Annotated in this window: 91 protein-coding genes, 1 tRNA gene, 16 pseudogenes and 2 riboswitches (2 of these 110 only partly in view); of the genes and pseudogenes, 50 read left to right on the forward strand and 58 right to left on the reverse strand. The window is 69.0% G+C overall.

The window, feature by feature from the left end:
• The 7 genes and pseudogenes from BTZ20_RS22010 to BTZ20_RS22040 all read right to left on the reverse strand — a co-directional run.
• Nucleotides 1-151, reverse strand: partial view of a sterol carrier family protein gene (locus BTZ20_RS22010; RefSeq protein WP_077042818.1) — the 5' portion only. It extends 236 nt beyond the left edge of the window; the window shows 151 of its 387 coding nt (coding positions 1-151); the start codon lies at nucleotides 149-151; its stop codon lies beyond the left edge, outside the window.
• Nucleotides 148-786: a GNAT family N-acetyltransferase gene (locus BTZ20_RS22015; RefSeq protein WP_189636527.1), complete on the reverse strand. Its 639-nt coding sequence runs from the start codon at nucleotides 784-786 to the stop codon at nucleotides 148-150. The genes BTZ20_RS22010 and BTZ20_RS22015 overlap by 4 nt, the downstream gene beginning before the upstream one ends.
• 1 nt (nucleotide 787) lies before the next feature.
• Nucleotides 788-2466, reverse strand: a pseudogene (locus BTZ20_RS29295) (alpha/beta hydrolase).
• A 124-nt stretch (nucleotides 2467-2590) separates the two neighbouring features.
• Nucleotides 2591-4863 (reverse strand): annotated as a pseudogene (gene purL, locus BTZ20_RS22025) (phosphoribosylformylglycinamidine synthase subunit PurL).
• Between the two features lie 140 nt (nucleotides 4864-5003).
• Entirely contained in the window at nucleotides 5004-6314 is a 1311-nt protein-coding gene (locus tag BTZ20_RS22030) for a DUF4185 domain-containing protein (protein WP_145982389.1), read from the reverse strand.
• Nucleotides 6315-6448: 134 nt separating this feature from the next.
• Nucleotides 6449-7734, reverse strand: a pseudogene (locus BTZ20_RS22035) (M18 family aminopeptidase).
• A gap of 30 nt (nucleotides 7735-7764) precedes the next feature.
• The gene (locus BTZ20_RS22040) at nucleotides 7765-8115 is read right to left on the reverse strand and encodes a VOC family protein (protein ID WP_077042819.1); all 351 of its coding nucleotides are present in this window, start codon (nucleotides 8113-8115) and stop codon (nucleotides 7765-7767) included.
• A gap of 144 nt (nucleotides 8116-8259) precedes the next feature.
• On the opposite strand from BTZ20_RS22040, the gene BTZ20_RS22045 reads away from it, so the two are divergent.
• Both BTZ20_RS22045 and BTZ20_RS22050 read left to right on the forward strand, forming a co-directional pair.
• On the forward strand, nucleotides 8260-9036 hold the full coding sequence (locus BTZ20_RS22045) for a class I SAM-dependent methyltransferase (protein WP_145982390.1): 777 nt from the start codon (nucleotides 8260-8262) through the stop codon (nucleotides 9034-9036).
• Between the two features lie 54 nt (nucleotides 9037-9090).
• On the forward strand, nucleotides 9091-10053 hold the full coding sequence (locus BTZ20_RS22050; RefSeq protein WP_077042821.1) for a Dyp-type peroxidase: 963 nt from the start codon (nucleotides 9091-9093) through the stop codon (nucleotides 10051-10053).
• A 23-nt stretch (nucleotides 10054-10076) separates the two neighbouring features.
• Here BTZ20_RS22050 and BTZ20_RS22055 read toward each other — a convergent pair whose 3' ends face one another.
• The 5 genes from BTZ20_RS22055 to purS form a co-directional block, all read right to left on the reverse strand.
• Entirely contained in the window at nucleotides 10077-10556 is a 480-nt protein-coding gene (locus BTZ20_RS22055; RefSeq protein ID WP_077042822.1) for a carboxymuconolactone decarboxylase family protein, read from the reverse strand.
• Between the two features lie 17 nt (nucleotides 10557-10573).
• Complete coding sequence (locus BTZ20_RS22060; RefSeq protein ID WP_077042823.1) at nucleotides 10574-11647, reverse strand: dihydrodipicolinate reductase; 1074 nt, start codon at nucleotides 11645-11647, stop codon at nucleotides 10574-10576.
• 50 nt (nucleotides 11648-11697) lie between these two features.
• Nucleotides 11698-12771, reverse strand: a complete 1074-nt coding sequence (locus BTZ20_RS22065) for a dihydrodipicolinate reductase (protein ID WP_077042824.1) — start codon at nucleotides 12769-12771, stop codon at nucleotides 11698-11700.
• A gap of 72 nt (nucleotides 12772-12843) precedes the next feature.
• On the reverse strand, nucleotides 12844-13521 hold the full coding sequence (purQ, locus tag BTZ20_RS22070) for a phosphoribosylformylglycinamidine synthase subunit PurQ (RefSeq protein ID WP_027503414.1): 678 nt from the start codon (nucleotides 13519-13521) through the stop codon (nucleotides 12844-12846).
• Nucleotides 13518-13754: a phosphoribosylformylglycinamidine synthase subunit PurS gene (purS, locus tag BTZ20_RS22075; RefSeq protein ID WP_027503415.1), complete on the reverse strand. Its 237-nt coding sequence runs from the start codon at nucleotides 13752-13754 to the stop codon at nucleotides 13518-13520. The genes purQ and purS overlap by 4 nt, the downstream gene beginning before the upstream one ends.
• Before the next feature lie 83 nt (nucleotides 13755-13837).
• Here purS and BTZ20_RS22080 point away from each other — a divergent pair.
• Both BTZ20_RS22080 and BTZ20_RS22085 read left to right on the forward strand, forming a co-directional pair.
• Nucleotides 13838-14484 (forward strand): annotated as a pseudogene (locus BTZ20_RS22080) (MBL fold metallo-hydrolase).
• A gap of 90 nt (nucleotides 14485-14574) precedes the next feature.
• Nucleotides 14575-16196: pseudogene (locus BTZ20_RS22085) on the forward strand (long-chain fatty acid--CoA ligase).
• A gap of 69 nt (nucleotides 16197-16265) precedes the next feature.
• On the opposite strand, the gene BTZ20_RS22090 reads toward BTZ20_RS22085, so the two are convergent.
• The 5 genes and pseudogenes from BTZ20_RS22090 to BTZ20_RS22110 all read right to left on the reverse strand — a co-directional run bounded on the left by BTZ20_RS22090 (nucleotide 16266) and on the right by BTZ20_RS22110 (nucleotide 21768).
• Complete coding sequence (locus BTZ20_RS22090; RefSeq protein ID WP_077042825.1) at nucleotides 16266-17738, reverse strand: cellulase family glycosylhydrolase; 1473 nt, start codon at nucleotides 17736-17738, stop codon at nucleotides 16266-16268.
• 65 nt (nucleotides 17739-17803) lie between these two features.
• Complete coding sequence (locus BTZ20_RS22095) at nucleotides 17804-19954, reverse strand: phosphocholine-specific phospholipase C (protein ID WP_083742788.1); 2151 nt, start codon at nucleotides 19952-19954, stop codon at nucleotides 17804-17806.
• Between the two features lie 167 nt (nucleotides 19955-20121).
• A complete protein-coding gene (locus BTZ20_RS22100; RefSeq protein WP_077042827.1) occupies nucleotides 20122-20826 on the reverse strand; it encodes a DUF2334 domain-containing protein in 705 nt (234 codons plus the stop codon).
• Between the two features lie 77 nt (nucleotides 20827-20903).
• A pseudogene (locus BTZ20_RS22105) lies at nucleotides 20904-21331 on the reverse strand (cupin domain-containing protein).
• A gap of 68 nt (nucleotides 21332-21399) precedes the next feature.
• Nucleotides 21400-21768 carry a DUF4267 domain-containing protein gene (locus tag BTZ20_RS22110; protein WP_077042828.1) on the reverse strand — a complete coding sequence of 123 codons (369 nt, stop codon included), beginning with the start codon at nucleotides 21766-21768 and terminating at the stop codon, nucleotides 21400-21402.
• An 80-nt stretch (nucleotides 21769-21848) separates the two neighbouring features.
• Between BTZ20_RS22110 and BTZ20_RS22115 the strand changes: the two genes are divergently transcribed.
• A complete protein-coding gene (locus tag BTZ20_RS22115) occupies nucleotides 21849-22415 on the forward strand; it encodes a TetR/AcrR family transcriptional regulator (protein WP_077042829.1) in 567 nt (188 codons plus the stop codon).
• Nucleotides 22416-22469: 54 nt separating this feature from the next.
• On the opposite strand, the gene BTZ20_RS22120 is transcribed toward BTZ20_RS22115, so the two are convergent.
• Nucleotides 22470-22961, reverse strand: a complete 492-nt coding sequence (locus BTZ20_RS22120; protein WP_077042830.1) for a glutathione peroxidase — start codon at nucleotides 22959-22961, stop codon at nucleotides 22470-22472.
• Nucleotides 22958-24379: a cation:dicarboxylate symporter family transporter gene (locus BTZ20_RS22125; RefSeq protein WP_077042831.1), complete on the reverse strand. Its 1422-nt coding sequence runs from the start codon at nucleotides 24377-24379 to the stop codon at nucleotides 22958-22960. Before BTZ20_RS22125 ends, BTZ20_RS22120 begins: the two co-directional genes overlap by 4 nt.
• A gap of 123 nt (nucleotides 24380-24502) precedes the next feature.
• Here BTZ20_RS22125 and BTZ20_RS22130 point away from each other — a divergent pair.
• Nucleotides 24503-26070: pseudogene (locus BTZ20_RS22130) on the forward strand (ATP-binding protein).
• Entirely contained in the window at nucleotides 26067-26756 is a 690-nt protein-coding gene (locus BTZ20_RS22135; protein ID WP_077042832.1) for a response regulator, read from the forward strand. Before BTZ20_RS22130 ends, BTZ20_RS22135 begins: the two are co-directional and overlap by 4 nt.
• Before the next feature lie 4 nt (nucleotides 26757-26760).
• Here BTZ20_RS22135 and BTZ20_RS22140 read toward each other — a convergent pair whose 3' ends face one another.
• Genes BTZ20_RS22140 through BTZ20_RS22150 form a run of 4 tightly spaced genes read right to left on the reverse strand, consistent with a single transcriptional unit; the run spans nucleotide 26761 to nucleotide 29619 of the window.
• Complete coding sequence (locus BTZ20_RS22140; protein ID WP_223263468.1) at nucleotides 26761-27588, reverse strand: NAD-dependent epimerase/dehydratase family protein; 828 nt, start codon at nucleotides 27586-27588, stop codon at nucleotides 26761-26763.
• Nucleotides 27498-27725, reverse strand: a complete 228-nt coding sequence (locus BTZ20_RS28600) for an NAD-dependent epimerase/dehydratase family protein (RefSeq protein WP_223263469.1) — start codon at nucleotides 27723-27725, stop codon at nucleotides 27498-27500. Before BTZ20_RS28600 ends, BTZ20_RS22140 begins: the two co-directional genes overlap by 91 nt.
• The gene (locus BTZ20_RS22145) at nucleotides 27722-28789 is read right to left on the reverse strand and encodes a dihydrodipicolinate reductase (RefSeq protein WP_077042833.1); all 1068 of its coding nucleotides are present in this window, start codon (nucleotides 28787-28789) and stop codon (nucleotides 27722-27724) included. The genes BTZ20_RS28600 and BTZ20_RS22145 overlap by 4 nt, the downstream gene beginning before the upstream one ends.
• Nucleotides 28790-28836: 47 nt before the next feature.
• The gene (locus BTZ20_RS22150) at nucleotides 28837-29619 is read right to left on the reverse strand and encodes an SDR family oxidoreductase (protein ID WP_077043901.1); all 783 of its coding nucleotides are present in this window, start codon (nucleotides 29617-29619) and stop codon (nucleotides 28837-28839) included.
• Between the two features lie 85 nt (nucleotides 29620-29704).
• Here BTZ20_RS22150 and BTZ20_RS22155 point away from each other — a divergent pair, with 85 nt between their 5' ends.
• Nucleotides 29705-30346 carry a TetR/AcrR family transcriptional regulator gene (locus tag BTZ20_RS22155; RefSeq protein ID WP_077042834.1) on the forward strand — a complete coding sequence of 214 codons (642 nt, stop codon included), beginning with the start codon at nucleotides 29705-29707 and terminating at the stop codon, nucleotides 30344-30346.
• Between the two features lie 18 nt (nucleotides 30347-30364).
• Here the strand turns inward: BTZ20_RS22155 and BTZ20_RS22160 are convergent, their stop codons facing one another.
• The 4 genes and pseudogenes from BTZ20_RS22160 to BTZ20_RS22175 form a co-directional block, all read right to left on the reverse strand.
• Nucleotides 30365-31540 (reverse strand): PrsW family intramembrane metalloprotease, encoded by a 1176-nt coding sequence (locus BTZ20_RS22160; RefSeq protein WP_077042835.1) that lies wholly within the window; start codon nucleotides 31538-31540, stop codon nucleotides 30365-30367.
• Complete coding sequence (locus BTZ20_RS22165; RefSeq protein ID WP_083742789.1) at nucleotides 31537-32205, reverse strand: hypothetical protein; 669 nt, start codon at nucleotides 32203-32205, stop codon at nucleotides 31537-31539. The genes BTZ20_RS22160 and BTZ20_RS22165 overlap by 4 nt, the downstream gene beginning before the upstream one ends.
• 29 nt (nucleotides 32206-32234) lie before the next feature.
• Nucleotides 32235-34375: pseudogene (locus BTZ20_RS22170) on the reverse strand (S9 family peptidase).
• Between the two features lie 39 nt (nucleotides 34376-34414).
• Nucleotides 34415-35308, reverse strand: coding sequence for a phosphoribosylaminoimidazolesuccinocarboxamide synthase (locus BTZ20_RS22175; RefSeq protein WP_077042836.1), 894 nt, complete (start codon nucleotides 35306-35308; stop codon nucleotides 34415-34417).
• A gap of 67 nt (nucleotides 35309-35375) precedes the next feature.
• Nucleotides 35376-35561: riboswitch (cobalamin riboswitch) on the forward strand.
• 30 nt (nucleotides 35562-35591) lie between these two features.
• Between BTZ20_RS22175 and BTZ20_RS22180 the strand changes: the two genes are divergently transcribed.
• Genes BTZ20_RS22180 through BTZ20_RS22200 form a run of 5 tightly spaced genes read left to right on the forward strand, consistent with a single transcriptional unit; the run spans nucleotide 35592 to nucleotide 39481 of the window.
• Nucleotides 35592-36578 (forward strand): ABC transporter substrate-binding protein, encoded by a 987-nt coding sequence (locus BTZ20_RS22180; RefSeq protein ID WP_223263470.1) that lies wholly within the window; start codon nucleotides 35592-35594, stop codon nucleotides 36576-36578.
• Nucleotides 36575-37633, forward strand: coding sequence for a FecCD family ABC transporter permease (locus tag BTZ20_RS22185; RefSeq protein ID WP_077042837.1), 1059 nt, complete (start codon nucleotides 36575-36577; stop codon nucleotides 37631-37633). Before BTZ20_RS22180 ends, BTZ20_RS22185 begins: the two co-directional genes overlap by 4 nt.
• Nucleotides 37630-38442, forward strand: coding sequence for an ABC transporter ATP-binding protein (locus BTZ20_RS22190; RefSeq protein WP_077042838.1), 813 nt, complete (start codon nucleotides 37630-37632; stop codon nucleotides 38440-38442). The genes BTZ20_RS22185 and BTZ20_RS22190 overlap by 4 nt, the downstream gene beginning before the upstream one ends.
• Nucleotides 38443-38444: 2 nt before the next feature.
• Nucleotides 38445-39191 carry a (2Fe-2S) ferredoxin domain-containing protein gene (locus BTZ20_RS22195; RefSeq protein ID WP_411269164.1) on the forward strand — a complete coding sequence of 249 codons (747 nt, stop codon included), beginning with the start codon at nucleotides 38445-38447 and terminating at the stop codon, nucleotides 39189-39191.
• Nucleotides 39188-39481: a SelT/SelW/SelH family protein gene (locus tag BTZ20_RS22200; RefSeq protein ID WP_077042840.1), complete on the forward strand. Its 294-nt coding sequence runs from the start codon at nucleotides 39188-39190 to the stop codon at nucleotides 39479-39481. The genes BTZ20_RS22195 and BTZ20_RS22200 overlap by 4 nt, the downstream gene beginning before the upstream one ends.
• 4 nt (nucleotides 39482-39485) lie before the next feature.
• Here BTZ20_RS22200 and BTZ20_RS22205 read toward each other — a convergent pair whose 3' ends face one another.
• Together BTZ20_RS22205 and BTZ20_RS22210 are read right to left on the reverse strand one after the other, a co-directional pair.
• The gene (locus BTZ20_RS22205; RefSeq protein WP_077042841.1) at nucleotides 39486-40496 is read right to left on the reverse strand and encodes a 1-aminocyclopropane-1-carboxylate deaminase/D-cysteine desulfhydrase; all 1011 of its coding nucleotides are present in this window, start codon (nucleotides 40494-40496) and stop codon (nucleotides 39486-39488) included.
• Between the two features lie 8 nt (nucleotides 40497-40504).
• Nucleotides 40505-40957 (reverse strand): HIT family protein, encoded by a 453-nt coding sequence (locus BTZ20_RS22210; RefSeq protein ID WP_077042842.1) that lies wholly within the window; start codon nucleotides 40955-40957, stop codon nucleotides 40505-40507.
• 110 nt (nucleotides 40958-41067) lie between these two features.
• Here BTZ20_RS22210 and BTZ20_RS22215 point away from each other — a divergent pair, with 110 nt between their 5' ends.
• Complete coding sequence (locus tag BTZ20_RS22215) at nucleotides 41068-42540, forward strand: FAD-dependent oxidoreductase (RefSeq protein WP_077042843.1); 1473 nt, start codon at nucleotides 41068-41070, stop codon at nucleotides 42538-42540.
• Here the strand turns inward: BTZ20_RS22215 and BTZ20_RS22220 are convergent.
• Nucleotides 42484-44337, reverse strand: coding sequence for an ABC transporter ATP-binding protein (locus BTZ20_RS22220; protein ID WP_077042844.1), 1854 nt, complete (start codon nucleotides 44335-44337; stop codon nucleotides 42484-42486). The two genes, BTZ20_RS22215 and BTZ20_RS22220, sit on opposite strands and share 57 nt — an antisense overlap.
• An 88-nt stretch (nucleotides 44338-44425) precedes the next feature.
• Here BTZ20_RS22220 and BTZ20_RS22225 point away from each other — a divergent pair, with 88 nt between their 5' ends.
• A complete protein-coding gene (locus BTZ20_RS22225) occupies nucleotides 44426-44845 on the forward strand; it encodes a MarR family winged helix-turn-helix transcriptional regulator (protein WP_077042845.1) in 420 nt (139 codons plus the stop codon).
• A 62-nt stretch (nucleotides 44846-44907) separates the two neighbouring features.
• Here BTZ20_RS22225 and purB read toward each other — a convergent pair whose 3' ends face one another.
• From purB to BTZ20_RS22265, 8 genes are all read right to left on the reverse strand, one after another.
• Entirely contained in the window at nucleotides 44908-46329 is a 1422-nt protein-coding gene (gene purB, locus BTZ20_RS22230) for an adenylosuccinate lyase (protein ID WP_077043904.1), read from the reverse strand.
• A gap of 61 nt (nucleotides 46330-46390) precedes the next feature.
• Entirely contained in the window at nucleotides 46391-47011 is a 621-nt protein-coding gene (locus BTZ20_RS22235; RefSeq protein WP_189636528.1) for a TetR/AcrR family transcriptional regulator, read from the reverse strand.
• Nucleotides 47012-47087: 76 nt separating this feature from the next.
• Entirely contained in the window at nucleotides 47088-48257 is a 1170-nt protein-coding gene (locus BTZ20_RS22240; RefSeq protein WP_077042847.1) for a pyridoxal phosphate-dependent aminotransferase, read from the reverse strand.
• A gap of 291 nt (nucleotides 48258-48548) precedes the next feature.
• Nucleotides 48549-50132 (reverse strand): GMC oxidoreductase, encoded by a 1584-nt coding sequence (locus BTZ20_RS22245; protein WP_189636529.1) that lies wholly within the window; start codon nucleotides 50130-50132, stop codon nucleotides 48549-48551.
• A gap of 319 nt (nucleotides 50133-50451) precedes the next feature.
• On the reverse strand, nucleotides 50452-52041 hold the full coding sequence (locus BTZ20_RS22250) for a GMC oxidoreductase (protein ID WP_189636530.1): 1590 nt from the start codon (nucleotides 52039-52041) through the stop codon (nucleotides 50452-50454).
• A 248-nt stretch (nucleotides 52042-52289) separates the two neighbouring features.
• A complete protein-coding gene (gene purD / locus BTZ20_RS22255) occupies nucleotides 52290-53543 on the reverse strand; it encodes a phosphoribosylamine--glycine ligase (RefSeq protein WP_077042849.1) in 1254 nt (417 codons plus the stop codon).
• A 10-nt stretch (nucleotides 53544-53553) separates the two neighbouring features.
• On the reverse strand, nucleotides 53554-55719 hold the full coding sequence (locus tag BTZ20_RS22260; RefSeq protein ID WP_077042850.1) for a glycosyltransferase family 39 protein: 2166 nt from the start codon (nucleotides 55717-55719) through the stop codon (nucleotides 53554-53556).
• On the reverse strand, nucleotides 55716-56951 hold the full coding sequence (locus BTZ20_RS22265) for a bifunctional glycosyltransferase family 2/GtrA family protein (protein ID WP_083742791.1): 1236 nt from the start codon (nucleotides 56949-56951) through the stop codon (nucleotides 55716-55718). The genes BTZ20_RS22260 and BTZ20_RS22265 overlap by 4 nt, the downstream gene beginning before the upstream one ends.
• A 178-nt stretch (nucleotides 56952-57129) precedes the next feature.
• On the opposite strand from BTZ20_RS22265, the gene BTZ20_RS22270 reads away from it, so the two are divergent.
• Genes BTZ20_RS22270 through BTZ20_RS22280 form a run of 3 tightly spaced genes read left to right on the forward strand, consistent with a single transcriptional unit; the run spans nucleotide 57130 to nucleotide 59059 of the window.
• Nucleotides 57130-57966, forward strand: coding sequence for an alpha/beta fold hydrolase (locus BTZ20_RS22270; RefSeq protein ID WP_077042851.1), 837 nt, complete (start codon nucleotides 57130-57132; stop codon nucleotides 57964-57966).
• Between the two features lie 36 nt (nucleotides 57967-58002).
• Nucleotides 58003-58626, forward strand: coding sequence for a dihydrofolate reductase family protein (locus BTZ20_RS22275; protein ID WP_077042852.1), 624 nt, complete (start codon nucleotides 58003-58005; stop codon nucleotides 58624-58626).
• Nucleotides 58627-58633: 7 nt separating this feature from the next.
• Complete coding sequence (locus BTZ20_RS22280) at nucleotides 58634-59059, forward strand: HIT family protein (RefSeq protein ID WP_077042853.1); 426 nt, start codon at nucleotides 58634-58636, stop codon at nucleotides 59057-59059.
• Nucleotides 59060-59097: 38 nt separating this feature from the next.
• Here the strand turns inward: BTZ20_RS22280 and BTZ20_RS22285 are convergent, their stop codons facing one another.
• Both BTZ20_RS22285 and BTZ20_RS22290 read right to left on the reverse strand, forming a co-directional pair.
• A complete protein-coding gene (locus BTZ20_RS22285; protein ID WP_077042854.1) occupies nucleotides 59098-60507 on the reverse strand; it encodes a sensor histidine kinase in 1410 nt (469 codons plus the stop codon).
• A complete protein-coding gene (locus BTZ20_RS22290; protein ID WP_189636531.1) occupies nucleotides 60507-61217 on the reverse strand; it encodes a response regulator transcription factor in 711 nt (236 codons plus the stop codon). The genes BTZ20_RS22285 and BTZ20_RS22290 overlap by 1 nt, the downstream gene beginning before the upstream one ends.
• 408 nt (nucleotides 61218-61625) lie before the next feature.
• On the opposite strand from BTZ20_RS22290, the gene BTZ20_RS22300 reads away from it, so the two are divergent.
• From BTZ20_RS22300 to BTZ20_RS22355, 13 genes and pseudogenes are all read left to right on the forward strand, one after another.
• Nucleotides 61626-63104 (forward strand): cytochrome P450, encoded by a 1479-nt coding sequence (locus BTZ20_RS22300; RefSeq protein ID WP_411269093.1) that lies wholly within the window; start codon nucleotides 61626-61628, stop codon nucleotides 63102-63104.
• A 19-nt stretch (nucleotides 63105-63123) separates the two neighbouring features.
• Nucleotides 63124-64116, forward strand: coding sequence for a GAF domain-containing protein (locus tag BTZ20_RS22305; RefSeq protein WP_077042857.1), 993 nt, complete (start codon nucleotides 63124-63126; stop codon nucleotides 64114-64116).
• 64 nt (nucleotides 64117-64180) lie between these two features.
• Nucleotides 64181-64243: riboswitch (guanidine-III (ykkC-III) riboswitch) on the forward strand.
• A gap of 14 nt (nucleotides 64244-64257) precedes the next feature.
• Nucleotides 64258-64572: a DMT family transporter gene (locus tag BTZ20_RS22310; RefSeq protein ID WP_077043908.1), complete on the forward strand. Its 315-nt coding sequence runs from the start codon at nucleotides 64258-64260 to the stop codon at nucleotides 64570-64572.
• A 58-nt stretch (nucleotides 64573-64630) separates the two neighbouring features.
• Nucleotides 64631-65442: pseudogene (locus tag BTZ20_RS22315) on the forward strand (ABC transporter).
• A 120-nt stretch (nucleotides 65443-65562) separates the two neighbouring features.
• Nucleotides 65563-66803: pseudogene (locus BTZ20_RS22320) on the forward strand (APC family permease).
• A gap of 326 nt (nucleotides 66804-67129) precedes the next feature.
• A pseudogene (gene lon / locus BTZ20_RS22325) lies at nucleotides 67130-69456 on the forward strand (endopeptidase La).
• Between the two features lie 89 nt (nucleotides 69457-69545).
• On the forward strand, nucleotides 69546-69917 hold the full coding sequence (locus tag BTZ20_RS22330; RefSeq protein WP_077042858.1) for an ArsR/SmtB family transcription factor: 372 nt from the start codon (nucleotides 69546-69548) through the stop codon (nucleotides 69915-69917).
• Entirely contained in the window at nucleotides 69914-70996 is a 1083-nt protein-coding gene (gene arsB, locus BTZ20_RS22335; protein ID WP_077042859.1) for an ACR3 family arsenite efflux transporter, read from the forward strand. Before BTZ20_RS22330 ends, arsB begins: the two co-directional genes overlap by 4 nt.
• A gap of 13 nt (nucleotides 70997-71009) precedes the next feature.
• Nucleotides 71010-71417: an arsenate reductase ArsC gene (locus tag BTZ20_RS22340; RefSeq protein WP_077042860.1), complete on the forward strand. Its 408-nt coding sequence runs from the start codon at nucleotides 71010-71012 to the stop codon at nucleotides 71415-71417.
• Nucleotides 71418-71502: 85 nt separating this feature from the next.
• Nucleotides 71503-71862, forward strand: coding sequence for a hypothetical protein (locus BTZ20_RS22345; RefSeq protein WP_077042861.1), 360 nt, complete (start codon nucleotides 71503-71505; stop codon nucleotides 71860-71862).
• 175 nt (nucleotides 71863-72037) lie between these two features.
• Nucleotides 72038-73102: an amidase gene (locus BTZ20_RS22350; RefSeq protein WP_189636532.1), complete on the forward strand. Its 1065-nt coding sequence runs from the start codon at nucleotides 72038-72040 to the stop codon at nucleotides 73100-73102.
• Nucleotides 73087-73464 carry an amidase family protein gene (locus BTZ20_RS26405; protein ID WP_145982392.1) on the forward strand — a complete coding sequence of 126 codons (378 nt, stop codon included), beginning with the start codon at nucleotides 73087-73089 and terminating at the stop codon, nucleotides 73462-73464. Before BTZ20_RS22350 ends, BTZ20_RS26405 begins: the two co-directional genes overlap by 16 nt.
• A 113-nt stretch (nucleotides 73465-73577) precedes the next feature.
• Entirely contained in the window at nucleotides 73578-74447 is an 870-nt protein-coding gene (locus BTZ20_RS22355; protein WP_077042862.1) for a pentapeptide repeat-containing protein, read from the forward strand.
• Here BTZ20_RS22355 and BTZ20_RS22360 read toward each other — a convergent pair.
• From BTZ20_RS22360 to BTZ20_RS22375, 4 genes are all read right to left on the reverse strand, one after another.
• Entirely contained in the window at nucleotides 74356-75603 is a 1248-nt protein-coding gene (locus BTZ20_RS22360) for a cation:proton antiporter (protein ID WP_077042863.1), read from the reverse strand. The two genes, BTZ20_RS22355 and BTZ20_RS22360, sit on opposite strands and share 92 nt — an antisense overlap.
• A gap of 175 nt (nucleotides 75604-75778) precedes the next feature.
• Nucleotides 75779-76636 carry a tyrosine-protein phosphatase gene (locus tag BTZ20_RS22365; RefSeq protein WP_077042864.1) on the reverse strand — a complete coding sequence of 286 codons (858 nt, stop codon included), beginning with the start codon at nucleotides 76634-76636 and terminating at the stop codon, nucleotides 75779-75781.
• 356 nt (nucleotides 76637-76992) lie between these two features.
• Nucleotides 76993-77064, reverse strand: a tRNA-Thr gene (locus BTZ20_RS22370).
• A gap of 81 nt (nucleotides 77065-77145) precedes the next feature.
• Nucleotides 77146-78375: a serine hydrolase domain-containing protein gene (locus BTZ20_RS22375; RefSeq protein WP_223263471.1), complete on the reverse strand. Its 1230-nt coding sequence runs from the start codon at nucleotides 78373-78375 to the stop codon at nucleotides 77146-77148.
• 215 nt (nucleotides 78376-78590) lie between these two features.
• On the opposite strand from BTZ20_RS22375, the gene BTZ20_RS22380 reads away from it, so the two are divergent.
• The 8 genes and pseudogenes from BTZ20_RS22380 to BTZ20_RS22415 all read left to right on the forward strand — a co-directional run bounded on the left by BTZ20_RS22380 (nucleotide 78591) and on the right by BTZ20_RS22415 (nucleotide 86821).
• Entirely contained in the window at nucleotides 78591-79784 is a 1194-nt protein-coding gene (locus tag BTZ20_RS22380) for a sensor histidine kinase (protein ID WP_145982393.1), read from the forward strand.
• The gene (locus BTZ20_RS22385) at nucleotides 79781-80446 is read left to right on the forward strand and encodes a response regulator (protein WP_077042866.1); all 666 of its coding nucleotides are present in this window, start codon (nucleotides 79781-79783) and stop codon (nucleotides 80444-80446) included. The genes BTZ20_RS22380 and BTZ20_RS22385 overlap by 4 nt, the downstream gene beginning before the upstream one ends.
• Before the next feature lie 155 nt (nucleotides 80447-80601).
• Nucleotides 80602-81429, forward strand: a complete 828-nt coding sequence (locus BTZ20_RS22390) for an FAD binding domain-containing protein (protein ID WP_077042867.1) — start codon at nucleotides 80602-80604, stop codon at nucleotides 81427-81429.
• Nucleotides 81426-84151, forward strand: a pseudogene (locus tag BTZ20_RS22395) (molybdopterin-dependent oxidoreductase). The gene BTZ20_RS22390 and the pseudogene BTZ20_RS22395 overlap by 4 nt, the downstream one beginning before the upstream one ends.
• 10 nt (nucleotides 84152-84161) lie before the next feature.
• Nucleotides 84162-85133 (forward strand): antibiotic biosynthesis monooxygenase, encoded by a 972-nt coding sequence (locus BTZ20_RS22400; protein WP_077042868.1) that lies wholly within the window; start codon nucleotides 84162-84164, stop codon nucleotides 85131-85133.
• Nucleotides 85134-85172: 39 nt separating this feature from the next.
• Complete coding sequence (locus tag BTZ20_RS22405) at nucleotides 85173-85760, forward strand: PepSY domain-containing protein (protein WP_077042869.1); 588 nt, start codon at nucleotides 85173-85175, stop codon at nucleotides 85758-85760.
• A gap of 16 nt (nucleotides 85761-85776) precedes the next feature.
• The gene (locus tag BTZ20_RS22410) at nucleotides 85777-86337 is read left to right on the forward strand and encodes a dihydrofolate reductase family protein (RefSeq protein WP_077042870.1); all 561 of its coding nucleotides are present in this window, start codon (nucleotides 85777-85779) and stop codon (nucleotides 86335-86337) included.
• A gap of 79 nt (nucleotides 86338-86416) precedes the next feature.
• Nucleotides 86417-86821, forward strand: coding sequence for a nuclear transport factor 2 family protein (locus BTZ20_RS22415; protein ID WP_077042871.1), 405 nt, complete (start codon nucleotides 86417-86419; stop codon nucleotides 86819-86821).
• Nucleotides 86822-86841: 20 nt separating this feature from the next.
• On the opposite strand, the gene BTZ20_RS22420 is transcribed toward BTZ20_RS22415, so the two are convergent.
• The 5 genes from BTZ20_RS22420 to BTZ20_RS22435 all read right to left on the reverse strand — a co-directional run bounded on the left by BTZ20_RS22420 (nucleotide 86842) and on the right by BTZ20_RS22435 (nucleotide 89373).
• The gene (locus BTZ20_RS22420) at nucleotides 86842-87177 is read right to left on the reverse strand and encodes an SdpI family protein (protein ID WP_145982394.1); all 336 of its coding nucleotides are present in this window, start codon (nucleotides 87175-87177) and stop codon (nucleotides 86842-86844) included.
• Between the two features lie 132 nt (nucleotides 87178-87309).
• Entirely contained in the window at nucleotides 87310-88317 is a 1008-nt protein-coding gene (locus BTZ20_RS22425) for an alpha/beta fold hydrolase (RefSeq protein WP_077042873.1), read from the reverse strand.
• A gap of 12 nt (nucleotides 88318-88329) precedes the next feature.
• Nucleotides 88330-88689 carry a YdeI/OmpD-associated family protein gene (locus BTZ20_RS28605; protein WP_223263472.1) on the reverse strand — a complete coding sequence of 120 codons (360 nt, stop codon included), beginning with the start codon at nucleotides 88687-88689 and terminating at the stop codon, nucleotides 88330-88332.
• Nucleotides 88686-88958: a YdeI/OmpD-associated family protein gene (locus tag BTZ20_RS28610; protein ID WP_223263473.1), complete on the reverse strand. Its 273-nt coding sequence runs from the start codon at nucleotides 88956-88958 to the stop codon at nucleotides 88686-88688. Before BTZ20_RS28610 ends, BTZ20_RS28605 begins: the two co-directional genes overlap by 4 nt.
• Before the next feature lies 1 nt (nucleotide 88959).
• Nucleotides 88960-89373, reverse strand: coding sequence for a VOC family protein (locus tag BTZ20_RS22435; protein ID WP_077042874.1), 414 nt, complete (start codon nucleotides 89371-89373; stop codon nucleotides 88960-88962).
• 94 nt (nucleotides 89374-89467) lie between these two features.
• Between BTZ20_RS22435 and BTZ20_RS22440 the strand changes: the two genes are divergently transcribed.
• Nucleotides 89468-90442 (forward strand): helix-turn-helix transcriptional regulator, encoded by a 975-nt coding sequence (locus tag BTZ20_RS22440; RefSeq protein WP_077042875.1) that lies wholly within the window; start codon nucleotides 89468-89470, stop codon nucleotides 90440-90442.
• 13 nt (nucleotides 90443-90455) lie between these two features.
• Here BTZ20_RS22440 and BTZ20_RS22445 read toward each other — a convergent pair whose 3' ends face one another.
• A complete protein-coding gene (locus tag BTZ20_RS22445) occupies nucleotides 90456-90890 on the reverse strand; it encodes a YjdF family protein (RefSeq protein WP_077042876.1) in 435 nt (144 codons plus the stop codon).
• Nucleotides 90891-91132: 242 nt separating this feature from the next.
• Between BTZ20_RS22445 and BTZ20_RS28615 the strand changes: the two genes are divergently transcribed.
• A complete protein-coding gene (locus BTZ20_RS28615; protein WP_077042877.1) occupies nucleotides 91133-91582 on the forward strand; it encodes a GyrI-like domain-containing protein in 450 nt (149 codons plus the stop codon).
• 8 nt (nucleotides 91583-91590) lie between these two features.
• Here the strand turns inward: BTZ20_RS28615 and BTZ20_RS28620 are convergent.
• Nucleotides 91591-91758: pseudogene (locus tag BTZ20_RS28620) on the reverse strand (alpha/beta fold hydrolase); the annotation flags it as partial.
• Between BTZ20_RS28620 and BTZ20_RS28625 the strand changes: the two are divergent.
• The 6 genes and pseudogenes from BTZ20_RS28625 to BTZ20_RS22475 all read left to right on the forward strand — a co-directional run.
• Nucleotides 91753-92035 (forward strand): annotated as a pseudogene (locus BTZ20_RS28625) (WYL domain-containing protein); the annotation flags it as partial. The pseudogenes BTZ20_RS28620 and BTZ20_RS28625 sit on opposite strands and share 6 nt — an antisense overlap.
• 274 nt (nucleotides 92036-92309) lie before the next feature.
• Nucleotides 92310-93173: an ABC-three component system protein gene (locus tag BTZ20_RS26975; protein WP_145982395.1), complete on the forward strand. Its 864-nt coding sequence runs from the start codon at nucleotides 92310-92312 to the stop codon at nucleotides 93171-93173.
• A gap of 26 nt (nucleotides 93174-93199) precedes the next feature.
• A complete protein-coding gene (locus tag BTZ20_RS29960; protein WP_411269165.1) occupies nucleotides 93200-93271 on the forward strand; it encodes a hypothetical protein in 72 nt (23 codons plus the stop codon).
• Nucleotides 93272-93314: 43 nt separating this feature from the next.
• Entirely contained in the window at nucleotides 93315-93500 is a 186-nt protein-coding gene (locus tag BTZ20_RS29965) for an ABC-three component system middle component 8 (protein ID WP_411269166.1), read from the forward strand.
• The gene (locus BTZ20_RS26980; protein WP_145982396.1) at nucleotides 93497-94066 is read left to right on the forward strand and encodes a hypothetical protein; all 570 of its coding nucleotides are present in this window, start codon (nucleotides 93497-93499) and stop codon (nucleotides 94064-94066) included. The genes BTZ20_RS29965 and BTZ20_RS26980 overlap by 4 nt, the downstream gene beginning before the upstream one ends.
• Nucleotides 93955-95295, forward strand: a complete 1341-nt coding sequence (locus BTZ20_RS22475) for a DUF2326 domain-containing protein (RefSeq protein WP_083742798.1) — start codon at nucleotides 93955-93957, stop codon at nucleotides 95293-95295. Before BTZ20_RS26980 ends, BTZ20_RS22475 begins: the two co-directional genes overlap by 112 nt.
• Nucleotides 95296-95644: 349 nt before the next feature.
• Here the strand turns inward: BTZ20_RS22475 and BTZ20_RS22480 are convergent, their stop codons facing one another.
• The gene (locus tag BTZ20_RS22480; RefSeq protein ID WP_077042879.1) at nucleotides 95645-96496 is read right to left on the reverse strand and encodes an alpha/beta fold hydrolase; all 852 of its coding nucleotides are present in this window, start codon (nucleotides 96494-96496) and stop codon (nucleotides 95645-95647) included.
• A 290-nt stretch (nucleotides 96497-96786) separates the two neighbouring features.
• Between BTZ20_RS22480 and BTZ20_RS22485 the strand changes: the two genes are divergently transcribed.
• A complete protein-coding gene (locus tag BTZ20_RS22485) occupies nucleotides 96787-97965 on the forward strand; it encodes an acyl-CoA dehydrogenase family protein (protein ID WP_077042880.1) in 1179 nt (392 codons plus the stop codon).
• Between the two features lie 62 nt (nucleotides 97966-98027).
• On the opposite strand, the gene katG is transcribed toward BTZ20_RS22485, so the two are convergent.
• The 3 genes from katG to BTZ20_RS22500 are packed head-to-tail and all read right to left on the reverse strand — an operon-like array spanning nucleotide 98028 to nucleotide 103932.
• Nucleotides 98028-100187, reverse strand: a complete 2160-nt coding sequence (katG, locus tag BTZ20_RS22490) for a catalase/peroxidase HPI (protein ID WP_223263842.1) — start codon at nucleotides 100185-100187, stop codon at nucleotides 98028-98030.
• 16 nt (nucleotides 100188-100203) lie between these two features.
• Nucleotides 100204-100701 (reverse strand): Fur family transcriptional regulator, encoded by a 498-nt coding sequence (locus BTZ20_RS22495; protein ID WP_317616105.1) that lies wholly within the window; start codon nucleotides 100699-100701, stop codon nucleotides 100204-100206.
• A 60-nt stretch (nucleotides 100702-100761) separates the two neighbouring features.
• Entirely contained in the window at nucleotides 100762-103932 is a 3171-nt protein-coding gene (locus tag BTZ20_RS22500; protein WP_077042882.1) for a multicopper oxidase family protein, read from the reverse strand.
• A gap of 151 nt (nucleotides 103933-104083) precedes the next feature.
• Between BTZ20_RS22500 and BTZ20_RS22505 the strand changes: the two genes are divergently transcribed.
• Both BTZ20_RS22505 and BTZ20_RS22510 read left to right on the forward strand, forming a co-directional pair.
• Entirely contained in the window at nucleotides 104084-104458 is a 375-nt protein-coding gene (locus BTZ20_RS22505) for a hypothetical protein (protein WP_077043910.1), read from the forward strand.
• Nucleotide 104459: 1 nt separating this feature from the next.
• Complete coding sequence (locus BTZ20_RS22510; RefSeq protein WP_083742801.1) at nucleotides 104460-105902, forward strand: threonine/serine exporter ThrE family protein; 1443 nt, start codon at nucleotides 104460-104462, stop codon at nucleotides 105900-105902.
• A 31-nt stretch (nucleotides 105903-105933) separates the two neighbouring features.
• On the opposite strand, the gene BTZ20_RS22515 is transcribed toward BTZ20_RS22510, so the two are convergent.
• The 3 genes and pseudogenes from BTZ20_RS22515 to BTZ20_RS22525 form a co-directional block, all read right to left on the reverse strand.
• A complete protein-coding gene (locus BTZ20_RS22515) occupies nucleotides 105934-106173 on the reverse strand; it encodes an MbtH family protein (RefSeq protein WP_027503481.1) in 240 nt (79 codons plus the stop codon).
• Nucleotides 106170-107563 (reverse strand): annotated as a pseudogene (locus BTZ20_RS22520) (lysine N(6)-hydroxylase/L-ornithine N(5)-oxygenase family protein). Before BTZ20_RS22520 ends, BTZ20_RS22515 begins: the two are co-directional and overlap by 4 nt.
• A 121-nt stretch (nucleotides 107564-107684) precedes the next feature.
• Nucleotides 107685-115343: pseudogene (locus BTZ20_RS22525) on the reverse strand (amino acid adenylation domain-containing protein) (it continues 9148 nt past the right edge of the window).

Below are 115343 nucleotides of genomic sequence, written 5' to 3' on the forward strand. Positions count from 1 at the left end.
CGGTGTTCTCGAGGGTCCTCGCGCTGAGCCGGACGGCGGCCGCCAGCTGGGCGCGGCTCGGCGCAGGAGCCTCCGAGTCGGCCAGCCAGTCGCGGACCTCGAGCAGCGCCGCCCTCAGGTCGGCGGGCTCGATCTTCTTGCGTGCGGTCACCGCGCCAACCCATCGGCGGCGGGCCGGTTCGCGGATCGGCGCGAGATGCGCGCGAGCAGGCCGTCCCGCACCCGGGTCCATTCTTCGTCCGTCACCGAGTAGACGATCGTGGTCCGCACCGTGCCGTCGCGCCTGCGGGCGTGCCGACGCAGCGCACCCTCCTCGATTGCGCCGATCGCGGTGACGGCGGCGCGCGAGCGTATGTTCTGGTCGTCGACGTTGAGTTCCACCCGGCGCGCCCCAAGAGTGTCGAAAACATGTTCCAGCACAAGCAGTTTCGACTCGGCATTGATCGCCGTGCCCCGCACGCGGGATGCGAGCCAGGTGTAGCCCACCGTCACCCGACCGTGTAGCTCGCTCATGTTGTAGATCGAGGTGGTACCGACGATCTCACCGGTCGCGACGTCCACCTGCGTGAGTGTCTGCCGCCCGGACCGTAGCGCGTGGTCGACCGACGCCACCGACGGCGGCTCCGACTCGATCCCATACGGGAAGAAGCGCAACGTCTCGGGATCGTCGTGCGCCCTCGCCAGCCCGTCGACGTCGGCAGGCGTCGTCGGGCGCAGCAGCACGAACTCACCACGCAGTGTCGGCGCCTCGCGCCAGTGGTCCGTCACGATCCCCCCGCTGTCCACGTCACTTCTCCGGTCCCTGCGTTCCTGCCCTCGCATCGATCGCCGCGCGGACACGTTCGGTGTCGTCGGCTGTCCAGCCCTCGGGAGCGGCCACCGCGACCCAGCCGTCGAGCACGGTGGTGCCGTAGTTGTGGCCGTGACCGTCGGGCACCCCCGCCGCGTTGGCGAGGTCGGCCGCGACCTGCCAGAACGTGACGAACGGGAACCAGCGCATGTCCGGCAGGCGGTCGTCGCCCGGCGCCTCCGACAGCCAGTCCGGGCGATTGAAGATCAGGTCGGGGCTCCACCACACCACCGGGTCCGACGGGTGCTGGATGTAGAGCACCCGCGGCTTCATCCACGGGGAGGGCGGACTCCCGATCGAGGCCGCGTCGTTGGCGAAACGCACCACCAGCCCGTCGGAGTACACCGGTTCGACCTGCCGGGTGCCCGGGTCCCGCCGCGCTTCGAGCTGGCTCCACAGGGTGTTCGAGTTCGGCGGACCCACCCACAGCACCCCGTCGACGGTCTCCCGGATGTCGGCGAGGCCGTCGAATGCCGCCTCGCCTGCCTGCGTCCCGAGGCTCTCGCCGTAGATCAGCAGTTTGGGCCTGGTCTCCGCGGGCTCGCGCAGCCAGCGCTCGTGCACGCGGTCGATCAGCGCGCTCCCGGCCTCGGCCGCCTTGTTCCGGTCCGCGAGGAACGAGATCCAGCTGGGCAAGTACGAGTACTGGCTGGCGACGAGGGCGCTGTCACCGTTGTGCACCAGCTCGATCGCCTCGGCCGCGGTCGGGTTGACCCAGCCGGTGCCGGTGGTCGGGATGACCACCAGCACGCTGCGCTGGAAGGCACCGGTGCGCTCGAGCTCGGAGATCACGACGTCCAGCCGGGCATCGGCGTCCTGCGCCGTCTCGAGCCCGGCGTACACCCGGATCGGTTCGGGCGCAGGCTTCCCGTTCACGGCCGTCAGCTCGTCGGCGTGCATGCCCCGCGAGACGAAGTTGCGGCCTTCGAAGCCGAGCGACTCCCAGCTGGCGTACGAGTCGGGGCTGCCGGACCGCTCGGGGCGGTCGGCTGCTCGACACCCTCGCGGGTGGTGTTGTTCTGCAGGCTGAACGCGGAGTTGATCGCCGCGTAGGTGGCGTCGAACAGCACGTCCGTCACCATGGTGTAGCTGAGGAACGCCACCAGCACCACGCCGATCGGGGCCGCGGCGGAACGCGGCACCTTCAGCCACCGGTTCAGGTAGCGGGCGACCAACCTGACCAGGTCCCGGAGCACCCGCCACAACGAGATCAGCAGCGCCGCGACCAGCATGCTGAGCAACAGCGTCCGCAGGTAGCCGGTGGTGGTGGTGCCCTCCGCGTCGGTCAGCGCGGCCAGCTCACGCTGCCAGGCGGCCGCCGCGATGAGCATGCCGATCGACACCAGCAGCGACAGGGTTGGCACCGCGATCTTGAGCGCCAGCTGGACCTTGGTGGGCGGCGGCCACCAGGGCAGCCGCGCCAGCAGCAGCCGGTTGACCGCCCATCCGACCGCGGTTCCGACGCCGTAGCCGATGGCCGCGGTGATGCCACCGATCAGGCCCTGGTAGAGCCAGTCCCGGGGAAGCAGGGACGGCGTCAGCGACCAGCAGAAGAACAGCGCAGCGAACGCGATGCCCGTGTAGTCCAGCCGCAGCAGACCCCACGCCCAGCCCACGAAGGGGTGCCGCTCCCGAAGTTCCTCGGGAGAGGCGAGGACCTCGACCCAGCTGGACTGCTCGTGCTTCGTCCCGACCGTTCCCCCGGCCTGCTTGGTCCCGACCTCTCCCCCGGTCAAGGACTCAGCCGAAGAGTTCGGGGAGAGTCGCCTCCGACAGTTCGCGCAGCTCGGCCATGGTCACCGAGAACTGACCCTGGACCTCGAGCGAGTCGGAGCCCTCGTCGACGACGCCGATGCGCACCCACGGCAGGCCGCGGGCGGTGCACATGCCGGTGAACCGGGTCTCCTCGGTGCGCGGCACCGCGACCAGGACTCGTCCGGCCGACTCGGAGAACAGCGTGACGAACGGGTCCGCGCCCTCGGGGAGCAGGATCCGGCAGCCGGTCTCGCCTGCCAGCGCGGCCTCGACGACCGCCTGCGCGAGGCCGCCCTCTGACAGGTCGTGCGCGGCGCTGATCAGCCCGTCCCGCGAGCCGGCCAGCAGGATGTCGGCGAGCAGCTGCTCGCGCGCCAGATCGACCTTCGGCGGCACGCCACCGAGGTGATCGTGCTCGACCTGTGCCCAGATCGAGCCATCGAGCTCATCGTGGGTGTCGCCCAGCAGGATCAGGGTCTCGCCCGGCTCCAGGCCCAGTCCGGTGGGGATGCGGCGGTGCACGTCGTCGATCACGCCGAGCACGGCGACCACAGGGGTCGGCAGGATCGCCGTCGAGCCGGTCTGGTTGTAGAAGCTGACGTTGCCGCCGGTGACCGGGATGCCGAGGGTGGCGCACCCGTCCGCGAGGCCGCGCACGGCCTGCTGGAACTGCCACATCACGCCCGGGTCCTCCGGCGAGCCGAAGTTGAGGCAGTTGCTGACGGCCTTCGGGGTCGCACCGGTGACCGCAACGTTCCGGAACGCCTCGGCGAGCGCGAGCTGGGCACCGGCGTACGGGTCCAGCACGGTGTAGCGGCCGGAGGCGTCGGTGGCCAGCGCGATACCGCGGCCGGTCTCCTCGTCGATCCGGATGACGCCCGCATCGGCCTGCTCGGCGAGCACGGTGTTGCCGCGCACGTAGCGGTCGTACTGCTCGGTGATCCACTTGCGGCTGCACAGCTGCGGCGAGGCCACCATGTTCAGCAGCGTCGTCTTCAGCTCCTCCGGCGTGGTCGGACGCGCGAGGGCTGCGGTGGTGTCCGCGACGAGCGCGTCCTGGGTGGCGGGGCGCTGCACGGGACGCTCGTAGACGGGGCCCTCGTGCGCGACGGTGCGCGGCGGCACGTCCACCACGTTCTCGCCGTGCCAGTCGATGGTGAGCCGGTCGCCGTCGGTGACCTCACCGATGACGGTGGCGAGCACGTCCCACTTGCGGCAGACCTCCATGAACGCGTCCACGTTCTCGGGGTGACCACGGCGCACATCCGCTCCTGCGACTCGCTGGAGAGGATCTCCGCCGCGGTCATGCCGGTCGCGCGGGTCGGCACCTTGTCCAGGTCGATGTGCATGCCGCCGTCGCCCGCGGCCGCGAGCTCGGAGGTGGCACAGGACAGCCCGGCACCGCCGAGGTCCTGGATGCCGACGACCAGCTTCGCCTTGTACAGGTCGAGACAGCACTCGATGAGCACCTTCTCGGTGAACGGGTCGCCGACCTGCACGGCGGGCAGCTTCTTGGGGCGGCCGCCGGACGACTCGTCGAAGGTCTCCGATGCGAGCACGGAAACGCCGCCGATGCCGTCGAGGCCGGTGCGCGCGCCGAACAGGATGATCTTGTTGCCCGCGCCGGAGGCGAAGGCCAGGTGCAGGTCCTCGACCCGCATCGCGCCCGCGCACAGCGCGTTCACCAGCGGGTTGCCCGCGTAGGAGGCGTCGAACACCGTCTCGCCACCGACGTTCGGCAGGCCGAGGGAGTTGCCGTAGCCGCCGATGCCGCGCACCACGCCGTCGACGACCCGGCGGGTGTCGGGCGCGTCCGCCGCGCCGAAGCGGAGCTGGTCCATGACCGCGATCGGGCGGGCGCCCATCGCCATGATGTCGCGGACGATGCCGCCGACGCCGGTCGCCGCGCCCTGGTAGGGCTCGATGTAGGAGGGGTGGTTGTGCGACTCCACCTTGAAGGTGACCGCCCAGCCGTCGCCGATGTCGACGACGCCTGCGTTCTCACCGATGCCCGCGAGCATCGAGGAGCGCATCTCGTCGGTGGTGGTCTCGCCGAAGTACTTCAGGTGCACCTTGGAGGACTTGTAGGAGCAGTGCTCGCTCCACATCACCGAGTACATCGCGAGCTCGGCATCGGTCGGGCGCCGACCGAGGATCTCCTTGATCCGGGCGTACTCGTCTTCCTTGAGTCCCAGTTCCTTGAAGGGCTGGGCGACATCCGGGGTCGCTGCGGCCTTGGTGACGGTGTCGACCTGCACGGTGCTCGTCTCTGAAGACACGGGGAGTCGGGTCCCTTCCCTGGAGGAGTCAAATCGGCCGCGGCTGGCGCCACGCTGCCTGGGCAAAGTCTAACTGCCAGGACAGCGTGCCCCCGCACTGGTAGCGGCCACCCGCGCCGTCACTGCTCGTCGGGGTACTCCACCCGCAGCAGCCGCGCGTCTCCTGTGGTCGCCGGGTCGGGACGGTCGACCTGATCCGTGGCCTTCATCTGCAGACCGTTCAGGTCGGTGCGCATGTAGATGACGTTGTAGCGATCCCAGGTGGTGGCCACGAACTCCAGGTGCTGGCCCGTGGCCCACGGATGCATGAAGCCGCCGTAGAGCGCGGGCACCAGCACCCCGCTGAGAATGGTCTGCTTGCCGCTCCACGGACCCTCGAGCCGATCCGCCTGCCGGATCACGAGCGAGTTGGTCTCGTCGGTGTACATCGCCACCCACTTGTTCAGATAGTCGTTCCACTGCACCTGGAGCTCGCTGACCGGCGAGCCGATCACCGGTGTCGCCTGCGCGAGGTCGGCGACCCATGCGCTGCCGTTCCAGTACGTGTAGGCGTTCAGGTCGCGGATCTGAGCGGCAGGGACACGGGCGAGCAGCGCGGTGCCCTGCCTGCCGGACTCGGTGCCGTACTCGTAGACGAAGCCGTCCTTGCCGTCGACGAAAGCGCTCTGCTGGAACTTCGAATTGGCCGGGCTGACCGCAGGGATGCCCGGGATTCCGATGCCCTCGGTGTTGGCGCGGACGGTCGCCAGGTCCGCGGTCCAGTTCTCCCCGTTGTCGGTCGAGTACGCGATGGCCGAGTAGTTGGTGGTCCAGTTGCCGGGGGTGTCCCAGGACCGCACCGACATGAACCGGACGTACTGCACCCCGTTCACCGCGATGCCCGCGGTGGGGATGGTCGTGTACTCGCCGGGGATCGCGAAGCCGGGGATGATCTCCTTGGAGTTGTTCGGGCCTGCCAGCGGCGAGCTGTCGATCCGCATGCCGTCGGACAGCACGGTGTCGGAACTGCGGAACAGGACGTTGCTCCGCCAGTCGTCGCCGTCCGCCTCGCAGTCGCCGACGGTGTCGCCGAAGGCCATCAGCACGTCGTGGCGGCCGAGCGCGTTTCCGTTGTCCCACATGATGCCCAGGTCGGTTCCCGAGACGTTGAAGCGCGAGATGGTGTTGTTCGGACTGCCCGGCCCCGTGACCATTTCGATCGCCTTGGTCTTTCCGGTCAACTGCGGGACGCCGCCGTCCGGCGAGCCGGTGATCCACGGCAACGCCCCGGCAAGCGAGCCCGTGCTGCTACCGCCGGAACTGCCCGATCCGCCCTGACCACATGGGCCGCCCTCGGCCGCCGAGGCCGGCGAAACCGCCGACGCCGCAAGGGCAACCGCGACCACCGTGGTGGACAGGGCAGACGACCACGACCGACTCAGTGCATGCACGGAGATGTTCCTCTCGGGGCTGGGCAGGGCGCGCGGAAAGGTGCGCGGCCCAGCCAACCACGAGAAATTTGTTACTGAGGTGACTGCTGGGGCAATTGTTACTAAACGTCAACAAACACCTTCGTCGACCGGCCCTAGTCCGCGGGCGTCAGGAAGGCCGCGAGCGCCTCGGCATACGAGGTCACGTCGGCCGCGCCCATCAGCTCCCGCGCCGAGTGCATCGCGAGTTGCGCGGCCCCCACGTCGACGGTGGACAGCCCGGTCCGCGACGCGGTGATCGGTCCGATGGTGGAACCACACGGCAGGTCCGCGCGGTGCACGTAGCGCTGCAGCGGCACACCCGCCTGATCGCAGGCGAGGGCGAAGGCGCCCGCCCCTGCCGCATCGGTGGCGTAGCGCAGGTTCTGGTTGACCTTGAGCACCGGGCCACCGTTGATCTCGATCCGGTGCGCGGGCTCGTGCCGGTCCGGGTAGTTCGGGTGGGTGGCGTGCGCCATGTCCCGGACGCGCACACCGAGCCTGCCATCGCGCGCAGGAAGTCCTCACGGCCGCCGCCGCGCGCCAGCACGATCCGCTCGAGCACCGAGTTCAGCAGGTCGGAGAAGGCGCCGCGGTCGGACATGCTGCCGACCTCCTCGTGGTCGAACAGGGCCAGCACCGGAATCGCCTCGGCCGGGTTCTCCACCGCGGCGAGCAGCGCCCGGCTGCCCGCGTAGCAGGTGCCCTGGTTGTCCAGTCGGGGCGCGCTGACCAGCTCGTCGTGCGGCCCGACCACCGCGCTCGGCGCCAGGTCGTGGGTCATCAGTTCCCAGCCGAGCACCGCACCCTGATCGACGCCCGCCTCCTCGGCCAGGAAGCCGAGGAACCGCCGCGGCGAGGAGCCGACACCCCAGATCGCGTTCACGTGCCGCTGCGGGTCGAGCTGCACCCCCTTGCGATCCTCCGACAGGTGGATGGCCAGCTGCGGCACCCGCAGGATCGGCCGATCCACTCGGATCAGCTTCTCCCGCAGCGTGTTTCCGTCGCGGATGCTCAACCTGCCGGAGATGCCCAGGTCGCGGTCCAGCCAGGAGTTGAGCCACGCACCGCCGTACGGCTCGAGGCCGACCAGCTGCCAGCCTGCGGACTCGAGGTCGGGGTGCTGCTTGACCCGCAGGTTCGGGCTGTCGGTGTGGCCGCCGACGATCCGGAACGGCGCCGCCTCCCGCCCGCTGGCCTCGGTGCTCCACGCGACCAGCGAGCCGCCGCGCACGAGGAAATAGCGGCCGGGCGCCGACGGCCAGCCCTGGGTCTCCCGCAGCCGCACGAACCCAGCGGCGGTCAGCTCGGCCGCGACCGTTTCACAGACGTGGAACGGCGACGGCGACGCGTCGACGAAGGAGCAGAGCCCGGTTGCGGTGGCGTCGGTGAGCTGCGGCATGAGTCGATCCTAGTGACCGGGTCGACCCCGTCAGTGGCTGCCCGACACGCAGAACCTGTTCCCGTCCGGGTCGGTGAGGGTGACCCACCGGAAGCCGTCCATGTCGTGCCGCTCGTACTCCTGCGCGCCTGCAGTGGTCAGCCGGGCCACCTCCGCGTCGAGGTCCTCCGCGATCAGGTCGAGATGCACCCGGTTCTTGCCAGGCGTGGGGTCCGGCACCTTCTGAAAGGCCATCTTGTGCGCGGCGCCCGGTACATCGACCATGTAGAACCAGCCGTCGTTCTCCTGTTCGACGCTGCCGCCGACCTGCTCCGCCCACCACGCGGCGAGCGGCCCCGGTTCGACGCTGTCGAAGGTGATCATGCCCAGTGTCAGTGTCATGGCCGAACGCTACCGCCGGGCACCGACATCCACCGCGGAAACCTACCGAGCGCCTTCCTTGCCGAGGTCCAGTTCCTCTGTGAGACTGCACAGGTCGTGGTGACGGCCACGAAGGGTTGCACCCAACGGGCGAACGAGGCAACGATGCGTAACTACGCTCAGAGCGTTCTGGGACATGACATGCCTGACGAGCTTCAGCGACTACGACTGCTCGAGTCGTTCACCGATCCGGTGACGTTGCCCATTTTGGAATCGCTCGATGTCGGATCAACATGGCGATGCCTCGACGTCGGCGCCGGAGCCGGATCGGTCGCGCGCAGCCTCGCCTCCAGCGCGGCTGATGGCAGCGTCGTCGCCACCGACGTGGATGTTCGCTTCTTGCCGACCGATATCCACAATCTGAAGCCGGCAGCGCACGACATCGTCATCGATGACTTCCCGCATGCCTCGTTCGACCTGGTTCATTCGCGGCTCGTCCTCGAATACCTTCCGGCGCGCGACGAGATCTTGCGCCGCATGGCTGGGTGGCTCGCCCCAGGAGGTTGGTTATGTCTGGGGAGTCTGGATATCAGCGAGGGCCTGTCCTCTCCGTTTCCACCCGTTCGTGCAGCGATGACGAGTCTCGCTGCAGCGATGCGCGCACACCTCGGCGCGGACATCGGATACGGGCGGCGTGCGACAGGGACGATGCGTGAACTCGGGCTGCGCGACGTCACGCTCACCGGTACGCCGTTCGTCCTTGGCGACGGGGGCACGGGAGACCAGTTCTTCGGCGCGATGCTGAACCGATTCCAACCGCTCCTGCGCGCTTCCGGTCACACGTCGGCTGCAGATGACATGGCAAAGGGAATCGAATGGCTCGCCCAGCCATCCGGAATCGACTTCGGTGGCATCCTCATGACGACGTTCGGGCGTCGCTGATCGCGAGGGTCGCAACCGCCGATGACCAAATCACCATGAAAACCGGAGTCCTCGATGACCGAATCGCCTCGCCCGCCTCGGGCTCCCGAGTCCCAGACGGTGGCCAGTCCCCTCTCCCCTGCTGCGATCTTCCTCGTCGCGACCGTCGACGCCGAGGGCGAGGCGCTCACCCGCTCGCTGCTCGCGGACGCCGCGGGCCTACGGCGGGCGGTCGGGCTGCGGGTGCCGGGATCGGGCCTGGAACTGATCGTCAGCATCGGCTCGGACGCCTGGGACCGACTGTTCGCCGGGCCGCGGCCCGCGCAGCTGCACCGGTTCCCGGCGTTGCGCGGCGGGAAGCACCAGGCCCCGTCGACCCCGGGCGACCTGCTCTTCCACATCCGGGCGATGAGCCTCGACGCCTGTTTCGAACTCGCACACCAGATCGCCAAGCGGCTCGCGGGCGCGGCCACCGTCGTCGACGAGGTGCACGGGTTCCAGTACTTCGAGAACCGCGACCTGATCGGCTTCGTGGACGGCACCGAGAACCCGTCCGGGCGAGGCGCCGTCGCGGCGGTCACCGTTGGAGACGAGGACCCGGCCTTCGCGGGTGGCTCCTACGTGCACGTGCAGAAGTACCTGCACGACATGTCGGCATGGGAGGCGCTGCCGGTTCCCGAGCAGGAGAACGTGATCGGGCGCACCAAGCTCGAGGACATCGAGATGAGCGCCGACGTCAAGCCCGCGAACTCGCACGTCGCGTTGACCGCCATCGAGGACGAGGACGGCGGGTCGCTGGAGATCCTGCGCGCGAACATGCCGTTCGGCCGCGTCGGCGACGGCGAGATGGGCACGTACTTCATCGGCTACTGCCGCACGCCGGCGATCACCGAACGGATGCTCGCGAACATGTTCCTCGGCGATCCGCCCGGCAATCACGATCGGCTGCTCGACTTCTCGGTTCCGGTCACCGGATCGGCGTTCTTCACCCCGAGCGCCGACTTCTTCGACGCGCTACCCGGGGCTCCGACCGACTGATCGGGCCGGGCCCCGGCGGGGCCTCAGTGGCCCGGCAGCACGCAGACGCTGTCGAGGCCGAGCACGTGATTGAGCCGGCCGAACGCCAGCCACGAGCCGATGCTCATGGACAGCTCGACGACCTCGGCCTGGGTGTAGTGCTCGAACATCCGGGTCCAGAACTCGTCGTCCAGCCCGTGGTGGTCGAGCGCGTACCGCTCCGCGTACTCGGCCGCCAGCCGGGTGCGGTCGTCGAAAACGTCGGTGGTGCGCCAGTTCTCGACCGCGTCGTCGAAACCGGCCTCCACCTTCTTGCCGTCCCGTTCGGTGCGCCAGTCCTGGCAGAAGATGCAGCCGTTGATCTGCGCGATCCGCAGCCGGGCGGCCTCGAACGCGCGCAGGTCGATGGTCGAGTGTTCGTACACGGACAGCGAGAACTTCGAGGCCGCGATCCCGATACCGGGGACCATCTCGCCCCAGACGTACCCGATCGGGTCCTTGTCTTCGGGAATGTCGATGAGCATGGCTCGTCCTTTCGTGACTACCGTTTTCCGAGTTTGCCGACTGCGGGGCGCAGCGGGACGTCGAGTGCGTCGTAGATTCCTGGTTCCGCGGCCACCAGCCAGTCGATGGCGCTCACCAGTCGCCCGACCGCGGTGGCGTTTCCGCCCGCGGACCGGCTGCCGTCCTCGTCGGTGCACTCGACCGACACCTCGATGCGCGGCCGGCCCTCGATGATGACCCGGTGGGCGCCGTCGCCGTCCGGCGGCATCGGCCAGTCGGTGGCGCACGTCGGGTGGATCCGGGTGACGTGTTCGATGACGATGCGGGGCTCGCCATCGACGATGCCCTGCACCTCGAACCGCACCGCACCCTGGGTGCCCGCCTCGAAGTCGCCCATCGTCTTGGTGGTGACGGTCGCGTCGAGCGCGCGCCGATCGAGGGTCTCGCGGATCTCCTCGAGCTCGACGCCCAGCGCTCGCGCCATCATCCGGATCTGCCCGCCCCACACCATGGTCGGGATCGTCGGCGCGATCATCGGCGGCAGGTAGTCCATCGGCTGGCCCATGCCCACCAGGTAGCGCACCGAGTCGGGCTGGTCGTAGGTGGAGTAGTCGAAGATCTCCTGGCAGCGGATGACGTCGACGGTGCTGCCGAGCCCGCTGAGCAGCAGCGGCAGCACGTCGTTGCCCCAGCCGGGGTCGACACCGGAGGCGAACAGCGAGCCGCCGCCCTCCGCGATGGCGGCCAGCACCGGGTCCCGCAGTTCGGGAGGGGCGTTGGTCGGGTCATAGAGCGGGTACAGCGCGGGACTGACGACGACGGCGCCTGCGCGGATCGCCCGGCAGATGTCGGCGAGGGCGTCATCCGGCCGGATGTCGCCGGAGGCCGCGTACACCACCGCCCCCGGGCTGGCGGCCAGCACCGCCTCGATGTCGTCGGTCGCGGCGACCCCCAGCTCGGCGCCGAGCCCGGACAGGTCGCCCGCGTCGCGACCCACCTTGTCGGGGTTGTTCACGATCACGTTCGTGAGCTTGAGCGCCGGGTGCGCATCGACTGCCCGGATAGCCGCCCGGCCGACATTTCCGGTACCCCACACCACCGTTGAGATCATGGCCGGGACGCTACCCAACTGAAACACGTTCTCGTGGGCGTTCGGCCGACTCAGGCGGGGGCGTCCGCCAACTCCGGTGCGCTCGCCGGGCGCACCGGGACGTCGAGCGCGTCGTAGAGGCCAGGGGCCTGGCCGGCGAGCCAGTCGATGGCGCCGACCAGCCGCCCCACCGACATCGCCTCGTCGCCGCCGGTGGGGGCGGCGCCCACCACGATCATCGCGATCTGTGCCTCGCCCTCGACCATCACCCGATGCGCCGCGGACTGCCCGTGCGGCGGGCTCGGCCAGTCCGGCGCGCACGTCGGGTCGATGCGATTGACGTGCTCGATCACGATGCGCGGCTCACCGCCGACGATGCCCTGCACCTGCAGGCGCAGCGCGCCCTGCCCACCGGCGTCGAACTTGCCCATCGTGTCGGTCTCGATCGAGGCCTCGAGCGGCCGCCGTTCGAGGGTCTCGCGGATCTCGTCGAGCTCGACGCCGAGCGCCCTGGCCATCAACCGCACCTGGCCGCCCCATACCGTCGTCGGCATCCTTGGCGCGATCATCGGAGCCAGATAGTCCAGCGGCTCGCCCATCCCCACGAGGTAGCGCACCGAGTCGGGCTGGTCGAAACCGGAATAGTCCACGATCTCCTGGCAGTGGATCCGGTCGACGCCCGCGCCGAGCCCACCGACCAGCAGCGGCACCATCTCGTTCGTCCAGTCGGCGTCGACGCACGTCACGAAGAGCGAGCCGGTGCCCTCCGCGATCGCGGCGCGGATCTCCTCGCGCAGCTCGTGCCGATCGTCGCGATGGTCGTACAGCGGGTAGATCGACGGGGTCACCACGATCGCGCCGACCCGGAGCGCCGCGCAGATGTCGGCGACCACCTCGGCCGAGCGGATGTCACCCGAGGCCGCGTACACCACCGCGCGCGGGCCGGTCGCCAGGACGGCCGCGACGTCGTCGGTCGAGCGCACCCCGAGCACCCGGCCCAGGCCGCCGAGGTCGCCCGCGTCGCGCCCGGACCTGCCGGGGTTGTGCACGAGCACGGCCGCCAGTTCCAGACGAGGGTGCGCGTCGACCGCGCGAATCGCCGCGCGCCCGAAGTTCCCTGTCCCCCACACGATCGTCGAGATCATGGCCGGACGGTAGCAAAAAGGCGGACCGGATGACCGGTCCGCCCTTTGTGCGGGATTCGACTCGAACTCAGCTCAGGCGGTGAGGACCGCGTCCAGCGCCGAGTAGAACATGCCGAGGCCGTCGTCGCTGGGTCCGGTCAGCGACTCGGTCGCGTGCTCGGGATGCGGCATCAGGCCGACGACCCGGCCGTTCGCCGAGGCGATGCCCGCGATCGCGCGCTGCGAGCCGTTCGGGTTGTCGCCCGAGTAGCGGAACACCACGCGGCCCTCGCCCTCGAGCTCGTCGAGGACCTTCTCCGAGGCCTGGTACCGGCCCTCGCCGGACTTGAGCGGGATGAGGATCTCGGCGCCCGACTCGTACCTCGAGGACCACGCGGTCGAGGTGGACTCCACCTTCAGCCACTGGTCCCGGCAGATGAAGTGCAGGCCCTCGTTGCGGGTCAGGGCGCCGGGGAGCAGTCCCGCCTCGCACAGCACCTGGAAGCCGTTGCAGATGCCGAGCACCGGCATGCCGCCCGCCGCGGCCTTGATGACCTCTTCCATCACCGGCGCGAACCGGGCGATGGCGCCGCAGCGCAGGTAGTCGCCGTAGGAGAAGCCGCCGGGCACGATGACCCCGTCGACGCCCTTGAGATCGGCATCGCCGTGCCAGAGGCTGACCGCCTCGCCGCCTGCCAGGTTCACCGCACGGGCAGCGTCGACGTCGTCGAGGGTGCCGGGGAAAGTGATGACTCCGATACGGGCGCTCACTGGACTCGGGTGACCTTCCAGTCCTCGATCACCGTGTTGCACAGCAGCGACTCGGCGATCTTCTCCAGCTCGGCGTCGTCGACGCTGTCGTCGACCTCGAGCTCGAAACGCTTGCCCTGGCGAACATCCGACACTCCGGTGAACCCGAGTCGGGGCAGGGCGCCGACAACTGCCTGCCCTTGGGGATCGAGAATCTCGGCCTTGGGCATGACATCGACAACGACACGGGCCACGTGCTGCTCCTCGCTAGGTGCTCCGGTGCGCCCGGGAATGATCCGCCGGGCAACAGGCAGTTTACCGGCGCATACTCGAACCCATGCGACTGACCCACTTCGGCCACTCCTGCGTGCTCGCCGAGATCGACGGGGCAACCGTCCTGTTCGACCCCGGCAACTTCTCGCACGGCTTCGAGGGCATCACCGGCCTTGACGCCATCCTCATCACCCACCAGCATCCCGACCACGCCGACCCGGCGCGGCTGCCCGCCCTGGTCGAGGCGAACCCGGGGCGGCGCTGTACGCGGATCCGCAGACGGCGGGGCAGCTCGGCGGCCGATGGACGGCTGTGCACGCGGGCGACTCGTTCGCCATCGGCGACGTCCAGGTCACCGGGGTCGGCGGGCGGCACGCGGTGATCCACCCGGAGATCCCGGTGATCGACAACACCGGCTACCTCCTCGGCGATCCGGCCGCGCCCGCGCGGCTGCTGCACCCGGGCGATGCCCTGTTCGTGCCCGAGCAGCAGGTCGACGTGCTGGCCATCCCCGCCGTCGCGCCGTGGATGAAGATCTCCGAGACCGTCGACTACCTGCGGGCTGTCGCGCCGCGGGTCGCGGTGCCGATCCACCAGGGCATCATCAACGACCCCGCGACCGGCATCTACTACGGCCGACTGCGCGAGATGGGGCCCGTCGGAACCGAGTTCCTGGTGCTGCCGGCCGAGTCCGGCACCGAGGTGAGCTGACCCGCCGCGGCGGCCATGGGGCGGACGAGCACCGGCACGGCAGGGTGACTACGGTCACAGTCATCAGTCGCCGTCACACAGGAGTCACACATGCTGAGCACGATGCAAGACGCCCCGCTGTCGATCGCCCAACTGCTTCGGCACGGGAGCACGGTGCACGGCGCGGCGGAGGTGGTGACGTGGACCGCGTCGGGCCCCCGCCGCACCTCCTACGCCGAGGTGGGTAGGCGTTGCGCGGCGCTGGCGCACGCCCTGCGCGGCCTCGGTGTCACCGGCGACCAGCGGGTCGCGACGTTCATGTGGAACAACTCCGAGCACCTCGAGGCATACCTTGCGGTGCCGTCGATGGGCGCGGTCCTGCACACGCTGAACATCCGACTGTTCCCGGAGCAGCTGGTGCACGTGGCCAACCACGCCGAAGACCACGTGATCATCGTCGATCCGTCCCTCGTCCCACTGCTGGCGCCGCAGCTGCCACAGCTGACCACCGTCAAGCACGTGATCGTCACCGGCTCCTCCACCGCCGGGCTCGAGGCCCCGAGGGGGTGCAGGTGCACACCTACGAGGGCCTGATCGAGGGCCGGCCGGGCGAGTTCGACTGGCCGGAGGTCGACGAGCGCAGCGCCGCGGCGATGTGTTACACCTCCGGCACCACCGGTGACCCGAAAGGTGTTGTCTACTCGCACCGTTCGATCTACCTGCATTCGATGCAGGTGTGCATGTCCGACGGCCCGAACCTCGCACAGGGCGACCGCGCACTGGCGGTTGTGCCGCAGTTCCACGCCATGTCCTGGGGCCTGCCGTACGCCGCGTTCATGATCGGCGCCTCGCTGATCATGCCGGACCGCTTCCTGCAGCCCGCCCCGCTCGCCGAGCTGATCGCCGCCGAGAAGCCCACCCTCGCCGCCGCGGTGCCCACCATCTGGCAGGGCCTGCACCTGCACCTCGAGCACCACCCGCAGGACATCTCCTCGATGCGGGAGGTGCTGATCGGCGGATCCGCGGTGCCGCCCGCCCTCATGCACACCTTCGAGGACGAGCACAGCGTCTCGGTGCTGCACGCCTGGGGCATGACCGAGACCTCCCCGCTGGGTTCGGTGGCCCGTCCGCCCGCAGGCACCACCGGCGAGGAGATGTGGAAGTACCGCTACACCCAGGGCCGGTTCCCCGCCTCCGTGCAGGCCCGCCTCGTCGGCGACGACGGTGCCGTCCTCCCCAACGACGGCACTTCCGTCGGCGAGCTCGAGGTCCGCGGACCCTGGATCACCGCGTCCTACTACGGGGTCGACGCGGCGGACAAGTTCGACAAGGGCTGGCTCAGGACCGGCGACGTCGGATCGATCACGCCCGACGGCTACCTCAGCCTCTCGGACCGCTCGAAGGACATCATCAAGTCCGGCGGCGAGTGGATCTCCTCGGTCGACCTGGAGAACGCCGTGATGGGACACCCCTCCGTCGCCGAGGCCGCTGTCATCGGCGTGCCCGACGAGAAGTGGGACGAACGCCCCCTGGTCGCGGTGGTGCTGCGCGAGGGCGCCACGACGACCGTCGCGGAGCTGCAGCAGTTCCTGGCGGGCAAGGTCGCCAAGTGGCAGGTGCCGGAGAACTGGACTCTGATCGACGCGGTCCCGAAGACCAGCGTCGGCAAGTTCGACAAGAAGCGCCTGCGCGCCGACTATCACGACGGTGGGCTGAAGGTCACCCGACTCTGATCGTCTGAACGGGGCGCGACCCATCGGGTCGCGCCCCGTTTTCGTGCGCCGGTGCCGCTGCAACCGGGATCAGGCTGCAGGCGTCACCGTGACGGTCGCGCTACTTGCGCCGGTTGCGGTCCGGACGGTGAGCAGTCGGCTCTGCCGATTCCAGTCCACGACGTCCGCGCCCTCGACCTTGACGTCGCCGGGGAATCCGCTCTTGGGCAGGTAGATCTCGGTGGGTGCCGTGACCGCGGGGTCGGGGTGCAGCGTCAGCTGTAGGCGGTCAACAGCCGACGACCAATCGGTTGGCGTGCCCGCCACAGCACGCGGGTACGGCTTGTTCAGGGTGCCGACGAGCAGCGTCCGCGTGCCGTCGGGCAGGTACGGGCCCCATGGTCCTGGATCGCTGGACCAGTACGAGACTCCCGCCCCGAGTTCTCGGGCGGTCCCGTAGACGCGATCGAGGTAATCACGGGCGCCGGGCAGCGTGGTGTCGAGGCCGAACTCGCCGACGATGATCGGTGCGCCGCCGAGTACGGTGCCCGCGATGTGCTCGACGCTGGCGCGCCAGGCGGCGATGGTCGCGTCGGTGAGGGTGCGCGACACACCCGAGTACCCGTCACCGATGTCGAGGGGAAGCGGGTAGAGGTGCGGGCAGTAGGCGATTCGCTGCTCGCCGGCGCGGGGGTCGTCGATCTTGGTGAGCCCGCTGGGGATTCCCTGGTTGACGCCGACCGCCTGCGGGGCCACACACACCCAGCTGTCCTGGTCGACTTGGCGAATGGCGTCGGTGGTCCGCTGATACAGCGAGGCGAGCGGTCCGGACTCGAACGCCGAACCCTGCATGGAGCCTCCCCACGGCTCGTTCATCAGGTCGTACGCAACGACGGCGTCGTTGGCCGCGAACCGCTCGGCAACCGCCCGCCACGTGTTCGCGTAGTGCTCCATGAGTTCGGGGTGCTTGCCGGTGGTGTTCCAGAAGTTGTCGAATGCCCGCGTCACGCCGGGCTCGAGGTACAACAACTCCCACCGGTCCTGCTTTCCGACCGGGAGCCCGTCCGTGTACGTCGCCCATTCCGGCGCGCCGTTGCCGATGTTTCCGGCGCCGTTGCCGGCATTGCCCTCGGGAGTGATCGCACCCGAGTACACGTCCTGGTGCATGTCGAGCATCACCTTGTAGCCGCGCTCGGCGTACCAGCTGACCCGATCCTCGACGCGATCCAGGTACGCCTGGTCGTACTGTCCCGGAGCGGGTTCCACCGAGCGCCACGAGATCAGGAAGCGCACGAAGTTCGTTCCCATGTCGGCATGCTCGCGTTCGAGGTCCGCCTCGGTGAACTTCGGCATGCCATCGGGCGCACCCTTTGCGCTCGATGCGGTGTTGAACCCTCGCAGGATCAGGGAGCGGCCGGCATCGTCCTTCAGGTAGGACGGTGCCGACGCGGTGCTGCCACCTCCGCTCCCCGTCGCGGGCAGGCTGCTCCGGGCGGCGGCAACGCCGCCACCCACAGCCAGCGAGCCCGCCATGATCATTGCCAAGAGCCGGATGCGCCGCACAGAACCTCCTAGGACGATTGGTTGAACAAACGTGCCCTTCCCGGGCGTAACGCCCCGTCGCCGACTCAGATCGGTTGGCTGACGCTGGCCCGGCCGTTCTCGATGTGTCCGACGAGACTGCGCCGGAAGTCCGGGTCCTCATCGACGGTCACGGTCGCCTGATACCAGCCGTCGACCGACCGCACCCTCAGCGATTCCCTTCCGCCTGCCGCTAGTCGACGGCGCTGGCCGTCGATCACGACGGTCAGCTCACGCTCCCCGGGGTTCTTCACCGTCAGGTCGAGCGCTCCCGCCGCCGCATCGACCCTGGTGGACAGTTCGAGCGCGGCCGCCGCACCGTCGGTCGAGCCTGCGAACTCTCTCCTGAAACCGTTGGGGCCCAATAGGGTCAGGCTGTAACGCGGACCGGGGAGAGCGACGGTGTCGTCTGCCTCACCGCGGACGTCGTAGTGCCGCGGCGCGTCGAACTCACCGGCGTAGGGGTACAGGGCGAGATGTGCCGAGGCGGCACCGGCATTGACCAGACGCACCGTCAGCGAACGAGCACCAGGGTCCACCGTCGCAGACGCGTCGGGCTGGTACGGCAGCGCCCTGGCGGGTCGGCTTCCACTCTCCTGCAGCGGCATTCGCTGCAGGGCAGGCGGAGTCGGCGTCCACCTCGGCTCCAGCGGCGGGGTGGGCCGCGGGCGGGCGACGTTCGGCCGACTGCGCGGGTTGGCGAAGTCGAAGGCCGAGGTCAGGTCCCCACTGACCGTGCGTCGCCACGGGTCGATCTCCGGTTGCGTGATCCCGAATCGCTTCTCCAGGAACTGGTTCACCGACGTGTGGTCGAACACCTGCGAACACACGAACCCGCCAACGGTCCATGGCGAGATGATCGTCATCGGTACCCGAGGCCCGAGACCGAGGGGCTGACCGGCCACCCACTCCGAGCCGACCGAGAGCGGCGGGCGCGGCGGCGGAACGTGGTCGAAGTAGCCGTCGTTCTCGTCGAAGTTGACGATCACGGCGGTCTTCGCCCAGAGATCCGGGTCGGAGGCGATGGCGTCGAGCACCTGGTACAGCAGCGTCGCGCTCGCCGCAGGCGACGATCCGGACGGATGCTCCGAATCGACCTCGGACGGAACCAGATAGCTGACCTGCGGCAGCTTGCCCGACTCGACGTCCTTGCGGAACTCGGCGGCAAGGGTGCCCGGCCGCGACCGGTACAGCGCACGGTCGTACAGCTGCCGGTCGGCCGGGGACAGCTGGCCGACGGCGGCCTCGAGGGCGCGGATCGCCACGTCCTGGGCAGCGGGCGGCAACTCGGGCAGCGCGAGGTAGAAGCCTGCCAGCGTCTGCAGCTCGTACGGGACAAGGCCGGGGTTCCCCAGCAGGTGGGCACCGACCTTCTTGAAGGTGGTGAAGTACTCGAGGTTGTTGTCTCCGAAGTTGTCCCACTCCTGGTACGTCTTCCAGGAGATGCCTGCGGCCTGCAGCCGCTCCGGGACAGTGGTCCACCCGTAGCCGGCGTGCCAGGGGTCGTAGGCGGCGTTGGTGACAGCGCGCCCCTCCGGACCCGGCTCCGACGACCCGGCCGGCCCCGCCGACCCGGTCAACCCGGCCGCCCCGGCCGGGAGCAGGCCGGCGGGTTCGAATCCGGTGTACCCGGACACCCAGTAGTTGCGGTTCGGGCTGGTCGACGTCGGCACCGAGCAGTGGTACGCGTCGCAGATCGTGAAGGCGTCCGCGAGCTCGTAGTGGAACGGGATGTCCTGGCGGTCGTAGTAGGCCATCGTCGTGCCCGTCTTCGCCGCGATCCAGCCGTCGTGCCAGCCGTCGGCAAGGGACTGGTGTCCGCCCTCCCAGCTGTGGTCGAGCCCGGTGACGTTCTGGGTGTCCATCCGCTGGGCGGCGGCGGAGTCCCGGATCGGGAACGGGAGCACCGGACCGTTCGGGCCCGGCTGCTCGAATACGGAGGCTCCGGTCCGCAACCGCAACGAGTTGGGGTCACCGAATCCGCGTACGCCGCGCAACATTCCGTAGTAGTGGTCGAACGACCGGTTCTCCTGCATGATCAGGACGACGTGCTCGACCGACTCGAGTCCTCCCGGGCGGGCCGGCGTAGCCAGCGCACGCTGCAGCGACGGCGGCAGCATCGAGGTGGCGGCGACAGCGGCGGCCGCGCCGGCGCCGGCAGCAAGAAACCCCCGCCGGGAGAGAGATTTCCGGGTCACGTGACCTCCACTGTCCGATTGGTCCATACGTCAAACGAATCGGACACTAGACCAAACGTCCAGTTGGCGTGGCAGATCTCGAACTAATAGCGGAGATTACGCGGCCGTGGCATACGTCGGAGGGCCTCGCCCAACAAACTCAACCGCGGACCAGCGGTGGGACCGACTCAGGCCACCCGTGACCCGGAACCCCTGTCCTGCCAGCGGTATCCGGTCGGCTGCGCGCCGTGGTGCAGCGACAGGTCGACGGCGTCGAGCAGGGCCTGCCGCGGGCCGGACCGCCCGAGCTGCTTGGCGGAGATCGCGAGGCGAACCACCCCGCCGCGACGGGCGGCCCGGCCCGCGCCCAGCACCAGCGCCCGGCACCACCAGGGCTCCGCCCGGAAACCCTCGCCGACACCGAGAACCCGGGCCCGTACCACCGTGCCGCGCTCGAGGTCGTGGATGCCCGTGGCCCCGGCGAGCAGCCGGAACCCGGTGCGGGGCAGCGCGGCCACCGCGCCGGGCGAGGCCAGCCAGCGGGGCGCGGCGAACACGCGCGTGCGCAGCCCGGTCTCCTCCATCACCCGGTCCGCGGCCAGCAACCGCAGCGCGGCCTCGTGCTCGGGCAGGGCCGCGAACTCGGCGCGGCGCTTCTTGGTGGCGGCCTGGTCGTATCCGTGCAGCACGATGGCGTCGCCGCCCGCCTGCCGCCGCCGCAGCCAGACCTGGGTGTCCTCGTCGCGGACCAGCCGGTACTTGTCCTTCAAGCGCGGGGCGACGAGCAGCGAGAGCGGCACCCCGCGCTCGTCCATCTCCCGAGCGAAGTCGGCGGCGAGGTCCCTGGTCTCCACCCGGATCCCCGAGAGCGACACGATCAGCTGTCCGGCCATACGCCAAGGGTGGCACCCGAAGATGTACGGCCGCTGACGCCGACGTGAGCATTCGGCGAGCACCACTGCAGCCGAACCTACTGGCGGTCGCGCGACCCGTTGCGGTCCTCCCACCACTGCGGCGCATCGACGAAGTGGTTGTCGTACTCCTCCTGGGCGGGTGCGAGCTCCTCCACCGACGCCTCCCCCGCCTGGATCCTCGCGAGCAGCCGGAAGTACTCGAACCGCTGCACCCCGGGGTCAGCACGATCAGCACCCGGGCCGCGGAGTCCGGCGTCGCGCCGAACGCATGCGGCATGAGCTTGGGCACCACGAGGGATCCGCCCGCAGCCACGGTCACGATCTCGTCGCCTGCCATCACGCGCAGCTCGCCGTCGAGGACATAGAACAGCTCCGAGGATCTGGTGTGGAAGTGCGGGGCTGCGCCGTCCGCCCCGACCCCGAGCCGGACCTCGAGCGAGCTGAGCGCGCCAGCCGTGTCCGAGGCGTCGTACAGCAGGTGCATCGCGGCGCGGTCGTTCCCCACGACCTCGGCCTGGTCCGCCCGGGCCGAGGCCGCGCGCTCCTCGCCGGTCATGCGACCAACAGCCCGGCTGCGGCGATCATCGCGACCGCGGTGGCCCCGTGGACTCCGTACGCGGTCTTGCGCGGACCACCGTTGGTCAACACGATCCACATGTCGCCGAGGGGAATGACGGCCAGCAGCAGCATCAGGAGCGCGAGCTGGTCGCGCGCGGCGAAGGTGAAGACGATCACCAGCAGGCCCGTAACGATGTCGCGAATGCCCTTGACCTGCCACCAGCCGCGCGCTTCCGGCGCCGGGCTGGTGGGCAGACCGAAGCCGGCCGCGTTCTTCGCGTTCTTGCCCATGTAGGCCACACCGATGGTGATGATTCCGAGCGCACCGATCCAGCTGATGACGAGTCCGATCCAGTTCAACATGGCCGAGCCTTTCGTTTGTAGTATTTCTACCAACGTTAGCGTACCGATGAACGCTTGTCTATCAGTGATAGAGTTTTGGCATGGGAGTTCGAGAACGCAAGGAGAGGGAGCGGCAGGATCGCGCGCACAGGATCGTCGAATGCGCTCGGACCATCGCCGAGAAGGAGGGCTGGCCCGCCGTGACCACGCGGCGCCTGGCCGATGAGATCGAGTACAGCCCTCCGGTGCTGTACGGGCACTTCCCGGAGGGCAGGGACGGCATCGTCAGCGCGGTCGCGCTGGCCGGATTCGGGGATTTCACCACGGCCATGCGGCAGGCACTGGAGGACGCCGACGAGGCTGGACGGCTGACGGCGTTCATCCGCGCCTACCTGGACTTCGCGGCGGTCAATCCCGCGACCTACGAGGCCATGTTCTCGATGCGACTGGGGGTGCGGTTCGCACACGAATCGACCCCGCCGGAACTACGGGCCGGATTCGAGACGCTGGTGTCGGCGATCGGAGGCAGTTCGACCGGCGACGCCGGGACCAGGGCCGAGGTCTTCTGGAGCGCGCTGCACGGGATGTGCGTGCTCACGCGCGGGCAGCGGCTCGCGCCGGACAACGAGGCCGCGCGCGTCGAGCGGCTCGCCGCACTGTTCGGGTGAACGCGAGAAGGCGGTCACGCACCAGGTGCGTGACCGCCTTCGTCGGCTGCGTTGCTACTTCGGCAGCACGGCCTCGATGGCCGCGACGACCTCGGGCGCATCCGGAACGGTTGTCGGGCGGAAGCGGTTCGCCACGGTGCCGTCGGGCGCGAGCAGGAACTTCTCGAAGTTCCACTGCACGTCGCCTGCCGCGCCCTCGGCGTCGGCGGCCTTGGTGACCTCGGCGTACAGCGGGTGCCTGCCCTCGCCGTTGACCTCGATCTTCTCCAGCAGCGGGAACGAGACACCGTAGGTCGTCGAGCAGAAGGTCTCGATCTCCTCGGCGGTGCCGGGCTCCTGCCCCATGAACTGGTTGCAGGGCACGCCGACCACGGTGAGGCCGCGGTCCGCGTAGTCCTTTGCCAGCTGCTCGAGCGCCGTGTACTGCGGCGTGAGCCCGCACTTGGAGGCGACATTGACCAGCAGGATCGCGTTGCCGTCGTAGGCGCCGAGCGAGGTCGGGGCCCCGCCGAGGGTGTTGATCTCGATGTTCAGGGGGTTCGTCATGAGGCCAACGGTACGGGAACTCGTGCGGCGCCGACCTTCTCGCTGCCATCGTGCGGGACGGCGATCGGACCGTCCTCGGGCAGGTGATCGTCCACCATGGTCGTCTCGTCGAACGGCAGCTTCCCGTCCAGCACCGTCCGCACCCGCGACGCGTCGACGGTGCGCGTCCAGGTCCCGATCAGCAGGGTGGCCACCGCGTTGCCGGAGAAGTTGGTGACCGCGCGGGCCTCGGACATGAACCGGTCGATGCCGACGATCAGCCCGACGCCGTCGAGCAGTTCCGGCCGATGGCTCTGCAGCCCACCGGCGAGGGTCGCCAGGCCCGCCCCGCTGACGCCCGCAGCACCCTTCGACGCGATGATCATGAACACCAGCAGGGAGAGCTGTTCTGGGATCGCGAGCGGCTGCCCCATCGCGTCGGCGATGAAGATCGACGCCATGGTCAGGTAGATGGCGGTGCCGTCGAGGTTGAAGGAGTACCCGGTGGGCACCACGATGCCGACGGTGGTGCGCTGCACCCCGACGTGCTCCATCTTCGCGATCAGCCGCGGCAGCGCCGACTCGGAGGAGGAGGTCGCGAAGATCAGCAGGTATTCCCGGGCCAGGTAGCGGACCAGCTTGAAGATCGAGAACCCGGACACCGCCCGCAGCATCAGGCCGAGCACACCGAAGACGAAGATCGCGCAGGTGATGTAGAAGCCGACCATCAGCGTGCCCAGCTGCACGACGGCGCCGAGACCGGTCTGGCCGACCACGTTCGCGATGGCCCCGAAGGCACCGATGGGCGCCAGCCACAGGATCATCGCCAGGATCCGGAACACCAACTTCTGGACGTAGCCGATCCCGCGCAGGATCGGTTCGCCCTGCTTGCCCATGGACTGCAGCCCGAACCCGACCAGCAGCGCCACGAACAGCGTCTGCAACACGCTGCCGACCGTGAGAGAGGACAGCAGCGACGTCGGGATGATCCCGGCGATGAAGTCCATGGTGCCGCCCGCGCCGTGCGCCTTCTCGGCGAGGTCCGCGCCGGCCGAGGAGGTCGCGGCGCTCAGGTGCAGTCCGCTACCGGGGTCGAGCAGGTTGCCGACGAGCAGGCCGATACCGAGCGCGACCGTTGACATCCCGAGGAAGTAGGCCAGTGCCAGCCCGCCGACCTTGCCGACGCTGGCCGCCGCCTTCACCGAGCCGATGCCCAGCACGATCGTGCAGAAGATGACCGGGCTGATCATCATCTTGATCAGGCTGATGAACAGGGTGCCGAGCACCCCGAGGGACTTGCCCAATTCCGGTGCGAGCCAGCCGACGAGCACACCGGCGACCACTGCGACGATCACTCCCAGGTACAGCCAATGGGTCCGGTCACGCTTGCCCGCGGTCGGCGGTGGTGGCGTATCGTCCCGCTTCGAATCGATGGTCATGACTGGTCCTCTTGACTGCCTCTCAAGGAAGTGAGCTGCATCACTTCGCCTCATGAAGAATGGTGTAGCGCGCCGCGACGGCAGTCACGGTTGCGTGCATTTCGTTCACGAGAGGACGGACGAATGATCAGGTCCCGACGGCGCGCGAGTCTCGCCGGCCAGGTGTTGGTGCTGCAGCTGTTGGTGCTGGCCGTGGTCGTGCTGACCGGCAGCGTGGTGACGATTCTCGACGAGCGACGCGACGCCGACGCGGCCACCGAGCGCGAGGTGACGGCGGTCGCCGAGTCGATCGCCTGGGCCGATTCGACGGCGGCGGGGCTGCTCTCCCCCGACCCCAGCGCGGCGCTGCAGCCGCAGACCGAGCGGATCCGACTGGCCACCGGCATCGATTTCATCGTCGTGATGGCGCCGGACCGCACCCGGTATACGCACACCAATCCCGCCCTGATCGGGCAGCCGTTCAGCGGCCACATCGAGCGCGCGCTGGCGGGCGAGACCTTCACGGAGACCTACGCCGGATCGCTCGGCCCGTCGATCCGCGCGGTGACACCGGTGTACGCCGGGGGCCGCATCGTCGGGCTGGTGGCGGCGGGCGTCACCAGGGAGAAGATCAGCGACCAGTTCCTGCGCGGGCTGCCGCTGCTGCTCGCGGTGACGGCCGTTGCCCTCGTCGTGGCGGCCCTCGGCTCGGTCCTGCTCAGCAGGCGACTGCGCCGCCAGACGCTCGGCCTCGCCCCCGCCGAGCTGCGCACCCTCTACGAACACCACGACGCGGTGCTGCACTCGATCGGCGAGGGTCTGCTCGTCTTCGACGCGGGTTCGGACGTCGCCGAGGTGGTCAACGACGAGGCGCGACGCCTGTTGACGCTGCCCGACGGCCCGGTCACCCGCGCGCAGCTGCCGGAGTCGCTGCGAACCATGGGGCCGGGCCCGGTGAAGGACGAGGTCCACCTGACCGGGGACCGCGTGCTCGTGGTGAACCAGGATCCGGTGTCCTTCGATGGCCGGATGATCGGCACCGTGACCACCCTGCGCGATCACACCGAACTGCAGAGCATCACCGGTGAACTCGATTCCGTGCGACTGTTCACCGAGTCGCTCCGCTCCCAGGCGCACGAGTCGGCGAACCGGCTGCACACCGTCGTCACCATGGTCGAACTCGGCCGCACCGAGGAGGCCGTCGCGTTCGCCACGGCCGAGCTCGCGCTGTCGCAGCAGCTCATCGACCGGTTGACCACGGCCATCGCGGAGCCGGCCCTGGCGGCCCTGCTGTTGGGCAAGGTGAACCAGGCCGCCGAGCGTGGGGTCGACCTCACGGTCACCGATGACACCGCGCTGCCTGCCACCGGCCCCCTCACCGCCCGCGAATTGGTCACGCTCGTGGGCAATCTCGTCGACAACGCCATCGACGCGGCCGGCGCGGACGCCGGGGACGAGCGGCCGTGGGTGGAGGTCACGCTGCGGTCCGACGGCCCCGAGCTCAGCGTCCGGGTCGCGGACAGCGGACCGGGGATGTCCCCGAGGCACTGGAGCGGGCCACCGCGCGGGGATACTCGACCAAGTCCGATCAACGCGGGCTCGGCCTGGCGCTGGTGATGCAGGTGGTCACCCGGCACGGCGGCACCATCAGCGCCGAGATGACCTACGGTTCGGTGGTCCTCGTCCGCATCCCCCTCGGAGACACCGAATGATCCGCGTACTGGTCGTCGAGGACGAGCCCCTCATCGCGGAGGCGCACCGCACCTACGTCGGCCGGGTGCCAGGGTTCACGGTGCACTCGGTGGTGCACACCGGCGGCGCAGCGGTCCGGGCGGTCGCCGCGGCCAACGCCACCGACGAGCCGATCGACCTGATCCTGCTCGACCTCGGGCTGCCCGACGGCAGCGGCCTCGACGTCGCGGCCGCGCTCGGCGGGGTGCGGCCGACCCCCGACATCATCGCGATCACCTCGGCCCGCGACCTGTCGATGGTCCGCGCGGCCGTCGCGCAGGGCGTCGTGCTGTACCTGCTCAAGCCGTTCACCTTCGCGGCCTTCCGGGACAAGCTCGAGCGGTACCTCGAGTTCCGCCGGGCGCTGCCGACCGGCGAAAAGGCGGTCAGCCAGCGGGACGTGGACCGCGCGATGGCCGTCCTACGGAGCGCCGATGAGCGCTCGTCCGCACCGAAAGGTGTTGCACCGCAGACCCTGCAGGAGATCTCCTCGGCAGTGCGAGCCTCGGAATCCGGCGTGAACGCCTCACAGGCGGCGGAGGCCGCAGGCGTCTCCCGGGTCACCGCCTGGCGGTATCTCGAGCGGATGGCCGAGGACGGACTGGTGGACCGGCACACGGAGTACGGGCGCGCGGGCAGGCCGCAGGTGCGCTACGTCTGGCGCTGACGCCTCACCGCGGCGCGGCGGGCACCCGTGTTGGGCCCGCATAGGGACTCATCCGCAGCATGGCCCGCCGCGCGAACGGCCTGGCGAGCGGCATCAGGTGCCGCCGCCACCCGAGGGTCGCGGCGATGTCCGAGACGATGTCGTCGAAGACGCGGCGCTGGTAGCCCAGCAGTCGCTGACCGGCCGCCGTGTCCACCCAGTCGGTGGCGTAGACCTTGCCGCTGAACGCATCGTCCGGCAGCATGTCCAGGCCCATCGCGCCCAGCATCTCGGTCAGGAACTGGCGATAGGTGATCTGACAGCCCGCGCCGCCGCCGAGGAACAACACCCGTCCCCACACCGCCGGGGTCTCGAGGGCGTTCGCGACCGCGACCGCGGCGTCGGCGGGGTGCAGCACCTCGATCCGGTTCTCCAGGCCGATCTCGAACATGATCGGGTCCGGCTTGCGCAGCCCCAGGATCGGGACATCCGCGAAGCGGGGGATGAACCAGTCCAGGCCGGACTCCCGCACCATGTCCTCGCCCTCGATCTTGTGCGCCGTGTACGCATCGGTGGCGACCCGCGGATCGTCAACCCGCCGCGGCGGGTCCCGGTCCAGCGTGTGACCGTGCACGTCGAAGGTGGAGGCGAACAACAGCTTCGGCGGACGCGGCTGCGCCAGGCACGCGTCGACGACATTGCGGGTGCCGTCCACGTTGATCTGCCTGGCCAGCTCCGGATCGAGCTCGCTCGCGGGCGGGATCATCGCCGCCAGGTGCAGCACCACCTCGACGCCCGCGACGGCCGCCGCGACCACCTCGGCGTCCCGGATGTCGCCCCACACCGTGTCCACCCCGCGAACCCGCGCGCCCGGCGCCGGTCCTCGGGGGTGTCGAGGGCGAGACATCGCACCCGGTGACCGCGGGCCAGCAACTCGGCCAGCACGTGCGAGCCGATGTTGCCGAACGCGCCGGTCAGCAGGAGGTTCATGATCGGATGGTGCCCCTGCCTGCGATCAGCGGCAAGTCGAGCGCGGAGAGCAGGCCGGGCTTGGCGTCGCCAAGGAACGGGATCGCGTTGATGGCGCGCATCCCGGTCGCCAGACAACCACCGGTGATCGGGTTGTCATCCTGTTCGCCGCGGAACACGGTCTCCTGGGTGATGTTCGGGCTGCCCTTGATGATCACCCGGTACACGTCGTTGTCCACCGAGGTGGCCCGCGGCCAGTGGGTGGCCGCGTCGTTGGTGATCCGGTTGACGTGCTCGATGACGATCTTCGCCTCGTCGCCCACCCAGCCGCGGATCTCGAATCGCACCGCGGCGCAGTGGCCGGGTTCGATGACGCCGAACTTGTACTCGATCGGCTCGGTGGCCGCCCACTTCTCGTAGACGGTGTCGATCCGGTCCAGCTTCACCCCCACCGCATCGGCGATCATCGGGATGGTGTGGCCCCAGGCGAAGATCAGGACCTCCGGGATCTCCAGCACCGCAGCCTGCTCGATCGGCGCGCCGATACCCATGGTGGGGCCGTAGTCACCCTCGTAGGTGGCGTAGTCCAGCAGTTCCTGCACCCGCACGCTGTCGACCCGGCCGCAGACGCCCATCAGGGTCATCGGGAACAGGTCGTTGGCGAACCCGGGGTCGATTCCCGTGGTAAAGCAGGACTTTCCGCTCTCCTGACAGGCCTGCTCAAGCGCGACCTTCATCTCCGGCGGGCACGGCTCGGGGTAGACCAACGGCGTCATCGAGGTGGACACCACGTGCTTGCCGGAGCGCAGCGCCGCCGTCATGTTGTCGATGTTCTGCACCGCGTACTCCGCGGTCGGACCGTAGTAGGCCACCGCGTCGGCCTCGACGGCGAGGGCCGCCTCGAAATCTGTTGTGGCGGACAGCCCTACCGGATCGACACCGATCAGGGTGCCGACATCGACGCCGTCCTTGGCGGGGTCGTGCACGATGACGCCGACCAGCTCGAAGGCCGGGTGATCGATCAGCTCACGGATGACCAGCTTGCCGACGACGCCGGTTCCCCAGACGATGACCTTGTGCTTCATGCCTTGCTGCCTCTCAAAGAGTGATGTGCATCAACAGGTTTCACCGATCAGCGGAAGTACTCGCCGGCGTTGACGAACAGGGTCTGGCCGGTGAGCATCCGGGCCCGGTCGGAGGCGAAGAAGACCACCGAGTTGGCCACATCGTCGTCGGCGGGCACCTCGCCGAGCGGCATGTTCTTGGTGATCTCGCCGATGATGGTCTCCTCGGGAACCTTGCGCTCGGCGGCCGCGAGCCCGACGTACAGCTCGACAGGGGGTCCCCACATCCAGGTGGGGACGACGGTGTTGACCCGGATCTTGTACGGGCCGAGCTCCTTCGCCAGCGACCACATCGCCGCATGCAACGCGCCCTTCGACGTGGCGTACGCGGACTGCGGGAGCTGCGGGTGGAACATCGCCTGCGAACCGATCAACACCACCGACCCGCCCCGCTTCTTCAGCTCCGGCAGCGCGGCCTGGGTCAGGGTGAGCGTGCCGATCACGTTGGCGTCGAGCATCGACTTCCATGCGTCCAGGTCGGCGCCCTCCAGCCCGCCGAAGACGTCCTCCTTCGCGGCCACGTTCACCAGGGCGTCCACTCCCCCGAAGCGATCGGCGGCCGTGCGGATCAGCTCACCGCAGGCCTCCTTCTCGAGGATGTCGGTGACCGCGTACGCGACCCGCTCCCCGGTGGGGTCGACCTCCTCGGCGACCGCCTTGAGGTTCGCCTCGGTCCGCGCGCCGAGCACGACGTTCGCGCCGTCGCGGTACGCGGCCAGCGCGATCTCCCGCCCGAGGCCGTTACCGACCCCCGAGACCACGACCGTCTTGCCCTCCAACAGCTCCGCCATGTCAGCTTCCTCCGGTGTGATCCACGTCATTACGTAACGTCGAGTTACGATTTTTGCAACGTAACACCGCGTTACGCTATTCACAATGACTTCTGGCGAAGAGACAGCGGAGAAGGACGGCGAGCGCAGGCGCGGGCGGCCGCGGAATCCGGCGATCGACGACGCCGCGCTGACCGCTGCCAGGGAGCTGCTGGCCGAGACAGGGTGGGACCAGACCACGATGGTGGCGATCGCCGAGCGCGCGGGGGTCGGCAAGCCCGCCCTCTACCGCCGCTGGCCGTCCAAGACGCACCTGGTGTTCGAGGCGATCTTCGGCTGGGTGGACGACGCGACGCCGGTTGCCGACGCCGCCGACCCGGCGGAGTGGATCCGGCGGTCCTGCACGTACACCCTCGAGCTCTTCGGCCGGCCGGAGGTGAAGGCCGCGCTGCCCGGCCTGCTGGCCGCGTTCCGCGACCGCGAGGACCTGCTGACGGCGCTGTGGACCGACTTCGGCGGGCCCGGCGTCGGCATGCTGGCCGACACCCTGCGCCGGGGCGGCGCGGACGACCGGGGCGAGGGAGAACCCGACGCCGCGGCACTGGACGCGCAGGCCACCATGCTGTTCATCGTCGGCGGCAGCATGGTGCTGCGCCTGCTGATGGCGGACGACGAGGCCGAGACTCTCGCCCAGCGAATGCCGGACATCCTCCTCGGCGGTGTGGCCGGGCGCCCCCCTGCCCGGTAGGCACGGACCCGAGATCGATCAGCGGAGCCGGGCGACCTCGGCTCGGGCGAACGCGGTCGCGGGGGTCTCGCGCCCACCGTCCTCCGCGATCTGTTCGGCGAGTTCGCCGGCCGCGGCCAGCACGTGCCGCGCGCGCTTGCGCGCGGCGTGATCACCCGCCGCCTTGACGAATGCCTTGCGTTCGCGGCCGGTGCCGCTCGCCGCGGCCAGCTCGGGGCCGGTGAGGATCCCGCGGTCGGCCTCGGGGGTGAGGATCGCGCGAACCCAGGCGCGCTCGGGCTCGGCGGCCCGGCGCAGGCCCATCACCAGCAGGATGAACATCGCGGCAGGCACCAGGATCCACACCACGACCACGCCGAGGAGCGAGCCCTGCGCCAGCGCGGATGCACTGTCCCATGCGCCGTGCAGCGCCATGGCGCCCACCATGAGCGCCAGGCCGCGGCCGATGCGGCGGGGTTCGTCCGGGCGGCCGATCAGCCACACCAGGCCCATGCAGAAGATCGCGCTGTACACGGTGTGTGAGGCGATGCCGGTGGCGGCGCGCATCACGATGACCTGCGTCACGGCCGGCCCCTGTTCCGCGCCGAAGGCTCCGCCCGCGGCGGACACCGCGTACAGCACATTCTCGAAGATCTGGAAGCCGAGGCCGATGAATGCGCCGATGATCGCCCCGTCGAAAGCGGTCCGCACGACCCGCGGCGCGAGCAACAGGATCAAGACAAAACCGGCGGCCTTCCCGATCTCCTCGGTGAACGGCGCGGTCAGCGCGGCGCTCCAGTCCAGCGCGAACGCCTGGCCGTAGAACTTGGCGTACATCGCGCGGATCGGGTCGTTCGCGGCGATCGCCAGGCCGAAGGTCGCGCCGAAGCCACCCCAGAGGAACGCGAGCACCCGCACCTTGACAGGCACGCTCCTGAATCGGTCGACATGGCCGATGATCAGCCAGAACGGCACCGCGTAGAGGGCGAACACGATCACAGCGGACACCAGCGCGGTGGTCAGCACGCGCGCCCCCGGACTCAGGTTCTCCACCAGGCGGAGCACCCCGGCCGCCATGATCAGCCAGTACACCCAGAACGCGAGGTTGCGCGGCTGGTAGATCCGGTAGGGGCGGCCGTACCCGGACCGCGCGATCGCGGTCAGCTGCCGCTGCTTGTCCACATCCGGGGTCGCGTCATCGGCGATGGCGGTCATTCGGTGGCCTCCTTGCGCTCGAACCGGATGCTGCCGAGTGTCGCCTCGACGTCGGCGTTGTCGGCGATGACGTCGCCGGGCAGTCCCACACCGGTGATCAGGACGGCGGTCCCGTCGTCGACGAAGGCCGCGAGGAAGCCCTCCCGGTCCGGTTCGGTGAACTTCTCCAGGACGCCGCGGGTGCCCGTGGTGGAGTAGATCTCCTGCCGCTCACCGGTGAGCCGCAGACCCTCCGCCCGGTACATCCCCTCGCTGCGTCCGGCACTCTCGTCGAGCAGCGCGTCGACAGACCCGCCGAAGTCGGTGGTCCGCATCGAGAGGACCATGGTCCCGCTGCCGAGCACCGCGTCGGTGCCCGTGACACCGCTCGTGGTGGCGTCGGTCGTACGCAGGCCGGACGCGAGGTTCCACCCGTCCGGCGGGTCCACAGTCACCCCCTCCTTGAGCACCAGCACCTCGCCCGCCACCACCGGGTCGTCGTAGGCGATCGACCGGTCGATCGCGGGGATCACGGTGGCGTACAGGAACGCCAGCGCGAGAATCCCCATGGCAGGCAACAGGGTTCGACGATCCAGGCCGAGGATGCGTCGGTCGACCGGAACCCAGTCGTCCCGTTCCTCTCGCGGCATCGGGTCGCGGTGGTGGCGGGTCACTGCGTCGGTCATGGGATGAATGTAATCCTTCGCTGCGCGAATTACCGCACCGCGCCCGCCGTGGCGAGCACCCAGGCGTACTCGAACGCGACCTCTTTCCACTTCTCGTAGCGACCGCTCACGCCGCCGTGGCCTGCGCTCATCTCGGTCTTGAGCAGCAGCGGCGCGTCACCCGTCTTCGTCGCACGCAACGCGGCCACCCACTTGGCAGGCTCGACGTACAGCACCCGGGTGTCGTTGATGCTGGTGATCGCGAGGATCGCAGGGTAGTCCTTGGCCGCGACGTTCTCGTAGGGACTGTAGGACCGCATGTACTCGTAGACGGCCTTGTCCGCCAGCGGGTTTCCCCACTCGTCCCATTCGATCACCGTCAGCGGCAACGAAGGGTCGAGGATCGAGGTGAGCGGGTCCACGAACGGCACGTTCGCCAGGATGCCCGCGAACAGCTCCGGCGCCAGGTTCGCGACCGCGCCCATCAGCAGTCCGCCTGCGCTGCCGCCGTCCGCGACCAGCTGCGCGGGCGTGGTGCGTCCGGCATCGATGAGATGACGGGCGCAGTCGACGAAGTCGGTGAAGGTGTTCTTCTTCGTCAGCATCTTGCCGTTGTCGTACCAGTGCCTGCCCATCTCGCCGCCGCCGCGCACGTGCGCGACCACGAACACCACGCCCCGGTCGAGCAGCGAGAGGCGGGCAACCGAGAAGCCCGGGTCCATGCTGGACTCGTAGGAGCCGTAGCCGTAGAGCAGCGTCGACGCGGGGGCCGTCACACCCTTGCGCTGCACGATCGAGATCGGGATCTTGGTCCCGTCCGCCGCGGTGGCCCAATCCCGATGCTGCTCATAGTCGTCGGGGTCGTAGCCGCCGAGCACCGGCTGCGACTTACGCAGCATCAGCTCGCCGGTCGCGACGTCGTAGTCGTACACCCGGCTGGGCGTGATGAACGAGGTGAAGCCCAGCCGCAGCAGCGGCCCCGTCCACTCCGGGTTGGACCCGGCGCCGACCGAGTACAGCTCCTCGTCGAACTCGAGCTCGCGCAGCTCGCCGTAGCCGTCGGCGGTCAACGGCCACACCGCGAGCCGGGTGAGGGCCTCGCGCCGGTAGCTCAGCACCAGGTGACCGGCGAACGCCTCCGCGTCCTCGAGCCGGACGTCCGCGCGCGGCGCGAGCAGGGTGCGCTGATCGGTCGGGTCGGCCACCGGGGCGTCGACCAGGGTGAAGTTCTCCGCCTTCACACCGTCGACGTCGCCGTTGTGCAGGATCAGGAACCGGTCCTCGCCCGCGACGACCGCGTGCTCGACGCTGTACTCGACACCGTCGACGCGGGGCAGCACCACCCGGAACTCGCCCTCGGGGTCGTCCGATTCGAGGCAGCGGATCTCCGAGGTGATCTTGGAGCCGATCCAGATCATCAGGTACTTCTCGCTGCGGGTGGACCCGAAGCCGACCCAGAACCGCTCGTCCGGCTCGTGGAAGACCTGCGCGTCCTCGGACTGCGCGGTGCCCAGCTTGTGCCGCCAGACGGTGTCGGGCCGCCAGGCCTCGTCCACCGTCATGTAGAAGACGTGCTCGTTGTCCACCGACCAGGTGGCGCCGGGCGCGGTGCCGGGGATCTCGTCGGCGAGCAGCTCACCGGTGCGCAGGTCCTTGAACCGCAGGGTGTACCGCTCGTCGCCGGCGGTGTCCACGGAGTACGCCAGCAGATGGCCGTCGAGGGTGATCGAGAACGCACCAAGGGAGAAGAAGTCGTGCCCCTCGGCGAGCAGGTTGCTGTCGAGCAGCACCTGCTCACCCTCGATCTCCGTCTCGGCGGAGAGCACCGGCGGGGTCCAGTCGTCCGGGCCTGAGATCGGGCACCGGCACTGCACCCCGTACTGCTTGCCCTCGAAGCTGCGGGAGTAGTACCACCACTGGCCCATCCGGGACGGCACCGAAAGGTCGGTCTCCTGGGTGCGGGCCTTGATCTCCTGGAAGATCGTTTCCCGCAACGGCGCGAGGTGCTCGGTCTGCTGCTCCGTGTAGGCGTTCTCCGCCTCGAGGTACGCGCGCACCTCGGGGTCGTCCTTCTCGCGCAGCCACTCGTAGTTGTCGACGAAGGTGTCGCCGTGGTGGGTGCGCTCGAGGGGACCTTCTTGGCGACCGGGGCTGCGATGGGGCTGCTGACCGGGGTGACGGACGAAGTCATGCCGCCCAGCCTAGGCGGTGCGTGCCGCGGCGCGGCGGGCTACACCGGGCTCTGGACCCAGTCGTCGAAGGACAGCCCGGAGATGCGCTCGTAGGCCTCGATGTACCGGGCCCGGGTGGCGTCGACGATCTCCTGGGGCAGCGGCGGCGGGGGCGTGTCGCTCGCCCGGTCCCAGCCGGACTCCTGGCCGGTGAGCCAGTTGCGGACGAACTGCTTGTCGAAGCTCGGCTGCACCCGGCCCGGCTCATAGCCATCGGCTGGCCAGTAGCGGGACGAGTCCGGGGTGAGCACCTCGTCGGCGAGGACCAGGTTGCCGTCGGCGTCGAGGCCGAACTCGAACTTGGTGTCGGCCAGGATGATGCCCCGGTCCGCGGCGAAACTGGCTGCCCGGAAATAGATGTCGAGGGTGTCCTCGCGCAGCTTGATCGCCAGCTCCTGACCGAGCTGATCGATCACGGTCGCGAAGTCGACGTTCTCGTCGTGCTCGCCGAGCACCGCTTTGGTGGCGGGGGTGAAGATCGGCTCGGGCAGCTTGCTGGCCTCGACGAGGCCCTCGGGCAGCTCGACGCCGCAGACGGCGCCGGTGCGCTGGTAGTCGGCGAGCCCGGACCCGGTGAGGTAGCCACGGGCCACGCACTCGACCGGCACCATGTTCAGCTTGCGCACCACGAGGGCGCGGCCGAGCACCTCGGCCGGGATCCGCTCGTCGTCGGGCGCGCCTGCCAGGTGGTTGGTGCCGCCGAGCTGCTCGAAGAAGAACACGCTCATCGCGGTGAGCACGCGACCCTTATCGGGGATCGGGGTGCTCAGCACGTGGTCGTAGGCGGAGATCCGGTCGCTCGCGACCAGCAGCAGGTGCTCGTCGTCGATCGTGTAGAGGTCGCGGACCTTGCCGCCGGCCAGGTGGGCGTAGTCGGAGAGTGAGGGGCGCACACCGGAACCCTATCGGGTCGCTGCCCGGCCGATTCGCGGGCGATCGCCCACAGAGGGCGTTGGTCTATCCTGCAACCGTTGTCGCGGTGTTCGGGAAGTCCGGTGCAAAGCCGGCGCGGTACTCGCCACTGTGAGCAGGTACGTCGGCTACTCGGGGTCCACCCCAGCCACTGGATGCGCAAGCGTCCGGGAAGGCGTAGCCGGCGGCCATCCCTGCCGAGCCAGGAGACCGGCCGTGACGCATACCTGCATGTTTTCCACGAGTCATGGAAGGCGGGTCGCTTTGCGCACCCCTGTTTCACACCGAGTCATCGCATCTACCGCAGCGGCGATCGCTGCCGCTCTCACCCTGTCCGCGTGCGGCGGATCGTCGAACTCCGACACCCACACCGCCGCGGTCTCCCTGCAGAACTGCGGCCGCACCGTGACCCTCGACGGGCCCGCCGAACGGGGCGTCACCCTCAACCAGGGCGCCACCGAGACAGCGCTGTCGATCGGCGCCAAGGGCCAGATGGCGGGCACGGCCTACCTCGACGACACGATCGCTCCCCAGTGGCAGTCTGCGTACGCCGAGGTCCCGACTCTCGACGAGAAGGACTTCCCGAGCCGGGAGGCCCTGCTCGAGACCAAGCCCGACCTGGTGACGGCGTCGTACTCGAGCGCGTTCGACGACAAGGCCGTCGGCTCGCACGAGTCGTTCGACGAGCTCGGCGTCGCCACCTATGTCTCCCCGTTCGGCTGCAAGGACAAATCGAAGCGACCCGCGGTCGCATGGGATTCGATCGCGACCGAGATCACCGACTACGGGATGATGTTCGGCCGCAAGGACGAGGCCGACGCGGTGGTCGCGCAGATGCGCGAGACGCTGACCGGCATCGAGGCGGCGGCGCCCGCGAAGGGCAAGAGCATCTTCTGGTACGACAGCAACACCACGACGCCGTACGTCGGGGCCAATGCAGGCGGGCCACAGCTGATCATCGACGCGGTCGGCGGCACCAACATCTTCGCAGGCACGGACGGATCCTGGGCCGACGGCAGCTGGGAGACGGTGCTGGCCGCGAACCCGGACGTCATCGTGCTCGCCGACGCCTCATGGGACACGGCCGAGGAGAAGAAGAACTACCTCCGCGGCGACCCGGCGCTGCGTGACCTGAAGGCGGTGCGCGAGGACGCGTTCGTCGTCCTCCCGTTCTCGACGACCACGCCGGGTCCGCGCACCATCGAGGGCGCGACGCTCGTCGCGGGGCAGTTGGGCGGCGAAGGGGCGTGACCGCGTCCACCCGGGCCCCTGCCCGGGCAGCCACCACGACCAGCACTGCATGGTCGGCGATCCTGGTCGCGCTGCTCGCGGTGAGCTGCGCGGCCGGGGTCGCGATCGGCGCGGCCGACCTGTCGATCGGCACGGTCGTCGAGTCGATCGCCGGACGGCTCGGCATCGGCCCTGGCACCGACCTGCTCACCACGCACATCGTCGTCGACCTGCGGTTGCCGCGGGTGCTGGCCGCCGCGGCGATCGGCGCAGGGCTCGCCCTGTGCGGTGCGGTGCTCCAGTCGCTGACCGGCAACCAGTTGGCCGACCCCTACCTGCTCGGCATGTCGGGGGGCGCGTCATTGGGCGCGGTCCTGGCGCTCACCACCGGCGCGAGTGCGGTGGGCGCCCTCGGATTCGGTGCCGTCTCGACGGCCGCGTTCCTCGGTGCCATCGGGAGCCTGCTGCTGGTGTTCGTCATCGCGACCTCCCGGTCCGGTGCGCTGCTGTCCGGTCGGCTCGTCCTCGCCGGGATAGCGGTGGGGCAGCTGGCGGCGGCGCTGACGTCGGCGCTGGTGCTCTTCGGCGACCGGGACGCCGCCCACCGGGTGTTGAGCTGGACCCTCGGTTCGGTGGCGGGTGTGCGCTGGCCGGGCCTGGTCGGCATCCTGATCGTCGTCGCTGCGACGATGACGATCGTCCTCGCCTACAGCCGGGTGCTGGACTCGTTCGCATTCGGTGAGCGCGCCGCCGCGAGCCTGGGCACCAACGTCGAACGCTCCCGCTGGGTGCTGTACGCGGTGGCGTCGCTGTGCACGGCGGCGCTGGTCGCGCAGGCAGGCATCATCGGGTTCGTCGGGCTCGTGGTGCCGCATGCGGCCCGCATGCTCGTCGGGCCGCTGCACGCGCGCCTGCTCCCGGTGGTGGCCCTGATGGGCGCGCTGCTGCTGGTGTGGGCCGACATCGCCGCCCGCACCGTCATGCCCGGGCGAGAACTGCCCATCAGCATCGTCACCGCCATCGTCGGGGTACCGGCGTTCGTGTGGCTGCTCCGACGACCGGGAGTTCGCGCGTGAGCCACCACACTCCGGAGATCCGAGTCGAGAACGTCACCTGGTCGGCCGGGGGCAGTCGGATCCTCGACCGGGTCGCATGCACGGCCCCTGCCGGACAGGTCACCGGGCTGATCGGTCCGAACGGGTCGGGCAAGACGTCGTTGCTGTCGACCATCGCCCGGCTCGAGCGTCCCGAGAACGGACGGGTGCTGCTCGGTGACGTACCGGCGACCGTGATGCACCGGCGCGAGTTCGCGCGGACCGTCGCACTGGTGGAACAGCATTCGGCCACAGAACTGGACCTGACGGTGGAACAGATCGTCGAACTCGGCACCATCCCGCAGCGCGGCGGCTGGGCCCGCCCCGCCGCACTCGGCACGGGCGAGGTCGTCACCGAATGCCTCGCGACGGCCGGGATAACCGACCTGCGACACCGGTTGTGGCAGAGCCTGTCCGGCGGCGAGAAGCAGAAGACCCAGCTGGCCCGGGCGTTCGCGCAGCGACCATGCGTGCTGCTGCTGGACGAGCCGACCAACCACCTCGACGTCTCGGCTTCGCTCGAACTCCTCGAGCTGATCCGGGCCCGCGGACTGACCACGGTGGCCGCGATGCACGACCTGAACCTGGCCGCGATGTACTGCGATCACCTGGTGGTGCTGCGCGACGGCCGGGTGGTCGCCGAGGGCCCGACGGAGTCGGTGCTGACCGCCGAACTGCTCGCGGAGGTGTACGGCCTCGACGCCCTGGTGCAGCCCCATCCACGGACAGGGCGACCACTGGTGGTGCTGTGCGGCACCGTCGACGCCACCGCCGAAAGGTCTTTCTCGTGAACATGATTCAGCGGAATCGGTGGGTGATCGTCACCGCGCCGACCGATCGCGGCGCCGATCCACGCGACCAGGTACTCGGGGCGCTGCGAGCGCTGCGGGACCGGCACCCGGACACCGTCTTCGTGACGGCGGTGCTCGGCGGCTCGGGGACATCCGTGACCACGGCGCTCGACGAGGCGGCCGCGGCAGGCGCCACCGAGGTCGTGGTGGTCAGTGCCCAGACCGTGCTCGACCGCAAGATGGACGCGTGGTTCCGCCGCGTCGTCGGGCACTGGTTGCGCGAGCGCGGACCGGACGTCCCCGACGTCCGCCTCGCCGGGCCGCTGAGCGACACCGACACGTACGTCGACCTGCTCGACGCCGCGATCTCGGGCCCCACCTCCGCAGCCCGCACCACCACCGCTCCCCTCACCTCCCCCGCGTGGGACGAGGTGCCGGGCTTCGCTCGGCACGTCCTGGTGTGCCGGGGTCCGCGCTGCTCGGCCCGCGGCGGCCCGGAGGCCGCGCAGGCACTGGACCGCGCGCTCGAGGCCCGCGGTCTTGGCGACGACGACGTCCTCGTCACCCAGACCGGCTGCCTGTTCCCGTGCTCGCAGGCGCCCGTCATGGCGGTGTATCCCGACAACACCTGGTACGCGGAACTGCGCGCCGACCGGGTCGAACGGTTCGTCGACGAACACCTGGTCGAGGCAAGACCCATCACCGAGTGGAGCGGTGCGCGGCGGATGTCTGACACCCTGGAGGCATGACCACCGCCGCGCCCCGCGTCACCGTCACCTACTGCACGCAGTGCAACTGGCTGCTCCGGGCCGGCTGGATGGCGCAGGAACTTCTGAACACGTTCGGCACCGACCTCGGCGAGGTGGCCCTGATCCCGGGCACCGGCGGCGTCTTCCGGATCACGATCGGCGACGACCTGCTGTGGGATCGCAAGCGCGACGGTGGTTTTCCCGACATCGTCACGCTCAAGCAGCTCGTGCGCGACGTGGTGGCGCCGGAGCGGGACCTGGGTCACGCGGACCGCGGTCGCGACCGCTGATCGCTCAGTCGCCCCGCGGGCCGTAGGTGTCGACGACGAGGACCGGCCCGTCGCCAAGAGCGCCGTCCGCGTCCAACGCCAGCGCGCCCGCGAGTGCCTTCGCGGTGTAGACGGAATCGAGGGTCAGCCCGTGGTCCGCGCCGATCCGCTCCGCGGCCGACCCCTCGGGCGTCGCGAAGCCGTATCCGGGCCCGAGCCAGTCGCGGGTGACCGTGAGCGCTCCCGGTTCGAACTCGACCGGGCCGAGCGCGGCACCGCGCCGGGTGAGCAGCCGCGCGGTCTTGTGCGCCAGCCCGACGAGGTCCCGCTCGGCCAGCGGCAGGGTGTCGTTGACGACCACCCCGACCACCCGGGTGCGCAGGCCTGCCAGGCGGAGCCCCAGCAGCAGCCCTGCTGCGGTGCCGCCCGAGCCCACCGGGGTCACCACGTGCGTCGGCTCCGGCATCGCACCCGCCTCGATCTGCGCGGCCAGCTCCAGCGCGGCCTCCACATAGCCGAGCGTCCCGAGGGGCGAGGATCCGCCCGCGGGCAGGAAGTAGGGCAGGCGTCCGCCACGCGCGTGCCGCAGCAACAGCCACGGCGCCGCCGCGATCGTGCGGGCCTTCGTCCGGGTGAAATGCAGTGCGGCACCGGAGCGCCGCAACCGTTCGAGCTGCGCGTGCACGTGTTCGTCCATCGGCTGATCGATCAGGGCCAGGGCCGTGTCGATGCCGAACTCGTGGGCGTACAGCGCCGTCGCCAGCCCCCAATTGGTGCCCTGGCCGCCAACGCTGAAGATCTGCCGGGAACCACGGGCGAGGACATCCGGGATGATCCATTCCAGCTTGCGCACCTTGTTGCCGCCCCAGCCGCCTGCCCCGTACACGCCCTCGTCCTTGCACCACAGCCGGTTCGCCGGGCCCAGCCCATCCAGGTGGGTGATCGGGGTCGGGCCGGAGCCGAGCCTGCGGTACGGGAGGGTCGCCTCGAGTTCCGGGAAGAGCCGGTGCAGCGCGGGGCCGGTCGTCTTGTCCATGTGATCGCCTATACCGAGTCGAGCCTGCGGCGGAGCGCACCGGCCAGGTAGTCGAGATCCGGCCGACGCGCGGCGACGGGGCGGCCGCGGAGACCGAAACCGTCGCCTGAGGTGCGCGGGATGACATGCAGGTGCACGTGGAAGACCTCCTGGCCTGCGACTGCGCCGTCCGCGAGGAAGAGGTTCACCCCGTCGGCGCGCGGGCCGTCGGCGGGCAGGCCCGCCGCGTCGGTGCCGTTGTCCCGCAACGCGGCCGCCAATCGCTGGCCGACGGCGAAGATGCGGCCGCCGTCCTCCTGGTCGAGCTGCGCGAGCCCCGACGCGTGCCGCTTCGGGACCACCAGCAGGTGGCCAGGGGTGAACGGGCGGATGTCCATGAACGCCACGGTGTGCTCGTCCTCGTACACGAGGCTCGCCTCCGCCTCGCGCGCGATGATGGCACAGAATATGCAGTGGCTCATGGGGATTGATGATAGGCCCCCGGGGTCTTCCCGGTGGACGGGCAATCCCCTTCTCGGTCCGGCGCGATGGTCCTAGGGTATGCCCACCGACAGTGGATGGGAGTTGCGACATGAGCGCACGCAATCCGGTGGCGCCCCTCGATGCGGGCGACGTCGAACACTTCGACCACGAGACCGACGTCCTGATAGTCGGCTACGGCTGCGCGGGCGCGGCCGCGGCCCTGGAGGCGACGGCCGCGGGCGCCGAGGTCATCATCCTGGAGAAGGCCAGCGGGGGCGGCGGATCGTCGGCGCTGTCCGGCGGCGAGATGTACCTCGGCGGCGGCACCGAGATCCAGCGGGCCTGCGGATTCGAGGACTCCGCGCAGGACATGGAGGCGTTCCTGCTGGCCGCCCTCGGACCCGACGCCGACAAGGAGAAGGTCGGCCTCTACAGCCGGGAAAGCGTCGCGCACTACCAGTGGCTGGTCGAGCACGGCGTGCCGTTCAAGCCGTCGCTGTGGAACTCCCCTACCTGGGTACCGCCGACCGACGACGGCCTGATGTGGATGGGCGAGAACTCCTATCCCTTCGCGGAGCTCGCCAGGCCCGCGCCCCGCGGACACCGGGTCACCTCCGACGGGTTCGGCGGCAAGGTCCTGATGCACAAGCTGTCCGAGGCCGTCACGGCCACCGACGCGGCTGTGCATACCGACACCTACGCGACCCGGCTGATCGTGGAGGCCGGCCGGGTGGTGGGTGTCCTCGCCCGCCAGTACGGCAAGACATACGCCTACCGGGCGCGACGCGGCGTTGTGCTCACCACCGGCGGATTCGCCGACAACGCGGAGATGGTCGCGCAGCACGCGCCGCAACTGGTGGGGCTCGGCGTCAACAGCGACGGCGGCGACGACGGCCGCGGCATCGTGATGGCCCAGGCCGTCGGCGCCGCCGTCAAGCACATGTCCGCCGGGCAGGTCGGCATCTCGCTGATCCCCGGGATGATGGTGCGCGGCATGATCGTCAACAGCGTCGGCCAGCGCTTCATCAACGAGGACGTCTACCCCGGCCTTGTCGGGCAGGCGGCGCTGTACAAGCACGGACTGAAGGTGTGGGTGATCCTCGACGAGCAGGCCTACGAGGAGGTGCCGGCCAACGAACGCTGGGGCGTACAACCGCATTTCGTGGCCGAGACGCTCGAGGAGCTGGAGCAGCAGATCGGCATGCCGCCCGGCGCTCTGGTCACCACCGTCGGCGAGTACAACCGGCACGCCGCCGAGGGCGAGGACCCGTACTTCCACAAGTCCGCGACGTGGCTGCGACCGCTGCAGTCGCCGTTCGCCGCGATCGACGTCCAGCGCGGCATCGCCCCGCCGGAGTACGGCGAGGCGGGCCGCGGCGGCGCGGAGGTGTTCACCATCGGCGGGCTGTGCACCACCGTCGACGGCCAGGTTCTCGACCTCGACGGCGACCCGATCCAGGGGCTGTTCGCCGCGGGCCGCGCCACCTCGGGGCTGCACTCCTGGGGCTACATCAGTGGCACGTCGCTAGGCGACGGCACGTTCTTCGGCCGCCGCGCCGGCGTGGCCGCCGCGAGCCAGTAGCGCCGCGTACCGACCGCCGAGCTCGACCAGCTCGTCGTGGGTACCGCGCTCGGCGACGCGTCCGCGATCGAGAACGACGATCTGGTCCGCGTCGCGGATCGTGGACAACCGGTGCGCGATGGTGATCGTGGTGCGTCCCCGGCTGACGGTGTCGAGCGCGGACTGCACTGCCCGCTCCGTCTCGTTGTCCAGCGCGCTGGTCGCCTCGTCGAGGATCAGCACCCGCGGATCGCGCAGCAGGGTGCGCGCGATCGCGATGCGCTGCTTCTCGCCGCCCGAGAACCGGTGACCGCGCGCGCCGACGACGGTGTCATAGCCGTCGGGCAGGGACGCGATCAGCTCGTGCACCTGGGCGTCGCGCGCCGCCGCCTCGATGTCGGCGTCGGTGGCATCGGGCCTGGCGTGCCGCAGGTTCTCGCGGATGGTGGCGTGCAGCAGGTACGTCTCCTGGGAGACGACGCCGACCAGTTCGGACAGTTCCGCCAACGGGATCGACCGCAGGTCGACCGCGTCGATGCTCACCGAGCCGGTGTTTGGGTCGTGGAGGCGCGCAACCAGGGAGGCGAGAGTGGTCTTGCCCGAACCGGTTTCGCCGACCAGGGCGAGCGAGGACCCGGCGGGCACCTCGATGCTCACGGAGTCGAGGGCGTTGCGGTCCGCCCCCTCGTAGCGGAAACAGATGTCGTCCAACCGAACCGCGCCCGCCACGTCCTCGCGGCGCAGGTGCACGGGGTGCTCGGGGTCGTCGATCTCGACGGGGAGGTCGAGGTACTCGAAGATGCGGCTGAACAGGGCGAGCGAACTGGTCACCGAGACACCGACGTCGAGCAGGCTCATCAGCGGCCGGAACAGCGCCGCCTGCAGCCCGGTGAAGGCGACCAGGGTGCCGATGGTCATGCCGCCGGACGTCGCCGGCAGGCCCGCCGCGAGGTAGAGCAGCGCCGGGATGGCGGCGAAGACGATGTTCATCGTGGCCATCCGCCAGCGGCCGGAGAGCTGCGACCTGACCTCGAGATCAGCGAGGAGGTGCGAGGTGTCCGCGAAGCGTTCCGACATCGCGGGGCCCGCCCCCAGCGTCTTGCCGAGCTGGATTCCGCTGATGGACAGGGACTCCTCGATCTGCGTCTGCATGTCGGCGAGGGTGCGCTGGCGCTGCGCCGTGATCTCCCGTCTCATCCGGGCGACCTTGCGGGTCAACCAGATCGCGGGCGGCAGCACGATCAGCGAGAGCAGCGAGAGCCGCCAGCTCAACACGGCCATCGCGATGGCCGTGCCGACGACGGTGGTGACGTTGGAGGCGATCGAGGTGGCGGTCGAGGTGACCACGGTCTGCATGCCGCCGATGTCGTTGGTGAGGCGGGACTGGATCTCCCCTCCCCTGGTACGGGTGAAGAAGCCGAGCGACTGCCGTTGCAGGTGCGCGAACACCCGGGTCCGGAGTCCGTGCATGATGCGCTGGCCGACCGTGGTCGAGATCCAGGTCTGCACGACACCGAGCACCGAGCCGACGACGGTCACCGCGAGCATGCCGATCACCGCCCACACCAGCAGCGTGACGTCCTGATCTGGGATGGCCTTGTCGATGACGGCGCGGACCAGGAACGGGTTGGCGAGTGAGACGGCGGAGGCCGCGATGATCAGCACGGTGACCACGGCGATCTGCGGTCGATAGGGCGAGAACAGGGCGCCGATCCGGCGCAGGCTCACCGGCGACTCGGCCAGCTGGGCGCGGTCGGCGGGATCGATCTTGCGTGAGCGGGGACCCGGTCCGGGCTCGCCGCTTCGGGGGCTTGTCATACAACCACCCCTCTCGGTATGTCGGGGTAAGACATACTGAGGTTCCCTCACTATGAGGTGCCTGTCAAGTGAGGTAGCCTAAGTCACCATGGACCAGCAGCACCCCGACACCCTCCGGGATCTCCTGATGTCCAGCGCCCGCGCCCTGCGCCGACGCTGGTTCGTCGCACTGGAGCCCTGGCAGCTGTCGCCGCACGAATACCGCGCGCTGCAGGTGATCTACCGCGACACCGACAGGAATCCTCGGCTCGGCGACGTCGCGAAGGCGCTGCGCATCGCGCCGCGGTCCGCGACCGAGGTCGTCGACAGGCTCGAGGAACGGGGGCTCACCGAGCGGGTCCCGGACGCCGCCGACCGGCGCGCCACGTGCGTCCGCCTGACCGACGCCGGCCTCCGCATCATCGGCGAACTCGAGACGGCGCGCGCCGACGATGCCGAGGACTTCTTCGCGGCGCTCGATGGGCACGATCGCGCCGAGTTGCGCCGCATCCTCGACAAACTGCGCTGACGCGCCTGTGCGCGGTTGACGAGTCCAGACACTCGTCAACCGCGCACAGGCGGCGAAGCCGCCTACAGGATGGGCGACGGCGAGTACTTCGCCGCCTCGGGGTTCTGCTCCACCAGCAGACCGACCCGCCGCACCACCGTGGCCACCTGGGACTCGGCAGCGCCGATGAAGGCGGACTTGTCGGCCAGCGCGGCGTCCAGCTGCGCGCGGTCCAGCGGGAAGCGGTCGTCGGCGGCCAGGCGGTCGAGCAGGTCCGGCTCGCGGCCGTCCTCGCGCATCGCCAGCGCGACGGCGACCGCATGCTCCTTGATGACCTCGTGCGCGGTCTCGCGGCCGGTGCCCGCACGCACGGCGGCCATCAGCATCCGGGTGGTGGCCAGGAACGGCAGGTAGCGGGTGAGTTCCTTCTCGATCACCGCCGGGTACGCGCCGAACTCGTCGAGCACGGTCAGGAAGGTCTCGATCTGTCCGTCGATCGCGAAGAACGCGTCCGGCAGCGCCACCCGGCGGACCACCGAGCAGAACACGTCGCCCTCGTTCCACTGCGCGCCTGCCAGCTCCGCGGCCATCGACGCGTAGCCGCGCAGCACGACCTGCAGGCCGTTGACCCGCTCGCAGGAACGGGTGTTCATCTTGTGCGGCATCGCGGACGAGCCGACCTGGCCGGGCTGGAAGCCCTCGGTGACCAGCTCGTGGCCCGCCATCAGGCGGATGGTGTGCGCGAACGAGGACGGGCCCGCACCCACCTGGACCAGCGCGGACAGCACGTCGTGGTCCAGCGAGCGCGGGTACACCTGACCGACGCTGGTCAGCACGTGGGCGAAGCCGAGGTGCTCGGCGACCTTCGCCTCGAGGAAGTCGAGCTTCTCGGTGTCGCCGCCGAGCAGGTCGAGCATGTCCTGGGCGGTGCCCATCGGGCCCTTGATGCCGCGCAGCGGGTACCGGTCGATCAGCTCGCGCAGGCGGGTCAGCGCGACCAGCACCTCGTCCGCGGCGGAGGCGAAACGCTTGCCAAGGGTGGTGGCCTGCGCTGCGACGTTGTGGCTGCGGCCCGCCATCACCAGCGACGAGTACTCGGCGGCCTTCTCGGCGAGCCGCGCCGCGACCGCGACGCCGTGCGCGTACACGTGCTCGAGCGAGCGGAAGATCTGCAGCTGCTCGACGTTCTCGGTGAGGTCGCGGCTGGTCAGGCCCTTGTGCACGTGCTCGTGTCCGGCGAGGGCGTTGAACTCCTCGATCCGTGCCTTGACGTCGTGCCGGGTCACCCGCTCGCGGTCCGCGATGGAGTCGAGGTCCACCTGCTCCAGCACCCGCTCGTAGTCGGCGAGCGCGTCCTCGGGCACGTCGATGCCGAGCGAGGCCTGCGCCCGCAGCACCGCCAGCCACAGCTGACGCTCCAGCACGATCTTGTGCTCGGGCGACCACAGCTCCCGCAGGTCGGGGCTGGCGTATCGGTTGGCAAGGACGTTGGGGATGCGGCTCACGAGCGCCCAGTTTACGGCCGCCGCCCGCGGGACCGGCAGCCGCGCCACCCGGGGCGTGCGGCTACTGCTCCTGCTCCTCCTGCGGGAGCGGCGGCGCCGCGACCTCGATGACCTCCGACAGCATCTCTCTTGCCAGCTGCTCGGGGTCGGGGTCGGACTCGCTCAGCGCCCCGACGATGGCCCCGTCCACCACGCAGATCAGCCTGCGCAGGCCCTCCTGCCGGACCTGCCGTCCGGACCGGCGCAGCACGTCGCCGAGGGCATCGTCGAACTGGACCCGCAGCCGCTTCTGCACCTCGTGAAGCTGCGGATGCCGCGCGGACGCGATGAAGCACTCGTACCTGGCGATGAGGTGTTCTCGCGTGACGCCCTCGATCGGGCCCACCAACAGCTCGATGATCAGTTCGACGACGGCCGCGGAGTCGCGGTCGGCCTGCGCGATCTGGTCGATCCGGGCGCGCATGGCGTCCATCTCCCGGCTACCGCTCAGTTCCACCGCCCGCGCGATCAGGTCGTCGAGGGAATCGAAGTAGTAGGTGGTCGACGCGAGCGGCAGGCCGGCGCGCTGCGCCACCGCCCGATGGCGGACCGCCTCGAACCCGCCCTCGAGCATCAGGTCGGCCGCGGCCTCGACGAGCGCCATCCGACGTCGTTCGCCCTTGGGAGTCGCCGCGGAAGACACCCGGCCCATCGTGCCAGCGGAAGCGCTGCGCCGAGTCGATTTCGTTTGAGCGGGCGCGGGCGAGGCCGCCGTCCCGTCAGTGTCCGAGTGCAGCACTTCGCCCCAATCGCTCCAGGGCCTCTTCCACGTCGGCCGTCGCGCCGGCGAACGAGATCCGCACGGTCCGGTCTCCGCGGACCGTGTCGAAGTCGACGCCCGGCGCCAGCGCCACCCCGGTCTCCCGGAGCAGTTCCGCGCACCAGGCCGTCGAATCGTCGGTGAGATGGCCGATGTCGGCGTAGGCGTAGAAGGCGCCGTCCGCCGGGGCCAGGTCCGTGATTCCCAGTGTAGGCAGCGCGGCCAGCACCAGGTCACGGTTCGCCGCGTACCGCCGCACATGCCCGTCCAGCTCGGCCATGGACTCGTCGGTGAACGCCGCGACCGCCGCATACTGCGAGATCGCGGGCGGGCACACCGTCATGTTCGAGGCGAGTCGCTGCAGCGCGCGCCGCAGCGACGCGGGCACCAGCATCCAGCCGAGGCGCCAGCCGGTCATCGAGAAGTATTTGGAGACCGAGCCGACCACGACGGCCTCGCGCGAGCTCTCCCAGGCCGACGCGGTCGCCGAGTGGCCGGAACCGAATTCGATCCCGTGATAGATCTCGTCGGAGATCAGCAGGGTGCCGTGCTCCTCGCACCAGCGAGCGAGGGCGGCGAGTTCGGTCGGGTCGATGACGGTGCCGGTCGGGTTGGCCGGGCTCGCGACGACCAGACCTGCGGGCGGCTCGTCCAGCGCCTCGAGCATCGCGACCGTCGGCTGGAATCGGGTGTCCGGCCCGCAGTCGAGTTCGAGCACCCGACAGCCGAGCGCGGTGAGCGTGTTGCGGTACGCCGGGTAGCCGGGCCGCGCCACCACCACCGTGTCGCCCGCGTCGAACGCCGCGAGGAAGATCAGGGTGAAGGCGCCGGACGAGCCGGTGGTCACCACGACCTCGTCCGGATCGACCTCGATCGACGACTTCGCACTGTGGTACCCGGCGATCGCCTCCCGCAGCGGCAGGATCCCGAACGTCTCGGTGTAGCCGAGTAATTGGGCGCCGAGCGCCTCGTGCGCCGCACGCAGCACGGGGCCGGGCGCCTGGGTGGACGGCTGCCCCGCTGCCAGCGTCAGGACATCGCCGTGGGTTCGGGCCCGCTCGGTGGCGGCCTTCCAGACGTCCATCACATGGAAGGTGGGGACCTGGGATCGCTGGGACTCTTCTCGCACCGGGACGAGGCTAGTGCCTTGCGCTCGAAGTCCATTGATGATTGCCGGGGATCCACGTGGATGCGTCGCAAGGCGGAGCAGGTCCAGGTAGCGGGGTTCTACCTGGACCTGCGACAACGCCGCGAGGCGCCGCGTGGGCCCCGGCAAGCGCAAGAAGACTTCGGGCGCGGGGCACTGAGCGCCCGGGCCGTTTGACCGACCGCAACCGCGACGACAGCGGCCCCGAGGATCGAATCCTCGGGGCCGCTGCCGGCAGGGGGATGCTGTTATCCGGTACCGATGGTGCTCGTGTCAGTGCATGTCGTTCGCCACGATCGCGGCGATGTTCCGTTCCGCGAGAGCGGTGATGGTGACGAACGGGTTGACGCCCAGGTTGCCCGGCACCAGCGCGCCGTCCATCACGTACAGGCCCGGGTGCCCGTGCAGCCGACCGTGGTTGTCGGTGGCCTTGTTCAGGATGGCGCCGCCGAGGGGGTGGTACGTGAGGTTGTCGCCCCAGACCTTGTACCCACCGAACATGTCGGTGCGGTAGATCGTGCCCTCCTTGGAGTTGATCTTGTCGAAGATCCGCTTCGCCATGTTGATCGCGGGCTGGTTCTGCGAGGTCTGCCAGGACAGCCCGACCTTGCCGGTCGACGAGTTGTACTGGAACTGCGCGCGTTCCGGGTTCTTGGTGATCGACAGGTACAGGCTGATGAACAGGTCGGCGCCGGCAGGGAAGGGCGCGATCTCCGCGAACGCCGGTCCCCCGGCGTCGTCCCAGTTGTCGATGCCCATCGTCGGGATCGACGACTGCTTGCCGCCCGTCGCATCCCACAGGTGGTTGGCGCGGGCGACCATGACGTTGCCGTTGTTGCCCCAGCCCTGTCCGACCTCGCCGGACAGGTTCGGCAGATGTCCCTGCGCCTTCATCGCCACCAGCAGCTTGCTGGTGCCAACGCTGCCCGCCGCGAAGAACACCTTGTCCGCGGTGACCGTCTTGGTCGCCACGACACCGCCCTGCTCGTTGATCTGCTCCATCTCGACGGAGTACCCGGCCCCGCTGGGCACGACCTTGGTGACGCGGTGCAGGGTGGTGATGGTGACCTTGCCGGTCGACGCAGCCTGCGCGAGGTACGTCTTGGGCAGCGACTTCTTGCCCGCGTGGTTGCCGAAGATGACCTCGCCCGCAAGAGCGGACTTGGGCACGGAGCCCGCCGCCTCCTGCTTCATGTAGTTCATGTCGTACACGTTGGGCACGAAGGTGGTCTTGAAGCCCGACCGTTCCGCGGTCTTGCGTCCGGTGCGCGCGAACTTGTACCACTCGGTCGACTCGAACCAGGCCTGGTCGATGTTGTTGACGCCGAGCCCGGCGGTCGCCCTCGGGAAGAAGACGTTGTACATCTCGTTGGAGTCGACCGAGGGCAGGATCTCCTCGAAGTAGCCGCGCCGGGGCGTGACGGCCATGCCGCCGTTGACCAGGGAACCGCCGCCGACGCCGCGGCCCTGGTAGACGTTGACCCCGCCCATGTTCTCGCAGTCGAGGATTCCGACGTACTTCTCGATGGGCTTGTCGATCGAGACGCCCATGAAGTGCGAGACCGGCTGCGCCGTGCGGTCTCTCAGCCAGAACCCACGCTTGTCCGGCGAGGTGGTGGAGGTGAAGACCCCGGAACCGGCCGTGCCCCAGTCCCGGCCCATCTCGACGATGTGGGCGTCGATGCCCGCCTGTGCCAGTCGCAGTGCGGTCACCGAACCGCCGTAGCCACTACCGATGATCAGGGCGGGCACCCGGTCACCGGTGTTGAGGGCGCGACGCGGCGATGCCGCGGCCGTGGTGGCAGCCAGCGACGGCGCGAGGGCGACGGCGCCCGCCGCCAGGCCCGTCGCCGCCATGAACCTACGGCGGGAGAACTGCGACTTGGTGGTCGCTGTATAGCTTCGTGACGCTTGGTATTCGGTCAACGGAACCTCTCTGATCACGGGCCAATAAAGTAGAACTCGTTATACAGCCGTGACTGCGTCGAGATTCGCAATACCGACCGGTAATAAATCGAAAACCCGCAGCTCATATCGAAATACTCGAAACCCCTGTGCTACAGCGCTATTACCAGTACTGTTCAACGATTCTCGGAAACCGGGGGCGCCACGGACCGGGCCGGGGCCCTGCCGGGGCGCCCCGATATTCTGAGAACACGTTCACCGACCGGTGGAACTAATGCAGATCGTTCGCGACGATCGTGGCCATGTTCCGCTCCGCGAGGGCGGTGATGGTGACGAACGGATTGACGCCGACATTGCCCGGCACCAGCGACCCGTCCATCACGTACAGGCCCGGGTACTCCGGGAGCCGCCCGAAGTTGTCGGTGGCCTGGTTCAGGATGCAGCCACCGAGGGGGTGGTAGGTCAGCCCGTCGCCCCACGTCTTGTACACACCGAACAGGTCGGTGCGGTAGATCGTGCCCTCCTTGGAGTTGATCTTGTCGAACACCCGCTTGGCCATGTTGATGCCGGGCTGGTTCTGCGAGGCCTGCCAGGACAGCCCCACCTTGCCGGTCGACGAGTTGTACTGGAACTGGGCACGTTCCGGGTTCTTGGTGATCGCCAGATAGAGGCTGACCCACAGCTCGGTGCCCGCAGGGAACGGCGCGATCTCCGCAAAGACCGGACCGGCCGGGTCGGCCCAGTTGTCGATGCCCATCGTCGGGATCGACGACTGCTTGGCCCCGGTCGGGTCCCAGCCCTGGTTGGCCCGGCCGACCATGATGTTTCCGTTGTTGCCCCAGCCCTGACCGACCGCACCGGGAAGGTTCGGCAGATGACCCTGCGCCTTCATCGCGACCAGCAGCTTGCTGGTGCCGACGCTGCCGGCGGCGAAGAAGACCTTGTCCGCGGTGACCGTCTTGGTCGCGACGGTGTTGCCCTGTTCGTCGATCTGCTTCATCTCGACCGAGTACCCGCCGCCGCTGGCGGCGGGCGCCACCTTGGTCACCTCGTGCAGCGTGGTGATGGTGAGCTTGCCGGTGGCCGATGCCTGCGCCAGATAGGTCTTGTCCAGCGACTTCTTACCGGCGTTGTTGCCGTAGATGACCTCGCCTGCCAGCGCGGACTTGGCGACCTGACCGGCATCCTCCTTCTTCATGTAGTCGAAGTCGTAGACGTTGGGCACGAAGGTCGTCTGGAATCCGGAGCGCTGCGCGGTCTTCCTGCCGACCCGCGCGAACTGGTAGTAGTCGGTGGACTCGAACCAGGCCTGATCGATGTTGTTCACGCCGAGACCGGCATTCGCCCTCGGGAAGAACGTCCCGTACATCTCGTTGGAGTCGACCGAGGGCAGGATCTCCTCGAAGTAGCCGCGTTTGGGCGTCACGGCCATGCCGCCGTTGGCCAGCGATCCGCCGCCGACCCCGCGGCCCTGGTAGACGTTGATCCCGCCCATGTTCTCGCAGTCGAGGACGCCGACGTACTTCTCGATGTCCTTGTCCACCGAGCCACCCGAGAAGTGCGAAACCGGCTGCGCCGTACGGGTCCTCAACCAGTAGGCCCGCTTGTCCGGGGTGAGCATCGGGGAGAAGATCTTGCCGTCGGAGCCGGGCGTCGTCCACGCCCGGCCCATCTCGATGATGTGGGTGTCGATACCCGCCTGCGTCAGCCGCAGCGCCGCAACCGCGCCGCCGTACCCGCTGCCGATGATCAGGGCGGGCACCCGGTCACCGCTGTTGAGGGCACGCCGCGGCGATGCCGCCGCCGAGGTCCACGAGGAGGAGAGCGCCGCGGCCCCCACCGCGAAACCCGTTGCCGCCATGAACTTCCTGCGGGAGAGCTGGGGATTGAAAGTGGTCGCTGCCGTGCCTCGCGACGCCTGGTACTCGCTCAACGGAACCTCTCTGTCAGGGGCCAACAAAACTGGAACCTGTTATACGAGAGAAGTCGCACGTTACCGTTCGGTAATCCTGCCGCCGCTCACAGTCCGGAATGGATTGCGGAAACGACAGTGCGAGAACACAATCGCCGGTACTGTTTTACGCGTCGACGACCTGGACCAACGACCAACTAGATGGTGATGCGGCCCTCGACGGCGGCGAGCCCGATGTCGCGGCGGAAGTGCCCGCCTGCCAGCCGCACCTCGGCGAGCTTGGCGTAGGCGTCCTCGCGCGCACTGGTCAGGTCGGTGCCGACCCCGACGACGCTGAGCACCCGGCCGCCGGAGGACACCACGGCGCCGTCCTCGCGCAGGCCGGTGCCCGCATGCAGCACACCGTCCGCGTCGGAACCGTTGATCACGTCGCCCGTGCGGGGACGCCCTGGGTAGTTCTCGGCGGCCAGCACCACGGTCACCGCGGCACCGTCGCGCCAGCGCAGCGGGGCCACGTCCGCGAGGGTTCCGGTCGCGGTGGCGTTCAGGAGCTCACCGAGCGGGGACTCCAGCAGCGCCAGCACCGCCTGGGTCTCCGGGTCGCCGAAGCGGCAGTTGAACTCGACCACGGCGGGGCCGTCCTTGCCGATCGCGAGTCCGGCGTACAGCAGCCCCGAGAAGCCGCTGCCGCGCTTGACCAGCTCCGCGGCCACCGGGACGACGACCTCGTCGACGATCTGGGTCACCGTCTCCTCGGGCAGCCACGGCAGCGGGGTGTAGGCGCCCATGCCGCCGGTGTTCGGCCCGGTGTCGCCGTCGCCGACCCGCTTGTGGTCCTGCGCGGGCAGCAGCGGGACCACGGTCTCGCCGTCGACCAGGCAGAACAGCGACACCTCCGGCCCGTCGAGGTAGGACTCCAGCAGGACCGGGTGCCCGGTCTCGAGCAGCTCGGCGGCGTGATCGCGGGCGGCGCCGCGGTCGGTGGTGACGACGACGCCCTTGCCTGCGGCCAGCCCATCGTCCTTGACCACCCAGTGCGGGCCGAAGCGGTCAAGGGCCTCGTCCAGGTTGGCGGGGCTGTCGACGATCTCGCTGTGCGCGGTCCGCACGCCTGCCGCCGCCATCACGTCCTTCGCGAACGCCTTGGAACCCTCGATCCGCGCGGCGTCGGCGGACGGCCCGAAGCATGCGATCCCGGCCGCGCGGACCGCGTCGGCGACGCCGACCACCAGCGGCACCTCGGGGCCGATCACGACCAGGTCCGCGGCGACCTTCTGCGCCAGTGCCACCACGGCCTCCCCGGACGCGACGTCCACAGGGTGCTGCTCGGCGATCTTCGCGATCCCGGCGTTGCCGGGTGCGGCGAACAATGCCGTCACACCCGGGTCGCGCCCGAGGGCGAGAAGAAGGGCATGTTCACGGGCTCCGGAGCCGATAACGAGTACGCGCACGGACCTCAGACTACGGCCCGGCCTGTACCCGCGGCGCGGTCAGGTCGTACATCGGCATCCCGTCGACGGTGGTCACCGCGAAGTTCTGCTTCACCCACTCTGCGATCTGTGCGCCCGTGCCGACCTGGCCGGGGCCCATCCCGCCCATCTCCATGCTGTCGCCGATGAAGTAGTGGATCCGGCCGTCGGCCACGTACTGCTGGAACTGCTCGAGGGTCGGCGAGGGGTCGCTGCCGTTGAACCCGCCGATCGGCATCACGGGGCGGCCGGTAGTGAGCTGGTAGCCGGCGGCGCTGTTCGAGCCGACGGTGGCGGCCACCCAGGTGTACCGGTCGGCGTCGCGTTCGAGTAGTTCGGTCATCTCGGCGGTGGGCTCGCTGCCGTGCAGCAAACCGCCGCCGGGACCGCCCCCATCCATCGGTTCCTGCCCGTCTAGCCGGTTTCCCGCGGGTGCGTCCGGCTGGTTCCCGGCGGGTCCGCCCAGCGCGGGCCCCTGGCCCGGGGTCCCGGCGGCGGGGCCGGGCGGCGGACCCACCATCACCGTGCCGTCCTGGATGATCATCCAGCCCGCACCGGCATATTCGCCGAGGTCGAACGGCAGGCCCAAGCCGGCACTCGGACCTGCGGTGGGCAGCGCGCCTCCGTGTGGGGTCCCGATGGTGTCGGCCGCGTACGCGGCCGGGCCCGCCAGCCCGGTGAGCACCCCCGCCACCGCGACCGCTGCTGCCACCGATCCGCTCAGGCGCGGCCACAGCAGTGCCACCGCTGCGAGAGTCCCGACTACCAGCACGGCCCAACGCAGCCAGGGCAGGAAGGACTCGCTTCGGCCGAGCAGCTCCCACGACCACACGGCGGTCACGGCCACAGTGACAGCCAGAGCGACACGAACCCGCCAGTCGGCGCGTCGGCGCCAGGCCAGCACCGCACCCGCGCCGACCAATGCGCCTACCTGCGGGGCCATGGCGATTGTGTAGTACGAGTGGAAGATCCCGGCCATGAAGCTGAACACCAGCCCCGTCACGACCAGCCAGGACCCGAACAGCACGAACGCCGCCCGCCGGGGATCGACACGGGCACTCCTGCCGCACAACACGATTCCGAGCACGCCGAGAATGAGCGCGGCGGGCATCAGCCATGCGATCTGTCCACCCTGCTGGATGTCGAACATCCGGGTGACGCCGGTACCCCCCCACATCCCGCCGGGACCACCGGCGGGGAGTTCACCGAACGGGGGCATCCCGACGGCCCCACCCGGGCCACCGGCAGGCGGTTCGCCGAACGGTGGCATCCCGACGGCCTCGGCGCCCGGTCCCGCGCCGGGTGTGACGCTACCGCTCTCGTTGCCGTTGAGTCGGCCGAGCCCGTTGTAGCCAAGGGTGAGTTCGAGGATCGAGTTGTCTTGCGAGCCGCCGATCCACGGACGGGAGTCGGCCGGCCACAGCTCCACGGTCAGCAGCCACCAGCCGGCGGCGGCGACCATCGCGGCCAGCGCGGCGAACAGCTGCAGCACCCTTCTGCCCAGCTTCGGTGGGCCGAACAGCAGGTAGGTCAGCGCCAGCGGCGGCACCACGAGCATGACCTGCAGCTGCTTGGTCAGGAAGCCCAGCCCGACGAACGCGCCCGCCAGCACCAGCCACCGGGTCCGGCCGTCCGACACGCCGCGCAGCAGCGCCCAGACGGAGGCGACCATGAGCAGCACCAGCAACGCGTCCGGGTTGTTGAACCGGAACATCAGCACCGCGACCGGCGTGAGCGCCAGGACGAGCCCGGCGAGCAACCCGGCCGCGGCGCCGAAGTACCGCCGCACCGTCGCCCACAGCAGAGCGACGGTGGCGACTCCCATCAGTGCCTGCGGCACGAGGATGCTCCACGAGCTGAGGCCGAACGCGCGCACCGACAGCGCCATCACCCACAACGAGGCGGGCGGCTTGTCGACGGTGATCGAGTTCGCGGCGTCCGACGAGCCGAAGAAGAAGGCCTTCCAGGACACCGAACCCGCCTGCACCGCGGCGGAGTAGAACGAGTTGGCCCAGCCGGAGGCGCCGAGTCCCCAGAGGTAGGCGACGGCGGTCCCGATCAGCAGCGCGGCGAGCAGCCACGGCTCCCACCGAGCGCGCGGCGGCACGGGATCGGGGGGCGCCGTCATGTGCGTCGGTGCGTCGGTGGTGGTGGTCACGGCGTGACTCCTTCGTGGTGATTGCGGAACACCCAGCGCAAGGCGACGAACCGGGTGACGGTGGCGACGAGGTTCGCGGCGACGAGTACCGCGAGTTCGAGGTGTTTGGAGGCGTCGGGCAGCCAGCGGTGCAGGGCGAAAAGGGATCCGCTGGTGAGCAGCAACCCGAACGCGAACACCACGAGGCCCTTGGCCTGGTGTTTGGCGGCATCCGACCGGCCGCGCACCCCGAAGGTGAACGCCCGGTTGGCGGCGGTGTTGAGCACCGCGGTGACGAGCAGCGCGACGAGATTCGCCGCCTGGGCGCCGATCACGGGATGCAGCGCCAGGTAGAGCATCGCGTAGGCGAGGGTCGAGGCGACCCCGACGACCGCGAACCGGACCAGTTGCCCGACCATCCCGCGCGGCACGCCCGGCACCAGCGGCTCGCGGCCGAGCCCCTCCCGCAGCGCGGCGACCGGCAGGGCGCCGGTGGCCAGCGCCCGTCCCACCCGCACCACCCCCCTGAGGTCGGCGAGCGCGGTGGCGACGAGGTCGACGGAACTGTCGGGGTCGTCGACCCAGTCCACCGGCACCTCGTGGATCCGCAGACCCACCCGCTCGGCCAGCACCAGCAGTTCGGTGTCGAAGAACCAGCCGGTGTCCTGCACCAGGGGCAGCAGCCGGCGCGCGACGTCCGTCCGGATCGCCTTGAAGCCGCACTGGGCGTCGGTGAACCTCGCCCGCAGGGCGCCGCGCAGGATGAGGTTGTAGCAGCGGGAGATCACCTCGCGTTTGGGCCCGCGCACCACCCGTGACGAGCGGGAGAGCCTCGATCCGATCGCGAGATCCGAGTGCCCGGACAGCAGCGGCGCCACCAGCGGCAGCAACGCGTTGAGGTCGGTGGACAGGTCCACGTCCATGTACGCGACGACCTGCGCGTCCGATCCGCCCCACACCGCGCTCAGTGCCCGGCCGCGGCCCTTCTCGTCGAGATGCACCACGCGGACCCCGTCGAACTCGGTGGCGAGCCGCGCCGCGACCGCGAGGGTCGAGTCGGTGCTCGCGTTGTCCGCGACGGTGATTCGGCTCGGGTACGGAACCGACGCGTCGAGGTGCGAGCGCAGCCGCCGCACGCAGCGCTCGAGGTCGCGTTCCTCGTTGTACACCGGGATGACCACGTCGAGCGCCACGGCCTGAGTGTCCGGTGGCGGTTCGGGTGCCGTCTCGCCCCGGACCAGTGAGTTCGTCATGCGGCCCACAATCGCGGCCGAACCTGTGGTGTCCCTGGACCGTGGCTGGCAACTTCCTGCGGACGCCCGTTGTGACCTACATCACATCGCGGTGGCGATGGATAACCGGGTCGACCGCCGTCTCTATTGCTGTACCCACCGCAGGGTGACAAGAGAGTTCGACGAAAGGACTCAGATCATGGAATCCATCACCACGCCAGCCGGAATCACGCTCGCCTTCGACCGCTACGTCGGCGGCGATGCCGGAACAGTCATTCTCGTCGGTGGTGCATTCAGCTACCGCACCTTCCCGAAAATGGTGGAACTGGCCCAGAAGCTGGCCGATGAATACCGTCTCACCGTCATCAATTACGACCGCCGCGGCCGGGGCGACAGCAGCGATTCGCCGGGCGTGTACGACGTCGAGAACGAGATCGACGATATCGCCGCTCTGGTCGAGGCGACGGGTGGATCCGCCGCCCTGTTCGGCTGGTCTTCCGGCGCGGGACTCGCACTGCTGGCGGCCGCCTCGGGCCGGGTGGCCGGCATCACCAAGGTCATCGCCTTCGAGCCGCCGTTCGTCGTGAACCACGAGGACTTCGTTCCCGCAGCGAATCTTGATGTGACGCTGCACAAGCTGATCGCCGAGGACCGCCGCGCCGAGGTCGTGAAGTTCTACATGACCCACGCCATGGGCATGCCCCGACCCTTCGTCGCCGTCATGCGGTTCACGCCGTTCTGGAAGAGCCTGAAGGCGACCGCCCCTGCGACGGCCCACGACTGGGCTGTCATGGGCGACTACATGCGCGGTGAACCGTTGCGTGCCGCGGATTGGTCCGACATCACCGTGCCGACCCTGGTCATCTCCGGCGGAAAGAGCGGCGATCTGCTGCGCACCGCCGCTCGCGCGATCACCGCGGTCCTTCCCAACGCCCAGCACGTGGAACTGGCCAAGCTGAGTCACAACCCGAACATCGCGCTCCTCACTCCGCCCGCCGGCGAATTCCTCACCGGTACAGCAAAATACGCCGTCTGATCCACCCATCCCGACAACACCGCCAGGAGCACTCCCATGCGCAGAATCACCGCAGGCCTGTTCATTTCGCTCGACGGCATCGTCGGCGAACCTCAGGACTGGCACTTCCCCTACTTCAACGACGAGATGGGCGCGGCCGTCGGCGCACAGCTCGCGTCGGCCGACACCCTGCTCCTCGGCCGCGAGACCTACGACAGTTTCGCCGGGGCATGGCCGGGGCGGGAAGCCGAGGGCGGCGAGGACGCGGGCATGGCCAAGGCCCTCGGCGATGCCCGCAAGATCGTCGTCTCCCATCAGGATCTCGAATTCACCTGGCGCAACTCCGAACAGCTGGCGGGCTCGCTGGTCGACGCCGTCACCGAGCTCAAGCAGCAGCAGGGCGCGACGGACATCGCCATGAGCGGTTCCCCGTCGATCGTCCAGCAGTTGCTGGCAGCAGGGCTGATCGACGAGCTGCATCTGCTCGTGCACCCCATCGCGTTGCGCAGCGGTAAGCGACTGTTCGAGGAGGGCGCGCCGATCCCACTGCGCCTGATCTCCGCCCAGACGTTCACCACCGGGGTGCTGCACCTGATCTACACCTCGGCCGAAGCCGCGGGCACCGCCGGCTACGACGACGCCAAAGTGCATCTCGCCGACGTAACGGGTCACCCGGCATAATCGCGGCATGGCATCCGTCTTCAGCATGATCATCGCCGGCGACCTCCCGGGCCGGTTCGTCTGGGAGGACGACGAGGTCGTCGCGTTCCTCACCATCAACCCGATCACCCAGGGCCACACGCTCGTGGTCCCGCGCGCCGAGATCGACCAGTGGCAGGACCTCGACGGCGAGGTGCTCGCCAAGTGCACGAAGGTCGCGCAGATCATCGGACAGGCGGTACGCAAGGGGTTCGACGCCCCGCGCGCCGGCCTGCTGATCGCCGGGCTGGAGGTGCCGCACCTGCACCTGCACGTGTTCCCGGCGTTCAGCCTCGGGGACTTCAACATCTCGGGCGCCGACCCGAACCCCTCGCCGGAGTCCCTTGACGAGGCACAGGCCACCATCAAGGCGACGCTGCGCGAGCTCGGCCACGGGTCGAACGTCCCGGACTGACACCGCCGCGGGGCACACCCCGCCGAGGGCTGGTGGGGTCAGTCGGGCCGCTCGATCCGCGGCAGCAGCACCCGGAACACCGCGCCGCCGCCCTCCGGCGACTCCACCGCGACCGTGCCACCGTGCGCGGCGACCAGCGCCGACACGATGGACAGGCCGAGCCCGCTGCCGCCGGACTCCCGGGTGCGAGAGCTGTCCGCGCGGTAGAACCGCTCGAAGACCCGCTCCCGCGTCTCCACGTCCAGTCCGGGCCCGGTGTCGGCGACCTCCAACACTGCATCCGGCCCCTCGGTCCCGACCCGAACGGTGACCGCGGCATCGGCCGGGGTGTGACTGAGCGCGTTGCCAACCAGATTGCCGAGCACCTGGCGAAGGCGCGCCTCGTCGCCGAGGACCTCGGCCTGCCCTGGGCCGCCGAGAACCTCGAGACCGATCTCGCGTTGCGGTGCAACTGCTCTGGCATCGTGGACAGCGTCGGAGGCGACGGTGAGCAGATCCACCTGCGCGCGTTCGAGCGGGCGCTGCGCGTCGAGCCGGGCCAGCATCAGCAGGTCCTCGACCAGCAGACCCATCCGGGCGGCCTCGCCCTCGATCCGCGACATCAGCAGTCCGGTGTCGGTCATCGCGCCCTGCCGGTACAGCTCGGCGAACCCGCGGATGGTGGTCAGCGGGGTGCGCAGCTCGTGGCTGGCGTCGGCGACGAAGCGTCGCATCTTCTGCTCGGACCTGCGGGCCGATTCCTCGGAGGCCTCGGTGGCCGCGAACGCGGTCTGGATCTGGGCGAGCATCCCGTTGAGCGCAGCCGACAACCTGCCGACCTCGGTCCTGCCGCCGTACTCGGGGACCCGACTGTGCAGGTCCCCCGCCGCAATGGCCGCGGCCGTGTGCTCCACCTCGACCAGCGGACGCAGGCTGCGCCGCACCACGAAATACCCGAGCACGGCCAGGATCAGCAGGACCACGGCCCCGATCACGAGCTGGAGGATCACCAGGTGTTGCACCGTGGCGTCGATGTCGGACAGGCTCATCGCGACCGTCACCGTGCCCATCGGCGAGGTGTTGGCCAGCACCCGCCAACGCTCCCCTGGGTCACCGACCGAGCCCACGGTGACCGGCTCCGAACCGAGATCCTGCGGCAGATCCGGTTGGCGGGCGTCGTCGTTGATGACGAACTGGGACTGTCCGCCGGGGTCCTGAACGAAGACAAAGAACGGGGTCGGCGGCCGCTCGGGCCCGGGCTCGGGCAGCAGGAACGGAGGCGGCGGCAACGGCAGCGCCTGCGGGTTCGCCCAGCCGTGAGCCGCGTCGCGCAGCATCTCATCGGTGCGGGCGACCAACGAGTTCTCCAGGGACGAGCTGACCGCGGCCCCCGACACGAGCAACCCCAGGCCCGCGAGCAGCACGAGCGCCGCCATCAGCGACAACCGCAGCGGGACCAGGCGCGCCATCACGCTTCCCTGGGCTCGCGCATGACGTAGCCGACCCCGCGCAGGGTGTGGATCAGCCGCCGGTCCCCGGTGTCGACCTTGCGCCGCAGGTACGACACGTACGACTCGACCACACCGACCTCGCCCCCGAAGTCGTAGTGCCACACGTGATCGAGGATCCGCGGCTTGCTCAGCACCACACCGGCGTTGACCATGAAGTACCGCAGCAGCGTGAACTCGGTCGGCGACAACGACACCGGCTCGCCTGCCTTCCACACCTCATGGGTGTCGTCGTCGAGCTCGAGGTCCGCGAACCGGATTCGGGCGGACTCGGCGGACTGCGCGCCGCCCGCCGCCCGTCGCAGGATCACCCGCAGCCGGGCCACCACCTCCTCCAGGCTGAACGGTTTGGTGACGTAGTCGTCGGCGCCGAGGGTGAGCCCGGCGACCTTGTCCTCCACCGCGTCCCGCGCGGTGAGGAACAGCACCGGCGCGTCGACGCCGTCGGCCCGCAGCCTGCGCAGCAGGCCGAAGCCGTCCATGCCGGGCATCATCACGTCCAGGATCACCGCGTCCGGCCGGAAGCCGCGCGCCCGGTCGAGGGCCTCCGGCCCGGTCGCGGCGGTCTCGACCTCGAAGCCCTGGAACCGCAGGCTCACCGACAGCAGTTCGACGATGGTCGGCTCGTCGTCGACGACCAACACCCTGGCCTCGGTTCTGGTGGCGCTCACTCCCCCATCATGTTCGTGGTCGCTGCCAGGAGGCTGGACATCGGCTGTGAACTTCCTGTGAGTCGGCTCGGGAACCCGTGCGCTAGAGTTTCTCCTGCGCTCCTTCGGGAGTTCCCCGGTTCCTGTCGACGTCGGAACCGGATGCAGCACTCACGGTGTGGCTCGCCTGATTCTCCTGGGCCACGCCGACCTCGACGGTCACAGCACCGGACGCGCGTCGTCCGGTGTCCTCTTCGCGCCGTCCACCGACTCGATCCGGAAATCGGGTGCTCACGCATTCTCGAGGGGTCCGGATCGCGAGGCGCCCGCCGGGCGGTCCCACCTGGGATTCGCCCGGCGGACGACCCACCGACGAGCACCTGGCGGCACCGCGGATGGCCGCACCCGTCGATGCGGCAGACTCTGGGTGTGACCGCCGACAAGTGCCCGCACACCATCGCCGGGCCGCCCCCTGCGACCGATCCGGCGCCGGCCGTGCCGGTCGGACCGGCGGCCGTCATCCCGAGGCCCCGCCACCGGCTACCGGTGCTGGGCGATCTGCTGAGCGTCGACCCGGCCAAGCCGGTGCAGAAGGAAATGCGGATGGCCGCCGAACTGGGGCCGATCTTCGAGCGCAAGATCGTCGGCCAGCGCCTCGTCGTCGTCTCGGGCGTCGACCTGGTGTCGGAGGTCAACGACGAATCGACCTGGGCGAAGTCCCTCGGCCAGCCGATCCGCAAACTCCGTAGCATCGCGGAGGACGGGCTGTTCACGGCGTTCAACAACGAGCCGAACTGGGCCAAGGCACACAACATCCTGGCCCCCGGCTTCAGCCAGGCCGCGCTGCGTGGCTATCACGGTTCGATGCTCCGGGCCCTCGACGGCCTTCGGTCGGCTTGGGACGGTGCCGCGGCCACCGGCGACCCGGTCGACGTCTCCCGGGACATGAACCGGCTCACCCTCGATGTCATCGGACTGGCAGGGTTCAGCTACGACTTCGGCTCGTTCACGAAGGCGGCAGGAGCGGAGCCTGCCGAGCGACCAGTGACGGAGGACCCGTTCGTGACGGCCATGTCGCGGGCGCTGGCTCACATCAACCGCACCTCGAACGACCTGCCGTTCGTCCGAAAGCTGTTCGGCAGGAAGGCCGCCGAACAGCACAAGGCCGACATCGCGCTGATGCGCTCGGTCGTCGACGACGTGATCGCGGAGCGGAGCCGACACCAGGGTGGCCACGACGACCTCTTGGACCTGATGCTGGGCACCGCCGACCCGGTCAGCGGGGAATCCCTCGACCCGGTGAACATCCGCAACCAGGTACTCACCTTCCTGGTCGCGGGCAACGAGACCACTGCGGGAACACTCGGATTCGCCCTCTACTACCTGGCGAAGCACCCGGAGATCGCGGCCGCCGCCCGCGCCGAGATCGCCGCCGTGGCCCCCGGCGACGACCCGCTCTCCTTCGATCAGATCGGGAAGCTGCGGTACCTGCGCCGGGTGGTCGACGAGACCCTGCGTCTGTGGCCTGCCGCGCCGGGCTACTTCCGCAAGGTCCGGACGGACACCGTGCTCGGCGGCCGGTACGCGATGCCGCTGGGATCATGGGTGTTCGTGCTGCTGCCGCAGTTGCATCGAGACCCGGTGTGGGGCAACGACACCGAGACCTTCGATCCGGACCGTTTCCTGCCGGAACAGGTCCGCAAGCGGCCCCGCGACGCGTACCGGCCGTTCGGGACCGGCCCCCGGTCCTGCATCGGGCGCCAGTTCGCGCTCCACGAGGCCGTGCTGACGCTGGCGGAACTGCTGCGCCGGTACGAGTTCACCGGCGACCCGGCGTACACGCTCGACGTCCAGGAAGCGGTCACCCTCAAGCCACGAGGCTTCACGCTCCGGATCCGATCGCGATGACCGGGAGCGTCGACACACCGTGAACGAATGGCACCTGATCGAAACGTTGGCCGAGGACTCGCCGACCGTGGTCAGCACCGGCGGGACGGTGCGCGCGTGGACCTCGGCCGGCAGGCTGTCCCCCTCCCCCGGCGTCCGGGTCGAACCACTGGTCGAGGCCGTACGGTCAGGCCGCCGCCGCGAGGTCCTGGAGGCGCAGAGCCAGCGGGGCGAACGCAAGCGGTACCGCCTCGAGGCCTTCCCCGTCCTCGGACCGTCCGGCGACACCCACGGCGTCCAGCTGTGGATCGGGGAGGCCGGCGTCGAGCCGTCGCCGCCGCGAATGGCGTCCGGTATCTCCTGGCTGCTCGAGCGCCTCATGATCGCGCAGACGCTCGAGGCGTCGATGATGTCCGGGGTCCGCCCCGCCGACCACGTCGCCGAACGGACACCGGCCGAGTACTACGCCAAGGCGATCAAGTTCGACGAGTCGGAATCGCTGTTCGCACTGGCCTTCAATCCGCAGCCGGGCGCCCGATGGGACGCCGACATGAGCGTGCTGCACGCGGACGGCCGGATCATGCGGTGGCACTGTTGGGCCAGGGCCAGGACCGAACCGGGGCAGGCGGGCCTGCGCCTGCTCTGGCATGACGTCACCGACACTGTCGAGCCGCGCAGGCCGACGCTCGCCGAACTCGGCATGCAGGAGGTGATGCGGGGGGCCGGGATCTACACCGCGCTGTTCGAGACCGAGCTGGGGGTGCTGACCATGTGGTTGGCGGAGCCCGCCCCGTGGGTGCACTGGCGCGGCATCGAGGGCGGCAACCGGGTCATCCACCCGGAGGACCAGGGCGTGCTGGAGCTGGCCCGCGCCCGTTTCGATTCCGGATCCGTCGAGCCCGTCGAGGCGGCGGTACGGCTTCGGGCGGGCGAGGACGAGTGGGCGCTGTCCAGCCTGCGCATCTCGCCGTATCCGGGCGGGCTGGGCAATCGCCTTGCGATCGTTCAGATCTCGCGGATACCGCAGCGCTAGTGCTCGCCTGTCCGCCCGTGGTGACCGAACACACCATCGGCGGGGCGCTTCGTTTGCTACGGTAAAGACGTCAACATGACATCCGGACGAGCAGCACCGTACCCGGCCAGCGACAAGACGGTGCCTTGGGAGAATCACACCATGGCATGGATTGTGCTCGTCATTTCCGGAATCTTCGAGGCCATCTGGGCCACCGCTCTCGGCAAGTCCGAGGGCTTCTCGAAGCTCAACCCCTCGATCATCTTCGGCGTCGCCCTCGTGATCAGCATGGGCGGGCTCGCCTACGCGATGCGTTCCCTGCCCATCGGCACCTCGTACGCGGTGTGGGTCGGCATCGGCGCCTCCCTCACGGTCGCCTACGCGATGATCACCGGCTCCGAATCGTCGTCGATCGTGAAGATTCTGCTGATCCTCGGCATCGTCGGCTGCGTGATCGGGCTCAAGGTCCTGCACTGACAACCCGCCGCGCCCGGACCGGGCGTGTTGCCCGTCACCTCAGGGTTACAGTTACCCCATGAACCTGGTGGCGATGGTCACACTCCCGGTGCGGGCCAGCCTCGCGATCACCGACTCGGCGCTGGGAGTAGCCGAAACCGCGCTCGGTGCCGCCCGCGTCATGCTCGCCGCCTCGACCTCCCCTGGGGCGGCGGCGAGCCTCGGCGGATTCGCCGCGGCCAACCCCTCCGGACCGCTGAAACTGCTGCAACAGGTCGCGGAACTCGCCTCCGACCAGCGCCCGCTCGGCCAGGCGATGCGCCCCGGCGGGCCACTGGACCGACTCCTCGAACCGGGCGGCGTTGTCGACCGGCTCACCGCGCCCGGCGGCACCCTGGAACGGATCATCGAACCAGGGGGCCGCTCGAGCGGGTGCTCGCCACCGGCGGACCCGTCGACCGACTGCTCGACGTGGACGGACCGGTGGAGCGACTGCTCGCCCCCGGCGGGCTGCTCGACCGGCTCACCGCCGAGGAGGGACCGCTCGAACGCCTCACCGCGACCGCCGGACCCCTCGAAACCCTCACCCGGGAGGGCGGACTCATCGAGCGCGCGATCGAGGAGGGCGGCATCCTCGAGACGCTGCTGGCCAAGGACGGCGCGCTCGAACGGATCATCGCGGACGGCGGCCCGCTCGACCAGATCGTCAGCCTCTCCGAGACGCTGGCGTCCCTTGCGCCCAACCTCGAGAAGATGGGCGACAGCATCGAACTGCTCCGCGAGACGGTCGGGGTCCTCAGCGCGGCGGTGGGCCCGCTCGGCGACCTCGCCGGCCGACTGCCCGGCCGCTGGCTCAAGGGCGGCAGGGGCAACGGCACCGAGTACAGCTAGCTGCTGCGCGGCAACCGGTTTCCGGTGGCGCCGAAGCGAATCCGCCCCTACCGTGTGACGGTGCCCGAACTCGCCCGCACACTCGGGGTCCGCGACAGCGTGCTGATCGGCCTCGGCTCGATGATCGGGGCCGGGATCTTCGCCGCCCTCGCCCCTGCCGCGCAGGCCGCGGGGACCGCGCTGCCCCTCGCACTGGCCGTCGCCGGGATCGTCGCCTACTGCAACGCCACCTCGTCGGCCCGGCTCGCCGCCCGGTACCCGAGCTCGGGCGGGACCTATGTGTACGGCCGGGAGCGGCTCGGCGAGTTCTGGGGATACCTGGCCGGCTGGGGCTTCGTGATCGGCAAGACCGCGTCCTGCGCCGCGATCGCCCTGACCGTCGGGGCCTACGCCTGGCCCCCACACGCGCACGGCGTCGCGGTGGCCGCCGTGCTCGCGCTGACCGCGGTCAACTATGTGGGAGTGCACAAGTCGGCACTGCTGACCCGGATCCTGGTCGCGGTGGTGCTCGCCGTGCTTGCGGTCATGGTCGTGGTGGGCCTGGGCTCCGCGCAGCCGAGCCGCTGGGCGGACGGCGGCTCGGGAGGCGCCGTTGGTGTCCTGCAGGCCGCCGGGCTGCTGTTCTTCTCGTTCGCCGGCTACGCCCGGATCGCCACCCTCGGCGAGGAGGTCCGCGACCCGCGCCGCACCATCGGCCTGGCCATCCCCATCGCGCTGGGCATCACGCTGGTCGTGTATGCCCTGGTCGCGGCGGCAGCCCTGAAAACCCTTAGTCCGCAAGGGCTGGCCGCGGCGACCGATCCGCTGGCGCAGGCGGTGCGGGCGGCCGGCGCGCCCGGTCTGGAGCCGGTGGTCCGGGTCGGTGCGGTGTTGGCCGCGCTCGGCTCCCTGCTCGCGCTGATCCTCGGGTCTCGCGCACCACACTGGCGATGGCGCGCGACGGCCACCTGCCGAGCGGGCTGGCCGCCGTGCACCCGCGCTTCGGCGTGCCGCACCGCGCGGAGTTGCTGGTGGGCGTGGTCGTCGCGGGGCTCGCCGCAGTCGCGGACCTGCGGCACGCGATCGGGTTCTCCTCGTTCGCCGTGCTGGCCTACTACCTGATCGCGAACTGCTCGGCGCTGACGCTGACCCGCACGGAAGGCAGGGCATGGCCGGGGATCCCGATCCTCGGCGCCCTCGGCTGCGTGGTGCTGGGGTTCGCGCTACCCCTCGCCTCCGTGCTCAGCGGACTGGCGGTGCTCGGCGCGGGTGCGCTGGTGTACGTGATCAGGCGGCGCACGACCCCTCGTGACACACAGAGGGGGCGCCTCCCCGCCGGGAGGCACCCCCTTCGTCATCGCGCTGAGTGCGTCAGAGGTTGACGTGGATCGCGAAGCTGAAGAGGTCGCCGCCGAACAGGGCGAAGTCGTTGAGGAACTGGGTCAGCGCGGGGAACATGGTCAGCCTTTCGAGAAATGGGTCGCACCTGGTGATGCGACCGGAACGCTACACAGACTTAGGCTAGGCATGCCTTGCCTACGTACCTCAGAAGGTCACCATTGTGAACAAGAACACAGGGTAGCCTCACCTATCTCGCGCGCCACACTTCGGCGCCGCGTCCGCCCACGGCGAAACCCCGCACCCACGGGAACAGACCCCCGGCCGACCGGGTTGAGTTGCTTACGCTCAACTTCAGAAGGGCAGGGTCATGACAACAACCGAACGTCTCCCCGTGCTGTTCGTGGCGGAACCGGTGGTGCTGCCAGGAATGGTCGTCCCCATCGAACTCGACGAACCTGCACAGGCCGCCATCGATGCTGCCCGCAGCAGCAGCGACGGCCGCGTGCTGCTCGCCCCACGCCTCGAGGACCGATACGCGGCGTTCGGCGTGGTCGCCTCCATCGAACAGATCGGCAGGCTCAGCGGCGGGGCCCCTGCCGCCGTCCTCAAGGCCGGAAGGCGCGCCCGCATCGGCACCGGCGTCACCGGACCGGGCGCCGCGCTGTGGGTCGAGGCCGAACTCGTCGAGGACCACGCGCCCGACGGCCGGACCACCGAACTCGCCCACGAGTACAAGAACCTGGTGGTCGCGGTACTGCAGCGCCGCGAGGCCTGGCAGGTCATCGACTCGGTCAACCGGCTCACCGACCCCTCCGCGATCGCCGACACCGCCGGATACGCCCCGTACCTGACCGACCTGCAGAAGCGACAGCTCCTCGAAACGCCTTCGGCGACAGAGCGTCTGACCGTGTTGATCGACTGGACAAAGGAGCACCTCGCCGAGGTCGAGGTGGCCGACAAGATCGGCGACGACGTCCGAGAGGGCATGGAGAAGAGCCAGCGCGAGTTCCTGCTGCGGCAGCAGCTCGCCGCGATCCGGAAGGAACTCGGCGAGAGCGAGGCCGACGGGGCGGACGACTACCGCTCCCGCGTCGAGGGTGCGGACCTGCCGGATTCGGTGCGCGAGGCCGCACTACGCGAGGTCGGACGGCTGGAACGAGCGGGCGATCAGAGCCCCGAGTCCGGCTGGATCCGCACCTGGCTCGACACGGTGCTCGAACTCCCGTGGACGGTCCGCACCACGGACAGCACCGACGTCGCGGCCGCCCGCGCGGTCCTCGACGCCGACCACCACGGCCTGGAGGAGGTCAAGGACCGGATCGTGGAGTACCTGGCGGTCCGCGCGCGCCGCGCGGAGCGGGGCATGGAGGTCGTCGGCGGTCGTGGCTCGGGCGCGGTCATGGTGCTCGCCGGTCCGCCAGGCGTCGGCAAGACCTCGCTGGGCGAGAGCGTCGCACGGGCGTTGGGACGCAAGTTCGTTCGCGTCGCCCTCGGAGGCGTCCGCGACGAGGCCGAGATCCGCGGACACCGGCGCACCTACGTCGGCGCGCTGCCCGGACGGATCGTCCGCGCGATCAACGAGGCCGGGTCGATGAACCCGGTCGTGCTGCTCGACGAGATCGACAAGGTCGGCTCGGACTACCGCGGCGACCCCGCGGCTGCCCTGCTCGAGGTGCTGGACCCGGCGCAGAACCACACGTTCCGCGACCACTACCTCGATCTCGACCTCGACCTGTCCGACGTGGTGTTCATCGGCACGGCCAACGTGGTCGAGTCGATCCCGGCCGCCCTGCTGGACCGCATGGAGCTCGTCACCGTCGACGGCTACACCGCCGACGACAAGGTGGCGATCGCGAGGGACTTCCTGGTGCCGCGCCAGCTCGAACGCGCCGCGCTGACCCCGGATGAGGTCGAGGTCACCGAGGATGCGCTGCGCGAGATCGCGGCCGACTACACGAGGGAGGCCGGGGTGCGGCAGCTCGAACGGCTGCTGGCGAAGGCGCTCCGCAAGGCCGCGACCCGGCTCGCGGGCGTGGCCGCACCGGAACGGGTCGTGATCGGCATCGACCAGCTCATGGACCTCCTCGGCCGGCCGCGCTTCACCCCCGAGGCACACGAGCGGACCTCGGTTCCCGGGGTCGCGACCGGGCTCGCCGTCACCGGGCTCGGCGGCGACGTGCTGTTCATCGAGGCGAACGCCACCGAGGGCAAGGCGGGGCTGACCCTGACCGGGCAGCTCGGCGACGTGATGAAGGAGTCGGCGCAGATCGCGCTGTCCTACGTCCGCTCGCACGCGGCGGAACTGGGCGTCGACCCCGCGGTCCTGGACCGGAGCATCCACATCCACGTCCCGGCGGGTGCGGTGCCCAAGGACGGGCCGTCCGCGGGGTGACGATGGTGACGGCGCTGGTGTCGCTGGCACTGGGCCGCCCGGTGCGCTCCGACGTCGGCATGACCGGCGAGGTCACGCTCAACGGACGGGTGCTGCCGATCGGCGGCGCCAAGCAGAAGCTGCTGGCGGCGCAGCGGGCGGGGCTGAGCACGGTGTTCCTGCCCGCCCGCAACGAGCCGGACCTGGACGACGTCCCCGCGGACGTCCTCGAGTCCGTCGAGGTGCGGTTGGTGTCCGACGTCGCGGACCTGCTGCGGTCGGCCATCACGTCCGCCGAGGAGCAGGCGGTGCAGGCGGCATAGCCGCCTGTGCGCGATCCGTACCCCGACCGGGGTACGGATCGCGCACAGGCGCGGTGGCGCTTTACATCGACAGGTGTCAATATAGACCGATGTCGAATCAAGATCTGGCGCTGACCGACGTCGCCGAGCGATGCTCGCCGCTGGTCCGCGAACCGTTGAGCGAGGGCCGCGCGCACGAGATCGCCCGCACGTTCAAGGCCCTCGGCGACCCGGTCCGACTGCGGCTGCTGAGCCTGATCGCGAGCCACGACGGTGGCGAGGCCTGCGTCTGCGACATCTCCCCCTCCTTCGATCTGTCCCAGCCGACGATCTCGCATCACCTCAAGGTGCTGCGCGAGGCGGGCCTGCTGGACTCCGAGCGCCGCGGCACCTGGGTCCATTACCGGGTGATCCCCGCCGCGCTGCACCAACTCTCGTCGGCACTCGCGGATGCCGATCCCACCGCCGCGGTGACCGCGTGAGCGCGCCCGCGACCACCGAGGGCCACCCCGCCGTCGTCGGCAAGCTGTCCACCCTCGACCGCTTCCTGCCGGTGTGGATCGGCGCCGCGATGGTCGCCGGGCTGCTGCTCGGCAACATGATCCCGGGACTCGGCGACGTGCTCGGCGCGGTGGAAATCGACGGCATCTCACTGCCGATCGCCCTCGGGCTGCTGATCATGATGTACCCGGTGCTGGCGAAGGTCCGCTACGACCGACTCGACACCGTCACCGGTGACCGCAAGCTCCTTGTCAGCTCGCTGGTGCTGAACTGGGTGCTCGGCCCCGCGCTGATGTTCGCGCTGGCCTGGATCTTCCTCCCCGACCTGCCCGAGTACCGCACCGGACTGATCATCGTCGGCCTGGCCCGCTGCATCGCGATGGTCATCATCTGGAACGACCTGGCCTGCGGGGACCGCGAGGCCGCCGCCGTCCTTGTCGCGATCAACTCGATGTTCCAGGTGATCATGTTCGCCGCCCTCGGCTGGTTCTACCTCTCCGTGCTACCCGGCTGGCTCGGCCTCGAACAGACCACCATCGACGCCTCGCCGTGGCAGATCGCGAGGTCGGTGCTGATCTTCCTCGGCATCCCGCTCCTCGCCGGCTACCTGTCCCGCCGATTCGGCGAAAAAGCAAGGGGCCGAGACTGGTACGAGGGCACGTTCCTGCCCAAGGTCGGGCCGTGGGCGCTGTACGGACTGCTGTTCACCATCGTGGTGCTCTTCGCATTGCAGGGCGATCAGGTCACCTCGCATCCCCTCGATGTCGTCCGCATCGCGATCCCGTTGCTGGTGTACTTCGCGGTGATGTGGGGCGGTGGCTACGCGCTCGGCGCCGGGCTGGGCCTCGGCTATCAGCGCACCACCACCCTCGCCTTCACCGCCGCGGGCAACAACTTCGAGCTCGCCATCGCCGTCGCGATCGCCACCTACGGCGCCGCCTCCGGGCAGGCGCTGGCCGGGGTGGTCGGACCGCTGATCGAGGTTCCGGTCCTGGTCGGGCTCGTCTATGTCTCGCTCGCGCTGCGCGGGCGCTTCCGTTCCGCCGACCTCCCCGCCTGACGAAAGGCCGATCATGGCAACCACACCCAGCGTCCTGTTCGTCTGCGTGCACAACGCCGGCCGATCCCAGATGGCCGCAGGCTTCCTCACCCACCTGGCGGGCGACGCGATCGAGGTCCGCTCCGCGGGCTCCGCGCCCGCCGACACCGTCAACCCGGCCGCCGTCGCCGCGATGGCTGAGCTCGGCATCGACATCTCCGCGCAGTCTCCGAAGATCCTCACCCCCGACGCGGTCGAGTCCTCGACCGTGGTCATCACCATGGGGTGCGGGGACAGCTGCCCGGTGTTCCCCGCAGTGAGCTACCGCGACTGGCGGCTGGCCGATCCGGCGGGCCAGGGCGTCGAGCAGGTGCGCCCGATCCGCGACGAGATCCGGTCCCGGGTCGAGGCCCTGATCGCCGAGCTCGCTCCGAACGTCTAGGTCTTGTGGGACAACAGATCCGGGATCGGACGGAACGGGGAGTGCGCTGTCGGAGCCGGCCCGATCGTCTGGTACTGATACGGGCATGAAACGAACCCTGATCGCCGCCGTCGCGGCCGCCGCCGTGCCCTTCCTTCTCGTCGGCTGCAGCTCTGATTCCGAGGAGAAGACGAGCGACTCCACCGCAAGCACGGTCGAGGAGCTGGCGATCGGCGAGACCCCGCAGCTGACCGGCGACATCTACCACGACACCTGCATCGGGATCAGCGAGTACATCAAGACCCTCAAGGACGCAGGCATCACCGACGAGGCCAGCACGCCGGAGGCCATCGGCGCCGAGTTCGCGAACCTCGCGAAGGCAGCGCCGGACTGGGCCACCAAGTCCGAGCAGGATCAGAAGGACTTCCAGCGCGGCGTGGACGCCGGCATCAAGGGCGAGTGCTGACCGCTCCCCACCGTGACGAGAACGCCCCCGCCGACCTGCTCGGCGGGGGCGTTCTCGTCGGTTCCGCCTCAGCAACCGACAGCGCGGCCAGGGCACGGCCGTCCACCACCTCGATGCACATTGACATGTCATGTCAAACTGTCACGCGTTAGCAAGTGCAGGCTCAGGAGGGCACGTGGAGATCACTCAGCAGTCCGCCGTCGCGCTGGCCGGTGCGATCAGGGCGGGGTCGCTCAGTTCGCGCGAGGTGATCGAAGCGCACATCGCGGTGCTCGAGCGGGTCAACCCGGCGTTGAACGCGGTGGTGGTCGAACGGTACGACGCCGCCCGGCGGGAGGCGGACGAGGTCGACGCGCGACTGGCCGCCGATGGGCCGGACGCACTCCCGCCGCTCGCGGGCGTTCCGGTGACCGTCAAGGAGTCGCTCGCCGTCGCAGGCATGCCCAACACCGCGGGAGTCGTTGCGCGCAAGCACATCCGACCCGCGGCACACGCGCCGGTGGTACAGCGCGTCCTCGACGCGGGCGCGATCGTGCTCGGCCTGACGAACACGTCCGAGGGCTGCATGTGGATCGAGAGCAACAACCGGGTCTACGGACGCACCAACAACGCCTACGACCGTCGGCGCAGCGCAGGCGGCTCCTCCGGCGGCGAGGGTGCCGTCATCGGTAGCGGCGGGTCCCCGATCGGGATCGCCACCGACACGCTGGGGTCGATTCGCATTCCGGCGTTCTGCAACGGGGTCTTCGGGCACCGGCCCTCGACCGGACTGCTGCCGGTCACCGGATCCTGGCCACCGCCCTACGGGGTCGCGCGGATGTGCGCGAACGGTCCGCTCGCGCGCCGCGCCCAGGACCTGATGCCCCTGCTGGAGATCATGGCGGGACCCGACGGTGTCGACCCCCTCGTGCGCGAGCTGCCGCTGCGCGACCCCACGTCGACCTCGCTGACCGGTGTCCGGGTCACCCTCGTCGAGGACGCGTTCCTGCCGGGGACCGGTCGCGAGATGCTGCGCGCGCGGGACCGGGCCGCCGCCGCGCTGGAGGACGCAGGTGCAAAGGTCGAGCACGTCACGATGACGTCGCTGCGCCAGATCGGCCTGTTCACCACCATCGTCCTGGCCGAGGAGACGGGCATCAGCTTCGCGGAGATCATGCGCGGGAGGGCGCCCATCCCCTATCACTGCCGGAGCTGGTCGCGCCACGCGGCAAGCACACGGCGCCGATGCGATCGCTGGTGATCGGCGAGGTCCTCGAGAAGCTGCTGCCCAAGTCGCTGGTGCGGCGGCTGGCCACCGCCGCCCACACGGCGGCGGACGAGGTGACGGCGATCATCGGGGACGGCCTGCTGCTGCACCCGACGATGCCCGCCGTCGCGCCGCGGCACGGCGCGTCCACCGGCCAGCCGTGGCGGACCAACGCGGTCGCCCCGTTCAGCCTCGCCGGGCTGCCGGTCACCCAGGCACCGCTCGGACTGGGCTCGGCCGGGCTGCCGCTTGGCGTCCAGATCGTCGGCGGAATGGGCAACGACCACCTGACGATCGCCGCCGCGCTCGAGTTGGAGCGCGCGTTCGGCGGATGGGCGCCCCCGCGGGGCAACTAGACTCGCGGCAATCACCCGACCGAGAGATCACCTTCCGTGCCTGCCGACCAGCTCCCCCACCGACGACCCCGAGCCTGAACGCGGACTGCGGCAATTGCTTCGCGCTGTGCTGTGTGGCGCTGCCCTTCGCCAAGTCCGCGGACTTCGCCGTCGACAAGTCCGCAGGCCGGCCGTGCACGAACCTCCTGGACGATTTCCGGTGCGGGATCCACACCGATCTGCGGCACCGGGGGTTCACGGGCTGCACCGTCTACGACTGCTTCGGCGCAGGCCAGAAGGTGTCGCAGCAGACCTTCGAGGGGCGCGACTGGCGCCGGGACCCGGCCGGGGCAGGCGCGATGTTCGAGGTCTTCCCGATCATGCGGCAGCTACACGAGCTGCTCTGGTACCTGAACGAGTCGCTGACGACCGCGGCCGCCGAACCGGTCCACGCCGAACTCCGCGACGCCTGGGACCGGACGGTGGAGCTCACCGACGGCGACGCCGCGGCGGTGGCCCTGACCGATGTCGATCGCCACCGCCAGGAGGTGAACGTGCTGCTGCTCCGGGTCAGCGAACTGGTCCGCGGGGCCGTGCCGGGCCGCAAGCGTGAGCACCGGGGCGCCGACCTCATCGGCGCCAAGCTTCGCGGCGCGAACCTGCGGGGCGCGAACATGCGGGGCGCGTACCTGATCGGCGCCGACCTGCGTACGGCCGACCTGCGGTCGTCCGATCTCATCGGCGCCGACCTCCGGGGAGCGGACCTTCGGGGCGCGGATCTGACCGAGAGCATCTTCCTGACCCGGTTCCAGGTCAATGCCGCGAAGGGCGACTCGACGACCCGCCTGCCCGCCGCGCTGGCGGCGCCGCCGCACTGGGGCGATTCGCCGCGCCCCGCCGGGCCAGAAGCTCTCACGGCGACCCCCGCTTCGCGAGGTCGTCCTCGTCGCGCGGGTGGCGGCGGAACCAGGCGGCGTAGCGGTCGGCCAGCGGCGCCGCGCTGAGCCCGTGGGCCAGCACTGAGGCCCCGATCGTGAGCACCGCCGTCGTCACGAGCAGGTTCTCGTGGGGCAGCTGCCCCGGTTCCTCGAGGATGAGGATGACGAAGACGATCGTGGCGAGTCCGCGGGGACCGAACCAACCGAGGAACGCGACGGTCGGCGCGCGCGGGTGCGTGCCGACCAGTGACAGCGCGACGGGGACCATCCGGACGACGGTCAGGCTCAGCACCGCGTAGCCGAGCACCGCCCAGGACAGGTGCCCGAGGGCGGGGCCGAGCAGCACGGCACCGAAGACGATGAAGGTGACGGCGCTGAACAGGTCGCCGGCCTCGTCGAGCAGGCGTTCGCCCTCTTCCCCGCCGCCGCTTCTGCGCCGGATCGCGCCGAAGGTCAGTCCGCCGACGAACGCGGCGATGAAACCCGAGCCGCCCAGTGGCACGGCGACGGTGTAGGCGAGCACGGCCGCCGTCACCGGGACGATCTGCGCCCACAGCGGGTCGATCGTGTCGCGACGACGTGCGGCGGCCAGGACCGCGGCGGCGACCGCGCCCGATCCGACGCCCGCCGCGATCCCGTACCCGATCTGCTCGGTGACCAGCCGGGCCGCTGAACCGCCGCCGATCGCGCCGGCTTCCGCCTCCGCGATGGCCAGCACGACGAGGAAGAGCGGCACGCAGATGCCGTCGTTGAGCCCGCTCTCGACGTTCAGTCCCTGCCGCACCCGCAACGGCAGGGACTGGAGCGTGACGACGGCCTGTCCGAGCGCGGCGTCGGTCGGGGCGAGGATCACCGCGAGTAGCAGGGCCTCGGGCCAGGCGAGGTCGCCGAGCACGACCACCGCGGCACCGAAGCCCGCCAGGATGGTCAGCGGCAGGCCGATGCCGAGCAGCCGAGCAGGCAGGGAGATCTCCGTGCGGAGGGCGGACAGGTCCACCCGGGCGGCATCGGAGAACAGCACCAGCGCGAGTGTGACCTCGGCGAGCAGCTTCACCGTCTCGGCGGTGACGTGCACGTCGATCAGGCCCGCGGACTTCCCTCCGAGCAGGAGGCCTGCGGCGGTGAAGACGATCGGAGCCGTGATCGGCGTGCCCGCGAGGCGCCGGGACAGCGCCGCGAAGACGAGCAGGACCCCGGCGATCACGGGTAGCGCCCACGTCATGCCGCCACCGCCCTACTTCACGTCGCCGGGCTGCCAGGTCTCGTCCAGTATCCGCCGGTCAGCGCGCGCCGAGCGGCACTTTCCACGCGTCACCTGTCGCAGATGATCCCGACGGGCACGACGCCGACTCCTGGTCCATGAAACGAGTGATCCGGCGGCCGCCGATCGTGTCGCGCTACCCGCCCGCCGGGATCAGTTCATCGGGCTTCATCGTGACCGGGTCGACCGCGTCGCGTAGCTGTGTTCGCACGCTCTCGATTTCGGCGTCGGACAACCCACCTGCACGCAGGTATCCAGCGGCGCCGCCGTGCACCCGATCAAGCCAGTCCATAGCCGTCTCGATCGCATCGACCGGCGACTCCGTCGCCAGGGCGCGGAGTCTCGGCACAGCAGGAATGCCCAAGGACGTGATGAGGCCGAGCAACTGCTCGGCGAACGGACCCGCCAGGTTCTCTCCCGTACGCATGTAGTCCTCGACGATCGCCCGCCGTTCGACATCGGCGAGCATCAGCAGTATCGCCGATACCAACCCGGTCCGGTCCTTTCCGGCGGTGCAGTGGAAAAGCACGCCCTGACGAGACCGGTCCGTAGGAGTGACGATGCTCCTCGCTGCGGTCGCGAACGCGGCAGCACTGTTCTCGAGAATCGTCACGTAGAGATCACTCAACGCCGGAACCCGATCGACGATGCTCTGAATCTGATCGTGCGTCAGCGATCTACTGCGGCCATCGGAGGGAAGCAGTTGCTGCACGAGCTCGTCCATGGCCCCACCCTCGACAGGCAGCGAGATGAGCCGGACGGAACCGTCCGCAGGAAGCACATCCGGTGCCCGATGCCGCTCTCCCTCGGTCCGTAGATCCACGACCGTCCCGATCCCCAACGACACCAACTGCTCAACTCCCATCGGGGTGAGCGAACTCAACGCGTAGGAGCGATACAGCACCCCAGCACGCACCGCGCCGCCGCCCACGAGTGGTAGCCCCTCGAGACCGCGGGCGTTATGTGTTACCTCGAGCATCGAGGACAGATCCATCCGAACTACCCCTCACCTTGACGTCAAGTGAACCTGGATGAGCCGACAACGATGCAAATGTACGGGGCCGGAGCACAATACGGGTGAGACCGGAAATCCACGTCGGACGGTGCGCACTCGGCCTCGCCTGGTAACCACTGGTCCGGGCAGGACCGTACCGATCCGCCATGCTCACCATCGCCAGCAGACGGATTGAGGGCGGGGCCGTCCGATACGCAGATCCGTTCGATGACGATCTCGACGACGAGGCGAACCGACTTGAGGAGAGGGTGGGCACGATGCGGGCAAGAGCGCAGTGAGGACCACTTCCGAAAGGAAATGGCCCTCACCTGCAGCGGAGTGCATCCGACTCGTTGAGCCCCCTGTCAGGATTGAACTGACGACCTTTCGCTTACAAGGCGAGTGCTCTACCACTGAGCTAAGGAGGCGGACAAAGCGCGCCCATCATATCCGGCCGCCTCCGAGGCACCGAAACCGCCAGCGTGGATGCGCCTGCCCGCCATCCGGACCTATCCGCTCAACGTGTAGACGTGATCGGGGCTGATCACCTCGGTGACGGCGGTGGCGAGGACACCGCTCGAGCCGGTGTCCAGCGTGTCGATGTCCGAGTTGATCAGAATGACCATGGTCAGATCCTTCTCCGGCAGGTACACGACGACGCTCTTGTAGCCGGGCAGGCTCCCGTTGTGCCCGATCCATCCCTGCACATCGAAGACCCCGAGGCCATACCCGACGCCGTCGATCCCCTCAGCCGGCAACATCTGCATTCGCTGCCGCTGGGTATCCGCATCGAGCAGGTCGCCCTTGTACAGCGCGTGCGCCCAGGTCCGCAGATCGTCGAGCGTCGAGATCATCGACCCGGCGGCCCAGCCCCACGACGGATTCCAATCGGTCGCGACAGCGAGCGTTTCGTCCTTCGTCTGCGTCGTGTAGCCCTGGGCGTGCGGCTCCGGAAAGGCGTTCGACGTCGGAAAGTTGGTGTCCTTCATCCCCAGCGGCTCAAGGATCTTCGCCTTGATGATGTTCGTCATCGAGTCCCCCGACACCTTCTCTACGACCATCCCCAGCAGGATGAAGTTGGTGTTGGAGTATTCGAGCCGGTCACCCGGCTCGAAATGCAATGCTTCGCCCTTGATGTATCCCACCAGCTGCCCCGGGCTGAAATCACCCTTGGGGTCGGCAAGGAAATCGGTGCTGAACTGTTCGGCGTAGGTGTAGTCGGCCAGCCCGCTTCGCATGCCCGCCAGGTGGCGCAGGGTGATTCTGTCGCCCTCGGTCACACCGTCGACGTACATCGAGATCGGATCATCGAGTCCGACCTTGCCCTCATCGACCAGCTGTAGCAGCGCCGTCGCCGTGAAAGTCTTGGTCACGCTACCGATCCGGCTGTAGAAGTCGGTCTTCATGGGAGCACCGGTCGCGGTGTCCGCCGTCCCCGTTGCACGGACATAGCTGCCATTCGGTCCCCACACGCCCACGATCGCGCCAGGTACCCCGGTCTTCCGGACCGCCTCCGCTATTGCCGTGTCCAGCTTCGCGGACGTCGCCTGATCCATCTGCACGCCGGCGGGCGCCGAGGACTCCGAGCCGATCGAAGCGGAGCCCTCACTCGTACCTGCGCATCCGGTGGCCCCGACCGCCACCACGAGCGCCCCCATGACGGCACACAAGGCCCTCCTCGAACGCAATTCACAGTTGATCGACATCGACCTGCCCTCCCGCTCCAGCGCATCCACCATGGACGCGAGCCCAGTAGAGCAGTCGAATTGACTAAAACCGATACAGGACTACGCATTTCAGAAAGATCGCGACCTGCGGCGTACATGCGCATATGCCTTGGGGCATACCGATAGGCCCCGATTGTGTCCGCTCGGACGATGCGAAGACGGGCATAGTGGTCCTAGCGTCGATCGAGTCGCAGTCGCCGAGACGACAGAAGGAGGCACGCGCGCCGATGACCACCATGCGTTGCCTCCGCCCGGCAGAACATCTCGATGACCGTTCGTCGGCCCGCTGGGCCTTCGATGCGATCGTCGCGGCGGTGGCGGTGGCGGTGGCGATGCCCGACCTCTTCCACGACGGCGAGGACCCGCCCTTGTTCGCGATCGCGGTCTTGGTCGCCGTGCTTGCACCGCTGACGGTCCGGCGCATCTTTCCGATCCCGGTATTCACCTGGGTCCTGATCAGCGCGGTCGCCGCCGGACTCTGGAACGACAACATCGCCGCCGACCTGGGCCTGCTCATCGCGCTCTACACCGTCGCCGCTGCACAATCGCGACTGGAGGCGCTGGCAGCGGCAGCCTCCCTCGAATTCGCCATGATCGTCTCCACCGTCCGCACCACCGGCAGCAGTTGGTGGCACGCCTCGATCCTCGTGTCAGGCCTGGTCGGTACCGCACTCGGGCTCGGACTGTACGCATCGACCCGGCGCGCATACCTTGCCGAACTCCGCGATCGCGCGGTGCGTTTGGAACACGAGCGCGACCAGCAGGGTGCGCTGGCCGCGGCCGCTGAACGCGCGCGGATCAGCCGCGAGATGCACGACATCGTCGCGCACCACCTGACCGTCATGGTTGCCCTCAGCGAGGGTGCCGTCGCCGCGAGCGCAACCTCGCCCGAACGCGGGATCGAGGTGATGCGCACTGTGTCCGCCACCGGCCGACAGGCACTGGCCGACACCAGAAGGCTGCTCGGAGTCATGCGCGAGAACGAGATCGGGAGCCCCGGCGATGACGTGCTCGCGCCCGTCCCGGACCTGACCGAACTCGACGTGCTCATCGCCCGGGTGCGTGACGCAGGACTTCCGACCTCATTCGAGGTGCACGGGAACGCCACCGCCCTACCCGCCACCATCCAGCTCACGGTCTATCGGCTGGTGCAAGAGGCGCTCACCAACACCCTCAAACACGGCGGCAAGGGCACCCGCGCCTCCGTGTGCCTGCGGTACCTGCCCGGCGAGATCCGGGTGGACGTCGAGGACGACGGTGACGGAGCGGCCGCGACGACGCCGCCCGGCGGGGGCGGCGGCCTGATCGGCATGCGGGAGCGAGTCCACACGTATGGCGGCGTGTTGCGGTCCGGTCCGAGGGGGCCCCGCGGTTGGCGGGTCTCCGCGCGGCTTCGCCTGGACGAAGGACAGAGCACGTGATCCGTGTGCTGTTGGTCGACGATCAATCCCTACTGCGGATGGGATTTCGGCTGATCCTGGAGGCCGAATCCGACATCGAGGTGGTCGGCGAGGCCGGGGACGGCGCGACCGGGGTCCGGATGGCGGCAGCTCTCGAACCGGACGTCGTGATGATGGACGTCCGGATGCCGACCATGGACGGCATCGCGGCCACCGCAGCCATTCTCGACGCCCAGCCCGCCTGCAAGATCCTGATCCTCACCACCTTCGATGTGGACCAGTACCTCTATGCCGGCCTGAAGGCCGGTGCCAGCGGGTTTCTGCTCAAGGATGCGCCCCCGACGGCTCTACTCGCCGCGATTCGCACGGTGGCGGACGGGGAGGCCGTGCTCGCTCCGACCGCGACCCGACGCCTGATCGATCAGTTCATGCCGCTTCTGCCCGAACCGGACCGGCAGGCCAGGCGAGACACGGTGCTCAACGCGCTCACCGACCGGGAGCGGACGGTGTTCGCCGGGCTCGCGGCCGGCCGGTCGAATCGCGAGATAGCGGGCGACCTGGAGGTGTCCGAGGGCACCGTGAAAATCCACGTGGGACGAATTCTGTCGAAGCTGGACCTGCGTGACCGGGTGCAGGCCGTGGTGCTCGCGTACGAATCGGGCCTGATCACCCCGGGAAACTGAGCACCGCCACGCCAGGCGCGACATACGGAGACCCACCCGGCCGGACCAGCCATACGAGGCCGCACGAATATGCCTCCCGGCGCCCCAAACGCCGACCCGCGCGGACCCGGTCGGCGTATGTTTGGCACGACACATTCCCTGACGGGAGCGGTCCCATGGATCTCAACACCATCAGCGATGTCGTGCGGCGACCACCCGACCGCCCCGGCGCGGACTGGCGCGACGGCGATGCCTGGCTGGCCGGGGGAACGTGGCTGTTCTCCGTTCCGCAGCCCGAACTGCGCAGGCTGGTGGACCTCACCGCACTCGGCTGGGATGCCCTCATACCGAGCGAGTCCGGCTTGGAGATCGGCGCGACGTGCACGGTTCGCGATCTGTACGACCTTGCGCCGCAGAGCGATTGGCGGGCGGGCCCGCTGCTGAGGACGAGCTGCGAGGCGTTCCTGGCCTCGTTCAAGGTGTGGAACTCGGCGACGGTGGGCGGCAACATCTGCATGTCGCTGCCCGCGGGCCCGATGATCACGATGACCGTGGCGCTCGAGGCGACCTACACGCTGTGGGCGCCCGACGGATCGCAGCGCACCGTCGACGCGGCCGACTTCGTCACCGGCGACCACCTCAATGTGCTGGCGCCCGGCGAGGTCCTGCGCCGCATCGACATCCCCGCCGCCGCACTGCGCAAACGCCACACCCACCGCCGCTTCACCCTCACCCGACTGGGGCGCTCCACCCTGTTCATGATCGCCACCCAGACCCCCGGCACCGCCGACCTCGCCCTCACCATCACGGCGGGCACCACGCGTCCGGTGCGCATGCAGTTCGAGGCCGTGCCGGACGCCGAGACGATGCGACGCGGCATCGACTCCCTCCCCGACGACCTGTGGTTCGACGACCCGAACGGCACCCCCGAGCACCGCCACCACCTCGCGCGGCACTTCGCGGAGGAGATCCGCGTGGAGTTGGAATCGGGAGACCGGTCATGACGTACACCGTCAACGGCAAGACCTTCGACGAGGAGCCGCGCCCCGGCCAGTGCCTGCGGACGCACCTGCGGGAACTCGGCCACCACGGCGTCAAGAAGGGTTGCGACGCAGGCGATTGCGGCGCCTGCACGGTATGGCTCGACGGTGATCCGGTGCACAGCTGCATCACCCCCGCGTTCCGGGCGGAGGGCCGCGAGGTGACGACCATCGAGGGCCTCGGCACCCCCGAGAATCTGCACCCGCTGCAACGGCAGTTCCGCGACGCCCCCGGCTTCCAGTGCGGCTTCTGCACCGCGGGCATGATCATGACGTCGGCGACCTTCACCGACGCCCAGAAGCTGGACCTGCCCCGCGCGCTCAAGGGCAACCTCTGCCGCTGCACCGGCTACCGGTCGATCGAGGACGCCGTGCACGGGGTCACGGGGATCGAGGACGCGCTCCCCGGTCGCGCCGTCGGCACCAGCGTCGCCGCCCCGGCCGCCACCGACGTGGTGACCGGCCGCGCCGAGTTCACGATGGACACCGAGATCGAGGGCATGCTGCACCTGAAGGTGCTGCACTCGCCGCACGCGCACGCCCGCATCGTCTCGATCGACAAGACCGCCGCGCTCGCGGTGCCCGGCGTGCACCGCGTCTACACCTGGGAGGACGTGCCGCGGAAGCGCTTCACCACCGCGATCCACACCGATCACCTCGTCGACCCCGACGACACCTACATCCTCGACGACACGGTGCGCTTCGTCGGGCAGCGGGTGGTCGCGGTGCTGGCCGACACCGTCGGGGCCGCGGAGGAGGGCTGCCGCCGGGTGGTCGTCGAATACGAGCCGCTGCAGGCGGTGTTCGACCCGGAGGAGGCGATGGCCCACGGCGCGCCCGCGCTGCACGGCTCGCACGACCCGTTCGTGCGGGACCCCGTGCACAACATCCTGCTCGAACTGCACGGGCACGTCGGCGACGTCGAGACCGGGTTGGCGGAGGCCGATGTCGTCCACGAGGGCACCTACTTCTCCCCGCGCGTGCAGCACGCGCACCTGGAGACGCACGGGTCCATCGCGTGGATGGAGGAGGGCCGCCTGCACGTGCGGACCAGCTCCCAGTCGCCGTCGATCGCGAAGGTCAAGCTGGCCCACCTGTTCGCCCTGCGTCCCGACCAGCTGCGGGTGTTCTGCAAGCGGGTCGGCGGCGGATTCGGCGGCAAGCAGGAGGTGATCTCCGAGGACCTGGTAGCCCTCGCCACGCTGGACACCGGACGCCCGGTCTGCCTGGAGTACACCAGGGAGGAGGAGTTCACGACGGCCTCGCCGCGTCACCCGATGAAGCTGACGGTCACCCTCGGTGCGAAGGCCGACGGCACCCTCACCGCGATGAAGATCCGCAACGTCTCGAACACCGGCGCCTACGGCAACCACGGCGGCGAGACGCTCTTCGCGGGCGGGGCCGCCGTCTCGATCTACCGGTGCGCCAACAAGAAATACGACGCGTACTCGGTGTACACCAACACCGTGCCCAGCGGCGCGCTGCGCGGATACGGCATGACCCAGCCCGCGTTCGCGGTGGAGTCCGCCATGCACGAGCTGGCGGTCGCGCTCGGTATCGACCCCTCGAGCTGCGACGCCGCAACATCGTGCGCCCCGGCGACTCCCTGGTCGCCTTCGAGGACGGACCCGACGACGTCGTGTTCGCGGAGGACGGGCTCGGAACTTGCATCGACCTTGTCGACGAGGCCCTGCGGCACGGCGGCTCCGACCCGCCCGCCGGTGACGACTGGCTCGTGGGGACCGGCGCCGCGAGCTCACTGCACGAGACCGCTCCCCCGACCGAGCACGTCTCCGAGGCCTGGGTGACCCTCGGCGACGACGGCGTCTACGAGCTCGCCGTCGGCACCGTCGAGTTCGGCGAGGGCACCTCGACCGCACACGTGCAGATCGCCGCGAACCAGCTCGGGACCACGCCGTCGCGGATACGCCTGGTTCAGTCCGACACCGACCGCACCGGCTTCGACACCGGCGCCTTCGCCAGCGCGGGCCTGTTCGTGTCCGGCAACGCCGTACTGCGGGCGTCGAACGCCCTGCGCGACCGGATCCTCGCGTTCGCCGCCGCGCACACGGGGGTCGACGTCGCCGCCTGCGCCATGGACGACGGCGGCGTCCTCTGCGACGGCACCCGCGTACCGCTGACCGTGCTCCAGTTGGCCGCAGGTGCCCGCGGCATCCGGTTCACCGCCGCCCGCAAGGCATACGGCTCGCCGCGCAGCGTGGTGTCCAACACGCACGGCTTCCGGATCGCCGTGCACCGGGTCACCGGCGAGATCCGCGTCCTGCGCAGCGTGCAGGCCACCGACGCCGGGGTGATCATCAACCCGGCGCAGGTGCGCGGGCAGGTCGAGGGCGGCGTCGCGCAGGGCATCGGCTTCGCGCTGACCGAGAACTTCCACGTCGACGGCGCCGGGGCGATGGTCAACCCGAACCTACGCAACTACCGCATCCCCACCTACGCCGACGTGCCCCGCACCGAGGTGCTCCTGGTCGACTCGGCGGACTCGGTAGGGCCGATGCGCGCGAAGGGCATGGCGGAGTGCTGCATCAACCCGGTCGCACCCGCGCTGGCCAACGCCCTCCAGAACGCGACGGGGGTGCGGTTCCGGGCGCTGCCGCTGACACCCGAGCGCATCTACGGCCCGCTGGTCGAGTCGCGGACCCGCGCCCCGTCGGTGCGGCCGTAGGGAGGCGGCCATGGCAGCCGAGGAGCGCACCCGCGACACCGCCACGGTCATCATCGGGCAGCGGGTGCGCCGCGGCTGCGAGTCGGCGTTCAAGGCCTGGCAGGAGGAGATCAACGTCGCCGCCTCGCACTACGCCGGTTTCCTCGGTGCCCAGATCTCGGCACCCACTGCCGTGCAACCCGATTGGGTGGTGGTCTACCGCTTCGACTCCGTCGCCAACGTGCAGGCCTGGGTCAACAGCGCCACCCGCCAGGCCTGGCTCGACCGGGGGCAGCAGTACCTCGACGGCCCCGCGACGCAGCAGGTGATCACCGGCGGATCCCGGCCGACCGACCAGCTCGTGACGGTCGTCGTGACCCACCGCGTTGCGCCGGACAACGTCGACGCCTTCCTCGAATGGCAGAACCGGATGCGGCTGGCGGAGTGCAAGTTCGAGGGCTTTCGCGGCAGCGAACTGTTCCGCCCCATCGAGGGCATCCAGGACGAGTGGACCGCGCTCTACCGCTACGACAACGCCGCGAACCTCTTCACGTGGCTCACCTCCAACAAGCGGCAGCAGCTCCTGGCCGAGGGCGAGGGGTTCCACGAGTTCTCCTCACGCACCGTCGACAACTCCTTCGGCAGCTGGTTCGCCTTCGACGAGAAGGGGAACGAGGCGCCGCCACCATCCGACGTCAAGACCTCCATCGCCGTCTGGGTCGGCCTCTACCCCACCGTCGTGCTGCTCGCCCTCGCGATGTCCCCGCTGAAGATGCCGCTGTGGCTTGGCCTGCTCATCGGAAACCTGTTCTCCAGCTTCGCCATGACCTTCGTGACCATGCCGCACTACGTGAACCGGCTGCTGGGGAGCTGGTTGCGGCCGCCCCCGGACGTGCCCGAAGCCAGGTCGAACATACGGGGGATCGCCATCGTCGCCGGGATGATGACGTTCTGGGTCGTCGTCTTCTATCTCGTGACGCGGCAGTTCTGGACGCTGCCTTGAAAACAGAGAGTTCACCTTCAACCGAATCGAGGAACCACGATGAACCCGAGAATGGTGCGAGGCGCGAGCCTGATCCCCATCGCCGCGGCTGCGGCGCTGCTGCTGGCCGGATGTGACTCGGACAGCGATGACACTCCCACGACGTCCGCCACAGCGGCGGTGACGACCGCGCCTGCCACGAGCTCGCCGGTGATGGCGGCGGTCAGCAAGGAGAAGGCGGAGCAGGCCGCCCTCGCGACCGTCCCCGGCGGCGTGGTCGTCTCCTCCGAGACCGCTCAGCACGACGGCACGGCCGTGTGGCACGTCCACATCCGCAACACCCAAGGCTGGGACTACGACGTGGACGTCGACGCCGCCACCGGCGCCGTGGTGGACCGAGACCAGGACGATCACGACGACGACAACCGCACGACGATGCCGGCCTCACCGAACCCGGCGGTGACGGTCACCAAGGAACAGGCGGAGCAGACCGCCCTCGCGACCGTCCCCGGCGGCACGATCGTCTCCTCGGAAACGTCTCAGCACGACGGCAAGACGGTGTGGCACGTCCACATCCGCAACACCCAAGGGTGGGACTACGACGTGGACGTCGACGCCACCACCGGCGCGGTCGTGCCCGACAACTGATCCGCGGGACGCCGAGATGCGCACGCTGGCAATCACACAGAACATCACCATCGACGGCTCGGTCGAGATGTTGGGAGATTGGTTCGATCCCCAGGGTCAGAGCGGGGTGGACAACTCTGATCTGCTCGAGGAGTCGCACCGTCAAGACCGTGCAGCCGACGGGTTTCTGGTGGGCAGGCGCACATTCGAAGACCTACGCGGATACTGGCCCAAGCAGTCCGACGATGCCACGGGGATCACCGACTACCTCAACCGAGTACAGAAGTACGTCGTCTCCTCGACCATGACCGACCCCCAGTGGCAGAACTCGACGGTCCTCTCCGGCGAACCCACCGAGGAGGTCCGCGCGTTGAAGATGCTGCCGGGCAAGGACATCGTGATCACCGGCAGCATCACGCTGTGTCACACCCTGATCGAGGCAGGGCTCGTCGACGAGTATCGACTGTTCGTCTACCCGGTCGTGCAGGGCCGGGGCCGCCGGTTGTTCCCCGACGGGTTCGAGATACCGGAGTTGGCACTGCTCGACGCGAAGGTCTTCCGCTCTGGCATCACCTACTCGCGGTACGGCAAGGCCTGACCGGGTTCCCAATCGTCCAAGTCTGCAGCGCCCGGCCGTTCATAGGGTCTGCAGGTGAAGCCGAAGGACGGAGCATTCCATGGACGACGACCTGATCGCGGACGCGGGGGCGGAACTCGTCACGATCTGCGACGACTGGTACGAGGCGATCGTGTCCAACGACGCCGAACGGATCGCCGCCTTCATGGCGGACGACTGGGTGATCGTGTCCGAATCGGGGATCGCCCCGAAAGCGCAGTTCCTCGGCTTTGTCAGGTCGGGCGAGTTGACCCATTCCGCCATGGACCGGGCCAGTGGGGCGAGGGTCCGGATCCACGGTGACACCGCGGTGTTCACGGCGCGGGTGACGAACACCGCGCACTACGCGGGCCAACAGTTCGACGCCGATGAATGGACGTCGGACGTGTTCGTCCGGCGCGAGAACCGGTGGCTGTGCGTGCTGACCCACATCACCGCGGCCCTCGTGCCGGCCGAGGACGGGTGACGAGACGAGGATCCTGCAACTCAGGCGGCGGCCCTCGCCGCGCGGACCAACGCCCAGATCACTCCGCCCACCATCGCGATGATCGTGCCCCAATAGGCAACCGGCGCGACGAGTCCGATCCCGCTGCACATGCCGGCGATCACGAACGCGATCGCCGCGGGCATCACAGCGGCCGCATGCCCCGCCCGCCATGCAGCCTCACTGCGCTTCAATGCGGGGATGCGGATACCGACGAAGGAGTTGACCGGGATCGCTCCGCGGCCGGCGGCAACACAGACCACGACCAGCAGAAGCAACAACCCGGTAAACACCCAGACCACCTCGATCAGATCGTCCGGAGCATCGTTCATCGTCATGGAACGCACTCTTACACTGATCGGCGCCCATGCATAAAGGTCTTCGAGCGATGACCTCGGAAGGGGCGCTGCTCACCAAGCGAATCAGCTTGCAGGAAATAGTGTTTCGAGCGGTTCGAATACGGCGACGTCCTAGCCTCGCGCCGCCGCGACCACGTCACGAATCGCGTCGATCACCAGCTGCGGCGACTCGTTGTGGATGTTGTGGCCGCTGTTCGTCTTCGTGATGTGCTGCGCGCCGGGAAACAGCAGGGCGAGGCTGTCCTGCGACGCCAGCTGCGCCCGCCAGAACACCTCCGGGTAGTCGGCGGGCGCGTCGGCGGGCAGGCGGGCGCGGAAGGCGTCCGGGTCGAAGGTGTCCCCGCTGAGCACCACAACCGGCACGTCGGGAACCGGCGGAGCGGCGTGCAGTTGAGCGAAGATCGCGGTGGGGTCGAGCTGCTCGACGTCCGCCCACTGGGCGGTGCGGCGTTCGTTGTCCAGCTCGTTCATCCGCAGGAACACCGAGAACTCGGCGGGGGTCATCTCGCTCTGGAGGAACTCCGACATGCCGTCCACGAGAACCAGGCCCGCCGTCTCGTCGGGATGGGTGCCCGCGTACACCCGCGCGATCGGTCCCCCGTACGACCACCCGACGAGCACGTAGGGACCGGGCACCTCCGCCGCCGTCAACAACGCGTGCAGGTCGGCGGTGTCCCGCTGCGGGTCGGTCGGCTGCGACACCGGCGTGGACGGGGTGAACTCGTCGCCCGCGCGTGCGGTCCCTGGCCGGTCGTAGGAGCAGACCCGCGTGAACGCGCCGACCTCCGGATACACGGCGGACCCGCTCGGCACCATGTCACCGGATTGATCGGCGACCTCGCTCCAGGTGTCCGCGGCGGCGACGGCGCCGGGCACCAGCACCACCGTCGGGACTTCATCATCGCGAGATCTGGTGCCGCGGCACTCCAGGTACATCTGCCGCCCGTCGCCGATGTCGAACGTCCGGGCGATGTCGGCCTGCGGCGTGTCCGCCGTGGGCACCGTGTTGCCCGCGGGGTTCTCCTCCTGGCTGCCACACGCGATCAGCGACGCCGTGACGCCGAGGACGGCCGCCGCGAACCGCAGGGCGGCGAGGCGCCCGCCCGGAGTGGCGCGCATGATCTCAGCGTGTCACACCGCGACGCTGTGCGGGAGGGCACCGGCGCCGGCCCGCACCCCGGGGTGATTGGCCCGGATGTTGACCGCCGCGAGCTCGACCGTCCGATCGATCCGTCGCTGCCTCGTCTCCGGTCGCTTCGCCGTCGCGATCCACTCGAGGATCAGCCTCTTCGAGGACGGCGGAAAGCCCTCGAAGTTGGCGCGGGCCGCCTCGTTGCGGTGCAGCGGTTCCCGCAGATCGTCGGGCAGCTCGGCGCCGTCGTCGGGCACCACCTGCCAGGTCCCGGCGGCCTTGGCGACATCGATCAGGGCCTGGCCGTGCGGGGTCATCTGGCCCAGCTCGATCATGTTCGCCGCGCGTTCCCGGTTCACCCGGCTCCACGTGCTGCGCGGGTTGCGGGGGTGAACCGCAGCCGGGAACTGTCCGCATCGTGCTTGCGGTGCAGGCCGTCGATCCAGCCGAAGCAGAGGGCCTGCTCGATCGCCTCGTGGTAGCGCGGGCTCGGTGTGCCGCTGTCCTTGTGGTGGATGATCAGCCAGATCTCCTTCTCCGACCGGCCGTTTCGTGCCAGCCAGTCGCGCCAGTCGGCGGTGGTTCGCGGGGCGAAGGTGCCGACGTCGGGGGTGCTCACGTCGGTCATCTCATGCCTCCTTCGAGCCGAGGATGTCGAGGTAGTGCTGGTTGTACATGACACCGAGGATGTTCCCGAACGGGTCGACGACGGAGGCGGTGACGAATCCGGGTCCGCGCTCGGTCGGCTTGTCGTGCACGGTGGCGCCCAACGCCAGCAGCCGCTCGAACGCGGCCTCGACGTCGTCCACGTGCCAGTAGGTCACCTGGCCACCGGCCCTGTCCGAGCGGTCATGCGGCGCGAACCGGCCGTCGATGATGCCGAGCTCGTGCTGGAAGTCGCCGATGCGGAACTCGACGTAGGCGGTCTGCCCGTCGATCTCGCGGGCAAAGTACGGCTCGATCCCGAGCACCTCGGTGTACCAGTCCTTGGCGGCCGCGACATCGTCGGCGAAGAAGCTGACGGTGGTGAGTCCTCGCAACATCGGTGGTTCCTTCCCTCGTTCGGTTGGTGACACGAACCATCATTCCGACCAAAGTGCTCACCAATTGAGCACTTTTGCGGGGAAACTGAAAAACATGCGCGCAGACCGACTCGTCGCCACCCTCCTGCTCATGCAGTCCCGCGGCCGGGTGACGGCCGCCGAGCTGGCCGACGAGCTCGAGGTTTCCGTCGCCACCGCCCGCCGCGACCTGGAGGCACTGTCCGCGGCAGGCATCCCGGTGTACCCGCAGCCCGGCCGCGGTGGCGGCTGGGCGCTCGTCGGTGGCGCCCGCACGGACCTGTCCGGACTGTCGTCCAACGAGGCGCAGGCCCTGTTCCTGCTCGTCGGCCCCGCCGCGGCGGTGTCGGGCGAGGCCAAGGCGGCGCTGCGCAAGCTCGTACGTGCTCTGCCCCAGACGTTTCGGGCCGAGGCCGAGGCAGCCGCGGGCGCCACCATGATCGACCCGACCCGCTGGGGCGAGAGGGATCGCCGCCGACCCGAGTTGGTGGACCAACTGCAGTCCGCCGTGGTCCGCAGGCGCAGGGTCCGGTTGACGTATGTGAACGGCGCCCGCGAGCGGAGCGAACGCCTCGTCGACCCGTGGGGCCTGGTCGACAAGGATGACACCTGGTACCTGATCGCCGGGACCGAGCGCGGCAGGCGAACCTTCCGAGTGGACCGGATCACCGAGGCCGAGGCGACCGATCAGCCCGCCGACCGGCCCGACGACTTCGAGCTCGCCGCCGCTTGGGAAGAGGTGGTCGGGAGGATGGAAGAGCGACGCTCGACGACATGGGCGACCGTGCTCATCGAGGCCAGATTCGTGCGGATCCTGCGCGACCACTTCGGCAGGCACTGCCACACCGAAGGCGAGGCGGAGGACGGCCGCATCCGGGTCCGCCTCGCCGCACCCACCCCGCTCGACATCGCCCGCAACCTCGCCGGCTGGGGCGCGGACGTCGAGGTGCTCGAGCCGCGGTCGGTGCGGGACGAGTTGGCGCGCATCGGGATCGAGCTCGCCGGTCGGTATGCCGGCGGCACCACACCGACACAAGACGAAGAGGGCTAGGCGGCCGGGCGTTTCATGCCTTTCCCCGGTGTCGCGCCTTCGCCTTCGCGCGGGCGATCTGTCGGCGGGCATGCGCGGCGGTGTCGCGGCGGTGCCTACTCCTGGACTTCCGAGCAACGGCGTTCTCGGAAATGCTCTGCTTGATGGCCTCCTGGGCGACCGTGCTGACCGCCGGCTGGGCTCGTTCCTTCGCGACCTGCCGCGCCAGCCGCTTGGGATTGACCGGCCGCGGTGCTGGCTGCCGCTGGTCGACCGGCACCGCGCGTGAGCGGTGCGCGCGAGCGGACAACGCGCCGTAGTCACGCAGCGAGAACTCGTAGAGTTCGGGGCCGCTGGGTTCGGACCCGAACACGTGACGGGCGACGCGCAATTCGCCGTCGTCGACGACCTCGAGCAGGCCGACCCAAAACTGTCCGTCGTAGAAGACGGTGAACGTCGTGCGACTCACTTCCAACCTCCAGGTATGCGTATGCAACCTGGCAGCATCAGGAGTCTTCGACGGCGAAGTGACGAGCACGCCCGAGCCGGGGGCCCGAGGACCCATCGGGACGTGCCATCCGGACTTCCTCCGGACTGTGCAATTCGTGCGACCAGCAATCACGGACAGCCTATCGCAAGTATTAAAATGCTGGTCAGACCCTATTTAAACCGTGATACCTTCGCTGCCGCCGAACAACAGTGGGAGAAATCATGCGCATGACGCTTCAACACATTCCGACTCGCCGCCTCGCCTTTGTGCGTGTGACCGGACCGTTCGGACAGGGCAACGCCCAGGCGATAGCCGACATCAGGCAGTGGGCATCTCGCCGAGGACTGCTCCGCGACGATGCGATCCTGTGCGGGATTCCGAGGGACGATCCCTCGGTGACACCGCCCGACGAGTGCCGCTATGACGCGGCGATAGTCGTGAGCGACGGTCTCGAACTCGACGGCGCAGTTGGCGATGACAGCCTCCACGGCGGGGAATACGCGGTATTCGATGTGCCGCACACCGCCGAGGGCGTGGGTGAGGCATGGTCGAGCATTTTCGGGGAGATCGAAACCCGCGGGCTGGCAGTGAACAACGAACCGATCTTCGAGATGTACACATCAGAATTGCTCGCACGCCACCTGTGCCAGCTCTGGGTACCGCTGCAGTAGGTACACCCTCACCGAAGCAGGAACTCGATGGCGATTCGCTCGAACGCCTCCTTGGCCTCGACCATCACCCAGTGACCGCAGTTCGGGAACACGTGCAGCTCGGCATTGGGGATCAGCCGCATCGGCACCATGGGCATGTCCGGCGGGAACTGCCGGTTCGCGGCCCAGGTGATCAGCCCGCCGATCGGCCCGACGACTTCGAGCTCGCCGCCGCATGGGAGCAGGTGGTTGGGAAGATGGAAGAGCGACGCGGGTCCACCTGGGCGACCGTGCTCATCGAGGCCAGGAACGCGTCGATCCTGCGCGACCACTTCGGCAGGCACTGCCACACCGAAGGCGAGGCCGAGGACGGCCGCACCCGGGTCCGCCTCGCCGCACCCACCCCGCTCGACATCGCCCGCAACCTCGCCGGCTGGGGCGGACGCCGAGGAACTCGAGCCGCAGTCGGTATGAGACAAGTTGGCGCGCACCGGAGTCAAGCCGGCCGGTCGTTATGCCCGCGAGCAGTGAACTCGGACTTCATCGTTTGAGAACAGGCCGCTAGGTCTCGGGCCGCGAGCGACACATGGACCTAACCCGAGCCAGTGTCGGCGTTCAAGAGACGAACTGGGCACCGCGAATCTGAAACTGCCGACAAACGACGGGATCCTCCGTCGAACGCGCTCGAGGCGGACCCTCCAAGACCGATACCCAGCCATGTCTCCCAGACCGACCGCTAACATGCGGTGTGGGCTACGCATACGAAGACCTCAGCGAGGCACAGTTCGAGGCATTGGTGGTGCAGGCGGCGAAACTCAAGCTTGGTAAGGGCGTCCAAGGGTTCGCTGCCGGTGTCGACGGTGGTCGAGACGCTCGGTTTGAGGGACTCGCGGACGGCTTCCCCAGTCGCGCACGCCCGTGGGACGGAATTTCAATCATTCAAGCTAAACATACAATGTCATATGGGTACTTCTCTGATCCCGACTTTAGCGGGACCGTACAGAGCGCTGTGTTGACAACCGAACTCCCGCGAGCGCGCCAACTGCGCGAGTCTGGCAAGTTGAATAACTACCTCCTGTACTCCAACCGCTATCTGACTGCCAATGCAAACGAAAATCTAATTGGTAGAGTCTCACAAGGAATCGGGATTCCACCCGAGAGCGTGCACCTGTGTGGCATCGAAGCCCTCGATGAGGCCTTCCGCGAGGAGCCACGACTAGCTCAACTCGCTGGCATTAGCCCACTTGACGGACCGCTGATCGTCTCGAGCCGCGAACTAGCCGAAGTTGTGGAAGCAATTTCAAATGGAATCGATGCACAACTTACAAACAGCGGAAGTCGCCCACAAGAGAGAACCTCATTGGCGACGAAAAACGTCCTAAACTCCATGACAGCCGAGACATCTGCGCGGCTCATGAGAAATCACGGACACCTCCTCCGTCAAATAAAAGACTTCTTAGCCGATCCAGGGAACGTTCACATCCGGGAAATCTATGAAGACTGCGCCGAGGATTTTGACCTAAAGATCGTCGCACACCGCGGAGAACACCACACATTCGACAGAGTCTTCAGCCACCTGGTGGAACTACTCACTTCACGTGACCCCTACTAGGCCGCAACCGCAGACTCACACGAGCCATGGTGTTCTACATGTATTGGAACTGCGACATCGGAGAAACCGAGGTGGACGCAAATGCTATTTCCCAGTAAGCACGACCACCCCGACCAGACAGTCATGGCGGTTGCTAGCATCATGATTAAGCACCTATCCCGCCATCAGATTGTGCGGTATGACGCTCTGTTGGATCACTGCCGCAAGCACGGCGCACGGGTCGACTATCTCTTTACTCCCGCCGTCAGCCTGCTCTACCTCTTGGGACTCGTCGAGTACCTGCCAAAGGCTGATGCCTTCGAGTGGAACAGGAAGGTTGTCGCATGAGACTTGTCAGGCTCTACACAAACAAGCCCAATATTTTTGATGCGATTCAATTCCACGACGGCCTCTCGGTTGTCGTTGCAGAGATCAGAATGCCAGAAAATAAGGGCAAGACGGTTCACAACCTCGGCAAGAGCACCGTGGCTCGCCTTGTCGACTTTTGCCTCCTGAAAGGCAAACACGCTTCCTTCTTCCTATTCAAGCATGGGAGCCTCTTCGAGGGATTCGTCTTCTTTCTGGAGGTCCAGTTAGACAATGGAACCTATCTGACCGTCGCCCGGTCGCTTGAATCCCGAAATTCTGTTTCAATTCTTGTGTCAGATGACGATGTCACAGACGCCACCATCGTCGGTCCGAATGATTGGCTGCACATCGGATTGGGCGTCTCACCCGCCAAACGACTGCTTGATGGCTTGTTCGGATTCTCGGTAGTATCCCCTATGACTATCGCGACATCATGGGATATGTCCTGCGAGAGCAGGATGACTACGGTGACGTCTTTCACCTACGAAAGTTCCGAGGAAAACACAGAGAATGGAAGCCATTCCTTGCACATCTCCTCGGCCTGAATGCCCAACTTACTGTCGATCTATACAACGAAATCGATGAGGAAGCTGCACTGGATCATGAGATTGCGCGACGCCGAACCGAATGTGGGGCTTCAACCGACGCTGACGTGGTCAAGATCGACGGCGTAATTTCTATTCGAGTCCGTGAGTTAGAAGAACTCACTCAGACTCTAGACACTTTCGACTTCTCCCAGGCGGATGCAGATGCAAATCAGGAACTCGTCGAGCATGTCGAAGAACAGATCTCTCAACACAATGAGGAGACTTATAGACTCTCCCAGCTAATGTGGCGGCTTGACGAGTCACTGAGGGAAGAATCAATCCTATTCAATACCGAACAGTCCGCCCAGTTATTCTCGGAGGCAGGAATCGCATTCAGCGGGCAACTAAAGAAAGAATTTGATCAGTTAGTTGAATTCAATCGATCCATTGCCGAAGAGCGTCGAGAGTATCTACTGAAAGATCGACAGAAGGCGGCCGATCGACTACGCGCGATAGGCTCTGCACAAGAGGAACTACAGATACAGCGAGCACGTCTGTTCGACTTTCTAGAAGGATCCGACACGATCGCAAAGTACAAAGAGATATCCGAGCGCGTGATTGCACTACGCGCGGATATCATGTCACTTACGCGGCGACGCGATGCACTCAACGCGATTGTTCACCTTCGACAGGAACAGCGACAGATCCAAGAAAAGAAGAATCAGCTGCAGACAGCTATCGAGTTGGACGTACAGGCATGCGCCGAGAACTCGAATAGCCGTTACCTGGAGATTCAGCGCTATTTTGATGAGATCGTGCACTCGGTACTCGGCGAGCATGCCCTGTTGACGGTCTCAGTATCCTCCACTGGTTCTCTTGAATTCTCAGCGGATATAGTGGATTCAGCGGGCGCCCAAACGAGCGCCGCAAGGGGATTCACGGTCAAGAAGTTACTATGTATCGCGTTCGATCTAGCCGTGTTGAGGTCCTACAAAGAACAGGCATTCCCGAGATTTGCGTTCCATGACGGCGCATTCGAGAGTCTTGAGACTCGTGCTAAGCGACGCCTACTCGAAGTGCTCCGCAGTTATGCACATTTGGGCTTACAGCCAGTTATTACTACTTTGGATTCAGACCTACCGGATCCGATAGATTCCTCCTCAGCTGCATTGTCATCGAACGAAGTCGTCCGCACTCTAAGCGATGAGGGCGAGGAGGGCCGTCTCTTCAGAATGGCCTCGTTCTGAGGTAAGTGCATGACACAGGGCATCCATGCCGTGACAGGTCGACCTGTCACGACCCGGTCGGCCGACGTCGGCGCTCCTGGCTACTACGTAACGTAGCCTCGTCCGGCGCCTTCGTCTGTCCACGAGCGCTCCTATCCGTGATCAGCAAGCCGAATTCACATGACTCAGGCCCATTGGTTTCATCAATCCAGATGCGGCTCAGCAGGACTCGCCATATCTGAACACGCCTGCCACCCTTTCCTGATCCATCCACCCAGCCAGACCCTTTGTATGGAATCCTGGCACCCGAGGTACATTCCGAAACTTCTGCCCCGCAGGGCCTCGGTCATGACCGCGAAATGTTGTCAGGTCACCGAAGCAGGAACTCGATAGCGATCCGCTCGAACGCCTCCTTCGCCTCGACCATCACCCAGTGACCGCAGTTCGGGAACACGTGCAGCTCGGCATTGGGGATCAGCCGCATCGGCACCATGGGCATGTCCGGCGGGCACTGCCGGTCGTCTCGGCCCCAGGTGAGCAAGGTCGGACACTGCACCTTGTGCATCATCGACCAGTACGGCGGCGCATCCGACGAGGCCATGAACTGTTGTTGCGCCGCAAACGCTGTGGAGCCGTACATCGCCGCGAGCGTCTTGTGCGACGCCGGATCGTTGGCGGTCACCCAGCGTTCCTCGACCCGCTCCTCCGTGATCACCGCGGGGTCGTAGACCATGCACTCGAGCCAGCGGACCAGCCTTTCGCGGCTCGGACCGTCCGCGAACTCCTGCAGTAGCCGCGTGCCCTCGCTCGGGTTCTGACTGAAGATGTTCGGCCCCACCCCACCGATGGTGACGAGCTTGGCGACCCGCTCGGGGTGCCTCATCGCGACATTCACACCGACGACGCCGCCCATCGAATTGCCGACCATCGCTGCCGATCGGATACCGAGCGCGTCCATGAAGCGGATCACCGACGAACCCGCGGTGAGCACGGGATGTCCGTCCACCGGATCACTCACGCCGAATCCGGGGAATTCCAGGATGTAGCAATGGAAGTGCCGGGCGAAGACGTCCAGGTTCCCCCGGTAGTTTCGCCAGCCGCTGACTCCGATGCCGGAGCCGTGCAACAGGATCAGCGGCGGCCCCTCGCCTGCCTCGTGATAGCGCAACACCCCCTTGCCGGTAGCGACTTCCCTCTTGGTCCCCTCGTAGGTCACATCCATCACTCGACACTAGAACACATTCTAGTTTCTGTGCACCCGATTGGACAGATCACCCCACTTCAGTGATTCGCGACACCAACTCCAGGCGTCCGGCCGCCATGCCGGAGACCCGACATCGCCCCAATAATCGGCTTTTGCCTGCTGAAACCCACTACCCGATCACCAACGCGCAACGGGACCCGGCCGCAATGGGAAAGGAAACCGATGAGTTCGTTCCCCTTTCACAAGCGTGGAACTTGTTCTAGTTTTGGTTCCAGTCAGCCGGCAACTTCTACCGAGACGAGGGAGTCATGGGTCAGGTTCACGAGCGGATCGAGCAGTACGCGGACGAGATCCGCGCCAACGGTGTCGAGGGCGACAGGCTCATGCGCCTCACCGACGCCTCGGCCAAGCGGCTGCGTGAGTCGGGGGTGATCCGGATGCTGCAGCCGAAGGATCACGGCGGCCTCGAATCGCATCCGCGGGAGTTCGCCGAGACCGCGATGGCGATCGGCGCGATGGACGGTGCCACCGGCTGGGTCAGCGGCATCGTCGGCGTGCACCCGTGGGAGCTGGCGTTCTTCGACCCGAAGGCCCAGGAGGAGGTGTGGGGTGGGGACCCCGACACCTGGATGGCCTCGCCGTACGCGCCCATGGGTGTCGCGGTCCCGACCGACGGCGGCTACGTCCTCAACGGCCGCTGGTCGTTCTCCTCGGGTACCGATCACTGCCAGTGGGTGATGATCGGTGCGATGGTCGGGAACCAGGACGGCACGCCGCAGATGCCGCCGAAGATCCTGCACGTGCTGCTGCCGCGAAGCGACTACGACATCGATCAGGACAGCTGGGACGTCGTCGGACTGCGCGGCACCGGCAGCAAGGACCTGATCGTCAAGGATGCATTCATCCCGACGCACCGGACCCTGGAGGCGGCGAAGGTCTTCGACGGCACCGCGCCGAAGGAGGCCGGGCGCACGCAGACGCTGTACAACTTCCCGTTCTCGTGCATCTTCCCGCTGGGCATCACCTCGTCGCTGATCGGCATCGCCGAGGGCGCGCTGGCCTGCCACCTGAACGCGCAGCGCGAGCGGATCACGGTGTCCGGCACGGCGATCAAGGACGACCCGTACGTGCTGTTCGCGATCGGCGAGGCCGCGGCGGAGATCGCCGCGTCACGGGCGGCGATCCTCGAGACGGTGGACCGGTTCTGGGACCTCACCGACCAGGGCAAGGAGGTCACCTTCGAGCAGCGGGCGATCGGCCGCCGGACCCAGACCGCCGCCGCGTGGCGGGCGGTACGCGCGGTCGACGAGATCTTCGCGCGGTCGGGCGGCGGTGCGCTGCAGATGAAGACGCCGATGCAGCGCTTCTGGCGGGACGCACATGCCGGCCTGTCGCACGCCATTCATGTGCCCGGTTCGATCTTCCACTCGTCGGCGCTGACCCAGCTCGGCGGTGAGCCCCAGGGCGCGCACCGCGCCATGATCTAACGGGATCGAACAAACGCGGGCGCCCCGCGAGCCGAGTCGGCTCGCGGGGCGCCGTGCCACGATCAGGCGAGGTCGAAGCGGTCCAGGTTCATCACCTTGTCCCACGCGGAGACGAAGTCCGCCACGAACTTCGGCTGCGCGTCGTCGCTCGCGTAGACCTCGGCAAGCGCACGCAACTGCGAGTTCGAACCGAAGACCAGGTCGACGGTGGTGGCCGTCCACTTGACCGCATCCGTGCCGCGAGCCCGGCCCTCGTAGACGTTCTCGGACTCGGCCGATGCCTTCCACTCCGTGCCCATGTCGAGCAGGTTCACGAAGAAGTCGGTGGTCAACGTCCCGGGACGGGCGGTGAGGACACCGTTCGCGGACTGCGCGACGTTGGCGTTCAGCGCGCGCATCCCACCGATGAGAACCGTCATCTCGGGAGCGGTCAACGTCAGCAGGTTCGCCTTGTCCAGCAACAGCCGCTCGGCGGGCAGCTTCTCCCCGGCGCGCAGGTAGTTGCGGAACCCGTCGGCCCTTGGCTCGAGCACCTCGAACGCCTCCACGTCGGTCTGCTCCTGGGCGGCGTCGGTGCGGCCCGGCGCGAACGGGACCGTGACGTCGTGCCCGGCGTCCTTCGCCGCCTGCTCCACCGCCGCACAACCCGCCAGCACGATCAGGTCGGCCAGCGAGATCCTCTTGCCGTCGGACCTCCCACCGTTGAAGTCGCCCCGGATCCGCTCGAGCGTCTGCAGCACCTCGGCCAGGCCCGCCGGGTTGTTGGACTCCCAGTCCTTCTGCGGCGCAAGCCGAATCCGCGCCCCGTTGGCCCCGCCGCGGTTGTCGGTGCCGCGGAAGGAGGCGGCCGACGCCCATGCCGCACCGACCAGCCGGGGAATGGACAGACCCGACCCGAGGACCGTGGCCTTGAGCGCGGCGATCTCGTCCGGCCCGACCAGATCGTGATCGACGTCTGGGACCGGGTCCTGCCACAACTGGGGCTCCGCAATCCATGGGCCGAGATAGCGCGAGACGGGCCCCATGTCGCGATGCAGCAGCTTGTACCAGGCCTTGGCGAACTCCTCGGCGAGCTCCTCGGGGTGATCCAGCCAGCGCCGGGTGATGGGCCCGTAGACCGGGTCGAGCCGCAGCGAGAGGTCCGTCGTCAGCATCACCGGGCTGTGGGACTTCGACGGATCGTGGGCGTCACGGACGGTGCCCGCCCCGGCGCCGTCCTTGGGAATGTACTGCCACGCCCCTGCCGGGCTCTTGGTCTTCTCCCACTCGTAGCCGTACAGGGTCTCGAGGAAGCTGTTGTCCCACCTGGTCGGGGTGGGCGTCCACGTGCCCTCGAGGCCGCTGGTGATCGCGTCCCCTCCGACGCCGGTGCCGAAGGAGCTCTTCCAGCCGAGGCCCTGCTGCTCGATCGGCGCGGCCTCGGGCTCGGGCCCGACGAGGTCGGCCGGTCCCGCGCCGTGGGTCTTGCCGACCGTGTGGCCGCCGACGATCAGTGCGGCGGTCTCGACGTCGTTCATCGCCATCCGGCGGAAGGTCTCGCGGATGTCGACGGCCGCGGCGAGCGGGTCCGGGTTTCCGTTGGGCCCTTCCGGATTCACGTAGATCAGGCCCATCTGCACGGCACCGAAGGGACCGGTGAGCTCCCGGTCGCCGGTGTAGCGCTCGTCGCCGAGCCAGGTGTCCTCCGGCCCCCAGAACACCTCGTCGGGCTCCCAGATGTCCTCGCGGCCGAAACCGAAGCCGAACGTCTCGAAGCCCATCGATTCGTAGGCACAGTTGCCGGCGAAAACCAGCAGATCCGCCCAGGAGATCTTCCTGCCGTACTTCTGCTTGACCGGCCAGAGCAGCCGGCGTGCCTTGTCGAGGCTCGCGTTGTCGGGCCAACTGTTGAGGGGGGCGAACCGTTGGGCGCCCTCGCCGCCGCCGCCACGGCCGTCCGCGATGCGGTACGTGCCCGCCGCATGCCAGCTCATCCGGATGAACAGAGGCCCGTAGTGTCCGAAATCGGCGGGCCACCAGTCCTGCGACGCCGTCATCAACTCGATGACGTCCCGTTTCAGCGCGTCCACGTCGAGCGTCGCGAACTCTGCCGCGTAGTCGAAGTCCTCGCCCATGGGGTCGGACAGTGGCGAGTGCTGATGGAGAACCTGCAGGTCGAGCTGATTCGGCCACCAGTCCCTGTTGGTCCTGGGCCGGTGCTCCTGCGGGGTCGGGGAACCCATTGCGGGGCATTCGCTTTCACTGTTGGACACGACGGTCCTTCCTTCCGGGAGTGGTTGAATCGGACTGCGATCGCGAACCTGGTCGCGAAACCTGTGCTGCCGAGCAGTCGGGACACGATCCCCAGTAGGTGACCTCGGCCTCATCGACGACGAAGCCGTTGTCGCCGGGCGCGGTCAGGCAGGGGGCCGAGCCGACCACACAGTCGACGTCGGTGATGACCCCGCAGGTACGGCAGACGAAGTGATGGTGGTTGTCGCCGACGCGGGCCTCGTACCGCACGGCGGTGCCCGCCGGCTGGATCCGCCGCACCAGGCCCGCATCGCTGAGTGCCTGCAGCACGTCGTAGACGGTTTGGCGGGAGACCTCGGGCAGGACGGCGCGCACGGCGCGGTAGATCGTCTTCGTGTCGGCATGCGGGTGCTTGTGCACAGCCTCGAGCACCGTGGCCCGGGGGCGGGTCACGCGAAGCTCTGCCGTGCGCAAATGCGCTGCGTATTCCCTCGCGGAGGGCACATCAATACAATGGCGCATTGTTCTGGACTCGGTCAAGAGTTTTCGGGGTCGATCGCGGAACTACCGTCCGCCCAGCGGAACCGCGCCCGCCGCGGGCAGCGGGGGAAGCGCCCCCAGCGGCGCGGGCGTCAGCGTCGTCGACTGCGGGTCCGCCCGGCCGAGCCCGAACTTGCGGACCTCGGATCCGGCCGCACCGGCACCGCTGACGAGCAGGTCGGCGCCTGCGGTGGTGCTGGTGGTGGCCACCTGCACCCCGCCGCCCGCGAACGGCTCGAATGAGACGATCTGCCGGAAATCCACCGGGCCCGAGTGGTGATCCGGGCTCTCGAGGTACATCCCGGGCGCGCCGTCGAGCCGGGAGCCGCTCGACCACACCCGCACCGTGCCCGCACCGCCCGCCATGCCGGTCACGATGCTTTTCGCGCCGCCCTCGGCGCCGGCCACCCAGCCCGTCGAGAGCGAGACGCCGTCGCGGTAGCCCTCGTCGAAGGCCAGGAACTCCGACGTCATCGTCGGCTCGTCCGTGCCGCCACCGCTCGCGCCGCCGTGCCCGCCGTGGCCGCTCTTCGACGCCGCCGCGGCCGCGGTCGGCTCGAACAGGTCGTAGCGGAAGGTCTTCACCCGCGGCGCCTCCCCCCGGCCCGGCGCTGTCACGATGCTGGCCCGGCCCGAGGCGGTGTCCACCAGCCCGGTCGCGACCGACACCCCTGCCTCGGACCCCGGGTACGGCGTGAAGGTCGAGAACACCTCCGGCGCCTCACCCTTCGCGGAGGGAAGAGTCGAGGAGAACACCTTCACCTGCGTCTCCACGCCCGGGCCGGTGCCCACGATGATGTTGTCGGCCAGGGCATTTCCGTCGATGTCGACGCCCGCGACGTTCACCCCACCGCGGAATCCGGAGTCGAACGGGGCGAACCGGGTCAGCTCGGCACTGAACGCGCCGTCGGCGCGGTCGGCGCCGTCGTAGGCCACCACCTCCGGCTCGGGGCCCGCGCCGGTACCGACGACGAGGTCGAGCACCATGTCGCCGTTCACGTCGGCCATCGCCACCGTCGGGGTGCCCTCGAACGACGGGAACGGCGTGACGGCGGCGATCACCCTGTCACCGTTGCCGTCGTGGACCCGCACCGTGGCGGGCGTGCCGGGCGAGCCGGGTACCGCGACCGCGTACGTGGACACCTCCGGGATCACATTGACGAGCGCCATCAGGCCGTTGTCCTCGTGGTTGAGGCGGTGGCAGTGGATCACGAAGGTGCCGGTGTACTCGGTGAACTTCGTGCGCAGCGTCACCGAGGCCGGTTCGAGCGCGCTCTCGTTCTCGTCGGTCACCGGCGCTGGGACGTTGACGTTGTCCATCCCCCACGGCTGCACGCCGGTCCTGGTACCCGCCACCGGATCCACGACCTCCATCACCTGGAAGTCGTTGACGTGGATGTGCATCGGATGCTCGTCGTTGTTGAGGTTCGTGATCGACCACTCCTCGACCGAGTTGAGCCGCGGCTGGAGCAGGGGGATGTTCGGGAAGGTGTTGTCGTCGAACTCGTAGGTGAACGCCTTCGGATCGCTGTTGCTTGCCTTGTCGTTGCCGAAGCCACCCGAGACCGTCAGCGTCCGCTTCACGTCCGGCGTCATCACCGAGGTGTCCACGAACGAGGTGTACGCGTCCAGGTTCTGGCCGGGCACGAACGCCGTCGTCTGCCCCTCCCCGCTCGCGGGCGTCGCGCGCAGCAGCGTCTGGGTGGGGAAGGTGAAGAAGCCGTCGGCGTAGCTGATCACGGACGGGTCCACCGTCACCGTGCCCAGCACCGCGGGCGGGTTCTCGGTGCCGTCGTTGGTGTAGATGACGCCCGGTTCGGCGACGGGCTTCGCCCCCTCCAGCGGCGGGATGTCGAGGACGAGGTCGCCGGTCTCCGGCATCGTCACCGCGATCGCGAACCGCGAGCCGGGCGGGATGACGAGCCGGGTGCCGTCGCCGCCGACCGGCAGCTCCACCCGGGTGAAGGGGTTACCGTCCTGGCCGACGACGGCGAAGGTCGGATGGTTGCCCGTCGCCGTTTCGGTGAGCCGGACCGGCATGTAGGCGATGTCGCTGATGTTGGCCAGCACCCAGATCTCCGTCTGACCCGGTTCGAGTTTCAGCTCCGGCTGGAACTGGCCGTTGATGGTGAATTGGACGTCCCGCTGGTTGTCCGGCAGCGACGGGTCCGCCGGGACGGTCACCGTGTCACTGGTGAAGGTCTGCAGGTTGCCGGGTATGAACTGGTTCTGCCCGCGATGGTTGGCAGGGGACAGCGGCCCGGTGTACCAGTTGGTGATGTACCGGGAGCCCGTCGTCGTCTGGTCGAAGTTCACCGGGGCCAGGCTCGGCCGGTAGGTGCCGTCGGCGAGTTGCGCTCCTCCCGGAGGCTTCAGGGTGCTCACCCATTGCGACCAGTACGCGTTGTTCAGTTGCCGGCCGTTGCCCTTGCGGTCGAAGACGAAGTTGTACTGCAACGCCATGTCGCGGATCGGGATCTCGTTCTGCGTCACCAGCGGCAGGTTTCCGTCCGGCCGCCCTATCTCCAGCAGACCGGCGAGCCCCAGGTATGTCTGCTGCGCGGTGAGGGTGTGGCGATGACTGTGGTACCAGTACATTCCGTTCGGCATGTCCTCCGGGACCGCGTAGTCGTAGCGGTTGCCCATCCCGGCGGGGATGTCGAGCAGCACGTTGTCGGCGTTGCCGTCGGGGCTCACGTGCAGCCCGTGGGTGTGCAGGTTCAGCGGCGCGGATTCCAGCGCCTGCGGGTAGATCGGCACGTCGCCGCCGGCCGGGGTGAAGGCGGGGTCGTTGAAGTCCTCGATCGTCAGGCCCCGCAGGTCGTTGTCGTAGTGGATGATCAGGCGCTCGCCCGGATCGACCCTCAGCGTCGGCGCCGGGTACACGTCTCGGCCCTCGGTCGAGCCGTCCGAGGCCGTCCCCCGGATGACCTCGTACCCGAACAGCAGGAAATTCGAGACCGGCCCCGAGGCCGTGTCGAGGGCGACCGTGCCCTGGTGTGCCGACAGCCGCACCTCGAGCACGCCGTCCTCGCTCGAGAGCTTGACCGGCTCCCGGTAGGCGGCGGGGACGCCGTCGGGGCCTGCGTTGACCCCCGGCTCCCCCGTCGTCGAGAAGCACGAGGTGAGGACCAGCGCCATGGCGACCGCGGCGCACGCGGCGACAGAGATCGGCCTTCGACGATTCGCGACCATCTCGCTGCCCCGTTCCGTGAACGAATACGGGCACCGGCGCTCCAGCGTCAGCGCCTCAAAAGCCTAGTTCGCCGCCGGGGCGGTCGCATACGAAACGGCGCTCGGCCTGGTGCGCGGCCCCCGCGCCGGTAAACCCGATAGCGTGGACGGCATGAGCACCTCGGAGATCGCCACGGTTCTCGCGTGGCACGACGCATTCAACGATTCCGACATCGACACCCTCCTCGCGCTCTCGAGCGACGACATCGAGATCGGCGACGCCGACGGGGCCGGGCAGGGCCTGTCCGTGCTGCGCGAGTGGGCATCCGAGTCCGGGCTGACCCTGATCGCCGGACGCATGTTCGTGCACGAGGGCGTCGTCGTGGTCGAGGAGGAGGCCAGCTGGGCCTCGAAGCCCGGCGAGAAGTCGACGGTCGCCACAGCCTTCCGCGTGGTGCACGACCAGGTGACATCGGTCTTCCGGCACAACGACCTCGAATCTGCTTTCGCGGCAACGGATCTGAGCGAAGCGGACGCGGTGTCCTGACGTGGCGAGGGGGCGCCTGCGCGACGCACTCACCTCGCTGAACCGGCTGATCGGTGAAGAGCGGGCGGTGGTCGACGACCAGACGTCGGCCCCCGCGCCGCTGCAGCCGATCGACCTGACCGACGACGCCAAGGTCGCGGAGGTCCTCGACATCGCCCTCCGGTCCGGCGAGGTGCTGCTCGCGTCCGGCACCTCCGCGATGGACACCACCGCGCAGGTCCAGTTCGTTGCCGCGAGCTATGGGCTCGCGCGCTGCGACGTCGACGTCACCTACAACGCGATCCGCATCAGCGCGCACCGCGGGCCGACGATGCCGCCCGCGGCGACGATGCGGATCGTGCACTACCGGGCGCTGGACTTCACCCGGCTCGCCGCGGTCGACCGGCTCACCCGCCGACTTCGGACAGAGGCGGTCAGTCCGGACGAGGCACACGACGAGCTGACCCGGATCACCCGCGCGCCGCATCCCTACAACCGCTGGACCGCGACGCTGGCGTGGGCGTCGATGGCCGCGTCCGCCTCGGTGTTGCTCGGCGGCAACCTGCTGGTGGCGGTCGTCAGCTTCCTGACCACCATGGTCATCGACCGGGTCAACCGCAGGCTGAACGCCATCGGGCTCCCGTTCTTCTTCCAGCACGTGATGGGCGGACTGATCGCCGCCGCGCCTGCCAGCCTGCTGTACACCTTCAGCGACCAGCTGGGCATCACCATCCGGCCGTCGCTGATCATCGCGGCCGGGGTGATCGTGCTGCTGTCGGGGCTGTCGCTGGTCGGCTCGGTGCAAGACGCCATCACCGGCGCGCCGATCACCGCCGTCGCCAGATTCTTCGAGGTCCTCATGATGACCGGCGGCATCATCGCGGGCGTCGCGATCTCGCTGCGGATCGCGGGCGCACTCGGTTCGACGCTGCCGGTGCTGACAACCGTCCCGCCGCCCGCGCTGGCCCAGATCCCGGTCCAGGTGGTCGCGGGCGCGTTCACCTCGCTGTTCTTCGCGGTGGCCTGCTACGCGGAGCGGCGGGCGCTGCCCATCGCGGGCATCGGCGGCGCCGCAGGAATCCTCGTCTACGCCCTGGCGCTGAGCGTGAGCATCGGCCCAGTCATCGCCTCGGCCATCGCCGCGACCGTTGTCGGCTCCGTCGGTGGCATCCTGGCCCGTAGGGCGCTGACGCCGCCGCAGGTGATCGCGGTCGCCGGCATCACCCCGCTGTTGCCGGGTCTCGCCCTCTACCGCGGCCTGTACGCCCTGCTCAACAACGAGTTGCTGGACGGGTTCAGCGCGCTGCTGTCGGCGTTCGGCATCGGGTGCGCGCTCGCCGCGGGGGTCACGCTCGGCGAGTGGATCGCCAGGACCATGCGGCGGCCGCGCATCCTGCGCCGCACCGGAACGCTGAAACGCCCGACCCTGAGCCGACGGAGGTCGGGTCAGAATCGGGCGTTGTAGTCAGTGCGCCGGCGCCGGTGGCGCCGGGTTGTCAACTCTGGTTTCCGCGCTCGGCAGCGTCGCGTTCCATGGCCTCACGCAGGCTCTTCGGGCGCATGTCGGTCCAGTTGGCCTCGACGTACTCGACGCACGCCTGGCGGCTGTCCTCACCGAACACCACACGCCACCCCTGCGGGACGTCCGAGAACGTCGGCCACAGCGAATGCTGGTCCTCGTCGTTGACGAGCACGTAGAAACGGCCGTCTTCGTCGTCAAAGGGATTGGTGCTCATCTGGCCTCGCTTGTCGCAAATTCGTTCATCGGTGTTTCCAGCGCTGAGGTTTCCGTCCCAGCGGACGCCTCGACCCTATCAAGATCGCCGTGGTCGGGACGATTATCCAGCACAGAATTCAGGATCTCACCGGCGCGAACGGCGACGTTGGACAGCAGCGACGAGGTGAGGCCGTGCGTCTTCTCGGTGCCGCCCTGGAGATAGATGCCACCCCGGACGTTCTCGGGGTGACCAGCCGGTAGTCGCGGTCCACCTCGGTGGCCACCCCGCCCTCGGGGGCCAGGTCGCCGATGAGGTTGCTCAGCGGGGTGGGGGTGAACCCGGTGGCGAGCACCAGCGCGTCGCACATCAGCGAGTCGGTCAGGCCGTCGAGGCTGCTGCGCACGCTCACCTCGATGCCCTCCTCGGTCTCGACCACGCCGTCGATCTCGGAGGCCCGGCGCATAAACAGGCGCCGCTGTCCGCGCACCAGTTCCTGGTATTCGGTGGTGTACAGCTCGTTGATCAGCTCGATGTCGACCACCGAGTAGTTGGTGCTCTTGTGCAGGGCCAGGATCCGCTCGCGCTCGGTGCTGTCGGCACCGTGCAACTCGTCGACGGCGCCGGGGTCGAAGATGCGGTTGGCGTACGGGCTGTCGTCGGCCGGGCTGTAGCCGTAGCGCGAGAAGACGCTGTGCACCTCGGCCTGCGGGTAGTTGCGGTGCAGGTACTGGACCACCTCGGCCGCGCTCTGGCCTGCGCCGAGCACCACGAAGCGCTGGTGCCGCAGCTCGGGCAACTCGTCGATCCGGAACAGGAACTGATGGTTGTGGAAGCAGCGCGCCGACGGCGTCGCCCACTCCGGGATCCGCTCGCGCAACCCGGCCCCGACGATCAGGTTCCGCGTCCGCAGGACCTGCCCGTCGGCCGTCTCGACCGCGAACTCGTCCACCGCCCCATCCGCGGCGGGCAGGCCGCGAACGCCGGTGACGGCGGTGCCGTATCGCACGTCGGCGTCGACCCGGCCTGCCGCCCACTGCAGGTAGTCGTTGAATTCGTGCCGGGTCGGGAAGAAGGTCTGGTGGTTGACGAAGTCGACCAGCCGGCCCTTGTCGAACAGGTAGGAGAAGAAGCTGAACGAGCTGGCCGGGTTCCGGAAGGTCACCAGGTCCTTCGGGAACGCGATCTGCATGGTCGCGCCGTCCAGCAGCATGCCGGGGTGCCAGCGGAAGCAGTCCTGCTTCTCCAGGAAGTGTGCCCGGATCCGGTCGCCGGGGGCGCAGCTCGCGTTGTGCTCCTCGATGGCGATGGCCAGCGCCAGGTTGGACGGCCCGAAGCCGACACCGACCAGGTCGTAGGTCGGCGACTGGTCGCGGTCAGCGGCCGAGAGAGTCGTATCCATGACGGTCATCCATCCTCGCCGGTTCGGCCGGCGGCAGTGCTGCTTGTTGCTGACATAGCTCGGGGTCCAACATTCGGGCCGCGCTGAATAGTAGCGCAGCCTACCCTAATTCGGGTGGCGGGGCGGGTCATCACCCGATCACCCCGATCCGGCGATCCGCGTCGGCGCACGCGGCGCCGAGCACGGCCAGCAGTCGGTCCGCCAGCGCGGACGCGACGGCGGGCTCGAGCACGTCCGCCCGGTAGCCGAGGTAGGCGTGCACGGGGCCCTCCCCCACCGGCTCGTAGAAGCTCAGCGTCAGGTCCGACACCGGCTCCCCACCGGGACCGGCAGCAGCCCTCCGAAGACCCCGTCCACCTCGCCGAGGCGCGCCTGTTCGTGGTGCACCACCATCACCTGAGGCCGCAGCGCATCACCGCCGAGATCGGTTGCCACGTCGTCGAATCCGACATCCTGATGCTCGAGCGCGGACAGGTTGCTCTCCCGGACCCGGGCGAGCAACTCCGCGAAGGTCGGTTCACCCGAGGTGTCCGTCCGCAGCACCACCGTGTTGAAGAAGCAACCGATCAACCCGGCCAGCGCCTCCTCGGTCCTGCCTGCGACCAGGGCCCCGATCGGGAGGTCTTCGCCCACACCGGCCTCGGTGAGCGCAACGGCCAGTGCCGACTGCAACACCATGAACATCGAGGTGCCGGTCCGGCGGGCCAGCGCGTCGATCTCACGATGCAGTGACTCGTCGATCGGCAGCGGCACCACGTCGCCGCGGCGGGGACCGCCCGGCCGCTCGCCGGGCATGGCCAGGGCCTCAGGGACGCCGGACAGCCGATCCCGCCAGTACGCGAGTTGCCTTGCGTGCCTGCTCGACTCGTCGGTGGGATCGCCGAGCACCTGCCGCGACCACAGCTCGTAGTCGCCGTAGGTCACCGGCAGCTGCGGCAGCTCGGGCGCATGTCCCGCCTGCCGCGCCAGGTAGCCGGCGAGCAGTTCCCCGAGCAACGGCACCACGGACCACTCGTCGACGGCCAGGTAGTGCATCACCAGTAGCAGGGCCTGGCGACCCGACGAGTCCTCCACGAGCTGCACCCGCAGCGGTGCCTCCTCGGTGAGATCCATCGGCTGCTGGGCCAGCTCGAAGACCCGCGCGTGCAGATCGCCGTCGCCGACGTCGACAAGCCCGACCTGCGGACGCACCGCCTCCTGGCCGAACACCTCGTCGTCGCGCTCGAAGAACACCGTGCGCAGCGGCTCGTGCCGCGAGACCACGTCGTCGAGCGCCAACGCCAGCGACTCGGCGTCGAGTCGACGCTCCGGGTAGAGCGAGAGGGCGTGGCTGGCGGTCGGCGACTCCCGGTACATCCGCCACTGCCTGCGCTGCGGCGGAGACAGTGGCGCGGCGCCGTCGCGGGGCGCACCCGCGAGCAGGGCCGGCCTGCCCTCACCGTTGTCCACCTCGGTCAGCTCGGCGAGCTCCGCGACCGTCGGTGCGTCGAACACCTCCCGAATGCTCAGCTGGGCACCCAGTTCCGTGCGCACCCGGCCGACCAGTTGCATCGAGGCCATCGAGTGACCGCCGAGGTCGAAGAAGTTGTCGTGCACACCGACCGAGGGCAGGTGCAGGATCTCCGCGAACAGGTCCGCGATCACCCGCTCCCTCGGCGTCCGCGGCGCGACGTCGCCGGTCAGCTCCGACCAGTCCGGCGCGGGCAGCGCCTTGCGGTCCAGCTTGCCGTTCGGCGTGAGCGGCAGCGGCCCGTCCAGCACGATGACCACGCTCGGCACCATGTAGTCCGGAAGCGACGACGCCACGTGGGCGCGCACCGCGGCCGGATCGACCACCGCACCCTCATGCGGCACCACGTACCCGATCAGCCGGGCGATCGACCCGTCCCGGTCGGTGACCACCGCGGACTGGTTGACGCCCGGGCTGTCCGCCAGCGCCGCGATGATCTCGCCGAGCTCGATGCGGAAGCCCCGGATCTTCACCTGGTCGTCGACCCTGCCGAGGAAGTCGATGTTGCCCTCCGCCCGCCAGCGCGCCAGGTCACCGGTGCGGTACATCCGGCCGGGGCCGAACGGGTTGGCGACGAAACGCCCCGCCGTCAGCGCCGGCTTGCCGAGGTAGCCGCGGGCCAGCCCGCGGCCGGCGATGTACAACTCGCCCGCGACGCCGACCGGAACCGGTCGCAGTCGCGCGTCGAGGATGAACGCCTGCTCGTTGGGGTCCGGGATGCCGATCGGCACGGCCTGGTTCCAGCCCGGCTGCGCCTGCCACAGGGTGTTGTTCACGGTTGCCTCGGTGAGGCCGTAGGCGGCCAGCAGGTTCAGCCGCTCCGCCCACCGCCCGATCAGGTCCGGCGGCACGGTCTCGGTGCCGACCAGGACCGTGCAGCCCGCGGGCACCAGGGCACCCGGCGGCAGCGCGGCCATCAGCGACGGCGGGATGATCGCGTGCGTGACCTCGTGCTCGTGCATGAAATCGGTGAGCTCCGGGCCAGCGACCCGAGAGCGGTCCGGCACGATCACCAGGCGCGACCCGGTGCACAGCGCCATCGACAGCTCGAACACCGCGACGTCGAACCCGACCGAGGCGAACTGCAGCACGGTCGATCCCGGGATCAGCCGCATCCGGTCCTCGGCGGTGGCGACCAGGCTGGAGATGCCCTCGTGCGAGACCACCACGCCCTTCGGCCTGCCGGTGGACCCGGAGGTGTAGATGACGTAGGCGGCGTGGTCGATGCCCGCGGGCACCACGGCCTGCGGCCTCGATGCCGCGGCCAGTTCGGCGACCACATCCGGCCCGTCGAGCAGGACCCGGCGCAGGCCCGGCACCTCCTCGATCCGCGCGGACTCCGTGGCGGTGCTCAGCAGCACCCCCGCGTTCGAGTCGACCAGCATGTACGAGATCCGGTCGGCGGGGTGGCTGAGGTCGAGCGGTAGGTAGGCCGCACCCAGCTTGAGGACGGCCAGCACCGAGGCGACCATGTCCACCGAGCGCGGCACGGCAAGGCCCACCACCGATTCCGCGCCGACGCCGCGGCAGGCGAGCACCGCGGCGATCCGGTCGGACCGCTCGTCGAGCTCGGCATACGTGACGCTGTGGTGCTCGTCGAGCGCGGCAACCGCGTCCGGCGTTGCCGCGACCCAGCGCGCGAACGAGGCGTCGAGGGTCTCCTCCGGCACCTCCCGGCGGGTGTCGTTGAAGTCCACCAGCACCAGGTCCCGCTCGCCGGGCAGGAACACGTCGACCGCGCCGATCGGCGTCGACGGCTCCTGCGCGACGGCGTCGAGGAGCGCCAGCTGACGGTGCGCGATCGCGTCGGCGGTGGACCGGTCGAACAGGTCCGCGCCGTACTCCAGGCGCAGCGAGATCTTGCCGTCGCCGGGATCCGAACCCGCTGCCGCGGGCAGGAACTCGGTGAAGTTGAACACCAGGTCGAACTTGGCGGTCCGCTCCTGCAGCGGTACTGGCTCCAGTGTCAGCCCGCCCAGCTCGGTGATGTCGGCGGCCCGGCTGTGGTAGCCGACCATCACCTGGAACAGCGGGTTCCTGGCCAGCGTGCGGGCCGGGTTCAGGCGCTCGACAACGGATTCGAACGGGACGTCGGCGTGAGTGAACGCCGCGAGGTCGAGCTCACGGACCCGGCCGAGCAGCTCGCCGAACGTCGGGTTGCCGCTCACGTCGGTGCGCAGCACCAGCGTGTTGACGAAGAACCCGACCAGCTCGTCGAGGCCCTGTTCGGTGCGGCCCGCGATGGGCGCACCGAGCGGCAGGTCCTCGCCTGCGCCGATGCGGTGCAGCAGCGCCGCGGCGGCGGCGTGCAGCACCATGAACATGCTCGCTCCGCTGTCGGCGGCCAGCACCCGCAGCGCCGCGGTGGTGCGCGGGTCCAGGTCCAGTTCGATCGCCCCGCCCGCGAAACTCGGTCGCGCGGGCCTGGCCCGATCGGTGGGCAGCGTCAGCTCCTCCGGCGCACCCGACAGCGTCCGCTCCCAGTACGAGAGCTGCTCGCTCAGTACCGAATCCGGGTCCGTTGGGTCGCCGAGCAACTCGCGCTGCCAGAGCGTGTAGTCCGCGTACTGCACGGCCAGCGGCTCCCACTGCGGAGCCTGCCCGTGCGCCCGGGAGGCGTAGGCGAGCATCAGGTCACGCAGGAACGGCCGGTCCGACCACTCGTCGGTGGCGATGTGGTGCAGCACCAGCGCGAGGATGTGATCGTTCGCGGCCAGCCGGATCACGGTGCCGCGCACCGGGATCTCACGGGTCAGGTCGAAGGGCCGCAGCACGGCGCCGCGGACCAGGCCCGCGATCTCGGTCTCCGTGCCGTCCACCACCGTCAGCTCCGGGGTCGCCTCGTCGAGGATCCGCTGCACGGGCAGTCCGTCGACCTCGCCGAACACGGTGCGCAGCGACTCGTGCCTGGCGACCACGTCCGCGAGTGCGGTCGCGAACAGTTCGGCGTCGAGCTCGCCCTTGAGGCGCAACACGATCGGGAAGTTGTACGCGGCCGAGTCCCCCTCGATCTGCTGGATCAGCCAGAGCCGCTGCTGCGCGGAGGACATCGGCAGGTGCTCCGGCCGGACCACGGGCGCCAGTACCGGGCGCACAGCCTGCCCCCGCGCGCGGACCCGCTCCGCCAGTTCCGCCACGGTGGGCGCCTCGAAGATGTCCCGCATGGTCAGCTCGGTCGACAGCGCCGACCGGGCCCGGCTGATCAGCCTGGTCGCCAGCAACGAGTGGCCGCCGAGGTCGAAGAAGCTGTCCTCGACGCCGAGTGCGCTGACGTCGAGCACCTCACCGAACAGCTCGCACAGCGCCTGCTCGATGTGGTCGGCGGGCGGACGTGAGCCCGAACCGACCGCGTCCGGCACCGGCGGCAGCGCCCGCACGTCGAGCTTGCCGTTCACCGTCATCGGCAAGGTCTCGGTGGGCACGAAGGCCGCCGGAATCATGTAGTCCGGCAACGAGGCGCGGAGCGCCTGTGAGTACTTCTGGCCCTCCTGCGGGCCGAAACCACTCACGGGCCCGGAGGGCACCACGTAGGCGACCAGCCGCTTGACGCCGCCGGGGCCTGGCGCCGCGATGACGGCGCACTGCCGCACCCCGTCGAGGCCGGCGAGGACCGATTCGATCTCGCCCAGCTCGACGCGGTGACCGCGGATCTTCACCTGGTCGTCGGTGCGGCCGAGGAAGTCGATGTTGCCGTCTCCGCCGCGCCGCACCAGGTCGCCGGTGCGGTACATCCGGCCGCCCGCAGCGAACGGGTCGGCCACGAAGCGCTCGGCGGTCAGGCCGAAGCGGTCCAGGTAGCCGCGGGCCAGGCCGATGCCCGCGATGTACAGCTCGCCTGCCACCCCGTCCGCGACGGGACGCAGCCACGAGTCGAGGATGTGGGCCCTGGTGTTCCAGATCGGCTTCCCGACAGTGGGCGTCGCGGAGTCCGCGGTGCCGCCGCCGAGCGTGTTGATCGTGTACTCGGTGGGGCCGTACAGGTTGTAGCCGAACGTCCCCTCCGTGTCCCGCAGCCTGCTCCACACCGAATCCGGCACCGCCTCGCCGCCGAGCAGCACCAGCGGCGGCCGGTGCTCGGCAGGACCGTCGCCGAGCAGGCCCTCCTCGAACAGGTGCTGCGCGTAGGTCGGAGTCACGTTGACGACGTCGATGGCGTGCGCGTTGCAGTACGCGACAAGGGCCTCCGCGTCGCGGCGCAGGTTCTCGTCGCAGATGTGCACCTCGTGTCCCTCGACGAGCCAGAGCAGCTCCTCCCAGGACATGTCGAAGGCGAACGACACCGTGTGCGCGATCCGGAGGCGTCGGCCGCCGGTCATGGAAATCGTCGGGTCGAAGATCTCCGCGCGGTGGTTGAACTGCATGTTGGTCAGGCCGCGGTAGCCGGTGACCACGCCCTTCGGCTTGCCGGTCGAGCCGGAGGTGTAGATGACGTACGCCGGGTGGTCCAGCCGCCCGGGAGTACCGGGAGCGAAGCCGCCCAGCTCGGCATCGGTCAACGGTCCGGTGCCGTGGCCGGGTGCCTCGCCCCCCTCGAGGACGATCGCCTCACCCTCGAAACCGGCGAGGGTCTCGCGGACCGCGGCGGTGGTCACGAGGGCCACCGGGCGCGCATCCTGGAGCATCCCGACCAGTCGCTCCGCCGGGTGGTCCAGCTCGAGCGGCAGGTACGCCGACCCGGTGCGCAGCACCGCGAACAGCGCGACCACCATCTCGATCGACCGCGGCAGGCCAAGCGCCACAATCCGTTCCGGGCCGGCGCCGTGTGCCAGCAGCAGCCGGGCCATCGCGTTGATCCGGCCGTCGAGGTCCCCGTAGGTCACCGACTCCGAACCGAAGACCAGCGCGACCTCGTCCGGGGTACGCGCGGCCGCCTCCGCGAACAGGTCCGCGATGGTGGATTCGGGCAGCTCCCGCTCGGCCCAGCGGGACGCCATCGCCGCGCGCTCGCCGGGTAGCGACAGGTCCAGCGACCCGACCGGCGCGGACACGTCGTCGGCGAACAGTTCGAGCAGCCCGACGAACCGCGCCAGCATCGACTCGACGGTCGCCTCGGCCACCGCCTCGGGGCGGAACTCGAACTTGATCTTCACCCGGTTGCCGGGTGTCACCACCACGGTCAGCGGGTAGTGGGTGTGGTCGACGCTGTCGCCGCCGCTGATGTCGTGGGCGCTGTTGAGAGCCGACACCTGGTTCTCGTCGACGAAGTTCTGCAGCACGTAGAGCACGTCGAAGAGCTGGCGGTGATCGGACTCGCGTCCGATGGTGGCCAGTCCGAGATAGTCGTGCGGCATCAGGCCGAGACGCTCGGACTGGCTGCGCCGCAACAGGTCCTCCACCCGCTCCGCCGGACGCAGCGTGGTGCGGACAGGGACCGTGTTGAGGAACAGTCCGGCCACCGTGTCGAGGCCCTCGACCTCGGGGGGCCTGCCGGCAACGGTGATGCCGAACACGACGTCGTCACGACCGGTCGCCGCACCGAGCACCAGCGCCAGCGCGCCGCTGAGGACGGCGTTGAAGGTGACCCCGCTCGCCGATGCCCTGGCCCGCAGTCGCTCGCTGAGCTCCGCCGTGAGCACGGTGTCGCGACGGCCGGGCAACGCGGGCGCCCCGGCCACGGCCGACCCCAGCAGCGTCGGCTCCTCGAGACCGGCCAGGGCGCGCCGCCACTCCGCCTTCCCCGACTCGCTGTCGCGGTCGCGCAGCCAGCCCAGGTAGTCGTCGAAACCGCCCGTCGCGGTGGGGAACCCGCTGTCGTCACCCGCGGACTCGTAGAGCGCCAGCAGCTGACTGACGACGATGCCGTTCGACCAGCCGTCCCAGAGCAGGAACTGCCGGTTGACCACCAGGCGGTCGCGGTCGTCGTCGAGACGGATCACCATCGCCCGCCACAGCGGCGGCGCCGCAAGGTCGAACGGGGCGAGCCGGTCGGTGGCCATCAGCTCGGCGGCATGGGCGTCGCGCTCGGACTCCGCCAGCTCGCGCAGGTCGAACAGGGCGATCGGGACGTCGAGGTCGGCGGTGATGAACTGCACCGGCGTGGTGAGGCCGTCGCTGAGGAATCCCGCACGCAGCGTCGGGTTCCGGCGCTGCAGGGTGCGCAGCGCCGCGGCCAGCCGCTCGACGTCGAGGCGATGCTCGAAGTCCAGCGAGAACTGAGCGGTGTAGATGTCGGCGCCCTCGTCGAAGGTCGCCTGGAAGTACAGGCCCTCCTGCAGCGGGGACAGCGGCCACACCGCGTCGACCCCGGCGGGGCTGCGCTCGGCGATCAGGTCCAGCTCG

The sequence above is a fragment of the Rhodococcus sp. MTM3W5.2 genome, assembly GCF_001984015.1.
Classification (GTDB): Bacteria; Actinomycetota; Actinomycetes; order Mycobacteriales; family Mycobacteriaceae; genus Rhodococcus_G; species Rhodococcus_G oryzae.

Coding starts and splice junctions, on each gene's coding strand:
- BTZ20_RS22040 (WP_077042819.1), bottom strand. CDS start 8,115: ATGACACTGACACTGGGCATGATCACCTTCGACAGCGTCGAACCGGGG.
- BTZ20_RS22045 (WP_145982390.1), top strand. CDS start 8,260: ATGCGTAACTACGCTCAGAGCGTTCTGGGACATGACATGCCTGACGAG.
- BTZ20_RS22050 (WP_077042821.1), top strand. CDS start 9,091: ATGACCGAATCGCCTCGCCCGCCTCGGGCTCCCGAGTCCCAGACGGTG.
- BTZ20_RS22055 (WP_077042822.1), bottom strand. CDS start 10,556: ATGCTCATCGACATTCCCGAAGACAAGGACCCGATCGGGTACGTCTGG.
- BTZ20_RS22060 (WP_077042823.1), bottom strand. CDS start 11,647: ATGATCTCAACGGTGGTGTGGGGTACCGGAAATGTCGGCCGGGCGGCT.
- BTZ20_RS22065 (WP_077042824.1), bottom strand. CDS start 12,771: ATGATCTCGACGATCGTGTGGGGGACAGGGAACTTCGGGCGCGCGGCG.
- BTZ20_RS22100 (WP_077042827.1), bottom strand. CDS start 20,826: ATGGCCGGACAGCTGATCGTGTCGCTCTCGGGGATCCGGGTGGAGACC.
- BTZ20_RS22110 (WP_077042828.1), bottom strand. CDS start 21,768: ATGTTGAACTGGATCGGACTCGTCATCAGCTGGATCGGTGCGCTCGGA.
- BTZ20_RS22115 (WP_077042829.1), top strand. CDS start 21,849: ATGGGAGTTCGAGAACGCAAGGAGAGGGAGCGGCAGGATCGCGCGCAC.
- BTZ20_RS22120 (WP_077042830.1), bottom strand. CDS start 22,961: ATGACGAACCCCCTGAACATCGAGATCAACACCCTCGGCGGGGCCCCG.
- BTZ20_RS22125 (WP_077042831.1), bottom strand. CDS start 24,379: ATGACCATCGATTCGAAGCGGGACGATACGCCACCACCGCCGACCGCG.
- BTZ20_RS22135 (WP_077042832.1), top strand. CDS start 26,067: ATGATCCGCGTACTGGTCGTCGAGGACGAGCCCCTCATCGCGGAGGCG.
- BTZ20_RS28600 (WP_223263469.1), bottom strand. CDS start 27,725: ATGAACCTCCTGCTGACCGGCGCGTTCGGCAACATCGGCTCGCACGTG.
- BTZ20_RS22145 (WP_077042833.1), bottom strand. CDS start 28,789: ATGAAGCACAAGGTCATCGTCTGGGGAACCGGCGTCGTCGGCAAGCTG.
- BTZ20_RS22150 (WP_077043901.1), bottom strand. CDS start 29,619: ATGGCGGAGCTGTTGGAGGGCAAGACGGTCGTGGTCTCGGGGGTCGGT.
- BTZ20_RS22155 (WP_077042834.1), top strand. CDS start 29,705: ATGACTTCTGGCGAAGAGACAGCGGAGAAGGACGGCGAGCGCAGGCGC.
- BTZ20_RS22160 (WP_077042835.1), bottom strand. CDS start 31,540: ATGACCGCCATCGCCGATGACGCGACCCCGGATGTGGACAAGCAGCGG.
- BTZ20_RS22165 (WP_083742789.1), bottom strand. CDS start 32,205: ATGACCGACGCAGTGACCCGCCACCACCGCGACCCGATGCCGCGAGAG.
- BTZ20_RS22195 (WP_411269164.1), top strand. CDS start 38,445: ATGATTCAGCGGAATCGGTGGGTGATCGTCACCGCGCCGACCGATCGC.
- BTZ20_RS22200 (WP_077042840.1), top strand. CDS start 39,188: ATGACCACCGCCGCGCCCCGCGTCACCGTCACCTACTGCACGCAGTGC.
- BTZ20_RS22205 (WP_077042841.1), bottom strand. CDS start 40,496: ATGGACAAGACGACCGGCCCCGCGCTGCACCGGCTCTTCCCGGAACTC.
- BTZ20_RS22210 (WP_077042842.1), bottom strand. CDS start 40,957: ATGAGCCACTGCATATTCTGTGCCATCATCGCGCGCGAGGCGGAGGCG.
- BTZ20_RS22215 (WP_077042843.1), top strand. CDS start 41,068: ATGAGCGCACGCAATCCGGTGGCGCCCCTCGATGCGGGCGACGTCGAA.
- BTZ20_RS22220 (WP_077042844.1), bottom strand. CDS start 44,337: ATGACAAGCCCCCGAAGCGGCGAGCCCGGACCGGGTCCCCGCTCACGC.
- BTZ20_RS22225 (WP_077042845.1), top strand. CDS start 44,426: ATGGACCAGCAGCACCCCGACACCCTCCGGGATCTCCTGATGTCCAGC.
- BTZ20_RS22245 (WP_189636529.1), bottom strand. CDS start 50,132: ATGGCGGCGACGGGCCTGGCGGCGGGCGCCGTCGCCCTCGCGCCGTCG.
- BTZ20_RS22250 (WP_189636530.1), bottom strand. CDS start 52,041: ATGGCGGCAACGGGTTTCGCGGTGGGGGCCGCGGCGCTCTCCTCCTCG.
- BTZ20_RS22265 (WP_083742791.1), bottom strand. CDS start 56,951: ATGACGAACTCACTGGTCCGGGGCGAGACGGCACCCGAACCGCCACCG.
- BTZ20_RS22270 (WP_077042851.1), top strand. CDS start 57,130: ATGGAATCCATCACCACGCCAGCCGGAATCACGCTCGCCTTCGACCGC.
- BTZ20_RS22275 (WP_077042852.1), top strand. CDS start 58,003: ATGCGCAGAATCACCGCAGGCCTGTTCATTTCGCTCGACGGCATCGTC.
- BTZ20_RS22280 (WP_077042853.1), top strand. CDS start 58,634: ATGGCATCCGTCTTCAGCATGATCATCGCCGGCGACCTCCCGGGCCGG.
- BTZ20_RS22285 (WP_077042854.1), bottom strand. CDS start 60,507: ATGGCGCGCCTGGTCCCGCTGCGGTTGTCGCTGATGGCGGCGCTCGTG.
- BTZ20_RS22310 (WP_077043908.1), top strand. CDS start 64,258: ATGGCATGGATTGTGCTCGTCATTTCCGGAATCTTCGAGGCCATCTGG.
- BTZ20_RS22330 (WP_077042858.1), top strand. CDS start 69,546: ATGTCGAATCAAGATCTGGCGCTGACCGACGTCGCCGAGCGATGCTCG.
- BTZ20_RS22340 (WP_077042860.1), top strand. CDS start 71,010: ATGGCAACCACACCCAGCGTCCTGTTCGTCTGCGTGCACAACGCCGGC.
- BTZ20_RS22345 (WP_077042861.1), top strand. CDS start 71,503: ATGAAACGAACCCTGATCGCCGCCGTCGCGGCCGCCGCCGTGCCCTTC.
- BTZ20_RS26405 (WP_145982392.1), top strand. CDS start 73,087: ATGCGATCGCTGGTGATCGGCGAGGTCCTCGAGAAGCTGCTGCCCAAG.
- BTZ20_RS22360 (WP_077042863.1), bottom strand. CDS start 75,603: ATGACGTGGGCGCTACCCGTGATCGCCGGGGTCCTGCTCGTCTTCGCG.
- BTZ20_RS22365 (WP_077042864.1), bottom strand. CDS start 76,636: ATGGATCTGTCCTCGATGCTCGAGGTAACACATAACGCCCGCGGTCTC.
- BTZ20_RS22375 (WP_223263471.1), bottom strand. CDS start 78,375: ATGGTGGATGCGCTGGAGCGGGAGGGCAGGTCGATGTCGATCAACTGT.
- BTZ20_RS22380 (WP_145982393.1), top strand. CDS start 78,591: ATGACCACCATGCGTTGCCTCCGCCCGGCAGAACATCTCGATGACCGT.
- BTZ20_RS22390 (WP_077042867.1), top strand. CDS start 80,602: ATGGATCTCAACACCATCAGCGATGTCGTGCGGCGACCACCCGACCGC.
- BTZ20_RS22400 (WP_077042868.1), top strand. CDS start 84,162: ATGGCAGCCGAGGAGCGCACCCGCGACACCGCCACGGTCATCATCGGG.
- BTZ20_RS22405 (WP_077042869.1), top strand. CDS start 85,173: ATGAACCCGAGAATGGTGCGAGGCGCGAGCCTGATCCCCATCGCCGCG.
- BTZ20_RS22410 (WP_077042870.1), top strand. CDS start 85,777: ATGCGCACGCTGGCAATCACACAGAACATCACCATCGACGGCTCGGTC.
- BTZ20_RS22415 (WP_077042871.1), top strand. CDS start 86,417: ATGGACGACGACCTGATCGCGGACGCGGGGGCGGAACTCGTCACGATC.
- BTZ20_RS22420 (WP_145982394.1), bottom strand. CDS start 87,177: ATGACGATGAACGATGCTCCGGACGATCTGATCGAGGTGGTCTGGGTG.
- BTZ20_RS22425 (WP_077042873.1), bottom strand. CDS start 88,317: ATGCGCGCCACTCCGGGCGGGCGCCTCGCCGCCCTGCGGTTCGCGGCG.
- BTZ20_RS28610 (WP_223263473.1), bottom strand. CDS start 88,958: ATGACCGACGTGAGCACCCCCGACGTCGGCACCTTCGCCCCGCGAACC.
- BTZ20_RS22435 (WP_077042874.1), bottom strand. CDS start 89,373: ATGTTGCGAGGACTCACCACCGTCAGCTTCTTCGCCGACGATGTCGCG.
- BTZ20_RS22440 (WP_077042875.1), top strand. CDS start 89,468: ATGCGCGCAGACCGACTCGTCGCCACCCTCCTGCTCATGCAGTCCCGC.
- BTZ20_RS28615 (WP_077042877.1), top strand. CDS start 91,133: ATGCGCATGACGCTTCAACACATTCCGACTCGCCGCCTCGCCTTTGTG.
- BTZ20_RS29965 (WP_411269166.1), top strand. CDS start 93,315: ATGATTAAGCACCTATCCCGCCATCAGATTGTGCGGTATGACGCTCTG.
- BTZ20_RS26980 (WP_145982396.1), top strand. CDS start 93,497: ATGAGACTTGTCAGGCTCTACACAAACAAGCCCAATATTTTTGATGCG.
- BTZ20_RS22475 (WP_083742798.1), top strand. CDS start 93,955: ATGGGATATGTCCTGCGAGAGCAGGATGACTACGGTGACGTCTTTCAC.
- BTZ20_RS22480 (WP_077042879.1), bottom strand. CDS start 96,496: ATGGATGTGACCTACGAGGGGACCAAGAGGGAAGTCGCTACCGGCAAG.
- BTZ20_RS22485 (WP_077042880.1), top strand. CDS start 96,787: ATGGGTCAGGTTCACGAGCGGATCGAGCAGTACGCGGACGAGATCCGC.
- katG (WP_223263842.1), bottom strand. CDS start 100,187: ATGGGTTCCCCGACCCCGCAGGAGCACCGGCCCAGGACCAACAGGGAC.
- BTZ20_RS22500 (WP_077042882.1), bottom strand. CDS start 103,932: ATGGTCGCGAATCGTCGAAGGCCGATCTCTGTCGCCGCGTGCGCCGCG.
- BTZ20_RS22505 (WP_077043910.1), top strand. CDS start 104,084: ATGAGCACCTCGGAGATCGCCACGGTTCTCGCGTGGCACGACGCATTC.
- BTZ20_RS22515 (WP_027503481.1), bottom strand. CDS start 106,173: ATGAGCACCAATCCCTTTGACGACGAAGACGGCCGTTTCTACGTGCTC.